Source organism: Arenimonas sp., from assembly GCF_036275555.1.
In the GTDB taxonomy this organism is placed as follows: domain Bacteria; phylum Pseudomonadota; class Gammaproteobacteria; order Xanthomonadales; family Xanthomonadaceae; genus Arenimonas.
Genome location: NZ_DASUDO010000048.1, coordinates 1 through 113,568, shown reverse-complemented (window position 1 = coordinate 113,568; position 113,568 = coordinate 1). Strand labels below are relative to the sequence as shown.

96 protein-coding genes and 2 pseudogenes (1 of these 98 only partly in view) are annotated in these 113,568 nt (G+C 70.8%); 38 read left to right on the top strand and 60 right to left on the bottom strand.

Annotation, left to right across the window (positions count from 1 at the left end; all coding sequences use genetic code 11):
- Positions 1–157, top strand: the 3' portion of a protein-coding gene (locus VFV21_RS13315; RefSeq protein ID WP_329669902.1) for a hypothetical protein. 128 nt of this gene lie to the left of the window's left edge; 157 of the gene's 285 nt are visible here — the last part of the coding sequence; the start codon falls outside the window, past its left edge; its stop codon occupies positions 155–157.
- Between the two features lie 85 nt (positions 158–242).
- Here VFV21_RS13315 and VFV21_RS13310 read toward each other — a convergent pair whose 3' ends face one another.
- The 4 genes from VFV21_RS13310 to VFV21_RS13295 all read right to left on the bottom strand — a co-directional run bounded on the left by VFV21_RS13310 (position 243) and on the right by VFV21_RS13295 (position 7,613).
- Positions 243–1,793, bottom strand: coding sequence for an SDR family oxidoreductase (locus VFV21_RS13310; RefSeq protein WP_329669901.1), 1,551 nt, complete (start codon positions 1,791–1,793; stop codon positions 243–245).
- A gap of 89 nt (positions 1,794–1,882) precedes the next feature.
- Positions 1,883–3,061, bottom strand: a complete 1,179-nt coding sequence (locus VFV21_RS13305) for a metallophosphoesterase (RefSeq protein WP_329669900.1) — start codon at positions 3,059–3,061, stop codon at positions 1,883–1,885.
- Between the two features lie 100 nt (positions 3,062–3,161).
- Positions 3,162–4,196, bottom strand: coding sequence for a hypothetical protein (locus VFV21_RS13300; RefSeq protein ID WP_329669899.1), 1,035 nt, complete (start codon positions 4,194–4,196; stop codon positions 3,162–3,164).
- A 69-nt stretch (positions 4,197–4,265) separates the two neighbouring features.
- The gene (locus tag VFV21_RS13295) at positions 4,266–7,613 is read right to left on the bottom strand and encodes a mechanosensitive ion channel domain-containing protein (protein WP_329669898.1); all 3,348 of its coding nucleotides are present in this window, start codon (positions 7,611–7,613) and stop codon (positions 4,266–4,268) included.
- A 75-nt stretch (positions 7,614–7,688) separates the two neighbouring features.
- On the opposite strand from VFV21_RS13295, the gene mutM reads away from it, so the two are divergent.
- The 4 genes from mutM to VFV21_RS13275 all read left to right on the top strand — a co-directional run bounded on the left by mutM (position 7,689) and on the right by VFV21_RS13275 (position 12,840).
- Positions 7,689–8,501 (top strand): bifunctional DNA-formamidopyrimidine glycosylase/DNA-(apurinic or apyrimidinic site) lyase, encoded by an 813-nt coding sequence (gene mutM, locus VFV21_RS13290; RefSeq protein ID WP_329669897.1) that lies wholly within the window; start codon positions 7,689–7,691, stop codon positions 8,499–8,501.
- Positions 8,502–8,622: 121 nt separating this feature from the next.
- Positions 8,623–9,186 carry an ECF-type sigma factor gene (locus VFV21_RS13285; protein WP_034212732.1) on the top strand — a complete coding sequence of 188 codons (564 nt, stop codon included), beginning with the start codon at positions 8,623–8,625 and terminating at the stop codon, positions 9,184–9,186.
- A gap of 13 nt (positions 9,187–9,199) precedes the next feature.
- On the top strand, positions 9,200–12,010 hold the full coding sequence (locus tag VFV21_RS13280; protein WP_329669896.1) for a protein kinase domain-containing protein: 2,811 nt from the start codon (positions 9,200–9,202) through the stop codon (positions 12,008–12,010).
- 68 nt (positions 12,011–12,078) lie between these two features.
- The gene (locus VFV21_RS13275) at positions 12,079–12,840 is read left to right on the top strand and encodes a transposase (protein WP_329669895.1); all 762 of its coding nucleotides are present in this window, start codon (positions 12,079–12,081) and stop codon (positions 12,838–12,840) included.
- Between the two features lie 64 nt (positions 12,841–12,904).
- Here the strand turns inward: VFV21_RS13275 and VFV21_RS13270 are convergent, their stop codons facing one another.
- Positions 12,905–13,531: a thymidine kinase gene (locus VFV21_RS13270; RefSeq protein ID WP_329669894.1), complete on the bottom strand. Its 627-nt coding sequence runs from the start codon at positions 13,529–13,531 to the stop codon at positions 12,905–12,907.
- 70 nt (positions 13,532–13,601) lie between these two features.
- Positions 13,602–14,336 carry a pseudouridine synthase gene (locus VFV21_RS13265; RefSeq protein ID WP_329669893.1) on the bottom strand — a complete coding sequence of 245 codons (735 nt, stop codon included), beginning with the start codon at positions 14,334–14,336 and terminating at the stop codon, positions 13,602–13,604.
- Positions 14,337–14,421: 85 nt separating this feature from the next.
- Between VFV21_RS13265 and VFV21_RS13260 the strand changes: the two genes are divergently transcribed.
- Positions 14,422–15,963, top strand: coding sequence for a peptidoglycan DD-metalloendopeptidase family protein (locus VFV21_RS13260; RefSeq protein WP_329669892.1), 1,542 nt, complete (start codon positions 14,422–14,424; stop codon positions 15,961–15,963).
- A gap of 67 nt (positions 15,964–16,030) precedes the next feature.
- On the opposite strand, the gene ubiB is transcribed toward VFV21_RS13260, so the two are convergent.
- The 6 genes from ubiB to VFV21_RS13230 form a co-directional block, all read right to left on the bottom strand.
- Positions 16,031–17,677 (bottom strand): ubiquinone biosynthesis regulatory protein kinase UbiB, encoded by a 1,647-nt coding sequence (ubiB, locus tag VFV21_RS13255; RefSeq protein ID WP_329669929.1) that lies wholly within the window; start codon positions 17,675–17,677, stop codon positions 16,031–16,033.
- Positions 17,678–17,712: 35 nt separating this feature from the next.
- Positions 17,713–18,348 carry a ubiquinone biosynthesis accessory factor UbiJ gene (locus VFV21_RS13250; RefSeq protein ID WP_329669891.1) on the bottom strand — a complete coding sequence of 212 codons (636 nt, stop codon included), beginning with the start codon at positions 18,346–18,348 and terminating at the stop codon, positions 17,713–17,715.
- A 43-nt stretch (positions 18,349–18,391) separates the two neighbouring features.
- The gene (locus tag VFV21_RS13245; RefSeq protein ID WP_329669890.1) at positions 18,392–18,547 is read right to left on the bottom strand and encodes a DUF1328 domain-containing protein; all 156 of its coding nucleotides are present in this window, start codon (positions 18,545–18,547) and stop codon (positions 18,392–18,394) included.
- Between the two features lie 124 nt (positions 18,548–18,671).
- Positions 18,672–19,673: a 2-alkyl-3-oxoalkanoate reductase gene (oleD, locus tag VFV21_RS13240; RefSeq protein ID WP_329669889.1), complete on the bottom strand. Its 1,002-nt coding sequence runs from the start codon at positions 19,671–19,673 to the stop codon at positions 18,672–18,674.
- A complete protein-coding gene (gene oleC / locus VFV21_RS13235; protein WP_329669888.1) occupies positions 19,670–21,340 on the bottom strand; it encodes an olefin beta-lactone synthetase in 1,671 nt (556 codons plus the stop codon). The genes oleD and oleC overlap by 4 nt, the downstream gene beginning before the upstream one ends.
- Before the next feature lies 1 nt (position 21,341).
- Positions 21,342–22,271: an alpha/beta fold hydrolase gene (locus VFV21_RS13230; RefSeq protein ID WP_329669887.1), complete on the bottom strand. Its 930-nt coding sequence runs from the start codon at positions 22,269–22,271 to the stop codon at positions 21,342–21,344.
- A gap of 161 nt (positions 22,272–22,432) precedes the next feature.
- Here VFV21_RS13230 and VFV21_RS13225 point away from each other — a divergent pair, with 161 nt between their 5' ends.
- Genes VFV21_RS13225 through VFV21_RS13215 form a run of 3 tightly spaced genes read left to right on the top strand, consistent with a single transcriptional unit; the run spans position 22,433 to position 25,549 of the window.
- Positions 22,433–23,650: an efflux RND transporter periplasmic adaptor subunit gene (locus tag VFV21_RS13225; RefSeq protein ID WP_329669886.1), complete on the top strand. Its 1,218-nt coding sequence runs from the start codon at positions 22,433–22,435 to the stop codon at positions 23,648–23,650.
- A 5-nt stretch (positions 23,651–23,655) separates the two neighbouring features.
- The gene (locus VFV21_RS13220; protein ID WP_329669885.1) at positions 23,656–24,858 is read left to right on the top strand and encodes an ABC transporter permease; all 1,203 of its coding nucleotides are present in this window, start codon (positions 23,656–23,658) and stop codon (positions 24,856–24,858) included.
- Positions 24,851–25,549, top strand: coding sequence for an ABC transporter ATP-binding protein (locus VFV21_RS13215; RefSeq protein ID WP_329669884.1), 699 nt, complete (start codon positions 24,851–24,853; stop codon positions 25,547–25,549). The genes VFV21_RS13220 and VFV21_RS13215 overlap by 8 nt, the downstream gene beginning before the upstream one ends.
- Before the next feature lie 52 nt (positions 25,550–25,601).
- Here VFV21_RS13215 and VFV21_RS13210 read toward each other — a convergent pair whose 3' ends face one another.
- The 3 genes from VFV21_RS13210 to VFV21_RS13200 are packed head-to-tail and all read right to left on the bottom strand — an operon-like array spanning position 25,602 to position 28,005.
- Positions 25,602–26,726, bottom strand: a complete 1,125-nt coding sequence (locus VFV21_RS13210) for an NADH:flavin oxidoreductase/NADH oxidase (protein WP_329669883.1) — start codon at positions 26,724–26,726, stop codon at positions 25,602–25,604.
- Positions 26,723–27,574, bottom strand: a complete 852-nt coding sequence (locus VFV21_RS13205) for a hypothetical protein (RefSeq protein ID WP_329669882.1) — start codon at positions 27,572–27,574, stop codon at positions 26,723–26,725. Before VFV21_RS13205 ends, VFV21_RS13210 begins: the two co-directional genes overlap by 4 nt.
- Before the next feature lie 11 nt (positions 27,575–27,585).
- On the bottom strand, positions 27,586–28,005 hold the full coding sequence (locus VFV21_RS13200) for an Lrp/AsnC family transcriptional regulator (RefSeq protein WP_329669881.1): 420 nt from the start codon (positions 28,003–28,005) through the stop codon (positions 27,586–27,588).
- A gap of 129 nt (positions 28,006–28,134) precedes the next feature.
- On the opposite strand from VFV21_RS13200, the gene VFV21_RS13195 reads away from it, so the two are divergent.
- The 3 genes from VFV21_RS13195 (at position 28,135) to VFV21_RS13185 (ending at position 30,679) form a co-directional block, all read left to right on the top strand.
- A complete protein-coding gene (locus tag VFV21_RS13195) occupies positions 28,135–29,187 on the top strand; it encodes an ornithine cyclodeaminase (protein WP_329669880.1) in 1,053 nt (350 codons plus the stop codon).
- A 145-nt stretch (positions 29,188–29,332) separates the two neighbouring features.
- On the top strand, positions 29,333–29,821 hold the full coding sequence (locus VFV21_RS13190) for a VOC family protein (RefSeq protein ID WP_329669879.1): 489 nt from the start codon (positions 29,333–29,335) through the stop codon (positions 29,819–29,821).
- Positions 29,822–29,851: 30 nt separating this feature from the next.
- Positions 29,852–30,679, top strand: coding sequence for an alpha/beta hydrolase family esterase (locus VFV21_RS13185; protein WP_329669878.1), 828 nt, complete (start codon positions 29,852–29,854; stop codon positions 30,677–30,679).
- Positions 30,680–30,692: 13 nt separating this feature from the next.
- On the opposite strand, the gene VFV21_RS13180 is transcribed toward VFV21_RS13185, so the two are convergent.
- From VFV21_RS13180 to VFV21_RS13160, 5 genes are all read right to left on the bottom strand, one after another.
- The gene (locus VFV21_RS13180) at positions 30,693–31,718 is read right to left on the bottom strand and encodes a hypothetical protein (protein WP_329669877.1); all 1,026 of its coding nucleotides are present in this window, start codon (positions 31,716–31,718) and stop codon (positions 30,693–30,695) included.
- Positions 31,715–33,133, bottom strand: a complete 1,419-nt coding sequence (locus tag VFV21_RS13175) for a serine hydrolase domain-containing protein (protein WP_329669876.1) — start codon at positions 33,131–33,133, stop codon at positions 31,715–31,717. The genes VFV21_RS13180 and VFV21_RS13175 overlap by 4 nt, the downstream gene beginning before the upstream one ends.
- Positions 33,134–33,331: 198 nt before the next feature.
- Positions 33,332–34,348 carry a 3-oxoacyl-ACP synthase III gene (locus tag VFV21_RS13170; RefSeq protein WP_034212769.1) on the bottom strand — a complete coding sequence of 339 codons (1,017 nt, stop codon included), beginning with the start codon at positions 34,346–34,348 and terminating at the stop codon, positions 33,332–33,334.
- Positions 34,349–34,448: 100 nt separating this feature from the next.
- Positions 34,449–34,841 carry a DUF4156 domain-containing protein gene (locus tag VFV21_RS13500; protein WP_414638587.1) on the bottom strand — a complete coding sequence of 131 codons (393 nt, stop codon included), beginning with the start codon at positions 34,839–34,841 and terminating at the stop codon, positions 34,449–34,451.
- A gap of 71 nt (positions 34,842–34,912) precedes the next feature.
- Positions 34,913–37,783 (bottom strand): pitrilysin family protein, encoded by a 2,871-nt coding sequence (locus VFV21_RS13160; protein WP_329669875.1) that lies wholly within the window; start codon positions 37,781–37,783, stop codon positions 34,913–34,915.
- A 101-nt stretch (positions 37,784–37,884) separates the two neighbouring features.
- On the opposite strand from VFV21_RS13160, the gene VFV21_RS13155 reads away from it, so the two are divergent.
- The 5 genes from VFV21_RS13155 to VFV21_RS13135 all read left to right on the top strand — a co-directional run bounded on the left by VFV21_RS13155 (position 37,885) and on the right by VFV21_RS13135 (position 40,921).
- Positions 37,885–38,598, top strand: a complete 714-nt coding sequence (locus VFV21_RS13155; protein ID WP_329669874.1) for an SDR family NAD(P)-dependent oxidoreductase — start codon at positions 37,885–37,887, stop codon at positions 38,596–38,598.
- Positions 38,592–39,368 carry a hypothetical protein gene (locus VFV21_RS13150; RefSeq protein ID WP_329669873.1) on the top strand — a complete coding sequence of 259 codons (777 nt, stop codon included), beginning with the start codon at positions 38,592–38,594 and terminating at the stop codon, positions 39,366–39,368. Before VFV21_RS13155 ends, VFV21_RS13150 begins: the two co-directional genes overlap by 7 nt.
- A gap of 113 nt (positions 39,369–39,481) precedes the next feature.
- Positions 39,482–39,703, top strand: coding sequence for a hypothetical protein (locus VFV21_RS13145; RefSeq protein WP_329669872.1), 222 nt, complete (start codon positions 39,482–39,484; stop codon positions 39,701–39,703).
- 21 nt (positions 39,704–39,724) lie between these two features.
- The gene (locus tag VFV21_RS13140) at positions 39,725–40,195 is read left to right on the top strand and encodes a tRNA (cytidine(34)-2'-O)-methyltransferase (protein WP_329669871.1); all 471 of its coding nucleotides are present in this window, start codon (positions 39,725–39,727) and stop codon (positions 40,193–40,195) included.
- Positions 40,196–40,321: 126 nt separating this feature from the next.
- The gene (locus VFV21_RS13135) at positions 40,322–40,921 is read left to right on the top strand and encodes an outer membrane beta-barrel protein (RefSeq protein WP_329669870.1); all 600 of its coding nucleotides are present in this window, start codon (positions 40,322–40,324) and stop codon (positions 40,919–40,921) included.
- A 71-nt stretch (positions 40,922–40,992) separates the two neighbouring features.
- Here the strand turns inward: VFV21_RS13135 and VFV21_RS13130 are convergent, their stop codons facing one another.
- The 6 genes from VFV21_RS13130 to VFV21_RS13105 all read right to left on the bottom strand — a co-directional run bounded on the left by VFV21_RS13130 (position 40,993) and on the right by VFV21_RS13105 (position 44,290).
- Positions 40,993–41,265, bottom strand: a complete 273-nt coding sequence (locus tag VFV21_RS13130) for a hypothetical protein (RefSeq protein WP_329669869.1) — start codon at positions 41,263–41,265, stop codon at positions 40,993–40,995.
- A gap of 6 nt (positions 41,266–41,271) precedes the next feature.
- Positions 41,272–42,297 carry an NAD(P)H-dependent glycerol-3-phosphate dehydrogenase gene (locus VFV21_RS13125; protein WP_329669868.1) on the bottom strand — a complete coding sequence of 342 codons (1,026 nt, stop codon included), beginning with the start codon at positions 42,295–42,297 and terminating at the stop codon, positions 41,272–41,274.
- Positions 42,298–42,313: 16 nt separating this feature from the next.
- Positions 42,314–42,814: a protein-export chaperone SecB gene (secB, locus tag VFV21_RS13120; protein WP_329669867.1), complete on the bottom strand. Its 501-nt coding sequence runs from the start codon at positions 42,812–42,814 to the stop codon at positions 42,314–42,316.
- A gap of 61 nt (positions 42,815–42,875) precedes the next feature.
- Positions 42,876–43,307 (bottom strand): rhodanese-like domain-containing protein, encoded by a 432-nt coding sequence (locus VFV21_RS13115; RefSeq protein ID WP_329669866.1) that lies wholly within the window; start codon positions 43,305–43,307, stop codon positions 42,876–42,878.
- Between the two features lie 68 nt (positions 43,308–43,375).
- Entirely contained in the window at positions 43,376–43,798 is a 423-nt protein-coding gene (locus tag VFV21_RS13110; RefSeq protein WP_329669865.1) for a hypothetical protein, read from the bottom strand.
- A gap of 42 nt (positions 43,799–43,840) precedes the next feature.
- The gene (locus VFV21_RS13105; protein ID WP_329669864.1) at positions 43,841–44,290 is read right to left on the bottom strand and encodes a YiiD C-terminal domain-containing protein; all 450 of its coding nucleotides are present in this window, start codon (positions 44,288–44,290) and stop codon (positions 43,841–43,843) included.
- A gap of 38 nt (positions 44,291–44,328) precedes the next feature.
- On the opposite strand from VFV21_RS13105, the gene VFV21_RS13100 reads away from it, so the two are divergent.
- The 3 genes from VFV21_RS13100 to VFV21_RS13090 are packed head-to-tail and all read left to right on the top strand — an operon-like array spanning position 44,329 to position 47,389.
- On the top strand, positions 44,329–45,108 hold the full coding sequence (locus tag VFV21_RS13100) for a uroporphyrinogen-III synthase (protein ID WP_329669863.1): 780 nt from the start codon (positions 44,329–44,331) through the stop codon (positions 45,106–45,108).
- A gap of 41 nt (positions 45,109–45,149) precedes the next feature.
- Positions 45,150–46,148, top strand: coding sequence for a uroporphyrinogen-III C-methyltransferase (locus VFV21_RS13095; protein ID WP_329669862.1), 999 nt, complete (start codon positions 45,150–45,152; stop codon positions 46,146–46,148).
- Positions 46,145–47,389 (top strand): heme biosynthesis HemY N-terminal domain-containing protein, encoded by a 1,245-nt coding sequence (locus VFV21_RS13090; protein WP_329669861.1) that lies wholly within the window; start codon positions 46,145–46,147, stop codon positions 47,387–47,389. Before VFV21_RS13095 ends, VFV21_RS13090 begins: the two co-directional genes overlap by 4 nt.
- Positions 47,390–47,457: 68 nt before the next feature.
- On the opposite strand, the gene VFV21_RS13085 is transcribed toward VFV21_RS13090, so the two are convergent.
- Positions 47,458–48,735: an acetyl-CoA C-acetyltransferase gene (locus VFV21_RS13085; RefSeq protein WP_329669860.1), complete on the bottom strand. Its 1,278-nt coding sequence runs from the start codon at positions 48,733–48,735 to the stop codon at positions 47,458–47,460.
- A 63-nt stretch (positions 48,736–48,798) separates the two neighbouring features.
- Here VFV21_RS13085 and VFV21_RS13080 point away from each other — a divergent pair, with 63 nt between their 5' ends.
- Entirely contained in the window at positions 48,799–49,680 is an 882-nt protein-coding gene (locus tag VFV21_RS13080; protein ID WP_329669859.1) for a hypothetical protein, read from the top strand.
- An 81-nt stretch (positions 49,681–49,761) separates the two neighbouring features.
- Positions 49,762–52,062 carry a patatin-like phospholipase family protein gene (locus VFV21_RS13075; protein ID WP_329669858.1) on the top strand — a complete coding sequence of 767 codons (2,301 nt, stop codon included), beginning with the start codon at positions 49,762–49,764 and terminating at the stop codon, positions 52,060–52,062.
- 4 nt (positions 52,063–52,066) lie between these two features.
- Here the strand turns inward: VFV21_RS13075 and VFV21_RS13070 are convergent, their stop codons facing one another.
- Positions 52,067–53,128, bottom strand: coding sequence for a CDP-glycerol glycerophosphotransferase family protein (locus VFV21_RS13070; protein ID WP_329669928.1), 1,062 nt, complete (start codon positions 53,126–53,128; stop codon positions 52,067–52,069).
- Between VFV21_RS13070 and VFV21_RS13065 the strand changes: the two genes are divergently transcribed.
- Positions 53,124–53,993 carry a glycosyltransferase family 2 protein gene (locus VFV21_RS13065; RefSeq protein ID WP_329669927.1) on the top strand — a complete coding sequence of 290 codons (870 nt, stop codon included), beginning with the start codon at positions 53,124–53,126 and terminating at the stop codon, positions 53,991–53,993. The two genes, VFV21_RS13070 and VFV21_RS13065, sit on opposite strands and share 5 nt — an antisense overlap.
- Position 53,994: 1 nt before the next feature.
- Entirely contained in the window at positions 53,995–55,887 is a 1,893-nt protein-coding gene (asnB, locus tag VFV21_RS13060; protein ID WP_329669857.1) for an asparagine synthase (glutamine-hydrolyzing), read from the top strand.
- 109 nt (positions 55,888–55,996) lie between these two features.
- On the opposite strand, the gene VFV21_RS13055 is transcribed toward asnB, so the two are convergent.
- The 5 genes from VFV21_RS13055 to ntrC form a co-directional block, all read right to left on the bottom strand.
- Positions 55,997–56,236, bottom strand: coding sequence for a hypothetical protein (locus tag VFV21_RS13055; RefSeq protein ID WP_329669856.1), 240 nt, complete (start codon positions 56,234–56,236; stop codon positions 55,997–55,999).
- A 15-nt stretch (positions 56,237–56,251) separates the two neighbouring features.
- The gene (locus tag VFV21_RS13050; protein WP_329669855.1) at positions 56,252–56,734 is read right to left on the bottom strand and encodes a GNAT family N-acetyltransferase; all 483 of its coding nucleotides are present in this window, start codon (positions 56,732–56,734) and stop codon (positions 56,252–56,254) included.
- Between the two features lie 63 nt (positions 56,735–56,797).
- Complete coding sequence (locus VFV21_RS13045) at positions 56,798–57,439, bottom strand: superoxide dismutase family protein (protein WP_329669854.1); 642 nt, start codon at positions 57,437–57,439, stop codon at positions 56,798–56,800.
- A gap of 88 nt (positions 57,440–57,527) precedes the next feature.
- On the bottom strand, positions 57,528–57,920 hold the full coding sequence (locus VFV21_RS13040) for a VOC family protein (protein ID WP_329669853.1): 393 nt from the start codon (positions 57,918–57,920) through the stop codon (positions 57,528–57,530).
- A gap of 57 nt (positions 57,921–57,977) precedes the next feature.
- Complete coding sequence (ntrC, locus tag VFV21_RS13035) at positions 57,978–59,405, bottom strand: nitrogen regulation protein NR(I) (RefSeq protein WP_329669852.1); 1,428 nt, start codon at positions 59,403–59,405, stop codon at positions 57,978–57,980.
- Between the two features lie 142 nt (positions 59,406–59,547).
- On the opposite strand from ntrC, the gene VFV21_RS13030 reads away from it, so the two are divergent.
- Genes VFV21_RS13030 through VFV21_RS13020 form a run of 3 tightly spaced genes read left to right on the top strand, consistent with a single transcriptional unit; the run spans position 59,548 to position 61,239 of the window.
- Entirely contained in the window at positions 59,548–60,138 is a 591-nt protein-coding gene (locus VFV21_RS13030) for a hypothetical protein (RefSeq protein ID WP_329669851.1), read from the top strand.
- 56 nt (positions 60,139–60,194) lie between these two features.
- A complete protein-coding gene (locus VFV21_RS13025) occupies positions 60,195–60,572 on the top strand; it encodes an MbcA/ParS/Xre antitoxin family protein (protein ID WP_329669850.1) in 378 nt (125 codons plus the stop codon).
- A complete protein-coding gene (locus tag VFV21_RS13020; protein ID WP_329669849.1) occupies positions 60,532–61,239 on the top strand; it encodes an RES family NAD+ phosphorylase in 708 nt (235 codons plus the stop codon). Before VFV21_RS13025 ends, VFV21_RS13020 begins: the two co-directional genes overlap by 41 nt.
- A gap of 8 nt (positions 61,240–61,247) precedes the next feature.
- On the opposite strand, the gene VFV21_RS13015 is transcribed toward VFV21_RS13020, so the two are convergent.
- The gene (locus tag VFV21_RS13015) at positions 61,248–62,291 is read right to left on the bottom strand and encodes a two-component system sensor histidine kinase NtrB (protein ID WP_329669848.1); all 1,044 of its coding nucleotides are present in this window, start codon (positions 62,289–62,291) and stop codon (positions 61,248–61,250) included.
- A gap of 106 nt (positions 62,292–62,397) precedes the next feature.
- Positions 62,398–64,050 (bottom strand): endonuclease, encoded by a 1,653-nt coding sequence (locus VFV21_RS13010; protein WP_414638589.1) that lies wholly within the window; start codon positions 64,048–64,050, stop codon positions 62,398–62,400.
- A gap of 310 nt (positions 64,051–64,360) precedes the next feature.
- On the opposite strand from VFV21_RS13010, the gene VFV21_RS13005 reads away from it, so the two are divergent.
- Positions 64,361–65,437, top strand: coding sequence for a hypothetical protein (locus VFV21_RS13005; RefSeq protein ID WP_329669846.1), 1,077 nt, complete (start codon positions 64,361–64,363; stop codon positions 65,435–65,437).
- Between the two features lie 72 nt (positions 65,438–65,509).
- On the opposite strand, the gene glnA is transcribed toward VFV21_RS13005, so the two are convergent.
- Positions 65,510–66,919: a type I glutamate--ammonia ligase gene (gene glnA, locus VFV21_RS13000; protein WP_329669845.1), complete on the bottom strand. Its 1,410-nt coding sequence runs from the start codon at positions 66,917–66,919 to the stop codon at positions 65,510–65,512.
- 344 nt (positions 66,920–67,263) lie between these two features.
- Here glnA and VFV21_RS12995 point away from each other — a divergent pair, with 344 nt between their 5' ends.
- Entirely contained in the window at positions 67,264–68,058 is a 795-nt protein-coding gene (locus VFV21_RS12995) for an undecaprenyl-diphosphate phosphatase (RefSeq protein ID WP_329669844.1), read from the top strand.
- Here VFV21_RS12995 and VFV21_RS12990 read toward each other — a convergent pair.
- From VFV21_RS12990 to VFV21_RS12950, 9 genes are all read right to left on the bottom strand, one after another.
- Complete coding sequence (locus VFV21_RS12990) at positions 68,055–70,073, bottom strand: tetratricopeptide repeat protein (protein ID WP_329669843.1); 2,019 nt, start codon at positions 70,071–70,073, stop codon at positions 68,055–68,057. The genes VFV21_RS12995 and VFV21_RS12990 overlap by 4 nt on opposite strands.
- A 13-nt stretch (positions 70,074–70,086) precedes the next feature.
- Positions 70,087–71,106, bottom strand: coding sequence for a YheT family hydrolase (locus VFV21_RS12985; protein ID WP_329669842.1), 1,020 nt, complete (start codon positions 71,104–71,106; stop codon positions 70,087–70,089).
- Between the two features lies 1 nt (position 71,107).
- A complete protein-coding gene (locus tag VFV21_RS12980) occupies positions 71,108–71,899 on the bottom strand; it encodes a lysophospholipid acyltransferase family protein (protein WP_329669841.1) in 792 nt (263 codons plus the stop codon).
- 65 nt (positions 71,900–71,964) lie between these two features.
- Positions 71,965–72,393, bottom strand: a complete 429-nt coding sequence (locus tag VFV21_RS12975) for a hotdog fold thioesterase (protein WP_329669840.1) — start codon at positions 72,391–72,393, stop codon at positions 71,965–71,967.
- An 11-nt stretch (positions 72,394–72,404) separates the two neighbouring features.
- A complete protein-coding gene (locus VFV21_RS12970) occupies positions 72,405–73,016 on the bottom strand; it encodes a YkvA family protein (RefSeq protein ID WP_329669839.1) in 612 nt (203 codons plus the stop codon).
- Between the two features lie 98 nt (positions 73,017–73,114).
- Positions 73,115–74,956 (bottom strand): phospholipase D family protein, encoded by a 1,842-nt coding sequence (locus VFV21_RS12965; RefSeq protein WP_329669838.1) that lies wholly within the window; start codon positions 74,954–74,956, stop codon positions 73,115–73,117.
- Entirely contained in the window at positions 74,953–75,525 is a 573-nt protein-coding gene (locus VFV21_RS12960; protein WP_329669837.1) for a YceI family protein, read from the bottom strand. The genes VFV21_RS12965 and VFV21_RS12960 overlap by 4 nt, the downstream gene beginning before the upstream one ends.
- Positions 75,526–75,529: 4 nt before the next feature.
- The gene (locus tag VFV21_RS12955; RefSeq protein WP_034214042.1) at positions 75,530–76,006 is read right to left on the bottom strand and encodes a SixA phosphatase family protein; all 477 of its coding nucleotides are present in this window, start codon (positions 76,004–76,006) and stop codon (positions 75,530–75,532) included.
- Between the two features lie 38 nt (positions 76,007–76,044).
- A complete protein-coding gene (locus VFV21_RS12950; RefSeq protein WP_329669836.1) occupies positions 76,045–76,677 on the bottom strand; it encodes a ParA family protein in 633 nt (210 codons plus the stop codon).
- Positions 76,678–76,783: 106 nt separating this feature from the next.
- Between VFV21_RS12950 and gltB the strand changes: the two genes are divergently transcribed.
- The 3 genes from gltB to VFV21_RS12935 are packed head-to-tail and all read left to right on the top strand — an operon-like array spanning position 76,784 to position 84,194.
- Positions 76,784–81,250: a glutamate synthase large subunit gene (gene gltB / locus VFV21_RS12945; protein WP_329669835.1), complete on the top strand. Its 4,467-nt coding sequence runs from the start codon at positions 76,784–76,786 to the stop codon at positions 81,248–81,250.
- A complete protein-coding gene (locus VFV21_RS12940; RefSeq protein WP_329669834.1) occupies positions 81,247–82,650 on the top strand; it encodes an FAD-dependent oxidoreductase in 1,404 nt (467 codons plus the stop codon). The genes gltB and VFV21_RS12940 overlap by 4 nt, the downstream gene beginning before the upstream one ends.
- Before the next feature lie 53 nt (positions 82,651–82,703).
- Positions 82,704–84,194: an AAA family ATPase gene (locus tag VFV21_RS12935; RefSeq protein WP_329669833.1), complete on the top strand. Its 1,491-nt coding sequence runs from the start codon at positions 82,704–82,706 to the stop codon at positions 84,192–84,194.
- Positions 84,195–84,276: 82 nt separating this feature from the next.
- Here the strand turns inward: VFV21_RS12935 and VFV21_RS12930 are convergent, their stop codons facing one another.
- The 3 genes from VFV21_RS12930 to VFV21_RS12920 all read right to left on the bottom strand — a co-directional run bounded on the left by VFV21_RS12930 (position 84,277) and on the right by VFV21_RS12920 (position 87,581).
- Positions 84,277–84,756 carry an isoprenylcysteine carboxylmethyltransferase family protein gene (locus VFV21_RS12930; RefSeq protein WP_329669832.1) on the bottom strand — a complete coding sequence of 160 codons (480 nt, stop codon included), beginning with the start codon at positions 84,754–84,756 and terminating at the stop codon, positions 84,277–84,279.
- An 83-nt stretch (positions 84,757–84,839) separates the two neighbouring features.
- Positions 84,840–85,754, bottom strand: coding sequence for an AEC family transporter (locus VFV21_RS12925; RefSeq protein ID WP_329669831.1), 915 nt, complete (start codon positions 85,752–85,754; stop codon positions 84,840–84,842).
- A 3-nt stretch (positions 85,755–85,757) separates the two neighbouring features.
- On the bottom strand, positions 85,758–87,581 hold the full coding sequence (locus VFV21_RS12920) for a DUF885 domain-containing protein (RefSeq protein WP_329669830.1): 1,824 nt from the start codon (positions 87,579–87,581) through the stop codon (positions 85,758–85,760).
- Between the two features lie 69 nt (positions 87,582–87,650).
- Here VFV21_RS12920 and ggt point away from each other — a divergent pair, with 69 nt between their 5' ends.
- The gene (ggt, locus tag VFV21_RS12915) at positions 87,651–89,402 is read left to right on the top strand and encodes a gamma-glutamyltransferase (protein WP_329669829.1); all 1,752 of its coding nucleotides are present in this window, start codon (positions 87,651–87,653) and stop codon (positions 89,400–89,402) included.
- Here ggt and VFV21_RS12910 read toward each other — a convergent pair.
- Both VFV21_RS12910 and VFV21_RS12905 read right to left on the bottom strand, forming a co-directional pair.
- Positions 89,396–92,257, bottom strand: coding sequence for an ATP-binding protein (locus VFV21_RS12910; protein WP_329669828.1), 2,862 nt, complete (start codon positions 92,255–92,257; stop codon positions 89,396–89,398). The two genes, ggt and VFV21_RS12910, sit on opposite strands and share 7 nt — an antisense overlap.
- 7 nt (positions 92,258–92,264) lie before the next feature.
- Positions 92,265–93,446, bottom strand: coding sequence for an EAL domain-containing response regulator (locus tag VFV21_RS12905; protein ID WP_329669827.1), 1,182 nt, complete (start codon positions 93,444–93,446; stop codon positions 92,265–92,267).
- Between the two features lie 310 nt (positions 93,447–93,756).
- Between VFV21_RS12905 and VFV21_RS12900 the strand changes: the two genes are divergently transcribed.
- Genes VFV21_RS12900 through lnt form a run of 3 tightly spaced genes read left to right on the top strand, consistent with a single transcriptional unit; the run spans position 93,757 to position 98,041 of the window.
- Positions 93,757–94,845, top strand: a complete 1,089-nt coding sequence (locus tag VFV21_RS12900) for an SGNH/GDSL hydrolase family protein (protein WP_329669826.1) — start codon at positions 93,757–93,759, stop codon at positions 94,843–94,845.
- Positions 94,842–95,501 carry a hypothetical protein gene (locus VFV21_RS12895; RefSeq protein ID WP_329669825.1) on the top strand — a complete coding sequence of 220 codons (660 nt, stop codon included), beginning with the start codon at positions 94,842–94,844 and terminating at the stop codon, positions 95,499–95,501. The genes VFV21_RS12900 and VFV21_RS12895 overlap by 4 nt, the downstream gene beginning before the upstream one ends.
- Positions 95,502–95,524: 23 nt before the next feature.
- A complete protein-coding gene (gene lnt / locus VFV21_RS12890; RefSeq protein WP_329669824.1) occupies positions 95,525–98,041 on the top strand; it encodes an apolipoprotein N-acyltransferase in 2,517 nt (838 codons plus the stop codon).
- Here the strand turns inward: lnt and VFV21_RS12885 are convergent.
- The 8 genes from VFV21_RS12885 to VFV21_RS12850 all read right to left on the bottom strand — a co-directional run bounded on the left by VFV21_RS12885 (position 98,038) and on the right by VFV21_RS12850 (position 109,369).
- A complete protein-coding gene (locus VFV21_RS12885) occupies positions 98,038–99,471 on the bottom strand; it encodes a sensor domain-containing diguanylate cyclase (RefSeq protein WP_329669823.1) in 1,434 nt (477 codons plus the stop codon). The two genes, lnt and VFV21_RS12885, sit on opposite strands and share 4 nt — an antisense overlap.
- Before the next feature lie 97 nt (positions 99,472–99,568).
- Positions 99,569–101,719, bottom strand: coding sequence for a copper-transporting P-type ATPase (locus tag VFV21_RS12880; protein ID WP_414638586.1), 2,151 nt, complete (start codon positions 101,717–101,719; stop codon positions 99,569–99,571).
- A gap of 11 nt (positions 101,720–101,730) precedes the next feature.
- Entirely contained in the window at positions 101,731–102,246 is a 516-nt protein-coding gene (locus VFV21_RS12875) for a nuclear transport factor 2 family protein (protein ID WP_329669822.1), read from the bottom strand.
- A gap of 13 nt (positions 102,247–102,259) precedes the next feature.
- Positions 102,260–102,928: a cytochrome c gene (locus tag VFV21_RS12870; RefSeq protein WP_329669821.1), complete on the bottom strand. Its 669-nt coding sequence runs from the start codon at positions 102,926–102,928 to the stop codon at positions 102,260–102,262.
- Between the two features lie 56 nt (positions 102,929–102,984).
- On the bottom strand, positions 102,985–106,119 hold the full coding sequence (locus VFV21_RS12865) for an efflux RND transporter permease subunit (protein ID WP_329669820.1): 3,135 nt from the start codon (positions 106,117–106,119) through the stop codon (positions 102,985–102,987).
- Position 106,120: 1 nt separating this feature from the next.
- Positions 106,121–107,506, bottom strand: a complete 1,386-nt coding sequence (locus VFV21_RS12860; protein WP_329669819.1) for an efflux RND transporter periplasmic adaptor subunit — start codon at positions 107,504–107,506, stop codon at positions 106,121–106,123.
- Positions 107,503–108,807 (bottom strand): TolC family protein, encoded by a 1,305-nt coding sequence (locus VFV21_RS12855; RefSeq protein WP_329669818.1) that lies wholly within the window; start codon positions 108,805–108,807, stop codon positions 107,503–107,505. Before VFV21_RS12855 ends, VFV21_RS12860 begins: the two co-directional genes overlap by 4 nt.
- A 130-nt stretch (positions 108,808–108,937) precedes the next feature.
- Positions 108,938–109,369, bottom strand: coding sequence for a hypothetical protein (locus VFV21_RS12850; protein ID WP_329669817.1), 432 nt, complete (start codon positions 109,367–109,369; stop codon positions 108,938–108,940).
- A gap of 393 nt (positions 109,370–109,762) precedes the next feature.
- Between VFV21_RS12850 and VFV21_RS12845 the strand changes: the two genes are divergently transcribed.
- A complete protein-coding gene (locus tag VFV21_RS12845) occupies positions 109,763–110,980 on the top strand; it encodes an FAD-binding domain-containing protein (protein WP_329669816.1) in 1,218 nt (405 codons plus the stop codon).
- Positions 110,981–110,987: 7 nt separating this feature from the next.
- Here the strand turns inward: VFV21_RS12845 and VFV21_RS12840 are convergent, their stop codons facing one another.
- Positions 110,988–111,878, bottom strand: a complete 891-nt coding sequence (locus VFV21_RS12840; protein WP_329669815.1) for a dienelactone hydrolase family protein — start codon at positions 111,876–111,878, stop codon at positions 110,988–110,990.
- A gap of 350 nt (positions 111,879–112,228) precedes the next feature.
- Between VFV21_RS12840 and VFV21_RS12835 the strand changes: the two are divergent.
- Positions 112,229–113,233 (top strand): annotated as a pseudogene (locus VFV21_RS12835) (indolepyruvate ferredoxin oxidoreductase family protein); the annotation flags it as partial.
- A gap of 108 nt (positions 113,234–113,341) precedes the next feature.
- Here VFV21_RS12835 and VFV21_RS12830 read toward each other — a convergent pair.
- Positions 113,342–113,568 (bottom strand): annotated as a pseudogene (locus VFV21_RS12830) (hypothetical protein); the annotation flags it as partial.

Here is a 113,568-nt window from a genome sequence, read left to right as displayed (position 1 = left end):
CTGGGCGCTGTGGCCGGTGCTGGCGCCGCTGCGCGCCACGCTGGGGCGCGTGGTGCCGGAATCGCACCTGGGCTGGTACGCCTTCGCCCTGCTGCTGGCGCTGCGCTTCGGGCTGTACTTCCTCTTCTACGGCCAGGGCTGGCTGGTGTTGCCCTAACCCTGTCTCCCTGTGGGAGGGACTTCAGTCCCGATGCTTTCCTGCGAAAGGCATCGGGACTGAAGTCCCTCCCACAAGGGGGTTCTCACCAATCGGTGGGGCGATAGTCTTTCAGGAACTGGCCCCAGACGTGGGTGCCGGTGTTGAAGCCGTCGATGATCGGATCGACGATGCGCGCGGCGCCGTCCACGATGTCCAGCGGCGGGTGGAAGCGCTCCTCGCGGGTCTTGCGCTCGGCGATTTCCAGCGGATCCTCGTCGGTCACCCAGCCGGTGTCGACCGCGTTCATGTGGATGCCGTCGCCGTGGTAGTCGGCGGCCGAGGTGCGCGTCATCATGTTCAGCGCGGCCTTGGCCATGTTGGTGTGCGGGTGCCGCGTGGTCTTGAAGTTGCGGTAGAACTGCCCCTCCATCGCCGAGACGTTGACGATGTGCTTGTCGCGCTCGGGCGTGCGCAGCATCAGCGGCTTCAGGCGCGCGTTGATCAGGAAGGGTGCGATGGCGTTGACCAGCTGCACTTCCAGCAGCTCCACCGACGGCACCTCGTGCATCTGCAGGCGCCAGGAATTGCGGCCGCGCAGGTCCACCTGCTGCAGGTCGGCGTCCAGGCGGCCCTCGGGGAACAGGTGCTGCTGGCCCAGCAGTTCTTCCGCGAGCAGCGGTACCTGCGACAGCTCGGCCGCGCGCACCAGGCCCGGCGCCGCGGTGGCGTCGTGCACCAGCGCGTTGCCGTCGGGCACGATGTCGTAGCCGCGCAGGCCCTCGTAGCTGCCCAGCAGCTTGCGTACGTGTTCGGGCATGTCGCCGTGGGCGGCGGTTTCGCCGGCGATCATGTGGGCGTAGAACGCCGGCGGGCGGCGCACGGTCTGGCAGGCGTTGTTGATGATGAAGTCGAGCCGGTCGCGCGTGGCGAGCAGGGTCTGGCAGAAGGCCTCGACGCTGGGCGTGTGGCGCAGGTCCAGGCCGAACACCTCGAGCCGGTGGCCCCACTCGGCGAAGTCCGGCTCCTGCGCATAGCGCGCCGCCGAGTCGCGCGGGAAGCGCGTGGTGACGATCAGCGAGGCGCCCGCGCGCAGCAGCTTCAGGCCGGCCTGGTAGCCGATCTTGACGCGGCCGCCGGTGAGCAGCGCCACGCGGCCGGTGAGGTCGGCGGTCTCGGTGCGCTTGAGGAAGTTGAAGTCGGCGCAGGCCGGGCACATCTGGTCGTAGAAGTGGTGGATGCGCGTGTACTTTTCCTTGCACACGTAGCAGTGCTGCGGCTCGATCGTCTCGCGCGCGGGCTCGTCGGTGATGTGGTCGACGGGCTTCTGCGCCGGCGGGAAGTAGTTCGGCGTGGTGAACACCGGCTTGCTGCGCAGCTCGCGGATGCCGGTGGCGTTGAGCACGGCGTCGTCGTGGGCGTTCTTCTCGCGCACCTGGGCGCGCTTCTTCTCACGGCGCGCCTTGCGGTGGTCGATGGGGTCCGGGTTGTGGAACCGGTGCACGGCCGCCTTCAGGCGCTTCTGCTCGGGCATCGGCAGCGCCTCGAGCACCTCGCGGTTCGCCGCCACGGCCTCGAGCAGGTCGGCCGCGGCGCGCAGGCGCTCGATCAGGTCATCGCCGGCCAGGGCGGGCGGCAGGGGCGTGGGCTGGTTCATGTCCGGGAAGCGCGGCAAGGGGCGCGCATTGTCCCGGAAAACGCGGTCGGGTTCACTTCAAAACTGAACCGGACCCTTTTCTTGCCCGGTCAGTGCCCGGTTTCCAGCGGGGCCAGGGGCAAGCGCTCGCCGGTGGGGGTGCCGCGGGTGAAGGTGCCCTGCTCGCGGAACAGCAGCTCGCCGTACTTGCCCTTCTTGATGCTGCTGTCGATGGCGATCACCCGGCCCTCGAACAACGGGTGCACCACCGGCTGCGAGGTGTGGCCGACCAGCACGTGCGCCACGCCCAGCTGGCGGAGCCAGGCTTCCACCTCCTGCTGGCGCAGGCCCTCGTCGAGGAAATAGCCGCGGTACCAGATCGGGCCGTCGCTGCCGTGCAGCGCCTGCAGCACCGGATCCTTGGCGAGCTGGATCTTGTCCAGGCCCAGCGAGGCGCGGAAGCGTTCGTTCGCCTGCGCCGGCGTGAGTCCAAGCGCCAGGTAGGACGAATGCACGCCGGCGTGAAGGAACAGCAGGTCGTCCACCTGCAGCAGCGTGTTCTTGCTTCGCAGCCAGGCGCCGATCACGGTGTCCGGGCCATGCAGCGCCGGATACGTCACGCCCAGCAGGGCCGCGGTTCGGAGGTACTTGCCGTTGAGGTAGCGCAGGTCGTCGCGCAGCACCAGCGCCTCGTGGTTGCCCAGCAGGAAATGCACGGCGCCACCGGCCGCGCGCGCCTCCTGCTCCAGCGTGTACAGGTGCCAGAAGGCCTCGGTGACGCGCGGCCCGCGGTCGAACACGTCGCCGGCCATCACCAGGTGGCCGTCACCGAAAGCCCAGCGGCCCTGGGCGTCAATCACGCCGTTCGCGCGCAGCAGCTGAACCATCAGGTCGTACTGGCCATGCACGTCGGACAGCGCCACCAGCTTGTCCGCACCCTCGATGCGCGCATTGGCCTGCACCGGCGGCGGCCGGTCGATCCGCAGCGTGCCGGGGTAGCCGCAGCGCGGCGGCAGCGTCACCGGCCAGGTCGTGGCTTCCACGGTTTGCGTCTGCACTTCGCCGGCGCAAACCCAGCGCGCCTCGATGCCGCTGGCCACGTAGCGAACGTAGGGGCCGTCGTCGACTTCGTCGGTGACGGTGAACTCCGTGTCGTAGACCTGCACCGCCTCGAGGCCGTGCGGGCCGTGGCGCACCTGCACGTCGCCCCGCAGCGCGTAGGCGGACAGTCCGATCGTCGCGAACAAGGCGGCGAACCAGAATCGTTTGGAGCGGACCAACGTGCGCATGGCGATTCGGGCGAGGCGTTCCAGGAGGCGTTCACAAGGCTAGGCAAGTACGGCCCACGGCCACAATAGGAAAGTCGTACTGCCGACCCCGCCGCCCAGGTCAGAACTGGCCGCGCTCCGGGGGTTGCTCCCACGTGGCGGGATCCGGGCCCCAGTGGCCGTCGCCCTGCCCCAGGAAGTGACGCACGAACTCGCCGAGATCGAGGCCCAGCTGGTCGTGCGCCGCGGCGGCACCGGCGTCCGCGAGGTTCGCCTGCAGCGCGAAGCGCTTGAAGCCGGCCCAGTCGCTGCTCAGGCCGTTCACGATCAGGCGGCCGAGGTCGTAGGCCAGCTCGCTGCCCTCGTCCGGCCGCACGTAGGCGGCGCCGGACCAGAACCACTGGATGGTCTGCGGCGTCCAGAACTTTCGATGGCGGGCCTCCAGGTGCTGCACGGACCAGGCATCGGCGCCCAGCCGCGTCAGCCGCTGCTCCGCGTTGACGGCCATGCCTTCGTTCAGCCACGCGGGGATCGGCAGGTGCGCCAGCTGGCTGTGCGTCATCTCGTGGGCGATGGTGGGCTCGAACAGCGCGAGGTCCTCGCCATGCACGACGAAGTGGCCACACCCGGCGTTGATGAACATGCCCGAGCTCATCGCGAACTCGCCATCCTCCGGATAGAAGTAGGAGATGTAGCGGTAGTAGTCGTCGATGCTTTCGAACAGGACCAGGATCTCCTTGCCCAGGTCCGCCGGGGCCGCCAGCTCCTCCAACATCGCCTGCACGCGCCGCTCGGTGCGGCCGAGGAACTGCAGCGTGGCCTCCGCCGTCACCGACTCGTTCGCGGCGAGCAGGAAGGCACGGTCGGATTCGAGCAGGCGGTACGGTCCACCCAAGGCGTCACGCAGCTGCAGGAGCCAGGCGCGCTCGCACTGAAGCCAGGCGCCGGCGCGATCGGCGTCGGGCAATTCCTGAAGCCAGGCCACCGCGCGGGACCAGTCGGGATACGGCAGGCCCTCGTGCCAGTCGGCGCCCTCCAGCAGGTCCAGCGACTGGCCGCCCGCGCGGACTACCGGGTCAGCAACGGCCTGCCCCGCCGCCGCGGCCGGGGTTGGGGCAGGTGCGCTTCCGAAGACGCGTCTCAGTAAATCCAGCAAGGCAGGCACTCCATTCCGGGCGCACGAGCATGGCAAGAAAGCGCGCCGGAGGAAACAAATGAACCTGGTTCATTTGCTGGGGAGGTCGCGGACGTGGATGTCCATCTGGGGGTAGGCGAATTCGATGCCGTGCTCGTCGAAGAGCTCGATCAGGCGCATGTTGATTTCGTTGCGCACGGCCAGGCGGTCGGTCATGGCGGCCACGAAGACGCGCAGCTCGAAGTCGAGGGTGCTGGCGCCGAACTCCAGCAGCCAGCTGCGCGGCGGCCAGTCCTGCAGCACGCGGGCGTTCTCGTTGGCGGCCTGCAGCAGCAACTTGTGCACCAGCGCCGGGTCGGTGCCGTAATCCACGCCGACCTTGATGGTGATGCGGGTGGTCTCGTCGCTCAGCGTCCAGTTCACCAGCTGCCCGGTGATGAAGGCCTTGTTCGGGACCACGATTTCCTTGTTGTCGAAGTCCAGGATGGTGGTGGCGCGGGTGCGGATGCGGGTCACGGTGCCGTCGAGGTTGTTCACCGTGATCACGTCGCCCACGCGGAACGGCCGCTCGAACAGGAGGATCAGCCCCGACACGAAGTTGGCGAAGATCTCCTGCAGGCCGAAGCCCAGGCCCACCGTCAGCGCCGCCGCCATCCACTGCAGCTGGCCCCAGTGCAGGCCCAGCAGGCCCAGGCCCAGCACCACGCCGACCAGCACGATCGCGTAGCGCGCCACGCTGGTGATGGCGTAGCGCGAGGCCGCGTCGATGTTGGCGCGCGAGCGCAGGCCGATTTCCAGCAGGCCCGGCAGGTTGCGCGCCGCCACGAAGGTGAGCGCCAGCGCCAGCAGCCCCAGCAGCGCCGCCATCAGCGTCACCGCCACCTGCACCGAACTGCCGTCCTCGGCGGTGTCGCTGACGTGCCAGAGCGCGATCTCGTCGAAGCGCGCGAAGGCCGGCAGCACGTCGGCCCAGACCCAGGCCAGGCCCACCACCAGCAGCGTCAGCTTGAACGCGCGCAGCAGGCGCCGGCTCTGCGCATTCACCATTTCCAGCGTGATCTCCTGCTCGAGCTCCATCGGGATGGCTTCGCCACCATCCTCGGCCTCGGCCGCGCCTTCGGCCGCCGCCTGCGCGGCCGCCTCGCGCTTCTGGTCCTGGCGATGCAGCGCCAGGCGCCGCTCGCCGAGCAGGAACCAGCGCGCCAGCAGTCCGTGCAGCACCGCCGCCGCCGTCACCATGCCCACGCTGGCGAACTGCGCGTCGAGCAGGATCGCCGAGGAATACACGTAGCCATCGAGCGCCAGCAGCGCCATGGCCACCAGGCCCGCCGGCAGCAGGACGCGCAGCACGCGGCGCGTGCCGGACGGCTCCGGATCATGGCCGCGCGTGTGCCACAGCCGCGCCGGCTGCAGCAGGTCCCACAGCACCCAGGCCGAGAACAGGCTGGCCAAGACGATCGCGATCCGTCCCGGCACCGAGATCGCCAGCTCCTGGTTGCGGATGAAGGACAAGGCCACCACGAAGTACAGCGGCAACAGCACCAACATCAGTTTCGGCAGCCAGCGCGCCAGCGCCTCGCGGCGGGTCTTGGTCCAGCGGAAGTGCGCGTGCGCCAGCCCGCGCTCGCGCACCATCCAGGCCAGGAAGGCCAGCGTGAACGCCGGCAGCGCCAGCGCCTGCAGCGCCAGCCCCAGCGAATCACTGTACTTGCCACTGTCGCCCACGCCCTGCAGCAGCTTGCCGGCCGCGAACAGCGCGACCGCACCCGGCAGCGCGGCCGCCAGCGTCCAACCCAGCGCCTCGAAGGTGCGGCGATAGCGATCCGCGCGCACCTGCCGCACCGCCTGCGCCATCGCCTCGAGGCGTTCCGGCGCACGCAGGCGCAGCACGAACAGACCCACGATCAGCAGCAACGCCCCGAGGTACGCCAAGGGGCGCTCGGCGAAATCGCGCTGCACCAGCATCGCCGAGGTGGCGAAGCGCGACGGCTTCACCAGGTCCTGCGCGCCGGCCGGCACCGTGGCCAGCCAGTCGCCGCCGACCGGCGGATGGCTGCGGATCCACAGCAGGTGGCGGTCGAGCGTGGTGCGCAGCTGGGTGTTCGCGTCCAGGCGCGCCTGCAGGCTGCGCTCGGACTGCTCGAGCGCGGCGACGTGGCGCCAGATCAGCGGCTCGAGGCGGCTGGCCAGGTCGCGGCGCTGTTCGAGCAGCGCGGGCAGCGGATCCTGCGCGGCCGCGGCCACGTCGGGAGCGTCTTCCTCGCTGCCGGGCGCCTGGCGGCGCAGCGTGCGCACCGCGTCGGGCAGGTCGGCCAGCTCGCGCTGCAGTTCGCCCAGCGTGATCAACCGAAGGCGGAGCTGGCCCAACGATTCGCGGACGGCGTCGAGGCGGTCGTTGAGCCGCGCCTCGGGTTCGAGCCGGCGCAGTTCGGCCCACAGCCAGGTGCCGACCTGCTCGCTCTGGCCGCCGAGCTCCAGGCGCGTGCGGGCGTCCTGCAGGCCAGCGAGATCGCGGGCCAGCGCTTCTTCTTCGCCCACCAGCTGGCTGCGCTGCCGGGCCAGGGCTTCGTTGGTTTCCACGAGCTCCTCGCCGAGCGCGCGGTTGACGCGGGCGGCTTCGGCGACCGCCGGGTCCTGCGTGGCCAGCGTGTCGGCCTGCGCGGTCAGCTGCTCCGCCAGGCCGGCGAGCTCTTCGCGGCCGAGGTCGGCGATGCGCCGCTGCAGCACGGCCATGCGCGGCTCGCGCACGGCCAGACGATGGCGCAGCGCGCGCAGCTCCAGCTCCTGCAGGCGCTGGCGGGTGGCGGCCAGGTCCTGCTGCGCCTGCCGCAGCGCGAGGTCGGCGGTGAGCTTGCGGCGTTCGGCCTCGTTGCGCAGTGCGCGGGCGCGCACCAGCGGATCGGGCTCGCCTTCGGCCGGGGCGGCCGGCTGCGCCAGTTCGTCCAGGCGCGCCTGGATCGCGGCCATGTCCTGCGCGCTGCGCGCGGGCTGGGCGAAGCTGGCGGCCATCTCGGTGGCCAGGGTTTCGATCTGGCTGCGCAGCTGTTCGGCCGCGAGGCGCTCCTGTTCCAGCGCGATCTCCAGCGTCTCGACGTCGGCGCGCGCGGGCAGGCGCGCCTGCCATTCGCGCAGCGACTGCTGCCGGTCCACCTCGAGCTGCGCCGTCAGTTCGCGGCTGCGGGCGGGGGCGTTGGCGGCTTCGGTGCGCAGCGCGGCCAGGCGCTCGGCCAGGTCGGCCGCCTCGCGATCGGCTTCGGCGGCGGCATCGAGGGCGTCGTTGGTGGCCTTGGCCTGCGGGTCGGCCAGGGTCTCGGCCGCGGTGCGCAGCAGGTCGGCCGGGCCCGGGGGCGCGGCGGCCGCGGCGCAGGGCAGCGCCAGGGCCAACAGCAGGAGGGACGCCAGCAGGCGGGACGACGCGGGGCGGAGGTGGGGGCGCATCGGCCTAGGCTAGCCCTGCCCTCCTGAACCAGCAATTCGCGCGGGCCTCGCCCGGCCGCGCACTACAATGCCGCCATGCCCGAATTGCCCGAAGTCGAGACCACCCGCCGCGGCCTGGCCCCGCACGTGGAAGGCCGCCGCATCACCGGCGTGGTGCTGCGCCGGCCCGACCTGCGCTGGCCGATCCCGCCCGAAGTGGCGCGCGAGCTGCCGGGGCAATCGGTGCTTTCGGTGCGCCGCCGTGCGAAATACCTGCTGCTCGACACTGCTCCGGGCAGCGCCGTGCTTCACCTGGGCATGTCGGGGATGCTGCGCGTGCTGCCGGCCCGCACCCCGGTCGAAACCCATGACCACGTCGACCTGGCCCTGGATTCGGGCCGGGTGCTGCGCTTCACCGACCCGCGCCGCTTTGGCTGCCTGCTCTGGCAGCCGGCCGGCGAGACCCACGAGCTGCTGGCCCACCTCGGCCCCGAGCCGCTGTCGGATGACTTCGACGGGGACTACCTGTTCGAGCGCAGCCGCGGCCGCAAGGCGCCGGTGAAGGCCTTCCTGATGGACCAGGCGATCGTGGTCGGCGTGGGCAACATCTACGCCGCCGAGAGCCTGTTCCAGGCCGGCATCGCCCCCGGCCGCGCGGCCGGCAGCGTGAGCCGGGAGCGCTACGGAAAGCTGGCCACTGCCGTGAAGGCCATCCTCGCCTACGCCATCACCCGGGGCGGCACGACCCTGCGGGATTTCCTGAGCCCGGACGGGGCACCCGGCTATTTCGAGCAGGAGCTGTTCGTGTACGGCCGCGAGGGCGAGCCCTGCAAGGCCTGCGGGCGGCCGATCAAGGATGGGCGGATGGGGAATCGGGCGACGGCCTGGTGTTCCCGGTGCCAGCGGTGAAGGGCTTCGGGCCTGAAGGCCCTCCTACAGGGCGTTTGTAGGAGGGCCTTCAGGCCCGAACGCCCGGCACCCGGCTTGGGCTATAGTCTGCCCAGCCCGCGCAGACGGGACCCGGGGAACCATGAACGAAACGGCTGACATCACCCAGTGGCTCAGTGCCGCGCGCGGCGGCGACAAGTCGGCGCTCGACCGGGTGCTGGCCACGCTGTACCGCGAGCTGCACGGCATGGCCCGGCGCCAGCTGGGCGGCCAGCAGCACGGCCACACGCTCGACACCACGGCCCTGGTGCACGAGGCCTACCTCAAGCTGGCCGGCCGCGCCGAGGCCGAGTTCGAGGACCGCGCCCACTTCTTCGCTTATGCCGCCAGCGCCATGCGCTCGGTGGTGGTGGACTACGCCCGCCAGCGCATGGCCGTGAAGCGCGGCGGCGACCTGCACCGCGTCACCGACCTGCCCGAGGACGCCGGCGGCGGCATGCGCCTGGACGAGGACATGCTCGGCCTCGATGTCGCGCTGAACAAACTGCACGACCTCGACCCGCGCCTGGCCCAGGTCGTCGAGATGCGCTACTTCGCCGGCCTGTCCGAGACCGAGATCGCCGGCCTGCTGAAGCGTTCGGAAAGAAGCGTGCGCCGCGACTGGCAGAAGGCCCGCATGTTCCTGCTGGCCGCCTTGCAGGGCTGAGCCCGGGCGACCCGTGGACACCGAGCGCTGGACCACGCTGTCGGCGCTGCTCGACGAGCTGCTGGAGCTCGAGCCCGCCGTCCGCGACCGCCGCCTCGCCGAGATCACCCGCGCCGACCCTTGCCTCGGCGAAGAACTGCAGCGCCTGATGGCGCTGGAGGACGAGCGGCCCGATTTCCTTTCGCAGTCGGTGGTGGATGCGGCGGTGTTCTCGCCGCAGCCGGGACAGAAGATCGGCCCGTACAAGCTCGAGCGCCCGCTGGGCGAAGGCGGCATGGGCCAGGTGTGGCTGGCGCTACGCGCCGATGGCCTCTACGACCGCCGCGTGGCGCTGAAGCTGCTGCGCCCGGGCCTCGGCGACGCCGGCCTGCGCACGCGCTTCACCCGCGAACGGCAGATCCTGGCGCGCCTGGGCCACGCCCACATCGCCCGCCTGCTCGACGCCGGCGTGAGCAGCGACGGCCAGCCTTACCTCGCGCTGGACTACGTGCAGGGCGAGCCGATCACCGACTACGCGCGCAAACTGTCGCTGTCGAAAGAAGCGCGGCTGAAGCTGTTCCTGCAGGTGTGCGCGGCGGTGAGCCATGCGCACGCCAACCTGGTGGTGCATCGCGACCTCAAGCCCTCCAACATCATGGTGACGCCGGCCGGCGAGGTCTGCCTGCTCGATTTCGGCATCGCCAAGCTGCTCGATGAATCGGCCAACGGCGACACCGAGATCACCGGCACCGGCACCCGCGCCTTCACCCTGCACTACGCCGCGCCCGAGCAGCTGCGCAACGGCGTGATCACCACCATGACCGACGTGTATTCGCTGGGCGTGGTGCTTTACGAAATGCTGGTGGGCCGCAAGCCCTACGACCCGGCGCGCGCCACCGATGCGGCGTTCGAGGAGGCCATCCTCACCGGCGATGCGGTGCGCCCTTCCACCGCGGCGCTGAAGCTGGCGCGCGAGGCGGGTGCGGCGGCGCCGCGACGCATCGCGGGTGAACTGTCGGGCGACCTCGACAATATCCTGCTGAAGGCGCTGGCGAAGGCGCCCGAGGACCGCTACGTCTCCGTGGAGGCGCTGGCGCAGGACTTGCGCCGCCACCTCGACGGCGAGCCGGTGCTGGCGCGGCCGCAGAGCCTGGGCTATCGCACCGCGAAGTTCATCGGGCGCAATTCGGTGGCGCTGGTGGCGGGTTTCTTCGTTAGCGGGCTGCTGCTGGCGGCGCTGGGCTTCGTGTCGTGGCAGGCGCGGCGCGCGATCGTGGAGGCCGAGCGCGCGCAGGCGATGCAGGACTTCGTGGTGGCGCTGTTCGAGAACACCGACCAGGCCGGCGACGGCGACGGCCTGGATGTGCGCACGCTGCTCGACGCCGGCGTGCGCCGCGCCGACACCGAGCTGCTGGGCCAACCGCAGGCGCGCGCCGAGCTGTTGGGCCTGGTGGTGCGGCTGCGGCAAGGCCTGGGCGACGACCGCCAGGCACTGGAGCTGCTCGATCGCCAGTCGCAGGTGCTGGGCACGCTGGCGGGCGAAGCGCCCGCGCGCCTGGGCATCGAGGCCGCCGCGATGCGCGGCCGCAGCCTGCGGGCGCTGGGCCAGCCGGAAGTGTGCGTGCGCGCGCTGCTGCCGTGGCTGCCGGTGAGCCAGCAGCAGTCGGCGCGGCAGCCGCGCGAGGTGTCGGAATTCCTGTCGCAGCTCGGCCGCTGCCACCGCCGGCTCGGCGGCCACGACGTGGCGCGCGATCTGTTCGGACAGGCCCTGGCCCTGCGCGCCGGCCCCGAACTCAAGGCGCTGCAGGCCGAAAGCCAGGCCGACCTGGCCGGCCTGCTGGCCGACGAAGGGCGCCACGCCGAAGCCATCCTCGCGATGCGCGCCGCGCTGTCGCTGCTGCGCGAGAGCGGCGGCGACCGCAATGCGCTGGGCGTGGAAATCTGGCGCGAGCTCGGCAGCCTGCACCTGGTGATCGGCGATCGCGTGGAGAGCGAATCGTCCTACCGCCAGGCGATGGAGATCGCGCTCACCCGCTTCGGCCCCGGCCACCCCGCCAGCACTGGCGTGCAGCGCCCGCTGGGCGCGCTGCTGGTTCAGAACGGAAAACTTGAAGAAGCCGAGCGCCTGCTGCGCACCGCGCACGAGCGCCTGCTGGCGCGCTTCGGCCCCGAGCATCCGGAAGTGGCGGCGTCGTGGCAGCAGCTCGGCCGGCTGTCGTGGGAACAAGGAAGGCTTGCGCAGGCGCAGGACGCCTTCCAGCGCAGCCTGCAGCTGGTACGCCGCGGCAACGACCTCGGCCCGCGCTCGTCGGTGCTGTGCGATCTCGCCCAGGTCCGGCTGGCCCTGGGCCAGGCCGACGGCGCCGAGCTGCTGGCGCTGGAATGCCAGCAGCTGGCCCTCGCCGACAGCCCGCTTCAAGCAGCGCGCGCGGACCTGCTGCTGGCGCGGGTGGCGATGACACGCATGAATTCAGAAGCGGCGCTGTCGCTGCTCGCGTCCGCCGAACAGCGGCTGCTGGCCGCGGGCATCACCGCCGGCAGCGACGAGCACCTGCCCGTCGCCCTCGCGCGAACCCAAGTGCTGATCGACGTCGGCAACGTGCCGGGCGCCGATGCGGCACTGAACGCGCTGCGCAACCTGCCCCGCGCCCGCCCCACCCCGACCGACGCGTGGGACTGGCGCATCGGCGCCCTGCAGGCGCGGCTGCTCTGCCGGCAAGGCCGCAGCGGCGATGGCCGCGCGCTCCAGCAACAGATGCTGGCCGAGGCAAGCGTCGGCCAGCCGGAGCGGCAACGCCTGGCCGATGAGATCGCGGAACTGGCCGCCGGCTGCGGCCGCGGCTAGCCACAGAAAGAAAGGGGTCAGAGTAATTATTTGTTTGAATCGACGGGCTCCGACAGAGGCAGCCGCCAATGGCCTACCGCGCCATCACGCGTCGACAGGACATGCTGGCCTCGACGCCCCTGCGAGCCCGGACGATGCCCCGCCAACCCCGCCTCGAGTTACCTGGCTTTCCGCTCCACGTAACCCAGCGGGGCGTCAACCGCGCCGCCACGTTTGTAGATGCCGGCGACTACACGCGCTATCTGCATTGGCTCTCGGAGGCCCTTACTGAGCACGAGGTTGCGCTGCATGCCTACGTCTTGATGGGGAACCACGTCCATCTTCTCGCCACCCCGTCGGCGAACGGCGGGATCTCAAGAGCCATGGCACAAGTGGGGAGCCGTTATGTCCGTTCATTCAATCGCAGACACGGGCGAACGGGGACACTTTGGGAGGGTCGCTTCAAGTCCAGCCTGGTCGATTCGGACCGATACGCGCTGGCCGTTTGCCGATACATTGAACTCAATCCGGTCAGGGCTGGGCTTGTGGACAGGCCTGAGCGGTATCCGTGGTCAAGCGTCCACCATCATCTCGGGATGAAGCCGGACCCGATGATCACCTCGCATCCGTGCCTGCGTTCCCTCGCCAGCGAGGAAGCCAACCAGGCAGCGGCCTATCGCGAGCTGCTTTGCGAATCACTGCCCGAGGAGGACCTCACCGCCATCCGCCAACACATCGGCAAAGAGCGCTCGCTGGGTGGCCCCCGCTTCCAGGCTATGGTCGAAGCGGCGATCGGCCGGCCAGTCGGCATTAGACCTCGCGGAAGGCCGTGCAAAGTCGCTGGTGAATAGGCTTTCGAAGCGAGTTTTGGCCCGTCGACGCGAATTCAAACAAATAATTACTCTGACCCCTTTTTTACTCGCCCAAGGGCAGCTGGGGCTGCTGCAGGTCGATCACGCCCTCGCCTGCCATCACTTTCTTGAACTCGCCGCGGCTGACGGAAACATAGCGCTCGTTGCCGCCGATCTCCACCTGCGGGCCGTCGGAGATGGCGCGGCCGTTCTCGTCCACGCGCAGCACCATCGTGGCCTTGCGGCCGGTGTGGCAGATGGTCTTGATCTCGACCAGGTTGTCGGCCCAGGCCAGCAGGTACTGGCTGCCTTCGAACAGTTCGCCGCGGAAGTCGGTGCGCAGGCCGTAGGCCAGCACCGGCACGTTCAGGCGGTCGACGATCTCGGTGACCTGCCAGACCTGGGTCTTCGAGAGGAACTGCGCTTCGTCCACCAGCACGCAGTGCAGCGGTCCGCGCGCGGCGATGTCGTCGCGCACCATCGCGAGCAGGTCGTCGTCGCGGCCGAAGATGGTGCCGCGCGCCTTGAGGCCGATGCGCGACGCCACCACGCCCTCGCCATAGCGGTCGTCCAGCCGCGGCGTGAGGATGAGCGTGCGCATGCCGCGCTCGTGGTAGTTGTGCGCGCTCTGCAGCAGCGTGGTGGTCTTTCCGGCGTTCATCGCCGAATAGTAGAAATAGAGCTTGGCCAAGGCGGTGGTCCGGGGCGTGCGAGGGGGCATTATCGCCGCTGGCGCGGGTGCTTGGCCAAGGCGGGATTGTTCAGGTAACCGACGGTGGCTGCAGCGCGGTCGCCATCACGTCCGACCAGCCCAGCCGCGCCATCGCGCGGTTCCACTCGTCATCACCGGGCGCGATGGCGGTGATGCGGCGGCCATCCAGCGGATGCGGGAACGACAGCCGGTACGCGTGCAGCAGCATCCGGTGCACGCCCATCATGCGGAAGGCCTGGTTGTGGCGGCCGTCGCCGTGGCTGCTGTCGCCAACCATGTGGTGGTGGATGTGCTTGAGGTGGCGGCGGATCTGGCGGAAGCGGCCCGTCTGCGGCGTGCAGCGCAGCAGCGCGTAGCGCGAGGTCGGGTGCTGGGCGCTGGGGATCTCGAGTTCGGCGGTGGCCAGGCGCGCGTACGCGGTGACGGCGGGCTTTTTCTGCGGCTTGCCGGGGCCGCCGTCGAGCGGATGGTCGATCACGCCCTCGGCCGGCTCGGGCCAGCCGCGGCACACCGCCAGGTAGTCCTTCTCGAAGTCCTGCGACATCAGCGCCTTGCCGAGCGCCGAGGCGCTGTCGCGGTCGAAGGCCAGCAGCAGGCAGCCGCTGGTGGCGCGGTCCAGCCGATGCACCAGGAACACGGGGCGGCCGAACTGCTCGCGCAGGCGGTCGGCGGCGAAGTCGGTCTCGCCGCGGGCGAGGGCGCTGTCGTGCACCATCAGGCCGGCGGGTTTGTTGACCACAGCGATCTGTTCGTCGGCGAGGAGTACGGGCAGCGCGAGCGTCAAGGCGGCGGGTCCGGGCGGCGGGGGCGCGATTCTCGCATGCGCGCGACGCTGGCGTAGGATGGCGCCGGGAACCCAGGGGAACGCCATGAATACGACCACACCTCGCCTGCTCGCCGGCCTGGCCTGCCTGTTGCTGGCCGGCACCAGCACGGCCCGCCCGCCCGACGGCGGCGGCCACCTCACCGCCGCCGACATGGCCGACCACGTCTCGCCCGAACTCGACCGCCGCCTCGTGGACGAGGTGAACCAGAACCTCGCCACCCTGCAGCGCAGCGGCAAATCCGTCGTTCCGCGGACGCAGGCAGTGAGCGGCATGCTGTGGCCGCTCGGCCCGGTAAACGGCGCCGGCAAGCAGTGGCACGGCATCTCGAACTTCGTGGACCTCAACGCCGGCTTCCCGAGCCAGCTGCAGGACTACACCTGCGGCACCCGCACCTACGACACCGCCGGCGGCTACAACCACCGCGGCATCGACTACTTCATCTGGCCCTTCCCGTGGACGCTGATGGATGCCGGCGCCGTGGACGTGCTGGCCGCGGCGCCCGGCACGCTGGTGGCCAGGGGCGACGGCAACAACGACCGCTCCTGCTCGATGAACGCACCGGACACGCCGAACTACGTGGTGATCCAGCACGCCGACGGCTCGGTGGCGCGCTACCTGCACATGAAGAACGGCTCGGTCACCACGCTGCCGATCGGCGCGCCGGTGCCGGCGGGCACGCCGCTGGGCAAGGTCGGCAGTTCGGGCATTTCCACCGGGCCGCACCTGCACCTGGAGTTCCGCGCCAGCAACGCCGTCGGCGCCGCGGTGATCGAACCGCACGCCGGCGCCTGCAACGCCAGCCCCACCATGACCTACGCCGAGACGCGCCCCTACCGGGACTCTCGCATCAACCGCCTTTCCACCCACGGCGCACCGCCCCAGATGGCCAGCTGCCCGAACACGGTGGACACGCCCAACTTCAAGAACACCTTCGTGCCGGGCGAAAGCTTCAGCGTGATGGCCGGCTACCGCGACCAGGTGGCCGGCACCAGCACCCAGTACCGCGTGCTGCGGCCCGACGGCAGCGTGTTCTCGAGCTGGAGCCAGACCGCCGGCACCACGTATTCCGGCGCCTGGTGGTACTGGAACCTGGCGCTGCCGTCGAACGCGCCGCATGGGCTGTGGGCCTTCGAAGCGACTTATCAGGGCGTGAACACGCGCCACAGCTTCCAGGTGGCCGACGGCACGCCCGCAGCGGCGTCGGCCTTCCCGGTCGACCTGTCGGGCAGCTGGTACAACACCGGCACCTCGGGCCAGGGCTTCAACCTGGACATGGTCGGCGAGAACCGCTTCCTGCTGTACTTCTACGGCTACCACAACGACGGCGAGCAGCTGTGGCTCTACGGTGATTTCAACCCGGGCACCGCGGCCTTCGCCTGGGACGTGCCGGTGACGATCGACATGTACGTGCTCGACGGCGGCGGCTTCCAGACCTTCCCCGCGCCGTCCAGCCGCGTGTGGGGCACGGCGAAGCTGATCTTCGAGAGCTGCAAGCGCGCGACCATCGAGCTGACCGGCGAAAGCGGCGCGCAGATCCTGCAGCTCGACAAGCTCAACACCACGCGCGGACTGGGCTGCCCCTGAAAGCAGACGGCCCCGGTCATGCCGGGGCCGTCAGTCTCTGCAGGTCACGCCGAGGCGCGCAGCCGGCTCAACGACGCGGCCAAGCCGCCAGGAACGCCGCGAACGCGCCCAGCCCGGCGATGCCCGCCGCGGCCGGGATGCCGAGCAGGCGCGGGCCGCCCGCTTCCAATCCCACCAAGACCGCGGCCACCACCATCAGGCCGGTGCCCAGGATGGCGTAGATGGTCTGCCGCTGCCCGGCCTTGGAGATGCGCGCCAGCTCCGCGAGGTCCTCGCTGCGCATGTTGATGCTGTGCTGCCCGCGCACCTGCTGGGCCAGGAAGTCGTGCAGCAGGCGCGGCATGTCGGGCGCATGCGTGATCAGCTCGGGCAGGCGCTTGCGGAACTCGGCGCCCAGCGTGGCGGGGCTGTAGCGCTCGCGCAGGATCTTCTCCAGCACCGGCCGCGCCTCGGCCCAGATGTCGAGCTTGGGGTCGAGCAGGCGGCCCACGCCCTCGATGTTGAGCAGGGTCTTCTGCAGCAGGATCAGCTGCGGCTGGAGCGTCAGCTCGTAGCGCTGCGCGGTCTTGAACAGCTTCACCAGCACCTCGCCCAGCGAGATCTCGCTCAGCGGGCGGGTGAAGTAAGGCTCGCACACCGCGCGCGTGGCCGCCTCGAGTTCGTCGATGCGGATATGCGAAGGCATCCAGCCCGCCTCGATGTGCAGCTCGGCGATGCGGCGGTAGTCGCGCTGGAAGATCGCCATGAAGTTCTCGGCCAGGTAGTACTGGTCGCGGCGGTCGAGCTGGCCAACGATGCCGAAGTCGATGGCGATGTAGCGCGGATTGGCCTGGCGCGTTGCGTCCACCCAGATGTTGCCGGCGTGGGCATCGGCGTGGAAGAAGTTGTCGCGGAACACCTGCGCGTAGAACACGCGCACGCCCTTGGCCGCCAGCGCCTTGCGGTCGATGCCGGCGGCGTCCAGCGCCACGATGTCGTCGGACGGGATGCCGCGCACGCGCTCCATCGTCAGCACGGTCTCGGTGCTGTAGTCCCAGAACACTTCGGGAACGTAAAGGTCGTCGCTGCCCAGCCAGGTGCGGCGCATCTGGCTGGCGTTGGCGCCCTCGCGCTGCAGGTCGAGCTCGGCGTACAGCGTGGCGGCGATCTCGGACACCACCTCGTGCGCGCGGATCTTGTCGGCGTTCGGGTGGTGGCGGTCGGCCAGCGAGGCCAGGGTGCGCAGCAGTTCGATGTCGGCGTCGATGCGGGCGCGGATGTCGGGGCGCAGCACCTTCACCACCACCTCGCGACCGTCGTGGAAACGCGCGGCGTGCACCTGCGCGATCGAGGCCGAGGCCAGCGGCGTGAGGTCGAACTCGGCGTAGATCTCGCCGACCGGCCTGCCCAGCGCGGCCTCGACCAGCGCGCGCGCCTCCTCGCCCGGGAACGGCGCGACGCGGTCCTGCAGCAGCGTCAGCTCTTCGGCGATATCGGGCGGCAGCAGGTCGCGGCGGGTGGACAGCACCTGCCCGAACTTCACGAAGATGGGGCCCAGCTCCTGCAGCGCGTGCCGCAGGCGCTGGCCGCGGGGCAGGTCGGCGGCCTCGCGCGCGGGCGTGATCGGCTTGAGCAGCCACAGCCAGCGGCCGAAGGCGGTGTCGCGCAGGAAATCATCGAGCCGGTGCCGCAGCAGCACGCGGGCGATGCCCACGGCGCGCAGCGTGGCGGTGATCCCGCGCGAGCCGCCGCGCACCAGGCCGACCGCGCTCAAGCGCCCTGCCCCGCGTTCAGACGGGCGAAACGCGCAAGCAGGCGCTCGGCGCGATCGCGCAGGTCATCCACGTCGTCGTGGAAGGCGGCGAGCTCGGCCTTGCCGACCAGGTCGCGCGATTCCTCGGTGAGGTAGTCGACGGTGTCGCGGCTGAAGCCGCGCACGAATTCGCCGCCGGCCTTGAGCGCCTCGCCCAGCACGCGCGCCACCTGCGGCCCGATCACCGGTCCAAGCAGGTCGGCGAAGGGCTTCTCGAAATCAGGATCGAAGCGCTGCGCGAGATGCTGCAGCGTGCGCGCCAGCTCGGCGTCGCCGTTGATGCGGACCTTGCCGACCGGCGGCGCACCGCTGGCGCGGAAAAAGGGAAGCTGGGACAGCACGCCCGAGAGCGTGGCGCGGATGCCCAGGTCGGGCTCGTCGGTGGGCGGGCCCACCTGCAGCCGGCCCTCGTGCACCGTGATGTCGAGGGCCACCGGTGGGGCCTCCAGCGCCAGGCCGATACGACGACCGCCGAGGCGCGCGAGCGCCCCGGCGGTGTCGGGATCGAGGGCAACCAGTCGGTTGAGCGCCAGTTCCAGCGCGCGGCCGGCCAGGGGCTTGAGGGCGTCGAAGGGGGAGGCGGCTTGCGTCATGCCGCCATTCTAGCCATCCGGCGTGATGCCCGGGGGTGGGCCGTCAGGTGGCCTTCTTGAGGAAGGACACGACCGCCAGGATCAGGAAGATCACGAACAGCACTTTGGCGATCGTGGCTGCCATGCCGGCCAGGCCACCGAAACCGAGGACGGCCGCAATGATGGCGACCACGAGGAAGATCAGCGCGTAATGGAGCATGGTTGCTCTCCTGTTATTGGGGGATGCCTCTGATGGGCAACCCGACCCTAGCCCCCGCTTCCTGACCGCGGGGTTAAGCGCAGGATCGTCCTCAGGCGCGGTTTATGCTCGCCTTCACGCGGAACTAGCGAGCGCCCGCGCGCCACCAGGCGGCCAGGCGCGCCAGGCCTTCCGCGGTGGACAACCGCGGCACGTAATCGAAATCGCGGCGGGCGGCGGAGATGTCGTACCAATGCGGCGTCGACAGCTGTTCGGCGAGGAAGCGCGTCATCGGTGGCTCGCCTTGAAGGCGCAGCAGCGTCCACGCGGCCTCGAGCACGGCGCCCGCCGCGTACGCCACCGGGTACGGCACGCTGCCGGTGACCGGCGGCACGCCCGCGGCGGCCAGCATGTCGTTGACGATCTGGCGCACCGGCCGCGGCTCGCCATTCGAGATGAAATACGCCTTGCCCGCACAGGGCGCGCCTGGCACCAGCGCCTTGAAGGCATCGACGTGTGCCTGCGCGGCGTTGTCGATGTAGGTGGTGTCCATGCGGTTGTGGCCGCCGCCGACGAAGCGCAGGCGGCCCGCGTTCGCGCGCTCGACCAGGCGCGGCAGCAGCTGGGTGTCGCCCGGGCCCCAGATCAGGCGCGGGCGCAGCGCCACGGTGGCGAGCGTGGCGTCGTTCGCGGCCAGCACCTCTTTTTCCGCGATCAGCTTGGTGGCCGGATACGGCGCCCGGAAGTGCTCGCCGTAAGGCGTGTTGTCCTCGTTGCCGCCTTCCACGGGTGTGCGGCCGCTGTGGGTGACGCTGGGCGTGGACGTGTACACCAGCCGCGCGATGCCGTGCGCGCGCATCGCCGCCAGCACGTTGCGCGTGCCGGTGACGTTGGCGCTGAAGTAGCTTTCCACGCTTCCCCACGCGCCGGCCTTGGCGGCGTTGTGGAAGATGGCGTCCTGGCCCGCGAAGGCGGCGAGCACCGCCGCGGCGTCGGCGAGGTCGCCGCGCACCTGGCGCACGCCCATCGCCTCGAGCGCCGGCGAGTGGCTGCGCTGGAAGCTGGTGACGTCGTGGCCTTCGGCCTGCAGCGCCTTGCACAGGGCCTGGCCGAGGAAGCCGGCGCCGCCGGTCACGAGCACTTTCATGCGTTCCTCCGCGGCACGCGCGGCTGCTTCGCGGCCCAGGCCGCCAGCTGCTCGCGGCCGATCTTGGCGTTGTGGCGGATGTCGACCGGGAAGCCCGGGTGGATCAGGAAATCGTGGATGCGCGCGGTGTGCACATAGCCCATGCCGAGGCGATAAAGCTCGTCGAGCACGCGCTCGTGCTCCGACATCGGCAGGTTCGGCGCCATCTCGACGCAAAGCACGGGCCGTTGGTCGTTGCCCTCGCCCACGCCGACCAGCGCGGTGCGCGCGACGTCGGGATGGGTGTTGAACACCGGCTCGACCTGCTCGGTGTAGAGGTTGCCCAGCGCCGTGCGCACGCGGTGCGACTTGCGGCCGCAGAACCACAGCCGGCCCTCGGCGTCGAAGCGGCCGAGGTCGCCCATGCGGTGCACCACGCGCGTGCTGCCGTCGGGCAGGGTCTCGCGGATCTTCGCCAGCGCGGTCGCCTGCGGGCGGTTGAAGTATTCGTCGGTGGCGGTGGGGCCGGCGACGGTGATCTCGCCGATGGCTTCCGCGCCCAGCACCTGCGCCTGCGACCAGTCGGTGATCGCGGCGTCGGTGATGGCGATGATGCGCACCTCGTTCGGCGGCACCGGGCGGCCGACGCAGGTGCCGGCGCCGTGTTCGGTGGCATCGCGGGTGGACTGCAGTTCGCGGCCTTCGATCACCGCGACGGGCAGGCACTCGGTGGCGCCGTAGGGCGTCCAGAACTGCGCGTCGTCCGGCAGCAGGGCGCTGATGCGCGCCACCACGTCGGCGGGCACGGGCGCGCCGGCGGAGGTGACGCGGCGCAGGCCGTCGAGCTTCTGGCCGTGGTCGGCCAGCACCTTCATCAGCGCCGGCGAGCCAAACAGCTGGTCGACGCCGAAGGCCTTCATCGCGTGCAGCAGCTTGCGCGGGTCGGCCTTGGCGGGCCGGGTGGGATCCATGTCGGGGATGATCGAACTCAGGCCCAGGGCCGGGTCGAACAGCGCGAACGGCGGGAAGGTCGGCATGTCCACGCCACCGGGCCGGATGCCGAAGGCGTCGCGCAGCAGGTCGATCTGCGCGACGAAGTGGCGGTGGCGGTAGACCACGCCCTTGGGCACGCCGGTGGAGCCGGAGGTGAACAGGATCGCGGCGACGTCGTCGCCCGCGGTGTCGGCCAGCTGCGGGCCCGCGCCGTGGCCCGCGACTTCGACCTCAGCCAGCGTCGCGCCGCCCCAGAACCAACGGCGACCCACCGTGATGCGCGTGCGCACCGACGGCGCCCAGCGCAGCAGTATCCGCGCGAACTGCGCCAGCGGGATGCCGATGAAGGCCTCGGGCTTAGCTTCGCCGAGGCACTGCTTCAGCGCGCGCTTGTCGATGCCCGGATCCACCAGCACCGGCACGGCGCCCGCCTTGAACAAGGCGAACATCAGCAGGAAGAACTCGGGCGAGGGCCGCACCATCACCACCGCGCGGGTGCCGCGGCCGATGCCGTGCTTCGCGAGTCCCGCCGCGATCGCGTCGGAGCGCTGGTCGAGTTCGCGGTAGCTGAGCGTGAGGTCGTGGCGGGCGAAGCCGCCGGGCCCGCGCGAGCCCGGGCAGCGCATGGCGACGCGATCGGGCGCCTCGGCGGCCAGCCGCGGCAGCGCGGCGGCGATGTTGCAGGCCGCCGTCATCTCACAGCAGGTTGCGGTCGAGGAAGTCGCGCAGGCGCGGCACCAGCACCTCGTGCTTGTCCTCGAGCACGTAGTGGCCGGCGTCCTCGTAGACCTGCTTCTCGGCGCGCGGCAGCGCCTCCTCGAAGCCCTTCAGGAAATGGTGGTCGAACACGAAGTCCTGCAGGCCCCAGCCCAGGTAGGCGGGGCGGTCGGCGTAGGACGCCAGGCGCTTGCCGGCCTCTTCCACCAGGTCCCAGGCGCGGTCGCCCGGCGCCAACGGGATGTCCTGCACGAAGCGCAGGGTGGAGATGCGGTTCTTCCAGCTGTCGTACGGGGCCTCGTAGGCCTTGAGCACGTCGGCGGGCATCTTGCGCACCACGCCCTGGCGGGTGGCGCCGGCCGCGAAGGCGTTGAAGCCGCGGATGGCGAGCGCGCCGAGGTTGTAGTCGCGGCCCAGCTTGAGCTGCCAGGGCAAGGGCTTGCTGGCCGGCAGCGGGAAGGACGCGGTGTTGAGGATGATCAGGCGCTTGATGCGGGCGCCGTGCTTGAGCGCCCAGCCGAAGCCGATCATGCCGCCCCAGTCGTGCACCGCCAGGGTGAGGTCGTCGCCCACGCCCAGGTGGGTCAGCAGGCGGTCCAGGTCCTGGATGCGGCTGCGCAGGGTGTAGCTGTAGGCCTTGTCGTCGGGCTTGTCGGACAGGCCCATGCCGATGTGGTCGGGCACGATGCAGCGGTAGTCGTCGCGCAGGCCCAGCACCAGGTGGCGCCAGTAGTACGACCAGGACGGGTTGCCGTGCAGCATCAGCACCGGGTCGCCCTCGCCCTCGTCCAGGTAGGACTGGGTGAGGCCATTCGGGTGCACGAAGGACTTCGGGACGAAGGGATAGTCCGGGAACGGACCCTTGGCGAGGACGCGCGCCTGTTCGGCGCTGAGGGTGGTCTGATTCATGGCCCCGGATTCTACGAGGAAAAATGTACCAGGTTCATTTATTCGGGCCGGATGCTGGCAAAGGCGTGCGATCTCGGCCGAACAAATGAACCTGGTACATTTTTCCCCGGCATCACCGGGCGACTCGCTATCCTCGGCGGAGCACACCCCGGAGCCCGTCCATGAAGCGCCCCCTCGTCCTTGCCGCGCTGGCCCTGGTCGCGCTCGTCCTGGGCTGGACCGGCCTGCAGTCCCTGCGCGGCCCGGTGCTCGACGGCTACCCGGTCACCGCCCGGCCGCTGGTGCAGACCGTGGTCGCCACCGGCCGGGTGGCGGCGGTGTCGCGGGCGCAGGTGGGCAGCCCGGTTACCGCGGTGGTGGTCGAGCGGCGGGTGGAGGAAGGCGACGTGGTGCAGCCGGGCGACGTGCTGGCGGTGCTGCGCGCGGATGACCTCGAAGCCGCCGTGCGCGAGGCCGAATCCGCCCTCGCCCAGCTGCAGCAGGCGACCCGCCCGCAGGCCCAGGCCGCGCTGCGCGAGGCCGAGGCCCGGCTGGCCCAGGCCAGCCGCGAGGCCGCGCGGCGCCGCGACCTGTTCGCCCGCCAGCTGATCGCCCGCGAAGCCCTGGAGCAGGCCACCCAGGCCGAGACCACCGCCCGCTCCGCCGCCGAACAGGCCCGCCTGGCCGCCACCGCCCTCGCCGCCGGCCAACCCGCCGAGGCCGCCGCCCGGGCCCGGCTCGAAACCGCGCGGGCCCAGCTGGCCAAGACCACGATCCGCGCCGAAGTGGCCGGCACCGTGCTCACCCGCAACGCCGAGCCCGGCGACCTGGTGCAGCCCGGCCGCGTGCTGTTCGAGATCGCGCGCGCCGGCGACACCGAGATCCTGCTGCCGCTGGACGAGAAGAACCTCGAGGTGCTGGCGCTGGACCAGCCGGCGATGTGCGTGGCCGATGCCTTCCCCTCGCGCCCCTTCCCGGCCCGCGTCAGCTTCATCGCGCCCAGCGTGGACCCGCAGCGCGGCTCGGTGGACATCCGGCTCACCGTGTCGCCCGCGCCTGATTTCCTGCGCCAGGACATGACCGTGTCGGTGAACGTGGAGACCGGCCGCCGCGAACGCGCCATCGTCGTGCCCAACGACGCCCTGGCCACCACCGACGACGGCCGCGCCGAACTGTGGGCGGTGGTGGACGGCCGCGCCGTGCGCCGCACCGTGACGCTGGGCCTGCGCGGCCTGGCGATGACCGAGGTCACCGAGGGCCTGGCCGAAGGCGACCGGGTACTGGCCGACGCCAAGGCACCGGTGGCCGAGGGCGACCGCGTGCGCGCGCGCGACAGCGCGCTGCCCGCCGCTGCCGGCGACGCCGCCACCCGCAACGAACTGCCGGCCAAGCTCGACTGACGCCGATGTGGATCGAATGGACCATCGCCACCCGCTTCCTGCGCGAGGGCAAGGCGCAGAGCACGCTGATCCTGGTCGGCATCGCCACGGGCGTGGCGGTGATCGTGTTCCTGACCGCGCTGATCACCGGCCTGCAGGGCAACATCATCAACCGCACGCTGGGCACGCAGGCGCATATCCGCGTGCAGCCCACCGAGGAAACCAACCGCATCCTGGCGCCCGCCGACGGCAGCGTGCAGCTGGTGCTGGAGAACAAGCGCGCGCAGCGGCTGCGTTCGATCAACAACTGGCAGCAGGTGCGCGACGTGCTGGACACGCTGCCGCAGGTGACCGCGGTGTCGCCGGTGATCTCAGGCCCGGCGTTCGCGCGGCGCGGCGAGGCGCTGGAGTCGGTGGCGCTGGTGGGCATCGACGCCGGGCGCTACCAGCGCATCATCCCGATCCAGGACGACGTGGTGGCCGGCGTGTTCCGCATCGGTGCCGGCGACACGGTGATCGGCAAGCAGCTGGCCGCCGACCTCGGCATCCGGGTGGGCGACAAGCTGCGGCTGGATGGCGGCCAGGGGCGCGAGAGCGTGGTGAACGTGGCGGGCATCTTCGAGCTGGGCGTGCGTGAACTGGATTCGCGCTACGTGTACCTGGACATGAAGCAGGCGCAGTCGCTGCTGGACCTGCCGGGCGCGGCGACCGTGATCGACGTGACCGTGGACGACATCTTCGCGGCGAAGTCGATCGCGGCGCGCATCGGCCGGCTGACCGGGCTCAAGTCCGAGAGCTGGATGGAGACCAATGCCCAGCTGATGAACGCGCTGCGCTCGCAAAGCCTGAGCACGCAGATGATCAGCCTGTTCGTGGCGCTGAGCGTGGCGCTGGGCATCGCCAGCGTGCTGTCGGTGAGCGTGGTGCAGCGCACGCGCGAGATTGGCATCCTGCGCGCGATGGGCACCACGCGGCCGCAGATGCTGCGGGTGTTCCTGATGCAGGGCGCGATCTTCGGGCTGGCGGGGTCGCTGGTCGGCGGGGTGGCGGGCTATGCGCTGGTGGGCGCGTTCAACACGTTCGGGCCGAAGCTGTTCTTCATTCCCGTGAGCCCGTGGCTGCTGGTCGGCGCGGCGGCGCTGGCCACCGTGACCGGCATCGTGGCGGCGGCGGTGCCGGCGCGGCGCGCCTCGGGCCTGGACCCGGTGGAGGCGATCCGCCATGTCTGAGACGCATGACGCCGGGCAGGAAGTGCTGCGGCTCGCGGGCCTGCGCAAGAGCTACAACGTCGGCAAGCCGACCGAGGTGGAGGTGCTGCACGGGCTGGACCTGCGGCTGCAGCGCAGCGACTTCGCGGCGCTGGTGGGCGCCTCGGGCTCGGGCAAGAGCACGCTGCTCAACGTGATCGGCCTGCTCGACCGCCCGACGCAGGGCGAACTCTACCTGCTCGGCCAGGCGACCCGCGGCATGGACGATGCCGGCCGCACGGCGCTGCGCGGCAGTGCGATCGGCTTCGTGTTCCAGTTCCACCATTTGATCCAGGCCTTCACCGCGCTGGAGAACGTACTGATGCCTGTGATGGTGGCGAGCGGCAAGCCCACGCGCGAGCAGCTCGACCGCGGGCGGGCGCTGTTGGCCGACGTCGGACTGTCGGGCCTTGAGCACCGCAAGCCCGACCAGCTCTCCGGCGGCCAGCAGCAGCGCGTCGCCGTCGCCCGCGCGCTGGTCACCCGCCCTGCCCTGCTGCTGGCCGACGAACCCACCGGCAACCTCGACAGCCAGTCCGCCGGCGAGGTGTTCGAACTCTTCCGCAAGTTCAACCGCGAGTTCGGCTGCGCCGTCCTGCTGGTCACCCACGACCCGCGCCTGTCGGCCCGATGCGACCGCACCATCACCCTCGTCGACGGCCAAATCCGCTGACCGCAAATGAACCAGGTTCATTTGCCCGGACGAACGGTTCGAGCCAGGCACCTTAAGCAAATGAACCTGGTTCATTTGCGGTCAGGAGGTTCGGGAACTGGCGGGGCTGGGAGCGCAGGTATTGCGGGGGCGCGGTGACGCTGGCGCCCAGGTGCGCGGCGGCGTGCCAGGGCCAGCGGGGGTCGTAGAGGATGCCGCGGGCGATGGCGATGAGGTCGGCGTCGCCCGTGGCGACGATGGCCTCGGCGTGGTCGTAGTCGGTGATCATTCCGACCGCGACCACGGGGATCGCCACGGCCTGCTTCACCGTGCGCGCGTGCGGCACTTGGTAGCCGGGGCCGACGGGGATCTGCTGCGCGGGATGCAGTCCGCCGGTGGAGACGTGGATGGCGCTGCAGCCGCGCGCCTCGAGCGCCTTCGCGAAAGCCACCGTGTCCTCGGTGGACCAGCCGCCGGCGACCCAGTCGGTGGCGGACACGCGCACGCTGACCGGCCTGTCCGCCGGGAAGGCCGCGCGCACCGCGTCGAAGACGTCCAGCGGGAAGCGCATGCGGTTCTCCAGCGAGCCGCCGTACTCGTCGTCGCGCCGGTTCGACAGCGGCGACAGGAACTGGTGCAGCAGGTAGCCGTGCGCGGCGTGGATCTGGACGGCGTCGAGCCCCAGGCGCGCAGCGCGGCGCGCGGCGGCTGCGAAGGCGTCGCGCACCTCGTCCATCTGCTCGGGCGTCATCGCCACGGGGGCGTTGTCGGTGTCGTGGAATGGCAACGCGGACGGCGCGACGGTCTGCCAGCCGTGGGCGTGATCGGGCGCGATCTGCCTGCCGCCTTGCCACGGCAGGTCGGTGGACGCCTTGCGGCCGGCGTGGGCCAGCTGGATCGCGATCGGCATCGAAGACCATCGGCGAACGGACTGCAGCACCGTCGCCATCGCCGCCTCGGTGGCGTCATCCCAGAGCCCGACGTCACCGTAGGAGATCCGCCCTTCGGGAAGCACGGCCGTGGCCTCGATCGTGAGCAGGCCGGCGCCCGACAGCGCCAGCTGGCCGAGGTGGATCACGTGCCAGTCGGTCATCCTTCCGTCCACCGCCGAGTACTGGCACATGGGCGCGATGACGATGCGGTTGGCGAGCGACAGCGCGCCAACGGAAAGCGGTTCGAAGAGTTTGGGGGTAGTCATGCCGGCCTGCTGTGTGCGCAGAAGTCGAATCGGCCGACGCCACCGGCGAATACCCAGGCGACGTACTGGTCGTAGAGGTGCACCGGGTCCTGGACCAGGCGGATCGATGCGAAGTCTCCGTCATGCACGTGGAAAACCCGCTGCGTCGCGCTGCGCTCCTGGACGAACAGCAGGTCGCCCTCCGTACCCTGGGCCTCTTTCTCCCGACTGTCCAGGACGCAGGCGAAGGACTTCCAGACCAGGCCATCGGGGCGCGGCACCGCGTCCGGATCGGCCACCGCGGACAGCCCCGCCTTCATGGTCTTTGGCGGCACGGCGCTGCCAACCTGGTCCGCGCGAAGCCACACATGGATCATCGCCGGCAGCACGCGACTCTGCAGCGGATCCCCCGGCAACCGATCCATGACTTCCAGGCCGGCGATCGTCGAGTAGTACGCCTCGGCAATCGGTGGCGGAAGCGCCGCATAGCGAAACCAGTACACGCTGCGCGCGCCTGCCTCGGCGATCGAGTCCCCCCGGAAGTACGCGCCGACACGCACGTACCGCTCGCCGGCGCCGACAAAGGCATCACAGAGCCAAAGTGGTCGGTCAACCGCGTTCCTCGTCGTGCGCTCGCAGACCAGGAGCTCGGGCCCCAGCGCCTGCAATGCCGAATAGGCCGTGCGTTGGTGCGCCGCGAGGGGCGCGAACACCGTTTCCACTCCCCCGGCCAACAGGCTGGCGACGTCTTCGATGTCGGATTCTTCGAACGGGTCCCGGGCCCGCCGCAGGTGCGGCGCGAGGTCCTCAGCCCGGGCGGTCACCCGGTCGTAGTATCGAGCGATGTCTTGCCGGCTCGTGAACTTCATCGATGGATTCCTTATCCGCGCAGGGTCCGCAGGTGCACGCTGGTTTCGCTGGCGCTCACGCCCTCGATGCCGCGGATGCGCTCGAGCGTGGCGGAGAGTTCGGTCAGGCTGCCCACCCGCAGTTCGGCCAGCAGGTCCCAGCGGCCGTTGGTGTCGTGCAGGGCAGCGACACCGGGTTCGCCGAGCAGCGCGCGGATGACGCGGTGCTGGTTGCCTTCGACGGCTAGCGAGGTCCAGGCGCAGATCTCGTCCGGGGCGGCATCGGGGCGCAGGCGGACGGTGTAGCCGGCGATGACGCCCTCCTGCTGCAGCTTCGCCATGCGGTTGGTGACGGTGCCGCGGGAGACGCCCAGGGCCTTGGCCAGGTCGGCGACCGCGGCGCGGCCGTCGTGGCGGAGCTTGGCGATCAGGCGCTGGTCGAGGTCGTCCATCTGGACACTCCGGCATTTCTTACTGCCGTTTTAGCAGGTTTCTGGCTAAAACGTAGCATTCTTGCCATTTCGCCCTGGCACCCGGGTCCGGACAATGGCCTCACCGAATCGCCCACCCGGAGCACCCCGATGGCCATGACCCAGCTCACCACCCAGGACCTCACCCGCATCGTCGCCGCCAACGGCCTGCCGGCCCTGCTCGGCCGCCTGGTCGACTACCTGGAGGCGGACTTCCGCCGCTGGCCGGAGTTCGACAAGAGCCCGCGCTCGGCCGCGCACTCGGCGCTGGGCGTGATCGAACTGATGCCGGTCGCGGACGCGAAGGAATACAGCTTCAAGTACGTCAACGGCCATCCGGGCAACACCAAGCTGGGCCTCTCGACCGTGGTCGCGTTCGGCGTGCTGGCCGACATGGACACCGGCATGCCGACCCTCATCAGCGAGCTGACCCTGACCACCGCGCTGCGCACCGCCGCCACCTCGGTGATGGCCGCGAAGCTGCTGGCGCGCAAGGACGCGAAGACGATGGCGCTGATCGGCAACGGCGCCCAGAGCGAGTTCCAGGCCCTCGCCTTCCACCACCTGATGGGCATCGAGGAAGTGCGCGTGTTCGACACCGACCCGGCCGCCACCGACAAGCTGGTGCGCAACCTGGCCGTCGCCGCGCCCGCCCTGCGCGTCGTGCGCAGCGCCGGCGTGGCCCAGGCCGTGCGCGGCGCCGACATCGTGACCACGGTCACCGCGGACAAGGCCAATGCCGACATCCTGACGCCCGAGATGATCGAGCCCGGCATGCACATCAACGGCGTGGGCGGCGATTGCCCCGGCAAGACCGAGCTCGCGCCGGAGGTGGTGGCGAATGCGTCGGTGTTCGTCGAGTTCGAGCCGCAGTCGCGCATCGAGGGCGAGCTGCAGCAGATGCCGGCCGACTTCCCCGCCACCGAGCTGTGGGAAGTGCTGACGCTGCGCGCCGCCGGCCGCCGCAACGGCGCCGAAGTGACGCTGTTCGATTCGGTCGGGTTCGCGCTCGAGGATTATTCGGCCCTGCGCCTGGTGCGCGATTGCGCCAAGGAGCTGGGCCTGGGCCACGAGGCCGGCCTGATCCCGGTGCTGCGCGATCCGAAGGACCTGTTCGGCGAGCTGGCGGCGGCGCCGGCGATCGCGCGGCTCAAGGTGGCCTGACGCGTCGCGCGCGCCCGCGCAGCAGCGGGCGCGCGTCGATCTTGTCGACGGCAGGTGGTCGACCCGGCCGGGCCGTGGTGGCAACGGGGGACACCGGGTGCTAGCGTCCCGGGTGCAGGGAATACCGCGCCGCGAGGAAGCCGCCATGACCGCACCCATCGCCCGCAACACCGTTTGCCTTTGGTACGACGGCGGCGCACTGGACGCCGCCCGCTTCTACGCGGAGACCTTCCCCGACAGCCAGGTCGACGGCATCTTCAAGGCCCCGTCCGATTTTCCTTCGGGCAAGAAGGGCGACGTGCTGACGGTCACCTTCACCGTGCTCGGCCTCCCCTGCCTCGGACTCAACGGCGGCCCGGCCTTCCCGCAGACCGAGGCATTTTCGTTCCAGGTCGCCACCGGGGACCAGGCGGAGACCGACCGCTACTGGAACGCCATCCTCGCCAACGGCGGCCAACCCAGTGCCTGCGGCTGGTGCAAGGACCGCTGGGGCGTGAACTGGCAGATCACCCCGCGCGTACTCACGCGCGCTCTCGCCGATCCGGATCCCGAGGTGGGCCGGCGCGCGTTCGAAGCGATGATGACGATGACCTGCATCGACGTGGCGGCCATCGAGGCGGCGGTGCGGGGCTAGTCGGTGGAGCCGGCGCTCGAGTCGTCGGCCTTGCTCTGGCGTGCCGTCTTCTTGGTCGCGCTGGCGAGTGCGTCGCCCGCCGTCGCGGATGCGGCTGCGACGCCGCGTGAACTCGATGCTGCCGGCGAGCGCCGCCAGTTCAACCTGTTCTTACCGCCCGATGCAAAACGTGCGCCACTGGTGATCACGCTGCACGGCCACGGCCAGACGGCGGGGCAGATCGAGGCGATGTCGGGCTGGAACGCGGTTGCCGCCGCGCACGGCGCCGCGGTGGCCTACCCGCTGTCGCGGGGCGAGCGCTGGCGGATCTTCGGGCCGCATAGCCCCGACGTGTATTTCCTGCGCGCACTCATCGACGCACTGGCGGCCGAAGGCCTGGTCGATCCCGCGCGCGTGTTCATGAATGGCTATTCGGGCGGCGCGCAGATGAGCTGGCGCTTTGCCTGCCAGGAGCCGACCCGCGTGGTGGCCGCGGGTTTCGTGGCCGGGGCCGCGCCCGATGACAGCGGCCTCGGCGACAAGCCGCCGGTGGTCCTTTTCCACGGCGAACGGGATTCATCGCTGCCGTACCGGGGCGGACAACGCACGCTCGACATCCCGGCGCTGGGCCAGGCCTGGGCGGCGCGCGAGGGCTGCAGGCCAACCGCTACGGTTGAAGCGCTGGACGGCCCGAAGCAGCGCGCGGAAGGCGTGCGCCGGCATCGCTGGGTGTGCGACGAGAAGGCCCCGGTGGTGCTCTACAGCTTTCGCCGCGGCGAGCACGACTGGCCCGGGCATGCGCGCAGCCACGGCAGCCGATCGGTCGACGCGACGGCGGTGATGTGGGCGTTCTTCGAGGCGCACGCGCCGACCCGCTGAGGGCAACGTCTGCTCAGGCGCCGGACTGCCTGGCCCGGATCTCCGCCAACAGTCCCTCGGGATCATCCACGCCGAGATGGATCCGCTCGACCGGGCGCGACCCGAACAGGCCGGGCAGCGACGTCCCTGCCTTCAGTTCGATCCGCACGTTCGCCTCGCCCATCCCCACCATCCGCAGCTCGCCACGGGCGCGCCGCACCGCGCCGCAGGTGGGCGATACGGAGGCGATGGCGTCCCAATCCAGCCGCAAATCGGTGGCGACGCCGTGGCGAAGCTGCAGGCCGTCCTCGGTGACGCTGACGGGCCGCAGCTGCGTGGCGCGGTACTCGGCCAGCAGGAACAGGAAGCCGTAGGCCGACAGCGCGGTCACGACCAGGGCCACGAACGGATCGAACATCATGAGCAGGAGGTGCGCGACCGGCAGCTCGGCGCCCACCAGCACCAGGAAGGCGAACTGGTTCGAAGCGTTCATGCCCTGCCTGCCGACGCTGAAATGCCGATGCCCCGGGAACGCGTGGCGCACCGGACGCCGCGCGAGCGCGTACAGCCAGAGGCGCCCCTCGAGCTGGAGCACCCGCGCGAACGCGGTATCGCCAAAGCGCTGCCTGATCGCCTCCGCCAGGGCGAGCTCCAGGTTCTGCCCGTGGCGCGCGTTGAACACCGCGCGCAGCAGCATCACCAGCACGCCGGCCTGCACCAGCAGCACGCCCACGATCAGCAGGAGGCGCAGCTCTTCGACGGTGCGCCAAAGGAGCTTGCTGTCGGCCGGGAGGATCAGGCTGCCGGCCAATGCGCCCAGCCCCGCGACCGCCGCGGCTTTCAGCGCCGCGGTTCGCCAACCCTGGCGCCAGTGCAGCGCGAGGCAGACCAGCGGCAGGAACAGCAGCAGGTCGAACATCACCGGCCATTCGGGCGCGGGCGCGCCGGCCAGCGAAGGGTGTTGGTGCACCAGCACGGCGTTGGCCGCGATCACCGCCGCCGCGAAGGCGGGGAATGCCCAGCGGAAGCGAGGTGTGGCTTGCGGGCGCGTCGCGGTCATTCGGGAACCGGCATGCGTTCGTGCAGGTAGGCGTAAACGAGGCCAGCCGCCGGTGGATCCAGGTTGCTCAGCACCACGATGGTGAGGTCGAGCTGCGGATAAACCCGCAGGTGCGCGTTCATGCCCGGCGCCATGCCGCCGTGGCCGTAGCTCGCCAGCGCGCCCTCGCCCACGACTTCGAAACCCAGGCCCTGCCAGCCGCTCTGCAGGCGCGTGGCTTCGGCCACCATCGCCGGCGACAGCAGGCGGCCGGCCTGCAGCGCCTGCACGAAGCGGTGAAGATCGCGCACGGTGGCGTAGCCGCCGCCGGCCGGCGAACCGCGGAACGGCAGCGTGTCGCCGTTCGGCACCCAGGCCTTGCCCTGGCGCAGGTACCCCACGGCGCGGCCCTCCACCGGCGTGGTCTCCGGCAGCGAGCCCGTGCGCGCCATGCCCGCGACATCGAGGATGTGTTGCTGCACGTAGGCGTAGTAGTCCTGACCGCTGGCGCGTTCGACCAGCGCGCCCAGCACCATGAAGCCCAGCGAGGAGTACTCGGTCTGGCTGCCGGGCTCGAAGGCCAGCGCCTGGCCCGCGTACTGCGCGAGGTAATCGGAGGGCGTGCGCATCGCGTCGCGCCGCGCGATGAATTCGGCGGGCGACTTGAACTCCGGCGATTCACCGAACCCGATTTCGCCGACGCCGGCGCGGTGCGTGAGCAGGTGGCGGATCGTGACCTTCGCCGCCGCGTCCGGATTCGGACAATCCGGGAGGTACTCGCCGATCGGGGTGTCGAGCGCGAGCTTGCCCGCCTCGACCAGCTGCAGCACCGCCACCGCCGTCACGATCTTGTTCATCGAGCCGAGGCGGAAGCGGGTGTCGATGGTGTTCGGCGTGCCCTGCGCGCGGTCGGCCAGGCCCCAGGCCTGCTCCAGCAGGATCTTGTCGCCGCGGGCCACCAGCACCGCGCCGCTGAAGCGATCCTGCCTGGCCAGCGCATCGGCTCGCGCCACCACGGCGGCGATCGCGGCCGCTTCGTCCAGACGCGGCGTGGGCAGGTACTCCACGTCCAGCGCGGTGATGCGGTGCGGCGTGCCGGGTTCGACGGTGAGATCGAAACGGAGGCGGCTGTCGGGCAGCTCCACTTCCTGCAGCGTGGCGGACAGCTGGTTCGGCGACGCGGACTCAAGCGCGACCAGGGTGAAGCCGCCGGTCTCCGCGCGCTGCTGCAACACATCCTCGACCGGGGTTTCGCGTTCGTAGGTGCGCTGGAACTCGCCGATGCGCGTGGCGTCGGCCGCGTTGAACGAGGTGAGCCACTGGCCGAAGACCTGGCCCGCTGGCGTATCGGGAACCGGGGGTTGGCCCGCGGCGAAGGCCGGTGCCAGTGCCAGGGCGGCGATGAGGATCAGGGCGAGGCAAGGCGGGCGGATCATCGGTGTGGCCGCAGGGACGATGGCGCCGAGTCTGACACAGGCGGGTGGGCGGTCCGGCAGTGCCGAGGGAAGGCCGGAGCGTCTGCGCGCGGGCTGGCGCTGGAATGCAAAAGCCCGCCGGGGGGGGCGGGCTTTCGTGGCGAGGGGGCTTCCCTCTCCCCGGCCCTCTCCCCGAGGGGAGAGGGAGAAGTGCTGGGGTTACCAGACCACTTCGGCCATCGAGCAGTTCAGGCCGGAGCCGATGCCCAGCAGGGCGACGCGGTCGCCCTTCTTCAGGCGGCCCATCTCGCGCAGCTTGCTCAGCACGATCGGCACCGAGGCGGGGCCGATGTTGCCGTGCTCGTTGAAGATGGTGAGCACCTTCTTCGGGTCGATGCCGAAGGCCTTGATGAAGGCCTGGGTGTGCACCTGGCTGACCTGGTGGATGACGAACTCGTCGAGTTCATCCACCACCCAGCCCAGCGCCTGGCGCGCCGCGCCGAAGGTGGCGGTGGCGAGCTTCAGGCCTTCGATCAGCAGCATGCGGGTGTCGGTGACCATGCGGTCGAGGTTGCCGCGGCACAGGGTGTTCCACTGCGTGGCGGCCTTGGTGACGCCGCCGCGGTACTTCGGCGCGTCGGGGGTGAGCTCGGCGCGCGAGAGCACCATGGCGGCGGCGCCGCAGCCCAGCGTCAGCGTGGCCAGTTCGTTGCGGAACTGCTCTTCGGTGACGTCGGGCGCGCTCAGGCGCTCGATGGTCTTCTTGTACGCGAGGTTGGCGGTCTCGCCATCCACGACCAGGGCGTACTCGATCTCGCCACGCTCGATCATGCGGCTGGCGATGTCCATGCCGTTGAGGAAGGCGAGGCAGGCGTTGGCAACGTCGAAGTTCTGGCAGTTCTCGCCCAAGCCCAGGTTGCCCGAGACGATGGACGCGGTGGACGGCTCGAGGAAGTCGCGGCTGACGGAGGTGTTGACCAGCAGGCCGATCTTCTCGCGCGGCACGCCGGCGTCGGCCAGGGCCTTCTCGGCGGCCAGGGTGGCGGCATCGGAGGCCTGGGTTTCGTCGTCCCACAGGCGACGGGCGAAGATGCCGGCGATGTCCTGCAGCACGTCGGTCTTGATGCCCAGCCGGTCCATCGTGGGCTGGAGCTTGGCATTGAGGTCGGCGGAGCTCAGCCGATGCGGGGCATCGATGTGGGCGAGGCCGGCGATGGAGACGTGCTGGAACAGCATGGGCAGGATTCGCCTTGAGGGAAACCCGTCAAAGTTACCTGTTTACAACCGTCCTCTCAACTTCCGCGGCCCCGGGATGTGAAGAACCGTGCCCGGCGCCTCAGTCGGCGATCGGGTAGGTTTCGGCCTCGCCCTCGGCCGCCGGGCGGGGCGCCGGGGCACGGGTGCCGAGGCTGGCGCTGCCGCAGCTGAAGGCCAGGAAGCGCTGCTCGCCATCCATCGGCTGGCCCTTGGGCTGCACGGTGTCGGCGCCCAGGCTGGGGGCCTCGTTGCGGGCCAGGGTCTCGAGCTCGTCGCGGACCTTGAGGTCGTTGCGGTCGTAGGGGCCAAGGCGGTCCTTCACCGAGACCGACACTTCGCCCCGCTTGGTGCAGGCCGAGAGGTCCTGGTCGGCACGGGCCACGCGCACTTCCTTGGCACCGGGCGCCATCTTCACCCAGGTGCAGGCGGAGGCGAGGGGGATCAGCAGCAGGACCAGGGCAAGCTTGCGCACGTTGTCTCTCCAAAAGAACACGGGCGGGATTGTCGCCCCGCCCGTGCTGAACCGGCAATGAGTCCGGCGGCTTACTTCGCGGCGGCCACCGGCTTGCCGTCGGCATCCACCACCTGCACCTCGCCGAGGTTCAACGCACGCACGCCCGCCTCGATCTTGGACAGGTCGCCCACGATCACCCAGGTCAGGGCCTCGGGCCGGATGGCCTTGGCGGCCTCCTGCACCACGGCCGGGGTCAGGGCCTCGATCTCGGCGCGGCGGCGGACCACGTAGTCGTCCGGGCGCTGGTAGCGGACGATGCCGCCGATGGCGCCGAGCACGGCGTTGGCGGTTTCGTACGAACCCGGCAGGCTGCGGATCTCGGTGGCCTGGATCTTCGCCACCTCGGCCGCGGCCGCCGGCACCTGGCCGGTGGTGTACTCGGTGATCTCGCGCTTGAGCTCGGCGATCGACTCGCTGGTCTTGTCGATCTGCACCGCGGCGAAGGCGATCCACGGGCGCTGGCCCAGCGCGGCCTGCACGAAGCTATAGGAACCGTAGGCCCAGCCCTTGTCTTCGCGCAGGTTCATGTTCAGGCGCGAGCTGAACTCGCCGCCCAGCACGGCATTGGCGATCTCGAGCTCGGTGGCCTGGTCATCGCGGGTGGAGGGCACCAGCTGGCCGACGTAGACGTTGGCCTGGATGGCGCCCGGCTGGTCGACCAGGAACACGCGCGGCTTGGCCGGCAGGGCCACCGCCGGGATCGCCGCCTGCGCCGCGGCCTGGCCTTCGCCCTTCCAGCTGCCCAGGTGCTTCTCGAGCACCGGGGTGATCTCGGCCAGCGTGGTGTCGCCGACGATGACCAGGGTGGCGCCTTCCGGACGCACCCAGCGCTGGTGGAAGGCCACGAGGTCGTCGCGGGTCAGCGAGGCGATCGAGGCTTCGGTGCCGGAGCCGCTGAACGGGATCGCGTACGGATGGTTCTCACCGTACATCAGCGGTGGCAGCAGGCGCAGCGCCGCCGCGTTCGGGCGGGCCTTCTCCTGCTTGATGCCGGCGATCCAACTCTGGCGGACGCGCTCGATTTCCTTCTGGTCGAAGCGCGGCTCGCGCAGCATGGTGGCGAACAGGGCGACGGACTCGTCCAGGTTTTCCTTCAGGGCCGACAGATAGGCGCTGCCGCCGTCGAGGTTGGCGGAGGAACCCAGGTTGGCGCCGAGGGCCTCGGCGCGATCGCCGAAGGTGAGGGCGTCGTAGTCACCGGCGCCTTCGTCGAGCATGCCCATCGTGAAGCTGGAGGTGCCGAGCTTGCCGCCCAGGTCGGCCGCGTAGCCGCCGTCGAGCTGCAGGTTCATCTGCACGACCGGCAGGCCCGGGCGCTCGGCCAGGATCACCTTCATGCCGTTGCTGAGCTCGGTGCGCTGCAGGGCAGGGAAGGCCAGCGACGGGAAGGTTTCGGTGACCGGCACGCCCTTGCTGCGGTCCACGCCGGTCTCGACCACGGTGTACTTCTTGTCGGCGGCGGGCACGGCGGTGGCGGCCGGCGGGGTCACGCTGGGCGCCTCGACGGTGGGCACGCGCTCGCCGGGGGTGACGACGATGGTGTGGTCGCCCTTCGACAGCCAGCGGCGGCCGGTGGCGAGCAGGTCCTTCGCAGTCGCGGTCTCGAGCGTGCGCAGGCTGTCGCGGAAGCAGCCCGGGTCGCCCGCGAACACGGCGCACTCGGCCAGCGCGTCGGCCTTGCCGCCGAAGCCGCCGATGCGCTCGATGCCGCGCACGAAGCCGGCCTTGTACACGGTGCGGGCCTGCTCGAGCTCGGCGGCGGTCGGGCCGTCGGCCAGGATCTTCGCCAGCTCTTCGTCCAGCGCCTTCTCGACCGTGGCGACGTCCACGCCCTGCTTCACGTCCACCTGGATGAAGAACAGGCCGCCCAGCAGGTTCGGCCAGGCCGCGGCCGACACGTTGTCGGCGAGCTTGTCTTCGAACACCAGGCGCTTGTCGAGGCGCGAGCTGCGCGAACCGCCCAGCACCTGGGCCAGCAGCTGCAGGTGCTCGACGTCGGGCTTGCCGTACTCGGCGGTGTTCCAGGCGCGGTAGACGCGGGCCTGCGGCACTTTGTCGGTGAAGGTGTCGCGGGTGGAAGTGGTGCGCGGGGCCGGGTCGACTTTCGGCTGGGCCATGGTCGGGCCGGCCGGGATGTCGCCGAAGTACTTCATCGCCTTCTCGCGCGCGGTGGCGACATCGATGTCGCCAGCCAGCACCAGCACGGCGTTGTTCGGGCCGTACCAGGTCTTGAAGAAGCGCTGCACGTCATCGAGCGAGGCGGCGCTGAGGTCGGCCATCGAACCGATGGTGGTCCAGCTGTACGGGTGGCCTTCCGGGTAGCTGGCCTTGAGCAGGCGCTCGAAGACCTGGCCGTAGGGCTGGTTCTCGCCCTGGCGCTTCTCGTTCTGGACGACGCCGCGCTGCTCGTCGAGCAGCTCCTGCGTCACCGCGCCGAGGAAGTGGCCCATGCGGTCCGATTCCATCCACAGCGCCATGTCGAGCGCGGTGGTGGGCACGTTCTGGAAATAGTTGGTGCGGTCGGAGTTGGTGGTGCCGTTCTGGTCGGTGGCGCCCACCAGTTCGAACGGTTCGAAGAACTCGCCCTTGTAGTTCTCGCTGCCCTGGAACATCAGGTGCTCGAACAGGTGCGCGAAGCCGGTGCGGCCCGGCAGCTCGTTCTTGGCGCCGACGTGGTACCAGATATTGACGGCGACGATCGGCGCCTTGCGGTCGGTGTGCACGATCACGCGCAGGCCGTTGGGCAGGGTGAACTGCTCGAAGGCGATGTCGGCGACCAGCGCGGGCTGCGCCTGTTCCTTGGCCACGGCGTCCGGGACATGCAGCGGCGAGAGACTGGCGACGGCAAGGCCGACGGCAAGGGCAAGCGCGCTGGCGCGCGGACGGCGGATCGAGGTCATGGGCTACCTTGTAGGCTGACTTCCGGCACATGCCGGGGGATTCGGATGCTAGCCTGCCTTGACGGTCCTTACACTAGGCCGAAGGCCATAGTGGCGCCGCGATGAGCACATCCCCTTCACAACGCGCGGTCGTCACCGGCGCCAGCCGCGGCCTGGGCCTCGAGTTCGTGCGCCAGCTGCTGGCGCGCGGCGCGCGCGTGGTCGCGACCTGCCGGCGCCCCGCATCGGCCGACGAACTGGCCGCGTTGGCGAAGGCGCACCCCGGGCAGCTGCAGGTACTGGCGCTGTCGGTGGACGACGAGGCGAGCCGCCAGGCCTTCGTGCAGGCGCTGGCGGGAATGCACGACGGGCTCGAGCTGCTGGTGAACAACGCCGGCGTGCTCGAGCGCGGCGAGCGCTTCGGCGAGCTGCGCGCGGACGTGATGGCGCGCACCTTCGCCACCAACGTCACCGGTCCGATGCTGCTGGCGCAGGCGCTGGCGCCGCTGCTGGCGCGCGGCACGCGGCCGCGCGTGCTCAACCTCGGCTCGAAGCTGGGTTCGATCGCGTCCACCGCCGCGTTCGGCACGCCCAGCTACAACATCAGCAAGGCGGCGCTGAACATGGCCGGCGTGCTGATGGCGCACGCGATGAACCCGATGGGCATCGGCGTGGTCACCGCCAGCCCGGGCTGGGTGCGCACGGCGATGGGCGGCGAGGGCGCCGAGCTGTCCGCCGACGAATCGGTGCGCAGCCTGCTGACGCTGGTCAATGACGTTCCGGGCCTGCCGGCCGGTGTTTTCCTGGATCGGAATGGAGAAACGCTGCCATGGTGAAGCGACTGCTGGTGCTGGCCTGCCTGTGCGCGCCGACGACGGCGCTGGCCTCGCTCACCTTCGAGGAAGGCGTGGCGCGCGAGCCCGACAGCGACCGCCTGCTGTATCGCGAGCAGCACCTCGTGCGGCGCCAGGACGGCGAGCCGACCGAGCGGCTGGTGCTGTATCGCTGCGGCGACGGCACGCCGTTCGCGCGCAAGCGGGTCGACTACCGCGGCTCGGCGGTGGCGCCGGAATTCGTGTTCGAGGACGCACGCATCGGCTACCGCGAGGGCCTGCGGCGCCGCACCGGCGTCGAGTCGCTGTGGGTGCGCGAAGGGCGGGGCGAGGCGGAGCGCAGCGCGCCGCTGCAGGACGACACGCGCCTGGTCGCCGACGCCGGCTTCGATGAATTCATCCGCGACAACTGGACGCCGCTGGTGGCGGGCGAATCGGTGCCGCTGCGCTTCGCGGTGCCGTCGCGGCTGGAGTCGCTGGGCTTCAAGGTGAACCGCCAAGGCAGCGCGCAGTTCGGCGGCGAACCGGCCGAGACCTTCCGCCTGCGGCTGGGCGGCCTGCTGGGCTGGATCGCGCCGCACATCGACGTGGCCTACGGCCGCGACAGCCGCCGGCTGCTTCGCTTCGAGGGCCTGAGCAACCTGCGCGACGACGACGGCGAGTCGCAGCTGGTCGCGCGCATCGAGTTCCCGACCCCGGCGCGTGCCGCGACCGAGGCGCAGTGGCAGGCCTTCGCCGGGCAGCCGCTGTCCGCCTGCCGCGTCCGGGCCTGAGCGCGGACACCGGCGGACACCCGCCGGACACGCGCAAGTGCTTGCTTTGAAAGGCCCGCGCGGCTGGCACGAAACCTGCTGAGGCAGGGGTATCCCGCCACGGACCTCCGACCATGCGCTTCGCCACGCCGCTCCGCCGCAGCTTCTCCGCCCTCCCCCTGCTGGCCGTGGCGGTCGCCGCCTTCGCGCCGGCGACGCCGGTGCCGGTCGTGGTGGCGGCACCCGCCGCGATGGAAGCCGGCTGCGGCCAGGCGGAGCCGGTCGGCGCCCTGGGCCTGGCGCGCATGCCGGGCGACCTCGGCGGACTGGGCCGGCGGCTGCGCTGCGCGGGCTGAGGCGCGGGCGATAATGCCGGGATGATCAACGTCATCCTGTTCGAACCCGAGATCCCGCCCAACACCGGCAACGTGATTCGCCTCTGCGCGAACACCGGCGCGGCGCTGCACCTGGTCGAGCCGCTGGGCTTCGACTTCGAGGATGCGAAGCTGCGGCGCGCGGGGCTCGACTACCACGAGTTCGCGAGCGTGCGGCGGCACGCATCCCTGGCCGATTGCCTGGCGGCGCTGGGACGGCCGCGGGTGTTTTCGTTCAGCGCGCGTTCCAGCGTGCGCTTCGATTCCGTGCAGTACCAAACGGGGGACGCTCTGTTGTTTGGTCCGGAGACACGCGGGCTTCCCACGCACGTCATCGATGCGATCCCCGAAGCGCAGCGCCTGCGTTTGCCGATGCGCGCGGGCCAGCGCAGCCTGAACCTGTCGAATGCCGTGGCGGTCGCGGTGTTCGAAGCGTGGCGCCAGCATGGATACGCGGGATCGCTTGGGGCATGACTGATGGCAGGGCAAGGGCGAAAACAGCGCGTCGTTAATGTTCCGTTACTTTGCGATTCGCATACTGCGCCCCAGTCCGACGCATTCCGGTGCGTCGGGCGCCCCCACAAAAAAAGGATCCATCCCATGAAGCGTTCCCTCTTTGCCCTGGCCCTCGCTGCCGCGATTCCGTTCTCGGCGCAGGCCGACGACAAGCTCAGCTACACCTACATCGAAGGCAACTACAACCACGTGAACCAGGAGCTTCCGTCCCCGCTCGGCACCATCGACGGCGACGGCGACGGCTTTGGCGTGCGCGGTTCGTTCGAGTTCGGCGAGTCGGGCTTCTACGGCTTCGGCGGCTACCAGCAGGCGGACGTGGAGTTCACGCTGCCCGGCTCGCGTCCGGAGCTCGACATCAGCCAGACCGAACTGGGCCTGGGCTATGCCCACGACCTGTCGGACAACCTGGACCTGATCTCCGAGCTGGCCTGGAATGACTTCGACATCGACGATTTCGGCAGCGAAGACGGCTACCGCGCCTCGGTTGGCCTGCGTGGTTCGTTCACCGAGAACTTCGAGGGCCTGATCAAGGCCAACTACAACGACGGCGACAACGCCGACGGCGATTTCTCGGGCACCCTCGGCGCCCAGTACAAGTTCACGCAGACCTGGGGCGTGGTCGGCGAAGCCACCATCGGCGACGACTACGAGATCTACACGGTCGGCCTGCGCGCCAGCTTCTGATCCAACCGCTCCAAGCAACACCAAAAAGCCCGGCTCACGCCGGGCTTTTTTTTTAATCAAATGGACCTGGTTCATTTGATTTGCGTGGCGGCGGCGGCGAAGGCGACGAAGACCCCCAGCAGCAGCCACGCGCACAACACGGCGCCGCCGGCCGCGGTTCGCGCAGGGGCGTCCAGCGACGCGTCGCGGGCGGCGGCGTGGGCGGTGCGGAGCAGGGCGGGGGCGTGGCGCCACAGCGGGGTCGCGACCAGGCCGCGGGCGAGGGCGAATTCGGCCAGCAGGTGCAGCAGGGTGGCGGTGAGCAGGACGACCGCCAGCAGCAGCACGCTGACGAGGACGATCATCGCGGCTTACTCGAACAGGCCTTCGGGATACTCGGGCTTCTGTTCGCGCGAGAGCAGCATGCGCAGGCCCTCGATCGGGGTGATTTCGTCGTGCAGCACGCGCTGCACCAGGTCGGAGATCGGCAGCTCGATGCCGTGGCGATGCGCCAGGCGCATCACTTCGTCGGCGGTCTGCACCGACTCGACCACCTGGCCGATCGCGGCCACGGCCTCGGCGATCGACTGGCCGCGGCCCAGCGCCAGGCCCAGGCGCCGGTTGCGGGAGAGATCGCCGGTGCTGGTGAGCACCAGGTCGCCGAGGCCGGCCAGGCCCATCAGCGTTTCCGCGCGGCCACCCAGCGCCACGTTCAAGCGCAGCATCTCGTTCAGGCCGCGGGTGATCAGGCCGGCGCGCGCGTTCAGGCCCAGCTGCATGCCGTCGGCGATGCCGGTGGCCACGGCCAGCACGTTCTTCATCGCGCCGCCCAGCTCGGCGCCGAGCATGTCGGTGCCGGTGTAGGCGCGGAAGGTGGGGCCGTGCAGCGCTTCGGCCACCTGGCGGGTGAACTCTTCGTCGTCCGAATGCACGGTGACGGCCGTCGGCAGCCCCTGCGCCACTTCCTTGGCGAAGGACGGGCCGGTGACCACGGCCAGCGGCACGCCATCGCCCAGCACGTCGCCGGCGACCTCGTGCAGGAAGCGGCCCGAGCCGGGCTCGAAGCCCTTGGTGGCCCAGGCCACGCCCGCGTGCGCGCGGCGATGTGGCGCCAGTGCGTGCAGGGTTTCGGTGAAGGCGTGGCTGGGCGTGACCACCAGCACCAGGTCGGCGCCCGCGACGGCCTCGCCCAGGTCGCCGGTGGCGACCAGGGTGTCGGGCAGCGGGATGCCGGGCAGGTAGCGGGTGTTCTCGTGCTGGCCGTTGATCGACGCGACCTGGGCCGCGTCGCGGCCCCAGATCACGGTCGGGTGGCCGTTGCGCGCAATCAGCGACGCCAGCGCCGTGCCCCAGGACCCGGTCCCGAGGACGGCGATGGCCGGCTTGGCGGTGCTCATGGGCGCCGCGCCGGGATCAGGCGTTGCCGCCCTCGGGGAGCTGCGCGGCCTGGGCCTGCGCCTGCTCGGCGCGACGGCGCAGGCCTTCGGCGTACAGGCCCTCGAAGTTGATCGGCTGCAGGTAGAACGGCGGGAAGCCGCCCTGCACGACCAGGTCGCTGATGGTCTGGCGCACGTACGGGAACAGCACGTTCGGGCAGTAGGTGCCCAGCATCATGTCCAGGGTGCGCTCGTCGAAGCCCACCAGGCCGAACAGGCCGGCCTGCTCGACTTCCGCCAGGTAGATGGTCTTGTCTTCGATCTTGCAGGTCAGGGTGATGCCCAGGGCGACTTCGAACAGGCCTTCGGCGATGCGGGCGACCTTCTGGTTGAGGTTCAGCTCGAGGTTCGGCTGGCCCTGCTCGTTGAAGACGTGCGGCGAGTTCGGCACCTCGAAGGACACGTCCTTGACGTAGATCTTCTGGATGGTGAACTGCGCCTGGTCGGCGCCGGCGGCGCCATTGTTCTGCTCGGCCATTACGGCAACTCCGGTCTGAAAGTCGTGGAAAGGTCGGCGATTATCGCACGCCGGGCGGGGCTCAGGCCTTGCCCTTGGCCAGCGGCAGGCCCGCGGCGGTCCAGGCGCCGATGCCGCCGTCGAGCACGCTGACCTGCTTGAAGCCGGCCTTGACCAACTGCTGCGCGGTGCCCGCGGCGGTCACGCCGGCCGCGCACACCAGCACCACCGGCGACTCCTTGGCCTTGGCCAGCAGTTTGCCGGCCGGGTCCACCTGGCTCGGCAGCAGGTGCCTGGCGCCGGTGATGTGGCCCTTCTCGAACTCGGCCTGGGCGCGCAGGTCCACCACCAGGGCGTTGTCGCGGTTGATCAGGTCGGTGAGCTGGGCCGGGGTAACGCCCTTGAAGCCGCGGAACAGCCGCATGACCTCGGTGACCACGAGGGCCAGGGTCAGGCCGACGAAGGCGATCGACAGCAGGGGGTTTTGTTGGACGAACTCGAGCAGGCGATCCATGGCGGGCGGGCGGTTCCTACGGCAGGGGCGGCATTATGGGCGCCGCCGCCGCCGCGGGCAAAGCCGGGTCAGCGGGTGGCGTCCAGGTCGGGCAGTCCGGACATCAGCCACCAGCGCTTGGCCTCGGCGTCCCAGCGCCAGGTCTGGCGGTCGGTGATGACCTTCTCGACCTGGGTATTGCGGTTGACCACGCGGATCTCAACCACCTGTTCGTAGGTGTCGGGGGCCGGCTCGGAGCCGGACTTGACCTCGTAGCCCGAGACCTGGAACTGCTTGTAGCGCTCTTTCTCGAGGTCGGTCAGCGGTTTGGCCTCGAGCAGGGCCGGGTCGATGAAGCCCATCGCGAGGTCGAAGTCGCTCCAGCGCACGGCGCTGACGTAGTGGTAGAGCGTCTGGTCGCGGGGACTGCGCTGCACGGCCTGGCTGGCGCAAGCGGCGAGGACGACCAGCCCGAGGGCCAGCGCGAGGCGGAAGAGGCGAGGGGCGTTCATGCGGCCATTATGCACAAAGGCCGCGGGACCGCCCGGGACCGCTCAGGGCGCCCGCAGGGCCGCGAACCGGCCGCTGAATTCGGCCACGGTCGCGCCCTCGGGATCGGTGACCCGGGCCAGCAGCTGGGCCCGGGCCCGGCCGCGTTCGCGGTAGCTGCGCAGGAAGGCGTCCCAGTCGGTGCCCTCGTCCAGCCAGGCCTCGGCACCGAGGTCGGCCACCAGCGGCTTGAGGTACCTGAGCTGGCTGTCGGCGACATAGACCTCGGCCTTGATGCCTTCCGCGCCCAGCCGCAGCGTCAGCAGGCCCCAGGCCGCCAGCGTCGCGATCGACGCCATGCTGCCGCCGAACACCGTGCCCTTGTCATTGATGTTGGCGGCCAGCGGCGCGCGCAGGCGCAGGCGCTGGCCGTCCCAGCCGGCGCTTTCGATGCCCATCGCCGCGACGGGCGGCATGGCGCGGTAGCAGGCGTCGAGTTCTTCGAGGGTCTTCATGCGGTGACGTCGTCCAAGGGGCTGTGCGAAGCTGGGGCATGGCCAATCCGAACCCAGCGCCGGTGTTGGCGGGATGGTATGTCATCTCGCTGCGACCCTCGGGCGCACACGGCCCGGTGCGGCGCGCGGCGGCCGCGTTGGGCGCGCGGGTGCTGCCCATCTCTACGCTGCGGCTGCTGTCGATGGATGCAGGCGTGGCGCTCGATGCGGCCCTGGCCTGCCCGATCGTGGTGTTCACCAGCCCGGCGGCGGTGCGGTTCGCACGGGCGCAGCGGCCGCTGGCCGGCGCCCCCGTGCAAACCTGGCTGGCGGTGGGCAGCGGCACGGCCACGGCCCTGCGGCAGGCAGGCATCGCCTCGGTGCGGATGCCGGCGGACCGCGCCGATTCCGAGGGCCTGCTGGCGCTGCCGGAGCTGCAGTCGCTGCGCGGGCAAGCCGTGGGCCTGGTCACCGCGCCCGGCGGCCGCGGCCTGATCGGCGAAACCCTCGCCCACCGCGGCGCGCTCGTGCACCTGGCCGAGGTCTACCGGCGCGAACCGCTGGTGCCGCGTCCCTCGCGCACCGGCCTGATCGCGGCCCTGCCCGACACCTCGGCGCTGCTGGTTAGCAGCGTCGAAGCCTTCGATGCGCTTTGGTCGCGGCTGGGCGAGCCGATGCGGCAGACGCTGCGGCGACGCCCGGTGGTGGCCAGCAGCCCGCGGCTGGCGGCGCGGCTGGCCGAAGACGCGTTCGCGGCGATCGTCGTCGCCGACGGCGCGGCCCCGCACGCGCTGCTTGCCGCGCTGGCCGCCGATGTCGCGGGCGGGCGCTTCCGGTAGGATTACGGCTGTTTTCGCGTTATCCCCCGGCAGTGGACACCGTGCTCGAACCCCGCCCCGAATCCCCCGCCGCCCGACGCCCCTTCGGCGCCCTGGGCTGGCTGCTGCTTTTGCTGGTCGTGGCCGCGCTCGCCGCGGGCGGCTGGTACGCCTGGCGCACGCTGCGCACCCCGGCCCCCGAAGGCCCAGACCTGAGCCCCGAAGCGCTCGATGCCCGCCTGCTCGAGGCCGAACAGGCCGTGGTCACGCTGCGCCGCACGCAGCAGGGCCTGGACCAGCGCCTCACCGACACCACCGCCCGCACCGGCCTGCTGCGCGACGAAGTGCTGGGCGTGGGCCAGCGCGCCGCGATCCTGGAGGACAGCCTGCGCGAACTCTCGGCCCGGGCCAGCGAAGGCCGCGAGGCCCTGCGCCTGGACGAAGCCGAGCTGCTGCTGAGCCTGGCGCAGGCGCGCCTGGACGTGGCCGGCGACCTGCCCGGCGCGATCCGCGCCACCGCGATGGCGCGCGACGCGCTCGAGCCGCTGACCGACCCGCAGTTCATCAACCTGCGCCAGACGCTGGGCCAGGAACTGGCGGCGCTGCGCGCGCTGCCCGCCGATCCGCGCGGCGTCGCCGCCGGCGAGCTCGACGCCCTGCAGGCCAGCCTGCCGCGCCTGGCCAGCCGCGCGCCCGGCGCGCCGCCGGCGTCCGGCACGGGGTCGGGCTGGCAGCGCCTGCTCGACGCGATCGTGCAGGTGCGCCCGAGCAGCACGCAGGACCTGATCTCGCCCGCCGACCGCGCCACCGGCGAAGCCGCGCTTGGCCTCGAGCTGGCGCTGGCGCGGATCGCGCTGGACCGCCGCGACGAGGCCGGCTTCCGCGCCGCCATCGTGCGCATCGACCAGTGGCTGCAGCGTCTCTACGCCGAGGACGCCACGCTGCGCGAACGCCGCGAGCGGCTGGCCGCGCTGGGCACGCTCGACCTCAGCCCCGACCTGCCGATGTCCGGCAGTGGCCTGCAGCAACTGCGCGACCTGCGGCGGGGCATGGCGCCGTGAACCTCTACCGCAGCCTGCTCTGGTGGCTGGCCCTGGCCGCCCTGGGCGCGCTGGGCTGGACCTGGTTCTCGCAGGACCTCGGCGATGTCGTGGTCCGCTTCCGCGGCCTGACGTACACCACCACGCTGGCGTATTTCGTCATCGGCTGGGGGCTGCTTTGGTTCGCGCTGTGGGCCCTGGTGTGGCTGCTGAAGCTGCCGGTGCAGGCCTGGCGCCGGCATGCGCGCCAGCTCGCGCGCAGCCGCCTGGCCACCGGGCTCGAGGCGCTGCACCAGGGTCGCTGGCAGCGCGCCGAATCGCTGCTGCTCAAGGCGGCGGAAGAGCCGCTGCTGCGCACGCCCGCGCTGATCGGCGCGCGCCGCGCGGCCGATGGGCGCGGCGATGTCGAGGCCGCCGCCCGCCACCAGGCGGCGCTGCTGCATCAGGATCCGCAGGCCGCGGCGCTGGAGCAGGCCACGCGCCTGGCCGCGGCGCAGCGCCACGACGAAGTACTGGCCGCGCTGGCGCCGTTCGCCAATGCACCGCCGGCGGCGCAGCTGCTGCAGGCCCGCGCGCTGGTCGGCGCCGGCCGCGCGCACGAAGCGCAGGCCCAGCTCAACGCCTTGCGCCGCGAGCAAGCGTTGTCGGCGCCGGCGCTGTCGGCATTGGAAATCGAACTGACCGCCGCTGCCCTGGCGCAGTCGCCGCAGGCCGACGGCCTGCTGCAGCGCTGGAACGCGCTGCCGCCGCGCCTGCAGCAAGCGGCGCCGGTCGTGGCCGCGTTCGCGCTCCGCTCGGCCCAGCTGGGCCTCGAGGACACTGGCGCGCAGGCGCTGGCCGATGCGCTGGACGCGCAGTGGAATGAATCGCTGGTGGCCACCTACGGCCGGCTGCCGGCCGGCCGCGACCCGCAGCGCCTCGCGCGCGCCGAAGCCTGGCTGGCGGCGCATGCGGCCAGCCCGGCGCTGCTCGTTGCGCTGGGCCAGCTGTGCCTCGCGCAGCGGCTGTGGGGCAAGGCCGAAGACTTCCTGCACCGCGCGCTGGCGCAGGGCGCCGGCGCCGACGCCTGGGAACTGCTGGGCCACGCGTGGACCGCGCAGAACGACAGCCCGCGCGCCACCATCGCCTACGCCAACGCCCTGCGAGCTGCCCGCGGCGACGCCCTGCTCTCGCTCTCCGGCCGCACCCTGCGCGAACAAATCGCCGACCAGGCCGTCGCCGAACTCCGCAACGAACACGGCATCCCCCTACTGCCGCCCTGAGAAAAAAAGGGGTCAGAGTAAATATTTGTTTGAAACAAATATTTACTCTGACCCCTTTTACCGGGCTTTCAGCGTTCGATGATGGCGGCGACGCCCATGCCGCCGGCGGTGCAAACCGAGACCAGCACGCGGCCGCTGCCTTTTTCCTTGAGCAGCTTGGCGGCGGTGGCGACGATGCGGGCGCCGGTGGCGGCGAAGGGATGGCCCACGGCCAGCGAGCTGCCGACGACGTTGAGCTTCGCGCGGTCGATGCGGCCCAGCGCGCCGTCCCAGCCGAGTTTCTCGCGGCAGAAGGTTTCATCCTCCCAGGCCTTGAGCGTGCACAGCACCTGCGCGGCGAAAGCCTCGTGGATCTCGTAGAAATCGAAGTCCTGCAGCGTCAGGTTGTTTCGCTTCAGCAGCTGGGCGACGGCCCAGCACGGCGCCATCAGCAGGCCTTCGCCGTGCACGAAATCGACGGCGGCCACCTGGGCGTCGCGCAGGTAGGCCTGCACTTCCAGGCCGCGCGCACGCGCCCAGTCCTCGGACGCGAGCAGCGCGGCGGAGGCGCCGTCGGTGAGCGGCGTGGAGTTGCCCGCGGTCAGCGTGCCCTGGCCGGACGTGCGGTCGAAGGCGGGCTTGAGCGTGGCCAGCTTCTCGCGGGTGGTGTCGGGGCGCAGGATGTTGTCGCGCTCGACGCCGCGGAAGGGCGTGACCAGGTCGGCGAAGAAGCCGCGCTCGTAGGCCGCGGCGGCCTTGGTGTGCGACTCGAAGGCCAGCTGGTCCTGGTCCTCGCGGGTGATCTGCCACTCCTTGGCCATCATCTCGCAGTGCTCGCCCATCGACTTGCCGGTGCGCGGCTCGCCGACGCCCGGGAACTCGGGCTTGAGCTCCTTGAACTTGAAACCCTTGAACGCCTTGAGCCGCGCGCCGAAGCTGCGCGCCATGTTGGCGTCGAGCAGGCGGCGGCGCAGGCGCTTGTTCACCGCGATCGGCACGTCGGAGGTGGTGTCCGAACCGCCGCCGATGCCGGCCTCGATCTGGCCCACGGCGATCTTGTTGGCGATGTGGATCACGGTGTCGAGCGAGGTGCCGCAGGCGCGCTGCATCGTGATGCCCGGCGTCGCCGGCGACAGGCCCGAGCTCAGCCCCGCCTCGCGGCCGATGTTCCAGTCGCTGCTGTGCTTGAGCACCGCGCCCATGGCCACTTCGCCCAGCGCCTCGCCGTGCAGCTTGAACTTCTCGACCACGGCGCCCAGCGCCTTGATCGACATGCCCAGGTTGCCGACGTCGTGGTAGGCCGTGTTGTTGCGGACGAAGGGGATGCGGACGCCGCCGAGGATGGCGACACGACGGATGGGCGACATCGGATTCACTCCTTGCGATAACGGTGCAGCGGTATGATCGCGATCATAACCCGACGCCACCGTATGCCCATGCCGAATCCCGACCTCAGCTGCCTTGGCGCCCTCGCCGTCGAACTCTCGCCCGGCGCGGTGGCCGGCCGGACGGCGCTGTCGACGGACGAGGCCGGGGCCCTGGCCGCCCTCGTCGCCCGGGACCTCGACAAGCTGGTTCCGGGCGCCGCCGCGCTCGACCTGGGCCTGGTGGCGGCGCTGTTCGACCCGGTGGAGCTGCTGCGCCCGGGCTATCCGCTGCACGCCGAACTCGAGCGCCTCGTGGCCCGCGCCCCTGGCGCCGCCGGCGGCCGCGTGATCGGCTTCGGCGCCGGCGCCGAGGGCCTGCCGCCGCCGCTGCGGCCCGCGCCCGAACACGCGGAGGGCCCGCTGCGCCTGTTGCCGCTGCTGGTGCGGGGCGGGCCGGCCGCCGTGGCCGAGGTCGGCGAGCGCATGGAGCAGGTGCTGCTCGACACCGGCATGGCCGGCGCCGACACCGCGCTGCTGGCGCAGGACGGCTTCGGCGCCGCGGTCGAGCACGCGCGCCTGCTGACCCTCAACGACCTGGCCGCGATGATGGCCATGCAGTACGACCACGCCGGCCTGGGCCCGCTGTGGCCGCTGGTCGAAGCCGCGCTGCTGGCGCCGGAAAGCGAGCAATGGCTGGATGCGCCGCCCGAACCGCTGGCGCGCTACGCCGGCGGCGAGGTGCGGATGGCCATGCTCGACGCTGACGCCTGGTCCGAGGGCGGCTTCGCGCCCGCCGGCGCCGACGCGGCCGCGCTGGGCCGCGCCTTCGAGCGCTTCCAGATGCGCCAGCGCCAGTTCGCCGCGGTGCTCGGGGCGCACGGCATTCCCGTCACCTTCGACCACTGCCCGGCCGGGCAGGACCCGCGCGCGGTGCTGTCGGCCTGAAGCGCGGCTGAGGCTTCACGCCGAAGCGATGGTTGCGGGCGGAGGGATGCGGAACAATGCGGGGTCCCTCGGAGTCCCGCCATGCCCCTGTCCCACCTCGTCCTGCTGATCGGCCTCGTCGCCCTCGCCCCGTTTGCCCGGGCCCAGGGCGTGGACCCGGGCGCGGGGCCCGAACCAGGCCAGGCTCCGGACCTGACCGCGTCCGCCGACGTCGCGAATGGCGCCGTGGCGACGTCCTGCGGGCTGCGCGCGGAGGGCGACACGCGGCCGCGGATCGGCCTGGTGCTCGGCGGCGGCGGTGCGCGCGGCTTCGCGCACGTCGCGGTGCTCAAGGAGCTCGAGCGGCAGCGCATCCCGGTGGACTGCATCGCCGGCACCAGCATGGGCGCGATCGTCGGCGGGCTGTACGCCTCGGGCATGAGCGCGGTCGAGCTCGAGAAGCAGATGCGCGCGATGGACTGGGGCAGCATGTTCGTGGACCGCCTGGAGCGGCCGCAGCGCTCCTTCCGCCGCAAGCGCGACGACGACCTGGCGCTGGTGGCCGGCAAGCCCGGCATCGGCAACGAGGGCCTGAAGATCGCGCCCGGCGTGCTCTCCGGCGAGCGCGCGCTGCTGCTGCTCGAGGAGCTGACCCAGCCCGTGGCCACGCGCGATGACTTCGACGCGCTGCCGATCCCCTTCCGCGCCGTCGCCACCGACCTCAACTCCGGCCAGGCCGTGGTGCTTGGCTCGGGCAACCTGGCGTTGGCGATGCGCGCCAGCATGTCCATCCCGGGCATCTTCAAGCCGGTGGTGGTGGACGGGAAAGTGCTGGTGGACGGCGGCCTGGCCAACCAGGTGCCGGTGGACGTGGTGCGGGCGATGGGCGCCGACGTGGTGATCGCGGTGGACGTGAGCACGCCGCTGTCCAAGCTCGACGAAGGCGCCAGCCTGTTCTCCATCGTCGACCAGATCAGCGGCTTCATGACCGTGGGCAGCGCGCGCGCCCAGACCACCACGCTCGGCCCGCGCGACCTGCTGGTGCGGCCGCCGCTGGGCGCCGAGGTGTCGACCTCGGACTTCGCAAAGATCGAACTGGCGATGGAGCTCGGCGAGCGGGGCATCGAGGAGCTGCGCCCGCGGCTCGCGGCGCTGGCGCTGCCGGCGGAAACCTACGAGGCCGCGATGGCCACGCGCGACCAGCCCTCGCGCGACGCACCGGTGGTCGACTTCGTGCGCCTGGACAACCGCAGCCGCTACGCCGACGCCTTCCTGCTGGCGCGGCTGGACGTCGCGCCCGGCCAACCGCTGGACACCACGCGCCTGCAGGAGAATCTGCAGCGCATCTACGGCCTGGACACCATGGACCTGGTGACCTACGACCTGATCGAGGAAGACGGCCGCACCGGCGTGGTGGTGCGCGTGGTGCCGCACAGCTACGGCCCGAACTACCTCGAGACCGGCCTGAGCCTGTACTCCGATTTCAGCGGCGACTTCTTCGTGAACCTGCGCGCCGGCGTGCTGCGCGCGCCCGTGAACGAAAGCGGCGGCGAAGTGCGCGGGCTGCTGCAGCTGGGCGACGAGCCCGGCCTGCTGATGGACTGGTACCAGCCGCTGGGCGCCAACAGCGACTACTTCACGCTGCTGCAGCTCAGCGGCGAGAGCCCCAAGTTCACCCTCTTCAACGAAGACGGCGAGCGGCTGGCGAACTTCCGCGCGCCCAACTGGGGCGGCGAGATCGGCCTGGGCCGCGAGTTCGGCAACTTCGGCGCGGCCACGCTGTCGGTGCGCCGCCGCTACGGCTCCGCCAAGCCCGAGCTGTTCGACCCGCTGTTCGAGGAGCTCGACTACGACCTGGGCGAAGCCGAGTTCACGCTCACCTACGACCGCATCGACAGCACCTACCTGCCGCGCGCCGGCACCTACGCGGTGTTCAGCCAGGTGGCCTCGCGCGAAAGCCTGGGCGCGGACGGCGATTTCGACCAGTCGAACTTCGACGTGATCCACGCCCGCGCGATCGGCAAGCACTCGGGCTTCGCCGGCCTGCGCTACCACGTGTCGAGCAGCGACCTGATCCCGATCCAGAGCCAGTTCCGCCTCGGCGGCCTGACGCGCTTCGCCGGCTACCGGCCGAACGAGCGGCTGGCCGACAACTACGCGCTGGTCTATGGCGGCTACACCTACGAACTGGGCCGCGTGCTGAGCCGGCCGGCGGTGCTGGGCGGCACGCTCGAATACGGCCGCACCTGGGCCACCGGCGCCGACCTCGACGGCGCGGAGGGCGAGCTGCACGGCAGCGTCTACTTCGGCTTCGATTCCTGGCTCGGCCCGCTGCAGCTCGGCTACGGCCTGCGCCAGGGCGGCGAGGGCATCTTCCTGCTCGAACTGGGCCGCCCGCGCTGAGCCGTCAGCGCGCCGCGCGGCCCCAGTAGCCCAGTTCGCGGCGAACCTGCAGGCCGCGGTACAGCGCCGACAGCGGCTTGCGCCGCAGTGCGCCCAGCTCGCCGGCCAGCAGCGCTTCGGTGGCGGCGATCACGCGCTCGCTGGCGCGGCCGTCGCGGGCCGGGTGGATGGCGTCGGCGTAATCGGCGATGGCTTTCGCGAGCCCTGGCGTCGGGGCGAACGCACGCGCCAGCTGCGCAGGCAGGTCTTCCGGCCGGTCGAAATCGAGCATGTGCGGCTTCGGCGCGCGGTTGCGGAAAGTGACCACCGGCTTGCGCTGCACCGCGAACTCCGAGACCACCGAGGTGGTGTCGGCCACCAGCACGTCGGCGGCACGCTGCGCCGCCATCAGCTGCTCGGTCTCGACGAAGACGGCGTTTTCGCCCGCCATCGCGCGGTAGCGCTCGAACAGGCCAGGCGCGCACTTCGGATGCAGGGTGAGGATCCAGAAGCGCTCGCCGCGCGCGATCTCGGCGGCGATGGCGTCGGCCAGGTGCGGCGCCGCACTCAGCCGCTCGGTGAAGGTGGAGGCGAACAGCACCACCGGCCGGCCGCGGGCGCGCAGGCGCAGCGCGCGCGCGTCGGCGTCCTCTTCGCGGAACAGCGGATCGAGCTTGGGCCAGCCGGTCTCGACCACGGCGAAGTGGCCCTGCTCGCGCGCCATCGCCGCGAACGGCGCCGTGGTCAGCGGGCCCTGCGTGCAGTAGAGGTCGAACAGCCCGCGCACGCGGAAGTGCCCGCGTTGGTCGCTGCGCTTCTCGACGTTGAAGCCGTGGAAGAGCTGGACCTTGGCGCCCGACACGAAGGTGGGCACCGTGTTGGCGGCGCTGAACACCGCGCGCGGCCGCAGCGCCACCGCGCCGCGCACGTCCACCGGGCGCACCGGCGGCGGCAGCGTGGCGCCCGCGGCGCCGGCCACGAACAGGCTGCTGACGCCGTGGCCGGCGGCTTGCAGCGCGCTCGCCAGCGGCCCCAGAATGGGCAGCGCATAGCGCTCCGTCGCGAACAGCAGGTATTCCGCCATCAACGCCTCCCCGGCCCCGTCGCCGCGCCTCTCGGCCTGCATTATCACGTTCAACGAGGCCGGCCGCCTAGCCGACTGCCTCGATTCGCTGGCGTTCTGCGACGAGATCATCGTGGTGGACTCGCATTCCACCGACGCCACCGTGGCGATCGCCGAGGCGAAGGGCGCCCGTGTGTTCCTACGGAAGTTCGAGGGTTTCCGCAGCCAGAAGCAGTTCGCGGTCGAGCAGGCCACGCACGACTGGGTACTTTGCCTGGACGCCGACGAGCGCGTTTCACCGGCGCTGCGCGACGCCATCCTGGTCGCGCGCGACACCGGCTTCAACGGCGCGGCGGGCTACCGGTTCGCGCGGCTGTCCGATTACTTCGGGCGCTTCCTGCGCCACGGCAACGCTTACCCCGACCGCGTGCTGCGGCTGTTCGACCGCCGGCGCGGCGGCTGGCGCGGCACCCGCGAGATCCACGAGGCCGCCAGCGTCGACGGCCCGGTTCGCACGCTGGCGGGCGATCTCATCCACTACCCGTACCGCTCGCTCGAGCAGCAGCTGGCGAAGACCCAGAAGTACGCGCGCATGATGGCCGAGCACGAGTTCGCCCGCGGCAAGCGCGCCTCGCTCGCGAAGCTGGTGCTCGCGCCCGCGTGGCGCTTCTGGCGCGGCTACCTGCTGCGCGGCGGCTTCCGGGACGGCTGGCATGGCCTGGTCTACGCCTACGTCCGCGCCAACTACGTCCGCCAGAAGACCGTGATGCTGTGGCTCCTCCAGAACGGCCAACCCGTGGCGGACCCTGTAGGAGGGCCTTCAGGCCCGAATGCCGCGCCGCCGGTGGGAGGTGTTTCAACCCCGATCCCGCCGCCCAAGGACCCCTGACATGTGCGGCATCGCCGGCGCCTGGCTCCCCGACGCGCGCAATCCGGAAGACACGCTGCTGGCCCTGGGCCGCCGCCTCGGCGCCGCCATCGCCCACCGCGGCCCCGACGACGCCGGCGCCTGGGCCGAGCCCGCCACCGGCCTCGTGCTCGCGCACCAGCGCCTGGCCATCGTCGACCTCAGCCCGGAAGGCCACCAGCCGATGGCCTCGGCCGACGGGCGCTGGGTGATCGCCTTCAACGGCGAGATCTACGACCACGCCGCGATCCGCGCCGAGCTGGTTGCGCTGGGCCACGGCTTCCGCGGCCGCTCCGACACCGAAGTGCTGCTGGCGGCGATTTCGCAGTGGGGCGTCGAAGGCGCGCTGGCGCGCGGCAACGGCATGCTCGCCTTCGCGGCCTGGGACCGGCACGAACGCGTGCTGTGGCTCGCGCGCGACCGGCTCGGGAAGAAGCCTCTGTATTACGGGCTGAGCGACGGCCGGCTGGTCTTCGGCAGTGAGCTGGCGGCGCTGCGCGCGCTGCCCGGGTTCCGCGCCGAGGTCGATCCCGATGCGCTGGCGCTGCTGCTGCGCTTCGACTACATCCCGGCGCCGCATTCGATCCTGCGCGGCGTGCGCAAGCTGCCGGCGGGCCACCTGCTGCGGCTGGACGCGGCGTCGCTGGCCTCGCGCGAGCTGCCCGCGCCGCGCGTGTGGTGGAGCGCGCTCGACGCGCAGCGCGCCGCCATCGCGCGCGGGTTCGACGGCGACGAGGCCGCCGCGCTCGACCGGCTCGACGCGCTGCTGCGCGACGCCACCGCGCTGCGCATGGAGGCCGACGTGCCGCTGGGCAGCTTCCTGTCCGGCGGCACCGACTCCTCGCTGGTCACCGCGCTGATGCAGGCGCAGTCGTCGCAGCCCGTGCGCACGTTCTCGATCGGCTTCGACAACGCCGTGCACGACGAGAGCGAGCAGGCCGCCGCGGTCGCCGCCCATCTCGGCACGGCGCACACGCCGCTGCACGTGGACGGCCGCGCCGCGCTGGACTTGGTGCCGGAGCTGCCCCGGCTGTTCGATGAACCCTTCGCCGACTCCTCGCAGATCCCGACCACGTTGCTGTGCCGCCTCACGCGCCGGCACGTCACCGTGGCGCTTTCGGGCGACGGCGGTGATGAACTTTTCTTCGGCTACCGCCGCTACGCCCGCACGCTGAAGAACGACGCGCTGCTGCACCGCCTGCCGCGCAAGGCCCTGGCGAAGCTCGCGGGTAATCCCGGCGAACGCGCGCGCCTCGGCGGCCTGGCCGCACTGCGCGCCGAGCTGGCCACCGGCGACCTGCAGGGCCTGGCGCGCCATCGCGTCAGTCATTGGAAAGACCCGGAAGCCGTGGTGATCGGCGCTCGCCGCCTGGCCACCGCCTACGACGATCCGCGGGCGATGCCTGGCCTCGGCACGCCGGGCGATGCGCTGATGGCGCTCGACACCGCCTGCTACCTGCCCGAGGACATCCTCACGAAAGTGGACCGCGCCAGCATGTCGGTGGCGCTGGAGGCACGCGCGCCGCTGCTCGACTACCGCGTCGCCGACTTCGCCTGGTCGCTGCCGATGGCGATGAAGTATCGGGATGGCGAGCTCAAGGTGCTGCCCAAGCGCCTGCTCGAGCGCTACCTGCCGCGCGAAATGGTCTACCGCAGCAAGGCCGGCTTCGGCGCACCCGTCGGCGACTGGCTGCGCGGGCCGCTGCGCGATTGGGCCGAGGCGCAGCTGTCCGAGCCGCGGCTGCGCGAGGAAGGCCACTTCGACCCGGCGCCGATCCGCGCGCTGTGGCGCGAGTTCCTGGCCGGCGAGCGCAAGTGGCACACGCACCTGTGGGGCGTGCTGATGTTCCAGGCGTGGCGCGCGACGCTGCGCTGAGGTTCTTCGCGACGGCATTGCGCGGCCGCTTCGATGGCGGGGCTGGAATTGAACGCGGATAAGGGCGGATGGGCGCGGATAAAGGCGGATGTCCAACAGTGCCCGGTTCCTACTCTCCCCCCCGGCCCGCCTTGGTCCTTCGAGACCGCCAGGCATGCACCAACTCGCGCAAGTCCGGCGGGGCTACGCTGAACGCCCAGAAAAACGCGACGGCGTACGGCATCAGGAATCCGCCGAGGGGAAGCAGCAGTGCTTTCCACAAGGGAACCAAGCCAGCGTCGAACTGCGCGACCGCGACCGCCGCGAGGACGATGAAGGCGATGACGGCCAGCCCGTGCAACATTCGCATGGGAAGGCTCGGATCCTATTCGACGACGGACGGGCGTGTCTTGGGCAGCGCGGCTTCGTACATTTTGTAGCCGGCGTCGGCCATGCCCAGCGACTCGTAGGTGCGCTGGGCGTTGGTGTTGTGGTGCTCGACGTAGAGGCGGAGGCCGCAGACGTCCTCGCGGGCTTCGGCGGCCTGCTTCACGTGCGCGTAAAGCGCGGCATAGACGCCCTGGCGGCGGTGTCCAGGGGCGACGTAGACGCTCTGGATCCACCACCAGTCACCGTTGCGCCAGTCGCTCCACTCGTAGGTGAGCATGAGGGTGCCGGCGGCTTCGCCGTGGCGCTCGGCGATGAAGTAGCGGCCGCGGCCGGGCTGGTCGAACACCGCGCGGATGCCTTTGCGCACGGTGTCCGGGTCGAGCCGCTTTTGCTCGGTTTCCCAGGCCATGGCGACGGCCCAATCTGCCATGCGCTCGATGTCATCGACGGTGGCGTTGCGGATGGCGATGTCGGACATGGCATTCCCGGAGGCTGGCGGCGCCCAGTTTAGCGGGGCGCGCGCCAGGCAGCTCGCTCCGGCTTACTCCGCGGGGCCGGCGTCGGCCGGCGGGGCGTTGACCAGCTCGATCACGCCGCAGGCAATGCGGCCGCCGGCGTTGCCGGTGGGCTGGGTGGTGTAGTCGTCGGCCTGCGCGTGGACGATGACACCCTTGCCGACGATGTCGTTGGCGCCGCCGCTGGCGATCTCGAGGCCGGCCAGCGTCTGGTCCACGGCCGCCTCGCCGTTCTCGCCGGCGGTCTGGTTCGGGATGTCGCCGGCGTGGTGCGGGCCGCCGGTGGCGCGGTCGCCGTGCGGCTGCTGGCCCGGGTTGAAGTGGCCGCCCGCGCTGGTCGCATCCGGCGCGCTGCAATCGCCGAATTCGTGCACGTGCAGCGCGTGCGTGGCGCCGGGCTGCAGGCCGGCGAGCGTGCCGGTGACGCGCACGCCGCCGTCGGCGATGTCGAACACGAGTTCGCCGCTGACGCCGCTCTCGCCCACCGCGGCCAGCGTGGCGCGGGCGGACGCCGCGAGCTGGGTCGCCACGGGTGCGGGTTCAGCGGGTGCCGGCTCGGCCGTCGGCGCAGGCGCGGGCGACGCGTCGGCCACCGGGGCTTCCTCCCGGCCACAGGCGGCGAGGGCGAGGGTGATTCCCAGCAGCATCGCGGTGCGGGTCAGGGTCATGTCGGATCCTTCTGAATTCGGAGGTGGGCCGGCAGCTTGGCGGCCCGGGCATTAACAGGGAGTCAAAAGCCGGTGGCCCGTCGCGGCATCAGGCCGGGCGATGCAGTGCGCAAAGCTTGTTGCCATCCGGGTCGCGCACGTAGCTCAGGTAAAGCGTGCCGATCGCGTTGGTGCGCGGTCCCGGCGGGCCCTCGCAGCTGGTGCCGCCGTTCGCCACCGCGATGTCGTGGAACTGCTGAACCTGCTCGGGCGAGCTGCACTTGAAGCCGAGGGTGGCGCCGTTGGCGATCGTGGCGGGCTCGCCGTTGATCGGCTCGGTGACGCAGAAAGTACTGCCGTCGTGGCGATAGAACAGGCGCTTGTGGCCCGTGCCCGAGGTGTTTTCGAACGGCGCGCCGGCGCCGAGGAAGCCCAACACGGCGTCGTAAAAACGCTTGGATCGTTCGATATCGTTGGTACCGACCATGACGTGGCTGAACACGCGGCTTCTCCTCGGGGAATGGGTCCGGCGATCGTCGCAAACCGGCGGGTGCCGGCGCTAGGGTGATTTACGCCGGCGAGTGGCGCCCAGCTTGCGCGTGACGGTGTTTCGGCCCAGGCCCAGTTTTTCGGCCGCCAGCTGGCGATGGCCCTCGGTGTGTTCGAGCGCGGTTTCCAGCAGTACCTGGTCGAAGCGCTCGCGCAGGGCCGCGTGCAGGCCGGCATCGCCGCGGGCCAGCGCCTCGCGCGCGGCCTGGGCGAGGGCGCGGGTCCAGTCGTCGGTGCCCGCGGTGTTGCCTTCGCTGCGCAGCGCGCTGCCCAGCTCGCGCAGGGTGATGGTTTCGCCGGTCGCCAGCGCCACCAGCCGCCAGCACAGGTTCTCCAGCTCGCGCACGTTGCCGGGCCAGTCGTGGCGCTCGAGCCGCTTCAGCGCCTCGGGGTGGAAGCGCTTGGCCGGCGCACCGAATTTCTTCGCGGCCTGGGCCAGGAAGCGCGCGGCCAGCGCCGGCACGTCACCCTTGCGCTCGCGCAGCGGCGGCAGCCGGAGCCGCACCACGTCGAGGCGATGCAGCAGGTCGGCGCGGAAGCTGCCGTCGCGCACCTTGGCCTCGAGGTCCTGGTGGGTGGCGGCGATCACGCGCACGTCCACCTTGATCAGCTCGCGGCCGCCGACGCGGAAGAACTCGCCTTCGGCCAGCACGCGCAGCAGCCGCGTCTGCAGCGAGGCCGGCATGTCGCCGATCTCGTCGAGGAACAGCGTGCCGCCGTCGGCCTGCTCGAAACGCCCGACGTGGCGCTTCTGCGCGCCGGTGAAGGCGCCGGCCTCGTGGCCGAACAGTTCGCTTTCCAGCAGCTCGGCGGGAATGGCCGCGGTGTTGAGCGCGACGAACGGCTTGCGCGCGCGCGGCGACTCGCGGTGCAGCGCGCGCGCCACCAGCTCCTTGCCGGTGCCGGTTTCGCCGGTGATCAGCACGTTGAGCGGCGCCTGCGCCAGGCGGCCGATGGCGCGGAAGAGTTCGCGCATCGCCGGTGTTTCGCCGACCAGGGCATCGCCCATCTCCGGGGCCGGCGGCACCGGCGCGGCCTCGGCGGCGGGCAGCGCCCGCGCCGCCAGCGCCACGGCCTCGTCGAGGTCGAAGGGCTTGGAGAGGAATTCATGGGCGCCGCCGCGGAAGGCGCCGGCCGTGCTGGCGATGTCGGTGTAGGCGGACATCACCACCACCGGCAGGTCGGGGCGCTTCGCCTTCAGGGCGTCGAGGAAGGCCAGGCCGTCCATGCCCGGCATGCGCACGTCGGTGAACACCAGGTCGGGCAGCTCGCCGTCGGCCAGCGCGGCCAGGGCCTGGCGCGGATCCTCGAAGGCGCCCACCGCATAGCCCGCATCGCGCAGCGCCTCGGCCAGCACGAAGCGGACCGTGCGGTCGTCATCGACGACCCAGAGGCGGGCCGGGGAATCGGCGGCGATGCGGGCAGGGGAAGGCGACATCGCCGCAGTTTGCACCAAGAAGGTGCAGGCCGCGAGGGACAGCGCGACCCACCCTGGTCCACGCCCGCCTGGGGCCTAACCCATGCCGCCTGGCGCGGGGATTCAATAGACTTCTGCGCCAGGATCCAATCGAGAGCACACCATGAGCATCGACAGCGCCTTGATCGTTCGCAGGGCCGCGCTGCCCACGGCGGCACAGTTGGCCGCTGACATCGCGGAAACCGGCGTAATCATGGCTTTCCCCGCGGACTTCGCCCTGGACCAGAACATCGAGGGCTGGGTGCCAGTGAGCGTCGACGGGCAGCCGAGCGGATTCCGCTATGCGGTCCAGTCGCTGGCCGAACTCGACCTGGCGGAGCTGCCGGACGGTGCCGCCGGGGCCGGAGACACGCTGCTGGCGTTCGGCGCGCAAGGCGCCTTGTCCGCCCAAACGGTCACGCTGGTCCACGAGGTCATGGGGCGCCGCTACCGGGCCTGGCTGTTGATCGAAGATGAACTTCTCCCACCGGACGAGAGCTGGGGACCCGGCGCCCCGCTGGACGACCTCCACGTTGATCGGCGTGGCTCGCCGGCGAAACTGGCCGGGGACGTGGAGGCCTATGTTGCCCAGCACTACCCGCCCGCTGCGCCGGCCCGCCGCGGGGCGGCCAGGGAAATGCTGAAGCAGTTGATCGTTCCCATCCTCGTCTTCGTCGCCCTCGGCGGCTTTTACCTCTGGTCCCAGCTCAAGTAGGGCCTGATTGCACCAGAAATTTTCATGGCTTATCCTTCCATTGGAAAGGAGGCGCCATGTCCCGGATCCCCGTCCGACTGCCCGAGCCCGACCGCGACGCCGTGCTGGCCAAGGCCGTCACCCGCGCCGCCGACCAGCTCGGCCTGAGCAAGGCCACCCTCGGCCGCGTGCTTGGCCTGAGCCAGGCCACGGTCACCCGCCTCTACCAGGGCCAGTACCGGCTCGACCCCGGCAGCAAGCCGGGCGAGCTGGCCCTGCTGCTGCTGCGGCTGTTCCGTTCGCTCGATTCCATCGTCGGCAGCACCGAGGCCGCGCGCGCCTGGCTGGCCAGCGACAACGCCGGGCTCAACGGCGTCCCGCGCGAACTCATCCTCGAGACCCGCGGCCTGGTCCATGTCACCGATTACCTGGACGCCCACCGCGCTCGCGTCTGAGGCCCGCCCCTGGCACGGCCGCGCCTGGCGCGTGGTCGAGGACCAGCGCGTGGCCTCGACGATGAAGCTGGTGGACACCGCCGCCGAACAGGTAGTGCTCGAGGCCCTGCTCGACGCCGCCAAGCCGCCCCTGCCGGCGGCCGCGAAGCCGCTTCACTACCTGCTGTCCACGCCCTTCCGCTACCCGCCGCTGCCGGGTGGCTCGCGCTTCCGCGCCGGCGGCGAGCCGGGCGTGTTCTACGGCGCCGACGCGCTGCCCACGGCCTGCGCCGAACTCGGCTACTGGCGCTGGCGCTTCCTGCGCGACGCCAGCGCGATGTCGCGGCTGCCGCCGGTGGTGCACACCGCCTTCCAGGCCTCGCTGCGCGCGACCACCATCGACACGCGCGAACCGCCGCTGGCGCGCGACGCCGCGAAATGGATGAACCCCGGCGATTACCGCGACTGCCAGGCGCTGGCACGCGCGGCGCGCGCCGCGGACATCGGCGCCATCCGCTACGCCTCGGTGCGCCACCCGGACCACGGCGGCTGCGTGGCCCTGCTCTCGCCCGCCGGCTTCGTCGGCAGGAAACCCGTCGGCGAACCCAAGCGCCTGTGGCTGTCCGTGCAGCCCGCGCGGGTGACCTGGCAGGTGGACCAGTCTCTGCTGGAATTCAGCTACGGCTGAGCGACCCGTCAGTCTTCGCCGGCGTCAGGGACCGGCAGCAGCAGGGTGAATACGGTGTGGCCCGGGCGCGAGCGGTAGCCGAGCGAGCCGCGGTGTTCGCGCGCCACCTGCTGGGCCAGCGGCAGGCCGAGGCCGCTGCCTTCGGCGCGGCCGCTGACCAGCGGCAGGAAGATGCGCTCGGCCAGGTCGTCGGGCACGCCGCGGCCGTCGTCGGCGATCTCCACGCGCACCGCGAGGCGGTGCGCGGTGTCGCCGATCAGCACGTGGTGCTCGGCGCGCGTGCGCAGCCACACCTGCGAGGCGCCGGATTCGAGCGCGTTGCGCACCAGGTTCCACAGCGCCTGCGACAGGCGGTCGGCGTCGCCGGGGAATTCGGGCAGCGAAGGATCGAAGTCGCGCACCAGCTTCACCGACCAGCCGGCCTCCGTCTCGGCCAGCGCGCGCACGCGCTCGAGCACGGCGTGGATGTTGGTGGGCTCGAAATCGCGCGGCGGCGCCGGATTGAGCAGGCGATCGACCAGCGCGGCGAGGCGATCGACTTCGCTGCCGATCAGGTCGACCAGCTCGCGCGCGTCGTCGCTCTCGACGCGACGGCCGAGCAATTGCGCGGCGCCCTTCATGCCGGCGAGCGGGTTGCGGATCTCGTGCGCCAGGCCTTTCAGCGCGGCGGAGAGAGCGGCGGGCAGCGCGGTGGCGGGGTCCTCGCCCGGGAATTCATCGGCGGGATGCGCCTCGAGGCGGAGGCCGCCGTCCTCGGTACGCGCCAGCCAGACATCGGCGAAGCGCTCGGCGTTGCCGGGAAAAGCCAGGCGTGCGCGGCGCACCCGGAGCGGCTCGCCAGTGGGCAGCAGCCGCGGCAGCAGGCCGGCCACGCGGTCGCCCTCGGCGTCGAACTCGGGGAATGCCATGCCCACCAGACGCCGCGCGCTGACACCCAGCCAGCTCGCGAAGGCGGGATTGCAGCCCAGCACCCGACCCTCGGCGTCGAGCCAGGCCACGGGCGTGGCCAGGCTGTCGAGGGTGGGCGGCGCGGGCGGCGGGGCGTCGGGCATCGCCGCAGGATAGTGCAGACGTCGCGCCGGCCGCGAGAACGGGTCTCGACGGCGGCGCCCGGCGGTTGCGCGGCAGGCGGCCCGTGGCCACCCGCCGCGCGCGGGTTCAGGGGCAGACGCCCTGGAACACGCAGGCCACCCACTCCGGGTGGTCGATGAACGGGTTGCGGTTGCCCTGGTAGGTGTAGACCGCTTCGTTGCGCAGGATTTCCTTCTCGTCCACCGGATCCTCGGCGTGCCAGCGCAGCAGGTCGGCCAGGCGGCCCATGTAGGCGACGCTGAGGTTGCTGCTGGAGGCCTGGATCAGGCCGGGGTCGTCGGTGAGGATCAGGTTCGGCTCGGCCACGCCGGTGACGCCGTGGGTGCCGCCCTCGTAGCGCACGTCCATGTACAGCAGCGCGCGCGCGACGTCGCCCTTGCGGTCGCCCCAGGTCTGCCAGTACGTGGTGTCGTACCAGTTCGAGTTGCCCGGGAACACGCCGCTGCCGCCGCCCGCGCCGGCGTTGGCCACCGTCACCTTCTCGACGCAGTTGCTGAGGCAATCGGCATAGGGCTTGTTGCCGCGCGAGCTGTTGTAGCCCGAATCCGACAGGAACAGCATGTGCGTGTCGGTGTACGGGTAGTTGCCGCTGCCGTCGTTGGTGAAGCCGTAGCTCTTGGGCCAGGTGTGCTCGCGGTTGTACTCGGTGTTGCCGCCGGCCGACTTCGCGTAGCTGGCGTTGCGGTACACGTCGAGGATGCGGCCCGGGTTGGTCGGGTCTTCGTCGGCGTACTCCAGGACGTCCCAGGTGTCGGTGGCCGTGGAGGTGTACGGGAAGCGCTGGTGGTCGTCGATCAGCGCGTGCAGGCTGCTGCGCATGGCGGAGGCGCTAGTCGTGCTCACGCCCGAGTAATAGTCCAGGCCCGGCACCGCGGCCGTGGTGAAGACGAAGCTGTAGTTCGCGGCCATCGGCGTCGGCGTGCCGTCGCGGTCGGTGACGCGGCTGGCGACGACGTCGGCGATGCAGTCCGAGAGGCCCGGCAGGCTGGTCTGCGGGTCCACCGTGAACTGGGTCGGGCCGCCGCTGGTGGCGACCGCGACGCTGCCGCCGCTGTCGCAGGCCAGCAGCACCGCGCCGCTGGCCAGCGTCACCGGCTCGGAGAACGTGATCGACAGGTTGGCGTCCAGCGCGACCGAGCCGCTGCCGTCGGCCGGCGAGGTCGCGGTGACGGTCGGCGCCAGGTCCGGCACCGGGAAGGTCTGCGCGACGTTGCAGGTGCCGAAGCTGGAGGCCGCGGCCGCGCGCCAGGTGAAGTTCGCGTACTGGGTGCCGCTGCCGCCCAGCTGAAGCGAGTGGCCGACCGGCGTGGCCTCGGTTTCGGACACGCCGATGTTCGTGGACGTAATGTTGCGCGCCGGGCCGTTGGCCCCCTTGAAGCTGCCTTCGTAGCTCAGGAACTGCACCAGCGCGCCGGACGCGTTGGTGAGCGCGACGCCGTCGGGCGCACCGTTCTGCAGGCCGGCGCCGTCCACGCTGGCGAACCCGAACGCGCCGCAGGTAGCACCCAGCGTGCCCGACAGGCTGCGCGTGGCGTACACCGTTCGGTCGGCGCCGTTGTAGAAGTGAAGGGTCCAGCCGGCGAGCGAGGTGCCCGCGTCGCCGGCGACCTCGATGCGTTCACCGGTGTCGGTGCCGGCGTTGTCGTAGTGGATCTCGTTGATCCAGGCACCGGCCTGGGCGAGCGTCGGGCACAGCAAGAGCAGCGGCAGAAGCCGCAGGGTCCGGATAGTCACGTACGCTTTCTCCCCAGAAGTTGGTACGAAGTTTCCTACCCGGATATTACAGATTCCCTCTCGGCCGGCGTGGTGCAGCGCCGCATGCCGGCCGCGGGGTCGTCGTGACCGCGCGCGTGTGACAAGCGCGGCGCCGGCACTTAGGCTTGGCCGGCCGCCGTGTCCGCCGCTCGCCGGCCCCGGCAAGCCCCCCTTCGCCACGGAAGCCACCTGCATGTCCTCTTCGTCCACGCCCGCCGGGCGCAAGCCCGCCGCAACCGTAGGCGCCACGTCGCCACGCAATGCGCACACGCCCGTGTTCTTGCGCCGCGCCGCGCTGGTCGCCGCATGGCTTGCCGCCTCCGCCTTCCCGGCACTCGCTCTGGCGGAAGCCCCGGCGCGCACGGCCGGCACGAGCCTGGTGGCCGGCACCGGCGCCGCCACGCCCGCCGAGCGCGCCGAACTGGCCCGGCGCTTCGTGGCGACATGGGGCGGCTATGCCAGCGAGGTCCACGGCGTCGACTTGGACGGGTGGCAAGCCCACATGGCGGCGACGTTCGCGCAGGGCGATGCCGACAACCTGCGCGAAGCGATGCGCCGCGACACCTTCGAGGGCGCGCTGGCGGCGCTGGGTGGCGTAGGCCATCGCGTGGACGACGGACAAATCATCGATGCCCTCGCCGCCGCAGGCCCGGCCCCGGACATCGGCCAGGCCCTGGGCGCGCTGGGCGAGGACCTGGTTTACAACCCGATCCAGCCCTGCCGCATCGTCGATACCCGGGTGGCGGGGGGCGTGATCGGCGCCGCCCAGGTACGGAGCTTCGAGGTCGCGGGCGCCGCCAGTTACGCCAGCCAGGGCGGCGATGCCGGCAACTGCGGCCTGCAGGGCGAGGTGCCCAGCGCCGTCGTGCTCAACGTCACCGCCGCGAGGCCGGCCCAGGCGGGTTTCGCCACGGTGTTCCCGCACGGCACGGTGCAGCCACTTGCCGCGAGCGTGAACTACGCCGGCGGCGACATCGTCAACAACAGCATCATCAGCAAGGTGCCCAACCCGGCATCGTCCCTGGATGTGTCGATCTACACCTTCGCCGAATCCCACTACGTGGTCGACGTCGTCGGTTACTTCGCACCGCCGCGCACGACCTCGCTGTCGTGCGTGTCTGGCGGCGCGGGCACGATTTCGGTCGGCGCGGGCCAGACCGCCACGGTCTTCTCGCCGTCCTGCCCGGTGGGCTACACGGAGGTCAACCTGGACTGCGAAACCAGTGGCCCTTCCATGACGCTGGAATACTCCAGCTTGCGGCTCGGCGGCTCCTGCCGCGTACGCAACGGCGGCACCTCCGATTCGACGATCAGCGCCGTGCGCCGCTGCTGCCGGGTGCCGGGCCGCTGACGCCAGGCCGGCACCAAAAGAAACGGCCCGGGTTTCCCCGGGCCGTGGCCTTGCGACGCGAACTGCCGCGACTCAGATGCCGTAGTACATCTGGTACTCAAGCGGATGCGTGGCCGCGCGGAACTTGGTCACTTCCTGCATCTTCAGCGCGATGTAGCCGTCGATGAAGTCGTCGCTCATCACGCCGCCGGCCTTCAGGAAGTCGCGGTCCTTGTCCAGCGCGTCCAGCGCCTGGTCGAGGCTGTGGCAGACGGTCGGGATGTTCTTCTCTTCTTCCGGCGGCAGGTCGTAGAGGTCCTTGTTGCTCGGCGCGCCCGGGTCGATCTTGTTCTTGATGCCGTCCAGGCCGGCCATCATCAGCGCGGCGAAGATCAGGTAGCCGGAGTTCATCGGATCCGGGAAGCGGATCTCGATGCGGCGCGCCTTCGGGTTGGCCACGTACGGGATGCGGCAGGACGCCGAGCGGTTCGAGGCCGAGTAGGCCAGCATCACCGGCGCCTCGAAGCCCGGCACCAGGCGCTTGTAGCTGTTGGTGGTCGAGTTGGAGAAGGCGTTGATGGCGCGCGCGTGCTTGAACACGCCGCCGATGTACCACAGCGCGATCTGGCTCAGGCCGCCGTAGCCGTCGCCGGTGAACAGGTTCACGCCGCCCTTGGCCAGGCTCTGGTGCACGTGCATGCCGCTGCCGTTGTCACCCACCAGCGGCTTGGGCATGAAGGTGGCGGTCTTGCCGTTGCGGTGCGCGACGTTCTTGACGATGTACTTGAGCATCTGCAGCTCGTCGGACTTCTTCACCAGCGAGTTGAACTTGGTGCCGATCTCGCACTGGCCGGCGTTGGCCACTTCGTGGTGGTGCACTTCCACTTCCTGGCCGGCGGCCATCAGCAGCTTGCACATCTCGGCGCGGATGTCGTGCAGCTGGTCGGTCGGCGCGACCGGGAAGTAGCCGCCCTTGACGCCCGGGCGGTAGCCGCTGTTGCCGCCCTCGTACTTCTTCTTGCTGTTCCACGCGGCCTCTTCGGAATCCACCTCGAAGAAGGTGTGGCCCATGTCGTTGCCGAAGCGCACCGAGTCGAAGATGAAGAACTCGGGCTCCGGGCCGAAGAAGGCCTGCTCGGCGATACCGGAGGCCTTGAGGAAGGCCTCGGCGCGCTTGGCGATGCCGCGCGGGCAGCGCGAGTAGCCCTGCATCGTGGCCGGGTCGAGCACGTCGCAGGTCAGGATCAGGGTCGGGTCGGCGGTGAACGGGTCGATGACCGCGGTGTCCGGATCCGGCAGCAGCACCATGTCCGACTCGTTGATGCCGCGCCAGCCCGAGATCGACGAGCCGTCGAACATCTTGCCGTCCTCGAACAGGCCGGGCTCGACGATGGTGGCCGGGAAGGTGACGTGGTGCTGGACGCCGCGGGGGTCGGTGAAACGCAGGTCCACGAACTCGATCTCGTGGTCCTTGATCATCTTTTCGATATGGGCGAGCGACATGCGGGTGGCTCCGGGTGGGGTGGGATGGCTGGTGGGTTGCAAAGGGCGTGCCAAGCCGGGCATTACCCCAACTTATTGATTAATAAAACTTAGTCTGTTCTCCCCGGATGCGTTATCACCGTTTTGGTGCATTTTTGCCTGCCCTTCGTGACATTTTGGGGATTGCTTCAGGAGGTAGTGATTAGGAGTTAGGAGGTAGTAAGAGCCGCGCGTCCGGCGCCCCCACTACCTCCTAACTCCTACCCACTACCTCCTCGCCTTTCGCCCCATCTTCCTCCCCGCCACCCCCGCCACCCCCGCCACCCGCCGTATCATCCAACGCCCCACCCACCGGCCAATCGCCCTTGAACGACCTGCTGTCCGCCCTCCTGCTGGGCATCATCGAAGGCCTCACCGAGTTCCTGCCGATCTCCAGCACCGGCCACCTGCTGATCGCCCAGCACTGGCTGGGCGCGCGCTCGGACCTGTTCAACATCAGCATCCAGGCCGGTGCGATCCTGGCCATCACCCTGGTCTACCGGCAGCGCATCTGGCAGCTGGCGACCGGGTTGGGCGACGCCGCGACCCGCCTGTACGCGCTGAAAATCGCGGTCGCCTTCGCGGTCACCGCGGTCGTCGGCCTGCCGGTGCGCCTGCTCGGCTGGGAGCTCCCGGACACCGTGACGCCGATCGCGTGGGCCCTGGTGGTTGGCGGCGTGTGGATGCTGATCGCCGAGCGCATTTCGGAGGGCAAACCGCCGTCCGATGCGCTGACCTGGAAAGTGGTGGTGGCCGTGGGCCTGGCGCAGGTGTTGGCCGGCGTGTTCCCGGGCACCTCGCGCTCGGCGGCGGCGATCTTCATGGCGCTGCTGCTGGGCATGAACCGCAAGCCGGCGGCGGCCGAGTTCGTGTTCCTGGTCGGCATCCCCACCATGTTCGCGGCCAGCGGCTGGGCGCTGATGGAAACCGTGCTCGACGGCGGCACCGGCGACGAGGACTGGGCCAGCCTGGGCATCGCCTTCGCGGCCGCGACCCTCACCGGGTTCGCGGCCGTGCGCTGGCTGCTGGGCTACATCGCCACCCACAGCTTCCGGCCCTTCGCCTGGTACCGCATCGGCCTGGGCGTGGCCCTGCTGATGGGCCTGCCGGCCGGCAGTTAAGCGGCCGGGTAACCCAGGCGCGCCGCCACCGGCGCCAGCCGCTCGAACGCCTCCGCGAAGCCCTCGCGGTAATGGCGCCAATGGCCGGACGGTAGCCGCGCGCCGCGACCGTGCAGGCCGGGCAGCGGCTGCGGCAGGCCCAGGGCCTGTTCGATGGCCGCGGCCGCCTCGGCGGCATCGCCGTCCAGGCGGGCGAAGACCACGCGCTCCGGATGCGCATCGCGGTGGTCGGCCACCGCGTCGAGCGTGCGCGCCAGCCAGTCGGCGGCGGCCACCGGGTCGGGCGAGGGCAGGTAGTTCTGCAGGCTGCCGAACACGAACCAGTTGAGCAACGCATCGCGCGGATCGGTGAGCAGGCAGAGCACGCGGGCGCCGCGCAGCGCCGCCAGCGTGTAGGGATCGAGATGCGGCATCCAGTCGACCAACGTGGCCGGGTCCAGGCCCGCGGCGGTGACGGCCTGGGTCCAGGTTTCGGCGCTGCCGGCGCGCGGGTCGCCCGGCGGGAAGCGCACGAGGCCGAAGCCGTCGCCGGGCCCGACGACGCTGGCGCGCCCCAGGTCGAGGCGGTTGCCGAGCTGCTGCTTCGCCGCCATCAGCACGGCCTCGGCGCGCACGCCCACGGGCGCCCACGCGAGGGTGGCGGCGATGCCGCCCTCGGGCACGCTGTCGGCCGGCGCCACCGACGGCGGCGGCACCTGCGGCGACTGGCGCGAGACCCGCTGCAGCATGTTCTTCCAGCACAGGGCCGCTTCGGCATAGCGGCCCGCCTGGTCCAACGCCGCGCCGGCCCAGGCCAGGACCTGCCGCTGGCGCAGTACGTCGGCCTGCTGCACCAGCAGGCGGTCGGCGCGCACCAGGGCGAGGTCGAGGTCACGGGCCTGCTCGACCTCGAGCATGATCATGTTGCTGTGGAAGAGGTTGCCGTCGACGGCCAGCGCGCGCTCGGCCCAGGCCGCGGCCTGGGCGATGTCGCCGCGGCTGCGGTGGAAATCGGCCATCAGCTCCATGCACTCGGCACTGCCCGGGTCGGCGGCGTGCCACTGCTGCAGCACGTCCACCGGCGTCTCGCCCAGCGGGCCGCAAAGGTTCATGCGCAGCTGCCAGGTGTCGCGGTCGGCGGGCGCACCGGCCAGGGCTTTTTCGATGAGCGCCCGGGCGTCCGGGACGCGGCCATCGCCGGCCAGCAGCAGCGCCATGCGGCGCAGGGCGGCGATGTAGCGCGGCTGGCGCGCGAGCACGTGATCGAGGTCGGCGATCGCGCCGTCACGGTCACCCGACTGCAGGCGCAGGTCGGCGCGCAGCACGATGGCGTCGAGCTCGGCGGGGAAGCGTTCGACCAGTTCGTCCAGCGACTTCAGGGCGCCCTCGCGGTCGTCCTGGCGGCGCTGCGCCTCGACCAGGCCGCGCAGGGCGATGCGCGGGCGCGACGGATCGAGCCGCAGCGCGTTCGACAGCGCCTGTTCGGCGAAGGCCCAGGTCTGGCGCTGCAGGTAGGCCAGGCCGAGCGCGAGCTGGGCCGAGGCCATGTTCGGGCGCGCGGTGGCGGCGGCGGTGAAGCAGCGCAGGGCCAGGTCGCGATCGCCGCTGGCGTCGGCCACGTAGCCCTCGGCCATCGAGACCTGCGGATGTCCGGCGTCCACGCGCTGGGCCAGGCGCAGGCGGCGCCGGGCTTCCGGCAGGTCGCCGCGGGCCAGCGCCGCATGCACCTGCAGGATGTAGGCGCTGAGCGTGTTGGGGTTGAGCGACAGCGCCTCGCGCAGGCCATCGGTCGGCTTGCCCTCGGTCATGTCGAGCGCGGCGCGGGTGGCGTGGAAGGCGGCCTGTTCGGGATCTAGCCCGATCGCGCGATCGAGCGCCTCGCGGGCGGCGGCGGACTGGCCGGTGGCCATCGCGGCGATGCCGAGCAGGTGCCAGGCATCGGCGTTGGCGGGTTCGGCGGCGACGAGTTCGCGGGCCGTGGCGAGGGCCGCGGCGAAGTCGCCTTCGCGCATGGCGGCATTGATGCGATCGAGCATGGGGACGGGGTTTCTAGGCGGAAACCCCGATTGTAGCCCGCGCGGGCGCGGCGGCGGCCGCCAGCCGGTCCGCGACCCAGCGCTCGGCGTAGCCCCGCAGGTGGGCGCCCTCGAGGAAGCCGCAGTGGCCGCCGAAATCGGCGATTTCCAGCGACGAGTGCGACGGCAGCGCCAGGCGCGGGAACCCGTCCACCGGGATCACCGGGTCATCGGCCGCGGCCAGCACGCTGACCGGCACCTGCAGCCCGGCCAGGCGTTCGCCCGCCACCGCGTAGCCGTCGAAGTACTCCTCGACCCCGGCCATCGTCGTGTGCCGCTCCACCAGCCAGTGCGTCAGGCTGCGCATGTCCTTGGCCAGGATGCTGTCGTCGAAGTCGTGCTGCTGCGGGAACAGCGCGCGCTTGATCGTCAGCGAGCGCCGCCACTTCTTCATGAAGTACCAGTGGTAGAAGGGCTGGCCCGACTCCAGCGTGCGCATCACCGCCGACGGGTCGATGGCCGGGCACACCGCCGCGGCGTGCACCAGCGGGATGCCCGCGCCGGGCGCCGCCAGCGCCAGCCGCAGCGCGAAGTTGCCGCCCAGCGAGTAGCCCGCCGCCAGCATCGGCCGCGCCGGGAAGCGCCGCGACACTTCGGCCGCGGCCTGCACCACTTCGCCCAGGCGGCAGGAGTGGAACAGGCCTTCGTTGAGGTGGTGGGTGTCGCCGTGGTCGCGGAAGTTGAGCCGGAACACCTCGAAGCCGCGCGCCAGCAGCTGCGCCGCGGTGTGGCGCATGTAGCTCGACTCGCTGCTGCCTTCCCAGCCGTGCAGCAGCAGCACCAGGCCCTGCGCCGGCGCCTCGCGCGCCGGCAGCCGGGTGTGGAAGCCCTGCAGCCGCACGCCGTCCTCGACGGTGATGATGTGCTCGGTGGTCTCGGCGCCGAGCCGCCGCAGCTCGCGCAGGCCCGCCGCACGCCGCAGCGGCATCGAACTCAGCACCGACTGCACGTGCGGGTTGCGAAGCCAGCGCGGCGGCCGGTAGGCGCTGCCCATCTCAGCCCGCCATGGCCGAGATGATGCGCTCGCGGCAGGTCTCGGCCATGCGCCGGCGGCCGTCCTCGCTGGCCGCGACGGGCTCGAGGAAATGCACTTCAGCCACGCGGCCCGGCTCGCCGAGCAGGCGCAGGAAGTTCTGCAGGAAGTTCTCGCGCGGCCCGAACGCGACGATGGTCTGGGCGTCGCCGCGCGCGCCGTACTTCAGCGCCACCGGCTGCGCCGGCACGTTGGCCAGCACCGCCGGCTGGAAGATGCGGGCGTGGAAGGTGCCGATGGCGTCGCCGCCGGTGGTGCGCCCTTCCGGGAACACGCCGACCGCCAGCCCCTGCTCCAGGCGCTGCACCATCTGGTGCATCACGCCGTGCAGCGAGTCATTGCTGCCGCGGTGGTGGTAGATGGTGCCGCCGCGGCTGGCGACCCAGCCCACCAGCGGCCAGCGCGCGATCTCGGCCTTGGCCACGAAGCCCATCATGCGCTGGCTGTGCATCAGCTCGATGTCGATCCAGCTGACGTGGTTGGCGACGAACAGCGCCGCGCCCGGCAGCGGCGTGCCGTAGCGGCGCAGCCGGAAACCGAAGATGCGCATCAGCGTGCCCGACCACCAGCGGATGATGCGGTGGTCGAGGCGCTCGCCGCGCAGCTCGATCCGCGCCGAGACCGGGTTGATCATCAGCAGGGTCAGCGGCAGCCCGACCAGCAGGTGCAGGCTGAGCAGCGGCGCGCGCCAGAGGTAGCGCAGCGGGCGGCGCCAGTCCTGGGCGGGCTTGGCCGTTTCGGTGTGGGTGGACATGCGCGGCATTGTGCCGCACGCGGGCCGAGTAAACACCCGACGCCGCGGTACGCAGGCGGCGCGGCTCAGGCGCCGATCACCGCCGCGGTCATGCGCGAGATGCAGGTCAGGCGCCCCTGCGCGTCCTCGATGCGGATCTCCCAGACCTGGGTGGCGCGGCCGAGGTGGACCGGTCGCGCGGTGCCGGTGACCACGCCTTCGGTGACGGCGCGCAGGTGGTTGGCGTTGATCTCGATGCCGGCCGACTGCTGCTTCAGCGCCGGGTCCAGGCACAGGTAGCCGGCCAGGCTGGCCAGAGTTTCGGCCAGCAGCACCGAGGAGCCGCCGTGCAGCAGCCCGAACGGCTGCCGGGTGCGTTCATCCACCGGCATCGTGGCGCGCAGGAAATCCTCGCCCAGCTCGGTGATCTCGATGCCCAGGTGCCCGGGGGCGGTGCCCACGAGCATCCGGTTCAGTTCGGCCACGGCCGGCCGGTGGCGGAACGGGCCGGCCATGGCGGCGGGGCTCAGCGGACGCGCAGCAGGCCCGGGCGGAAGGCGCTGGTGTAGCCCTTGCGCGCGTAGCCGGAACTGTCGCCGTAGCCGCTGCCGCCAGCCTGGCGGTTGCGGCGACGGTGCATGCGGTCCACCAGCTCGTCGCGACGGGCCTCGAGCCAGTCGGCGCGGCCGACGGTGGCCGGATCCAGGCCGCGGCGCTCGGCCTCGCCCTGGCGGTATTCGCAGAACTCGTCGTAGGCCTCGATCTCGTGCTTGAGCTCCTTGACGCACATCTCGATGGCGATGGCGTCGTCGAAGTAACCCAGCACCGGCACGCTGTCCGGGATCACGTCGGACGGGTCGGCGAAGTAGACCAGGGCCGACAGCACGCGCTGGCGGTCTTCCTCGGGCAGGTGCCAGCCCTCGTCGCGCGACATCGCGATCAGCGCGTCGAGCCGGTCCAGGCGCTCGGCGATGAAGTCCGGGACCTCGACCTTGTTGGCTTCGACCAGCAGCTTGGACGCGGCGGCGATGATCTCGTCGGCGGTCTTGCTGCCGGCGGAGGCGCGGGCCTTGGCCAGGGCCTGGTTGAAGTGCTCGAGGTCGCGGTCGGAGAGTTCGAAGCTGATGGCGAGGGGCATGCGGGCGTGTCCGGCGGGGTTTTCAAGAGGAAGCAGCCTAGGCCGGGGCGAAGGCGCCGTCAATCGAACGCAGGCCGGCGCAACACCGGCCACGCGGCTCAGAGGATGGGCACCAGGCCGGCGCCGAAGGCCGTGAGGATGCGGGTGTAGACGGTCTTGAGCGGCAGGTCGACCTCGGGGAAGGCGCCGACGTCCTCGTAGCAGTCATAAAAGCCCGGCTGGCCCGGCGGGATCGGGTTGCAGCCCGGCACCAGCTCGAAGCTGGTGGCGTAGGGGAAGGGCCAGATGTCGAAGATCGGCAGTTTCTCGGAGATCTTGCCCAGGCTGTAGTTCAGGCCCGACAGCACCGGTGGCTTCTCCTGGGGCGCGATCAGCCAGGCGTTCTCCGGGGTCATGTCGCGCCGGATGCTGGCCAGCAGCGCACCCGCGAACTCCCTGTCATGGACCACCACCATCGACTCGGTGTTGAGGTTGTCCGAGCGCGGGTCGAAGTTGTGGCTGCCCACCACGCCGATCCGGCCGTCGACGACCAGCGACTTCGCGTGCAGGCCGACCCGGATGCCGGCGCGCTTGAGCGGCACCGGCCCACTGGCCGAGCCCGAGGAGCCCGAACCGAACATCGGCAGGTGCGCGGCCCGCTCCTCGCCCAGCACGCCGGTGGCGGCGACGTTGATCGGCGCGTCGGTCGGGTAGGGCTTGTACTCGAAGATTCGGAAGCCCAGCTCGCGCAGGTACAGGCGCTTGTACTTGTGGCTCATCGCGTACACGGGGAAGGCGTCGGTGGCGGCCAGCGAGTTGGTGGACACCCACACCGCCGGCTTCTCCGCGCGCTTCTGCAGGCCGCGGAAGACCTTGCGGGCCTCGCGCGAGAGCACGAGGTAGGGCGTCTGGATGACCAGTTCCTCCTGCGTGCTTTCCACCAGGTCGTGCATGGCCAGCGAAGCGTCCTCCTCGGCGCGCAGCTCGCCCTCGTGCTTCTCGGGCAGGTCGGCGAAGAAGTCCACCCGGCCGACCGCGAGCCGCAGCGGCTCCATCCGCGCCATCACCGCGGCGCCGTCGCCGGCCTCGTCGCGCATGGCGGTGACGCGCGGCGGCGGCGGCGGGCGCGCCGGGTCGAACAGCCAGCTCGGCGGCGGGCCGCCGTTGCGGTGCAGGCGCTCGGCCACGTCCTTGAGCTCCTCGGCCGGGCGCGAGCGCTCGTAGCCCCAGAACGCGTCGAAGTTCGCCGCCATCGCCTTCGCCACCGGCCCCATCACGAGGATGTCGCGGTCGCGGTAGTTGTAGCCCTCGGCCCAGTCGAAATAGCGGTCCTGGATGTTGCGGCCGCCGGTGATGCCGGCCACGCCGTCCACCAGCACCAGCTTGGTGTGCATGCGCTGGTTGAACTTCATGAAGCAGCACAGGATGCCGGCGGCGTACTGCAGCTTCTGGGTCTTGGCTTCGTCGAAGGTGGGGTTGTAGAGGCGCAGCTCGAAGTTGGCGTGGTGGCCGGCCAGGCTGGCCTGCAGGTTGGGGTCGGGCAGGCCGTAGAGCTGGTCGAGCAGCACGCGCACCTTCACGCCGCGGCGGGCGGCGGCCAGCAGCTCCTCGAGCACCAGAACGCCGCTGTCGTCCTTGTCGAAGATGAACATCTGCAGCTCGATGCTCTCGCGCGCGGCGCGGATCAGGTGCAGGCGGGCGAGCAGCGAGTCCTGGCCGCGGTCGAGCAGCACCACCTCGTGCCGCGGCGCCTCCGGCGTGGACGCGGCGACGGCGGCGTGGCCGAGCGCCAGCAGCGGCGAGTCGACGGCGCAGTCCACGCCCTCGCGGCAGCCGACCTCGGTGCTGCGGGCGGCCAGGGCCAGGTCGGCGGCGTCGCGGCGTTCGCGCACGGACAGGGTGGAGCAGCCTGCCAGGAACAGGACCAGCAGGGCGGTGAGAAGGCGATGTGCGGAGCTCATGGGGCGACAGGGTCGCGCAATCTCACCCGGAAGTCGAAGCCCACTTCGTCCTTCACCCACACGCGCTGGCTGGTCATGCCGAAGGCGCGGCGGCTGACCTCGCCCTTGACCACGATGTCGCAGTCCCGGCCGGGGCGGCTGCAGGCGGCCGGCAGCAGCGTGAAGGTCACGCCCCGGGAGGCGCCGCGCAGGTCGAGCCGGCCGCGCAGGGGCCCGCCGGTGGCCAGCAGCCCGCGCGCGAAGGGCGCCGAGCGGAAACGGATCTCGGGGTGGTTTTCCACGTCCAGGAAGTTGCGCGAGCGGGTACTGCGCAGCATCCAGCCCGGGCCGTCCAGCTCCAGGCCCTCGGTGTCCACCCGCACCTGCACGCGCCAGCGGCCGCGGTCGTCCTCGGTCAGTTCGCCCTCGATGCGGCGGAAGCGGCCGGTGGCCGGCCCCGTCACCCGCACGCTGACTTCGAAGGTGGCGCGGGAGGCCGTCGGGTCGAATTGCTCCCGGGCGGCACCGCTGGCGGCGGCCTTACCCACCGCGCAGGCCAGGCAAAGCGCGCCCAGCCAGGCCCACGTCATCCGCTCACGGCCACCAGAACGCGGCCAGGCGGGCGATGCCGGGCTCGAGGTCGGCGTCGGCCGGCATGGACAGCACGGCCACGCCGCCGGCGGGCATCCCGCGGAAATCGCCGGACTGGCCCGAGCTCAGCAGCGCCGCCAGCTGTTCGAAGCCGGGGTTGTGGCCGACCAGCAGCACCCGGGCGATATCGCGGTGTTCATCCGCGACCTGCATCAGCATGCCCGGGGTGGCGTCGTAGATGCGCTTTTCCTGGCGCAGCTCGACATAGCCCAGCGCGGCCATGGCCTGCTCGGTGGTCTCGCGGGCGCGGCGCGCGGGCGAGGTGACGACGCGGTCGGGCAGGTAGCCGTGGTCGCGCAGCCAGCGCCCGGCGGCCTCGGCCTCGGCCTGGCCCTGCAGGGACAGCGGGCGGTCGAAGTCGTCCTGGCCGGGGGCGGCCGGTTCGGCGTGGGCGTGTCGGAGCAGGATCAGTTCGCGCATGGCCATCCTTGATTGATGCGGGGTCCGGAAGAACGGGGTCAGAGTGACTTCTTGAGCCACTTCAGCAGCGGCGCCCAGTCGTCCTGGTGGCTGCGGATCTGTTCGGAGTGGTAGTCGAACACCGACTTGCCCAGCGCCGCCATCAGCACGTAGGCCTGGGTGTCGCGCAGCTCGGCCACCAGCGGGTAGGGCCAGGCCTTGAGCTGGTCCAGGGCCTGCTGGGAGTTGCTGGTCCAGGGCTTGAGCCGGTTGCCGACGATGCCGACCGGCAGCTTGCCCTTCTTGATGCGCGGGTGCTGCACGAGCGAGTTCAGGAAAGGCACGGTGGCTTCGAGGTCGATCATCGAGGGCAGCACCGGCACGATCACCGCGTCGGCGATGTCGAGGAAGGCGGTGAGGTCTTCGCCCATTGCGCCGGCCGGGGCGTCCACCACGAGGCGCTGGACGCCATCGGGGATGTGCTTGTCCCAGCCGCGCTTGCTGCCGTCGATCGGCAGCACGGCGGTGTCGAGGGCGGCGCGCTTCTCGCACCAGTGGGTCGAGGACTTCTGCCGGTCGGCGTCGAGGAGGGCGGTGGCCTTGCCGTCGACGGCGAAATGGGCGGCGAGGTTGGTCGACACCGTCGTCTTGCCGGCGCCTCCCTTCGAGCTGGCGACCAGGATCGTACGCATGCCGGACCTCCACATCGGGAAGAGGCCTCACTCTAACCCGCAACCGAGCAGAAACTCTATTGGGCTGTGTGACGGTGCGGAAAGCCCACTTCACTTCGGAGGGCGCATGCCGGCACCCCCGGTCCCGGGCCTGCATTCCCCGGATTTCGAGCGCGACAGCTGCGGGTTCGGGCTGATCGCCCAGCTGGACGACCGGCCTTCGCGGGCCCTGGTCGACGCAGGGCTGCAGGCGCTGGCGCGGCTGACGCATCGGGGCGCGGTCGGGGCCGACGGGCTCAGCGGCGACGGCTGCGGGCTGCTGCTGCGGCGGCCGCGGGTGTTCCTGGCGGCGATCGCGCACGAGGCCGGCATTCCTTATGCCGATGGTGACGCCTGCGGCATGGTGTTCCTGCCGCACGAGGCCGAGGCGGCCGCGGCCTGCCGCGCGGGGCTCACGGCGGCGCTGGCGGCGCGCGGCCTGGCGGTCGGCGGCTGGCGCGAGGTGCCGGTGGTGCGCGAGGGCTGCGGCGGGATCGCGCTGCGCGGGCTGCCGCGGATCGAGCAGGTGTTCGTGCGGACGCCGGGCGGGCTGGATGTCGCGGGCTTCGAGCGGGCGCTGTTCCTGGCGCGGCGCGCGGCCGAGCAGGCGCTCGCGGCGCACGGCGATTTCTACGTGGCCACGCTGTCGGCCGCTACGCTGGGCTACAAGGCGATGGTGCTGCCGGACCAGCTGGCGTCGCTGTATCCCGACCTGGCGCGGCCGGAGCTGGCTTCGTCGGTGGTGGTGTTCCACCAGCGCTTCTCGACCAACACGGCGCCCGCGTGGAAGCTCGCGCAGCCGTTCCGGCTGCTGGCGCACAACGGCGAGATCAACACGATCGAGGGCAACCGCGCCTGGGCCCGCGCCCGCGCGGCGCACTGGGCTTCGCCGCACCTGGACCTCGCGACGCTGCAGCCGCTGGTCAGCGAGCAGGGTTCGGATTCGCAGAGCCTCGATAACCTGCTGGAGCTGCTGCTGGCCGGCGGCATGGACCTGCTGCAGGCGATCCGCATCCTGGTGCCGCCGGCCACGGCGTCGCTGGAGTACAAGGACCCCGACCTCGCGGCGTTCTACGAGTACTACGGCCTCTCGCTTGATCCCTGGGACGGCCCGGCCGGCATCGTGATGTGCGACGCGCGCTACGCGGCCTGCACGCTCGACCGCAACGGCCTGCGCCCGGCGCGCTGGCTGCTCACCGCCGACCGCACGCTGGTGGTGGCCTCGGAAACCGGCGTCTACGACGTCGCCGACGCCGACGTGGTGGCCAAGGGCAAGCTGGGTCCCGGCGAAATGCTGGCGGTGGACCTGCAGCGCGGCAAGCTGCTGGACACCCACGCCATCGACGACATCAACAAGTCGCGCGCGCCTTACAAGGCCTGGCTGAAACAGGGCGTCACCTACCTCAGCACCAGCCTGGTGGATCCCTCGCTGGCGGCCGAGCCTTTCGACGCGCCGACGCTGCGGCGATTCCAGAAGCTGTTCCAGCTGACGCGCGAGGAGCGCGAGGCCGAGCTGCGCGTGCTGGCCGAGACCGAGCAGGAGGCCACCGGCTCGATGGGCGACGACACGCCGGTGGCGGTGATGTCGCGGCAGATCCGGCCGGTGTACGACTACTTCCGCCAGGCCTTCGCGCAGGTGACCAACCCGCCGATCGACCCGCTGCGCGAGCAGCTGGTGATGTCGCTGGCGACGCAGCTGGGGCCCGAAGGCAATGTGTTCGAGGACAGCCCGGCCAACGCCGTGCAGGTGATGCTGAACTCGCCGATCCTGTCGCAGCGCAAGCTGCGGCAGCTGCTGGCGCTGGAGCAGTTCGCACAGGCGAACGCCCTGCTCCACCTCTATTTCGATCCCGATGAAACGCTGGCGGCCGCGCTCGACCGGATCTGCGCCGCGGCCGAGGCCGCGGTGCGCGCCGGCGCGGTGCTGGTGCTGCTCAGCGACCGCTATCCGCGCGAGGGCGCGGCGGCCGTGCCGGCGCTGCTGGCGACCGGCGCGGTGCATCACCATTTGTCGGCCGCGGGACTGCGCTGCCGCGCCAACCTCGTCATCGAGACCGGCAGCGCCCGCGACGCGCACCAGATGGCCTGCCTGATCGGCGTCGGCGCGACCGCGGTCTATCCCTACCTCGCCTACCAGACGCTGTCGGCGCTGGGCCGCGCCGGCGTGGTGGACGGCAAGCTCGGCAACGAGCCGGCCGAGCTGGGCCGCAGCTACCGGCGCGGCATCAAGAAAGGCCTGCTGAAGATCCTCTCGAAGATGGGCATCAGCACCGTGGCCAGCTACCGCGGCGCGCAGCTGTTCGAAATCATCGGGCTGGCGGACGAGGTGGTGGCGCGCTGCTTCCCGGGCATGGTCAGCCGGCTGCAGGGCGCGGGCTTCGCCGAGCTCGAGGCCGAGGCGCGCGCGATGGCGGCGGAAGCGTGGACCGACACGACCGACATTTCCCCCGGCGGCCGCCACAAGCTGGTGGTCGGCGGCGAGTACCACATGTACAACCCGGACGTGATCGCCGGGCTGCAGCGCGCGGTGCGCAGCGGCGATCCCGCGGATTACTTCGCGTATGCCGCGCACGTCGACGGCCGCCCGCCCTCGGCGCTACGCGACCTGCTGGTGCCGCGCGCCGATATCGCGCCGATCCCACTGGAGGCCGTCGAGCCCGCCGAAGCCATCCTGGCCCGCTTCGATTCCGCCGGCATGTCGCTGGGCGCGCTTTCGCCCGAGGCCCACGAGGCGCTGGCGATCGCGATGAACCGCCTGGGCGGCCGCAGCAATTCCGGCGAAGGCGGCGAAGACCCGGCCCGCCACGGCACCGAAAAGCGCAGCAAGATCAAGCAGGTCGCGTCGGGCCGCTTCGGCGTCACGCCGGAGTACCTGGTCAACGCCGAAGTGCTGCAGATCAAGATCGCGCAGGGCGCCAAGCCCGGCGAAGGCGGCCAGCTGCCCGGCCACAAGGTCAACGCGATGATCGCGCGCCTGCGCCACGCGCGCCCCGGCATCGGCCTGATCTCGCCGCCGCCGCACCACGACATCTATTCGATCGAGGACCTGGCCCAGCTCATCTACGATCTCAAGGAAGTGAACCCGTCGGCGCTGGTGTCGGTGAAGCTGGTCTCGCACGCGGGCGTCGGCACGATTGCCGCCGGCGTGGTGAAGGCCTATGCCGACCTGGTGACGATCTCCGGCCACGACGGCGGCACCGGCGCCTCGCCGATCTCGTCCATCCACCACGCCGGCACGCCGTGGGAACTGGGCGTGGCCGAAGTGCAGCAGACGCTGCGCATGAACGATCTGCGCCACCGCGTGCGGCTGCAGGCCGACGGCGGCCTGAAGACCGGCCTGGACGTGGTGAAGGCGGCGATCCTCGGCGCCGAGAGCTTCGGCTTCGGCACCGCGCCGATGGTGGCGCTGGGCTGCAAGTACCTGCGCATCTGCCACCTCAACAACTGCGCCACCGGCGTGGCCACGCAGGACCCGCGGCTGCGCGCGCACCACTTCACCGGCCTGCCCGAGATGGCGATGAACTTCTTCCGCTTCGTTGCCGAGGACGTGCGCGGCTGGCTGGCGAAGCTGGGCGTGGCGCGGATGGAGGACCTGATCGGCCGCACCGACCTGCTGGTGCAGGCCGAGGGCATCACCGAGCGCCAGCGCAAGCTCGACCTGTCGCCGATCCTGGCCGCCGCGGACGGGCGGGGCGACGCGGCGCGCTTCTGCACCGAAGCCCGCAACCCGCCGCGCGACACGGGCCGGCTGGCCCGCCGCATGCTGGAGGAGATGCGGGCCGCGATCCACGCCGGCGCCGGCGGCGAATTCCACTTCGACGTCGGCAACGCCGACCGGAGCATCGGCGCGCGCATTTCCGGCGAGATCGCGCGCGTGCACGGCGATGCCGGCATGGCGGACGCGCCGCTCACCGTGCTCCTGCGCGGCCACGCGGGCCAGAGCCTCGGCGCCTGGAATGCGGGCGGGCTGCACCTGCACCTCACCGGCGATGCCAACGACTACGTCGGCAAGGGCATGGCCGGCGGGCGGATCGTGCTGCGGCCTCCCGCGGCGGCGCGGTACGCCGCGGCGCAGGCGCCGATCATGGGCAACACCTGCCTGTACGGCGCCACCGGCGGCGAGCTGTATGCGGCCGGCACCGCGGGCGAGCGCTTCGCGGTGCGCAATTCCGGCGCGCTGGCGGTGGTCGAAGGCATCGGCGACCACGGCTGCGAGTACATGACCGGCGGCGTGGTGGTGGTGCTGGGCCGCACCGGCCTGAATTTCGGCGCCGGGCTCACCGGCGGCCTGGCCTACGTGCTCGACAGGGAGCGCGATTTCGTCGACCGCTACAACCATGAATTGATCGACGTGCTGCGGATCACGCCCGAGGGCATGGAGCACCACCGCCATCATCTCCGCGGCCTGCTGCGGGCCCACGTCGAACACACCGGCAGCGCGCTGGCCGAAGGCCTGCTGGAAGACTTCCGCGACGTGGCCGGGCGCTTCTGGCTGGTGAAGCCCAAGGCCGCTTCGCTGGAGCAGCTGGCCGGGATGCTGAGGAACGCGGCATGAAGGCCAAGCCGTTCCAGTTCCTCGAGCTGCCGCGGAAGATGCCGCGCGAACTGCCGGCGAACACCCGCGTGCTGGGCTGGCAGGAAATCTACGGCCAGTTCGCCGCGCCCGAGGCCGCCGACCAAAGCGCGCGCTGCCTGGACTGCGGCAATCCCTACTGCGAGTGGAAGTGCCCGGTGCACAACCCGATCCCGGACTGGCTGGCGCTGGTTCGCGAGGGGCGCCTGTTCGAGGCCGCCGAGCTCGCGCATTCGACCAATCCGCTGCCGGAGATCTGCGGCCGCGTCTGCCCGCAGGATCGTTTGTGCGAGGGCGACTGCACGCTCAACACCGGCTTCGAGGCGGTGACGATCGGGTCGATCGAAAAGTACATCGTGGACGAAGCCTTCCGCCTGGGCTGGCGGCCGGATCTTTCCGCAGTGAAACCCAGCGGTCGGCGCGTGGCCATCATCGGCGCCGGGCCCGCCGGCCTGGCCTGCGCCGACCGCCTGGCGCGCGCGGGCATCGAGGCGCACGTGTTCGACCGCTATCCCGAGATCGGCGGGCTGCTGAGCTTCGGCATCCCGGCGTTCAAGCTTGAGAAGCACGTGGTCGCCACGCGCCGCGACGTGCTCGAGGCGATGGGCGTGCGTTTCCACCTGGGCGTGCACGTCGATGCCGACAAGGGGGCCGAGCTGGTGCGTGATTTCGACGCGGTATTCCTGGGCACCGGCGCCTACACGGCCGTGGACGGCCGCCTGCCCGGCCAGGACCTGCCCGGCGTGCTGCCGGCCCTGCCCTTCCTGGTGGGCAACGCCCGCAAGCAGCTCGGGATGCCGTCGCCGGAAGACCCGGCGGTGGAGCTGGGCGGCAAGCGCGTGCTGGTGCTCGGCGGCGGCGACACTGCGATGGACTGCGTGCGCTCGGCGATCCGGCTCGGCGCGGCCGAGGTCAGCTGTGCTTACCGCCGCGGCGAAGCCGACATGCCCGGCTCCCGCCGCGAAGTGAAGAACGCGCGCGAGGAAGGCGTGCGCTTCCTGTTCAACCGCCAGCCGCTGGCGATCGAGTCGGGCCTGCGCATCGACGGCGGCCAGCAGGTGATGGGTGTGCGCGTGGTCGAGACCCGCGCCAGCGGTGGCCGCGGCCAGGCGGCCGAGCCGGTGCCGGGCAGCGAAGCGGTGCTTCCGGCCGACGTCGTGATCCTCGCGTTCGGCTTCCGCGCCAGTCCGGCGGCCTGGTGGGCCGGCTTCGGCGTCGACCTCACGCCCGACGGCCGCATCCGCACCGGCCCGGGCGGCGCGACCTCGCATCCGAAGCTGTTCGCCGGCGGCGACAACGTCCGCGGCGCCGACCTCGTGGTCACTGCCGTGCACGATGGCCGGGAGGCCGGCGTGGCGATCGCGCGCCGGCTGCTGGGCTGAGCCCGCGCCGGTCTGCTCCGGTATCATCACGCCCTTCGAATGAAGGACCCCCGATGAGCGAGCTGCAGGACCTCACTTCCCTCGTGCGCGCCAACACGGCGCTGATCGTGGTCGAGACCCCCGACGAGGGCCGCGTGGTGGACCTGTTCCGGCACCTGCTGATGAACGTCTGGCGGCCGCTGTTCCGCTGGTCGATCACCGAAGGCCTGCGCCGCATCGACCTGGACGGCGAGGACGCGCCGATCGCGCCGCCGGACGCCACCACGACCCTGCGCACCATCCGCGAGATGGACCAACGCGGCATCCACCTGCTGCTCGACTTCCACCCTTACCTCGGCTACGCCACCACGCAGCGCATGCTGCGCGAGATGATCGACCGCCGCGACTGCAAGGACCACACCATCGTGCTGGTGGGCGCGAAGATCGAGCTGCCGCCGGACCTCGAGCACCTGGCCGTGCGCTTCTCGCTGCGGCTGCCCGACGAGAAGGCGCTGCTGAAGCTGGTGCAGGACGAGGCCGCGCTGTACATGCGCGAGCACGGCGGCAAGCGCGTCGAAGTAGACAAGGACGCGCTGGCGATGATCGTGCGCAACCTGCGCGGGCTGTCGCTGGTGGATGCGCGCCGGCTGGCGCGGCACCTGATCTTCCGCGACGGCGTGATCTGCGCCGACGACCTGCCGGAGCTGGCCAAGCTCAAGTTCGAGCTGCTCAACAAATCCGGCAACCTGCACTTTGAGTACGACACCGCGCGCTTCAGCGACGTGGCCGGCCTGGCGCGGCTGAAGTCCTGGGTGGGCCAGCGCCGCGCCGCGTTCACCGGCGACGTCGCGCTGCCGGTCGGCCTGGACCCGCCGAAGGGCATCCTGCTGCTGGGCGTGCAGGGCTGCGGCAAGTCGCTGGCGGCCAAGGCGGTGGCGGGCGGCTTCAACGTGCCGCTGGTGCGGCTGGATTTCGGCACGCTGTACAACAAGTACCACGGCGAAACCGAGAAGAACCTGCGCGACGCGCTGGCCTCGGCCGAGCAGATCGCGCCCTGCGTGCTGTGGATCGACGAGCTGGAGAAGGGCCTGGCCAGCGCCGGCGGCAGCGACGACGGCGGCGTGTCGCGGCGCGTGCTGGGCTACTTCCTGACCTGGATGGCCGAGCGCAAGTCGAAGGTGTTCCTGGTCGCCACCGCCAACGCCGTGCAGGACCTGCCGCCCGAACTGCTGCGCAAGGGCCGCTTCGACGAGATCTTCTTCGTCGACCTGCCCGACCACGGCGCCCGCGCCGAGATCTTCCGCATCCACCTGGCCAAGCGCGAAGTGGACTGGGAAGGCTTCTCGCTGGACTCGCTGGCCGAGGCGGCGAATGGTTTTTCCGGCGCCGAGATCGAACAGGCCGTGGTCAGCGCACTCTACGCCGCCCACGCCGCGCAGGCGCCGGTGGACGAAGCCCGCGTGCTCGAGGAAGTGCGCAACACCCGCCCGCTGAGCGTGTTGATGGCCGAGCAGGTCAACGCCCTGCGCGACTGGGCCCGCAGCCGCACCGTCCCGGCCGACTGACACCCCGCCCTGTAGGAGGGACTTCAGTCCCGATGCCTTTCGGCAGAAAGCATCGGGACTGAAGTCCCTCCTGCAATGAGGGTCAGAACCAGCGGCGGACTTGGCGGCAATAGTCGCGGTAAGCCTCGCCGAAGAGCGCGGCGAGGTAGCGCTCCTCGCGTGCGATCACGTAGTAGCGGACCAGCAGCAGCACTGGCACCAGCGTCAGCAGCGGCCACAGGCTGTTGCACGCCAGCGTGACCGCGGCATAGGCCAGCGCCATGCCCAGGTACATCGGGTTGCGCGTATGGCGGTAGATGCCCTCGACCACCAAAGCGCTGTCCTTGCGCCAGGGCCGCGGGTCGGTGCCCTTGCGCTTGAATCCGCCCAGCGCGCTGCCCAGCAGCCAGATCGCCACCGCGCCGAAAGCCGCGGCATGCAGGTCGAGCCACCACGCCCGCGTCGGATCGAGCAGCGGCAGCGACGCCAGGAAATACTCCAGCGTGAGTCCCGCGCCCAGGCCCAGCGCGAAGATCAGCGGCGGCGGGAAGCGGACGCCAGGGTTGGAATCTGGCCGGCTCATCTCAGGCTCCTTGAAGCGCTGTCTGTGGGAGGGACTTCAGTCCCGATACTCTTCGCCAGGAAGCATCGGGACTGAAGTCCCTCCTACAGGTGGCGTTGGAGGAGCCAGGCCCAGGCGGGGAGCGTGGCGAGTGAGAGCAGGATGCCATAGCCGACCATGGCGGCCGCGAGGCCGGGGGCCAATCGGTGCGAGATCGCCAACGCCGCGGCGGTGATCATCGGCGGCATCGCCGATTCCAGCACCGCGGCGTCGTGCATCACGCCGGTCATGCCGAACACACGGGCGATGCCAAGCGCCAGCAGCGGCATCACCGCGAGCTTGAGCATCAGGCCTGCGGCGAGCGGCTTGAGCTCATCGCGCGGCAGCGCCAGCTTCAGGCTCAGGCCGATCGCCAGCACCACCAGCGGCAGCAAAGCATCGGCCAGGCGCTGCAGGCCACCGGCGATCCAGGCGGGCGGCGCTTCCGGCATCACGGTCAGGCCAAGCACCAGCGCGAGGAAAGGCGGGAAGGTGGCGATGCGGCGGCCGATCATCGCAGCGGTGGGCTTGGCGTCGCCGCCGTAGCGCGCCAGGACGTACAGCCCGAACGTGGACAGGATCAGGAAGGCGCCGAACTGGTCGTAGATCACCGCGTAAGGCAGCGCGTCCTCGCCCAGCAGCGCCCGCACCAGCGGATAGCCGAGGAAGCTGGTATTGCCGAGCGCGACGCAGAGCAGCAGCACGGCATGTTCGTCGGGGCGCAGTTTGAGCGCGCGGGTTACGCCGGTGACCAGCACGACCGTGGCCACCAGCAGCAGCCATGGCACCGCGGCCACCGCCAGCACCTGCGGGCCCAGCTCCAGCCGCGGCGCGTAGATCAGCACCGACGCCGGCAGGCAGACGTACAGCACCACCTTGTTCAGGACTTCGGCGGCGCTGTCCGGGAACAGCCGCAGGCGCTGGAACAGCAGTCCCAGCGCCAGCATCGACAGGATCAGCGCGAAGGCGTCGAACGCCACCGATCAGCCCTGCTTCGCCTTCTCGGCCGCGATCCACTCGCGGATCTTGGTCTGCAGAACGCCCATCGGCAGGGCACCGTCCACCAGCACCTGGCGGTGGAAGGCGCGCACGTCGAATTTCTCGCCCAGCTCGGCCTCGGCCTCTTCGCGCAGCTCGCGGATCACGCGCTGGCCGACCTTGTAGGCCAGGGCCTGGCCCGGGATCACGATGTAGCGCTCGACCTCGGCGATGACATCCGACTCGGCCATCGAGGAATTGGCCAGCATGTAGTCGATCGCCTGCTGCCGGTCCCAGCCGTAGTAGTGCAGGCCGGTGTCCACCACCAGGCGCATCGCGCGCAGCTGCTCGTCGCTCAGGCGGCCGTACCACTGGTAGGGATCGGTGAACAGGCCCATTTCCTTGCCCAGCGACTCCGCGTAAAGCGCCCAACCTTCGGAGTAAGCGGTGTAGCCGCCGAAGCGCCGGAACGCCGGCAGCGACTCCACTTCCTGCTGGATCGAGATCTGGAAGTGGTGGCCCGGCGAAGCCTCGTGGATCGACAGCGTCTCGACCAGGAAGTTCGGCTGCGCGCGCAGGTTGTGGGTGTTGAGATAGAACACGCCCGGACGCGAGCCGTCCGGCGACGGCGACTGGTAGGACGCGCCGGCCTCGGAGGCGGCGCGGAATGCTTCCACCGGGCGCACTTCGTAATCCGCCTTCGGGAAGATGTCGAACAGCTGCTCCAGGCGCGGGTTGATCTTCTTCTGGACGTCGCGGTAGGCCTGCAGCGCCTCTTCCTCGGTCTTGAAGTAGAACTGGTCGTCGGTGCCCAGGTGCTCGAAGAAGGCCGGCAGGTCGCCCTCGAAGCCCACCTGCTCGCGCACGGCGTTCATCTCGGCCAGGATGCGCGCCACTTCCTCGAGGCCGAACTGGTGGATTTCCTCCGGCGTCAGGTCGGTGGTGGTGTTCACCCGCACGTTGTGCGCATACCAGGCCTTGCCGTCGGGCAGGTGCATCTGGCCGACGCCGGTGCGGGCCTTGGGCAGGTACTCGTCGCGGAGGAAGTCCCGCATCTTGGCGTAGGCCGGCACCAGCGTGCTGGCGATGGCGTCGCGGTAGGCGGCGGTCAGCCGCTCGCGCTCGGCTTCGGGGAATTCAGCCGGCATGTTCTTGATCGGGCCCCAGAACACGCTCTGCTCGACCTCGTCCACCGCATGCGCGGCGAACTGCGGGATGGCCTTCTCGACCACCGGCACCGGCTGCACCACGCCCGCGGCGATGCCTTCGCGCATGTTGGCGATGGCGCTGTCGTTGAGCACCGGGAAGCGGGCGATGCGCGCCAGGAAATCGTCGTAGTGCTTGACCTCCTTGAACGGCTGCAGGCCCTGGCCCGAACCGAGCTGGGCCATGAAGCTGCCGTAGTTGCCGAACTGGTTCACCGGCAGCATCCAGCCGGGGAAGCGGTTGCCCGCCAGCGAGGACTCGCGGTCGGCGATGAAGATGTCGTAGCTCAGGCGGTGCTGGCCGCTGAGCGCATCGCGGTCCAGGGCCTGCACGCGGGCGAGGAAATCGCGCTCGCGGGCTTCCTGTTCGGCGCGGTAGCTGGCCGAGAACATGTCCGGCAGCTGGTCGTTGTAGCGCAGGTCGCCGAGCGCGGTGGCGAAGATCGGGTTCGCCTTGAGCTCGGACTCGTGCCACTCGGCCAGCAGGGCGTCGAGCTCGGCGGCGACGGCGGCCGGGTCGGCCTGCGTGGCTTCGGCCGCGACCGGGGCGGTGGGTTCGGCCGCGTCGCGGCTGCAGCCGCCCAGGGCCAGCAGGCAGGTAAACATCAGGAAGGTGGCGCGCATCACGGATCCTTCGCTTTCGCCGGGGGTGGCTTGCGCTATCTTCCCCCAGTCGCCGCCCGGAGCCTACTGATGAAAGTACTGCCTGCCAGCCTGCTGCTCACCGCCGCCCTCGGCGCGGTCCTGGCCTCCCCCGCCAGCCACGGCGCCGACCGGATCACCGGCCACGCTTTCGCCACCCGCTCGGAGGTGATCGCGCCCGAAGCCATGGCTGCCACCTCGCACCCGCTGGCCACGCAGATCGCGCTCGACGTGATGCGCCGCGGCGGCAGCGCGGTGGATGCGGCCATCGCCGCCAACGCCGCGCTGGGCTTGATGGAGCCGACCGGCAACGGCATCGGCGGCGATTTCTTCGCCATCGTCTGGGACCCGAAGACCGCGAAGCTGCACGGCTACAACGGCTCCGGCCGCTCGCCGAAGTCGCTGAGCCTGAAGTGGTTCCAGGACAACGGCTACACCGACATCCCGCCGCACGGCCCGCTGCCGGTCACCGTGCCGGGCGCGGTGGACGGCTGGTTCGCGCTGCACGGCCGCTTCGGCAAGCTGCCGATGGCCGAGGTGCTCAAGCCGACGGTGGATTACGCGCGCAAGGGCCACCCGGTCCACGAAACCATTGCCTACTACTGGAACCGCAGCGTGCCGGTGCTGTCGAAGTGGCCGGGCTTCACCGAGCAGTTCACCATCGACGGGCGCGCCCCGCGCAAGAACGAGATGTGGCGCAACCCGAACCTGGCCAACACGCTCGAGACGATCGGCCGCGAGGGCCGCGACGCGTTCTACAAGGGCCAGATCGCCCGCACCATCGGCGACTACTTCAAGGCCAACGGCGGCTTCCTCAGCTACGAGGACATGGCCGCGCACACCGGCGAGTGGGTCGAGCCGGTGAGCACCAACTACCGCGGCGTGGACGTGTGGGAAATCCCGCCGAACGGGCAGGGCATCGCCGCGCTGCAGATCCTCAACCTCCTCGAGGGCTACGACTTCTCGAAGATCCCGTTCGGCAGCGCCGAGCACATCCACCTGTTCACCGAGGCCAAGAAGCTGGCCTTCGCCGACCGCGCGCGCTGGTACGCCGACCCCGCCTTCTTCCCGGCGCCGGCCCGCGGCCAGACCCAGGCGCAGGCCGCCGCCGCGCTGACCGCGCGCCTGATCTCCGAGGACTACGCCGCCGAGCGCCGCAAGCTGATCAACCCCGACCGCGCCGCGCGCGCCGTGGACGCCGGCGCGCTGCAGCAGGGCGACACCATCTACCTCACCACCGCCGACAAGGACGGCATGATGGTTTCGCTGATCCAGTCCAACTACCGCGGCATGGGCAGCGGCATGGCGGCGCCGGGGCTGGGCTTCATCTTCCAGGACCGCGGCGAGCAGTTCGTGCTCAAGGCCGGCCATCCCAATTCGTTCGAGCCGGGCAAGCGGCCCTTCCACACCATCATCCCGGCCTTCGCCACCAAGGACGGCAAGCCCTGGATCAGCTTCGGCCTGATGGGCGGCGCGATGCAGCCGCAGGGCCACGCGCAGATCATCATGAACCTGGTTGATTTCGGGATGAACCTGCAGGAAGCCGGCGACGCGCCGCGCATCCAGCACGACGGCAGCACCGACCCGGCCGGCCAGGCGGTGGAGATGACCGACGGCGGCGTGCTCAACCTCGAAACGGGCTTCGACTACGAGGTGATCCGCGCGCTGATGCGCAAGGGCCACACCATCGAATTCGCGGACGGCCCCTACGGTGGCTACCAGGCGATCATGCGCGACCACGCCAACGGCGTGTACGTGGGCGCCAGCGAAAGCCGCAAGGACGGCCAGGCCGCCGGCTACTGAGGCGCCCGGCCCCAGCGTTCCGCCACGTGGCGCTTGAGGCGCTCGACGGCGGTCTCGACGTCGGCGCAGTGCGGCAGCACCTGCGCCCAGTCGGCGGACTTGGCCGCGGCTTCGGCCGCGGCGGCCGCCTCGGCCAGCGGGTGCGCGCCGACCAGCCGCGCGGCGCCCTTGATCTTGTGCGCCTGCCGCGCCACGCGCTCGAGATCGCCGGCCGCGCGCGCCGCTGACATCCCCTGCAGGTCGCCGGCGGTCGCGCCGAGGAAATCGTCCATCACCGCGCGCGCCTCGTTCGGGTTGCCGCCGGTGATCAGGTCCAGCACCGTGGCGTCGAGCGGCGTCGGGTCGTCGTGCGCCTGCGGCAGCGAGGACGGCATCACTTCGCCCGCCCGCGGCACGGTGTGCGGCAGCCAGCGGCGCAGGCAGCCCACCAGCTCAGGGATGCTGACGGGCTTGGCCAGGAATTCATCCATGCCCGCGGCCAGGCAGCGCTCGGCCTCGCCCTTCAGCGCCGCGGCGGTGAGCGCGATCACCGGCGTGCGCGGCTTGCCGTTGCGGGCTTCTTCCTCGCGCAGGGCGCGCGCCATCTCGTAGCCGTCCATTTCCGGCATGTGCACGTCGGACAGCACCAGCGCGTAGCGGCCGGTGCGCCAGGCGGCCAGGCCCTTGACGCCGTCCTCGGCCGATTCGCTGGCGTAGCCGGCCAACGCCAGCTGGCGCGCCACCACCAGGCGGTTGGTGGGATGGTCGTCCACGATCAGCACCAGGCTGCGTTCGGCCAGGGCCTGCGCCACCGAGGGCAGTGGCCGCGCCAGGAAGCCCTTGCCGGTGTCGGGCACGGCCTCGGGCTCGAGGTCCTCGACCCGTCCGCGCGGCAGCGTGATCTCCAGCCGCAGCGTGGTGCCGGCGCCGGGCGTGCTTTCCATGCGGACGTCGCCCTCCATCAGCTCGGCCAACCGGCGCGAAATGACCAGGCCCAGGCCGGTGCCGCCGAAGCGCCGCGTGGTGCTGCCTTCGGCCTGCGAGAAGGGCTGGAACAGCCGGGCCTGCTGCTCGGGCGTGACGCCGATGCCGGTGTCGGTGACGCGGAAGCAGACCCGGTCGCCGTCGCCGGCGCGGCCCTTCCACTCCAGCGCCGCCTCGACCATGCCCGTTTCGGTGAACTTGATCGCGTTCGACAGGAAGTTGCCCAGCACCTGGCGCAGGCGCAGGCCATCGGCCACGTGCGCCGGCCCGATGCGGTCGTCCACTTCGCAGTTCAGCACCAGGCCCTTGCTGGAGGCGGAGCCGCTGTAGTTCGCCACCGTGGAGCGCAGCAGCGCCGGCAGCGACACCGTGGTCGGCGACAGCTCGAGCCGCCCGGCCTCGACCTTCGAGAAATCCAGGATGTCGCCGATGATCTGCAGCAGCGAGCGCGCCGACTGCTGGATGACCTGGATGGTGCGGCGCTGGTCGTCGTCGAGCGGGCTGTGCGAGAGCACCTCCAGCATGCCGGTGACGCCGATCATCGGCGTGCGGATCTCGTGGCTCATCGCCGCCACGAAGCTGGACTTGGCCTCGCTGGCCTCGCGCGAACGCGCCTCGCTGGCGCGCAGCTGCTGCTCGAGCTGCTTGATCTGGGTGAGGTCGGTGCCGACGGCGATGTAGCCGACGGTCTTGCCGCTGCCGTCGCGCATGGCCGAGGTGGCCAGCAGCACCGGCACGTGGCTGCCGTCCTTGCGCACGAAGGTCCATTCCCGCGGCGGCGAGCCCGACTCGATCAGCAGCGGGATCAGGCTGGCGTCGGCCTGCACCGGCCGGTCCAGCGCCTGCGTGAGTTCGGCCGCCACCTTCGCGACTTCGGCCGGCAGCAGCAGGCGGTTGGTGCTCAGCTGGCCGAGGATTTCCTCGGCGCGGTAGCCGGTCAACCGCTCGGCGTAGGGGTTGAAGGTGGAGAAGCGGGCGTCGAGGTCGAGCGAGATGATCGCCACCCGCGCCGCCGCGAACAGCGAGCGCTGGAACACCTCGCGCTCCTGCAGCGCCTCGCGCACCTGCTCGTTTCGCAGCAGCTGCTGGTTGAGTTCGTTCTCGAACTTGCGCACGTCGTCGCGCATCACCAGGAACACGTCCAGCACCTCGCCCAGCTCACCCTCCGGGTGGAAGCGCGGCATGGCCTGGTAATCGTGCCGCCGCATCTGCTGCGCCAGCGCGGTCAGGCTTTCCACGCCCTTGTAGACGTTGCGCACCAGCTTGCTGCCCACCACCGCCACCACCGCCAGCGTGAACAGGCTGAGCAGCGTGCGGATCCAGGCGGCGCGCACGGCGCGGGCCTCCTGCGCGCGCACCTTCTGCTCGGCCTCGATCATCTCGAGGTCGCCCAGGTGCTTCATGCGCGTGGTCACCGGGTCGATGGCGGGGTAGAGCTCGGTGTCCGCGAAGCGCGCCAGCGCCACGATGTCCTTCTGCACCAGGATGCCGCGCAGGGTCTGCGCCGCGGTGTCGGCGCGGGTGCGGGCGCGGGTGATCTGCTCGTACAGTTTCTTCTGGTCGGGCGTGAGCGGCATCCGCTCGAGCGCGGCCCAGTGCTCGCGGATGCGCAGGCGGGCGTGGTCGATGACCTGCACGCCCTCTTCCCAGGTGATCAGGTCGTTGCGGACGCGGAAGGTGGTGTCGACGATGTCCAGGCCGTAGGCGTCGGACACCGCCTTGATGCGGCGCAGGCCGGCCAGCGATTCGTCCTTGAGCGATTCCAGCGCGCGCTGGCTTTGCTGGCGCTCGTATTCGTCCAGGGCCAGCACGCCGGCGCCGGTGAGCAGGAGCAGGCCGAACAGGCCCAGCAGCTGGATGCGGATGCCGAACTTCTGGCCCGGGCGCGGCATCGCCGGGTCAGTGATGGGTCTGGCGCCAGCGCTGGATGGCGTCCGGGAGCTGTTCGCCCGGCACCGGCGCCGAGATCAGGTAGCCCTGGGCGAAATCACAGCCCAGCTGGGCCAGCAGCTGCCATTCCTCGATGGTCTCGACGCCTTCGGCCACCACGCTCAGGTCGAGCTTGCGGGCCAGGTCGAGGCTGGTTTCGATCATGGCGCGCTTGCGCGGCTGGGTCGGCGCGCCGCTGACGAAACCACGGTCGATCTTGAGTTCGGTGAACGGGATCTGCGAGAGCTGCGACAGCGAGGAATAGCCGGTGCCGAAATCATCCACGCTCAGGCCGAACCCCTTCAGCCGCAGGCGCGCCAGCATGCCGAGGCCGCGGGCGGTGTCGCTCATCACCGAGCTTTCGGTGATCTCCAGCACCACCTGGTCGGGGCTGAGGCCGTGCTCGCGCAGCACCGCTTCATAGCGGTCGGCCACTTCCGGGCCGGTGAGGTTCTGGGCCGAGACGTTGACCGAAATCTTGAGGTCCAGCCCGCGCGCCTGCCAGCGCTTCCACCAGGCGCAGGACTGCACCAGCATCAGGCTGGTCAGCTCGTCGATCAGGCCACCCGCCTCCATCACCGGCACGAACACCGCCGGCGGCACCATGCGGCCATCGGCCAGGCGCCAGCGCGCCAGCGCTTCCACGCCGATGATCTTGCCGTTGCCGAACTCGGCCTGCGGCTGGAACCAGGGCACGATCTCGCCGCGCGCCAGGGCCTCGCGGGCCTGGTCCAGCGTCACTTCGATGTCGAGCGCGACCTGGCCGCCGATCACCTCGGCCTCGTAAAGCGAGAGCACGGTGGTGAGCTTGCCCGGCGTCAGCGGCTTCTCGATGCAGCCCAGCACGCGCAGGCCCGAGGCCTTGGCCATCACCTGCACGGTGTGCAGCAGGGCCGGCTCCATCGCGCTGACCACGGCGATCGAATGGGCCAGGCGCTCCTGGGCGACGATGCCGATGAACTCGACGCCGTCCATGCCGGGCATGTCCAGGTCCACCAGCACCACGTCGGGCGGGTCGGGCAGGGCGCGCAGCAGGTCCAGGGCCTGGAAGCCGTCGGCGGCCTCGTGCAGGCGGGTCAGCCCCAGGTCGGCGAGCAGGCGCAGGCCCAGGCGGCGTTGGAAGCCGTGGTCCTCCACCAGCAGGATGGTCAAACCCGCCAAACCCATGCCTTTCCCCCGAAAGCCTGAACGACGCCGCGATTCCCCGACTCTACCTGTCGCCAATGCAACCCGGTAGTACGTGTTTTCTCGCCCCGGCGGCCCCTTCGGGCGCGGTCCCGGCCCGAAAACGTGCTGCACCGCACATTGCGCCCCCCCTGACCGTACGCTAGCGTCCGGCGGGCGGTGGAAGGGGGAAGGGCGAGCCCGTGTCCAGAGGTCGTCCCCATCGCGTCAGGTTTCGTCGAACAAGTCGGGCGCCGTCCGGCGTCCGTGGCGTACACCACTCGAAGGGGAGACATTGATGAACATGCAAACCCGCGGCACCGCGATGCGGTGCCTGTCGGCGGCCGTGCTTTTGGCCATCGGCGGCCCGGCCCTCGCCAACACGCTGAACCAGAACGTGTCCTGGACCATCGACCGGTCCGGCACCACCGCCAAGTACCGCATCGTCGCCTACGGCGACTCGATCTACGCCGGCTACAACGGCTCGGTCAGCAACGCCGCCAAGTACGCCGCCCCGACCGTGGACGCCGAGTACCTGGCCGCCCGCTGGAACGCGGACATCGAGAGCGTGCGCCGCACCAAGTCGGGCGCCATCGCCAGCGACGTGTACAACAACAAGATCGTCGCCGAGCGCTCGTACATGCAGTCCACCAACACCCGCGTGGTGACTTTCGAGATGTGCGGCAACGACGGCCTGCAGGCGCGCACCAGCTTCAAGGGCCAGACCGGCACCTGCAACTACGCCGTGCTCGACACAGCGGTGGCCAACTGCCGCCTGTACGTGGGCCGGGCGATGGACTTCATCAACGCCAACGCCAGCCCGAACACCCGCCTCAAGGTGATCTCCAACCTGTACTACCCCGGCTACGCGGCCGACAACGTGCAGAGCAGCTGCCGCGACGCCACCACGGGCGCGACGGTGAGCATGCAGGACCGCTTCCTGCCGGCGATCGCGAAGATGAACTGGTCGATGTGCGACCAGGCGCGCCAGAAGGGCTTCCAGTGCGCCGACAGCTTCGCGCAGTACATGGGCGCGGACTACGACAGCAACGGCGACGGCCAGGTCGACTCCGACGCGCTGCGCTACGTGCCGGGCGAGAGCGAGGCCAGCTACGTCAACCGCATCGCGGTGACGCTGCGCGGCACGGTGCGCGATGCCAACACGCACTTCGTGGCGTCCTCGAGCAGCTTCGACTACATCCAGTCCGACAACGTGCACCCGACCTACACCGGCGGCACGGTCAGCGCCGGCCTGTGGGGCGGCACCACCGGCACCGGTGCGGCGCGCTACACCAGCTTCACCAATGGCCGCAGCCCGATCTGGAACCAGCTGGGCCATGAGCGCATGGGCTGGGCCATCTCGGTCTACAACCCGGCCGCGCCGTGACGCAACCGCGCCAGCCGCCCGCCCCGCCGTCCGGACCGGAGGGCGACGGCGTGCGGGTGAGCCCGAAGGCAGGGGCCGCGCTGCGGTTCCTGCTGCCGGGTCTGGCGGTGGCGGTGCTGGTGCTGGCGGTGTTCGTGGGCGGGTGGCTGCTGCTGGCCCCCGCGGCGCCGTCCGCGCCGGTTACCGTGGTTTCTGCTGAGGTTCCTTCCCCGGCCGGCCGGGCGCCAGTCGCGGCATCGCGCCCTGCGGCGGCCGCACCGATTGAAGCGGCCGGGCTGCCTTCCGATGATCCCAATGACCTTGCCGCTTATTTCAGGCCCGGCGACCCCGAGCCCACCGGCGCCGAAGTGATCGGCGCCCTGCACGACCTTGGCATCCGCACGGGCATCGGCGCCTTCGATCCGCCGGGCACCAGCCCGCCGCTGGAGGGCCTGGCCGTGCCCGCGGATTACGAGTTGCCCGAAGGTTATGCGCGCCACCATCAGTTCACCGATGAAGGCGTGGCGATCGAGCCGATCCTGATGTTCGCGCCCGATTTCGTCCTGTACGACGCCGAGGGCCAGCCGATCGCGATGCCCGCCGACCGCGTGGTCCCGCCCGAGCTGGCGCCGCCCGACCTGCCGATCCGGCGGGTGCGCATTCCGCCGGCTGGCTGAGGCCGTGAGGGGAGCGCGCTGATTTGAATTTCCTGTCGTGGGTTTCGCCGCGCTGGCGCGGTTTGGCCGGGGTGCTGCTCAGCGCCCTGCTGCTTGGCGTTTATGCGCGCGGCGGCCTGGCCTGGTTGCTCGGGTTCGTAGCGTTGGTGCCTTGGCTGCTGGCGATGGACGGCGTGGGCCGCACGCGCGACGCGCGGGATGGCGAGCGCATGGGAGCGGATGACGTCCGCGGCGCGCAGGGCGGCGTCGGTACGATGGGCGGTGCGCTGGCAAGCGGGCTGCTGATGAGCGTCGCCTTCGTCGCCGCCGTGTTCCTTTGGTTCGGCGCGGCGATCGGTGCTTACACCGGCATCGGCGCGGGCCTGGGCGCCGCGGTGTTGCTGGTGCTGGCGCCCGTGATGCAGCCGCAGATCGTTGCCTTCGCGCTGGTTCGGCATCTCGCCGGGCGTCGCCACGGGCCCGTGCTGCGCGCGCTGGCCGGTGCGGCCGCGTGGGTGGGCGTGGAGTGGGCGCTGCCCAAACTGCTGGGCGACACGCTGGGCCACGGGCTGCATCCCTCGGCCGTGATGCGGCAGGCGGCGGACCTGGGCGGCGCCGCACTGCTGACGGTGTTGCTGCTGCTGGTGAACGAGGCGATCGCGCTGGCGATCACGCGTCGGCGCGAGGGCCTGCGCGCGTTCGGCAAGCCGATCGCGGCGGGCCTGGCCGTGCTGGTGGCCATGGCCGGCTACGGCCAGTGGCGCCTAGGCACGCTGGCGGCGCCGGGCCCCGGGGTGCCGCGCGTGAAAGTGGCGATGGTGCAGGCAAGCATCACGAACTACGAGCAGCTGCGCCAGGAGATCGGCGCCTACGGCGTGGTGCGAAAGGTGCTCGACACCCACTACGAATTGTCCTGGTCCGCGCTGCGCGACCACGGCGCCGACGTATTGCTGTGGTCGGAGACGGTTTACCCGACGACCTTCGCGCACCCGCGCAGCGAGGACGGCGCGGCGCTGGACCGCGAGATCCAGGGTTTCGTGGACACTGCCGGCGTGCCGCTGGTGTTCGGCACCTACGACCTCGACGAGGCGGGCGAGTACAACGCCGCCGCCTTCCTCGAGCCCGGCCGCGGGCTGCTGGGCTTCTACCGCAAGGCCACGCCCTTCCCGCTCACCGAACACGTGCCGGCCTGGCTCGACCACGCCTGGCTGCGCCGCCTGCTGCCCTGGACCGGCGGTTGGCGGCCGGGCGACGGCGTGCGCGTGATGCCGCTGCGCACCGCCGACGGCCGCGAAGTGAACGTGCTGCCGCTGATCTGCCTCGACGACACCCGCGGCCAGCTGGCCATCGACGGCGCGCGGCTGGGCGCGCAGGCCATCGTCGGCATGTCGAATGACTCGTGGTTCACCGGCTACCCGGCGGGCGCGCGGCTGCATCTTTCCGTGGCCGCGTTCCGCAGCATCGAGACCCGGCTGCCGCAGGTGCGCGTGACGACCAATGGCCTCAGCGCCGTGATCGACGACACGGGCGAGGTGCTGGTGAACACGGCGATGGGTGACCAGGCGGTGCTGACGGCCGAACTGGCGGCGCGCGACCCGGTGCCCACGCTGTTGGTGCGCTGGGGCGATTGGGTGGGCGGCGCGGCGCTGGCGCTGCTTGGCGTGCTGGGGCTGCTGGCCGCGATGGCGCGCCTGGCGGCGCGCGCCGGCGGGGCGGTACCGGCGCTGCCGGCGCGCGTGGTGCTGCTGTCGCAGGTCATGCGGTGGGTGGTGGCTGCGCTTCGCATTGCGGCCGTGCTGGGCCTGGCCTGGCTGGTACTCGACATGTGGCTTCGCATGGGATTCCAGGTGCAGTCGATCAAGCAGCTGCAGCTGTTTGGTGTCGCCGTGGCGCTGCCGCTGCTGGCGGCGTGGGCGCTGCGGCGCGGGTTCACCGCCGAGGCGCGCATCGAGGGCAGCGATCTGGTGCTGGACCAGCGCCACCAGCGCACCGCCGTGCCGCTGGCTTCGATCACCGCGCTGCGCACCTGGCGACTGCCCTGGCCCGGCAGCGGCGCCGACCTGGTGCTGGCGTCGGGCCGACGGTTCTCGAAAGGACTGGCGGTGCGCGACCCCGCGGCGCTGGCGCGTGCGCTGGTGGCGGCCGGCGCGCCAATGGCGCCGGCCGAAGACTTCGCCACCCGCCTGGCCACGGTGCGCGCGGCGACGGGCGGCGGCTGGCTGGACCACGCCGCGGTCAAGTTCATCGCCTTCCCGCTGCTGCTGGCGCTGGTCGCGTTCCGGCTGCACCAGGTCATCACCTTCGGCGGGTTCTTCGGCGAGGCCTACACGTACGGCCTCGGCGCGTGGCTGCTGGGGCTGTTGGTGTGGTGGGCGTCGTGGGCGTTGGGCTTGATGCTGTTCGCGGCGGTGCTGCGGGTTGCCATCGAGCTCGGCACGGGGATCGGGCTGGCCGCGGGTGTGCCACGGGCTGCCGCGGTCAGGCGCGTGCTCGCATGGGCCGCGAACCTGGTTTATTTCATCGGCGTGCCGGCGTGGTTGGCGGTGCGTCTGTTGCCCTAGCGGCGGGCGCGCTTGTCGGCATACATCGCCGCGTCGGCGGCCTGCAGCAGCTGCGACAGTGAGACGCCGTCCCCCGGCGCGTGGGCGATGCCGAAGCTCGCGGCCACGCGGAAGCCAAGTGGCTGCACCGGTTCAGCGGCCAGCCGCTGCCGGATGGCCGAGACCAACGCGCGCGCCCGTGCGTCGTCCGCCTCGGGCAGGAAGATCGCGAATTCGTCGCCGCTCAGGCGCGCCATGAAGTCGTTTCCGCCCAGGCAGGCCTTGCTGCGTACCACCAGCTCGCGCAGCGCAAGGTCGCCGGCGGCGTGGCCGTGGGTGTCGTTGAGCGCCTTGAGGCCGTCGAGGTCGAGCATGAGGATCGCGGCCGGCTGGTTGCGTCGCAGCGCGCGGGCCAGCTCCATCGCCACGCGGTCTTCGAAATGCGCGCGGCTGAGCGCCCCGGTGAGGCCGTCGTGGCGTACCTGGTTGCGCAGGCGTTCATTGGCCGCATAAAGCGCCGGCGCCGCCAGGCTCAGGTAAGTGTTGGCGGCCAGGCTGATGGCTGCGAACTGCAGCACCAGCGCATCGTCGCCGACGTCGAAGCCGGCCGCCGCGCCCACGGTCAGCAGGCTGAAACCCAGCAGGCCCAACTGGGCGTTGGCCAGCGATTCGGTGTGCACGATCCACAGCTGCAGCACCACCGGCAGCACCAGCACGACCAGCAGGGCGCGACTGTTGGACAGCTCGAGGTAGGCAAGCAGGATGGCGAGCGTCACCGCGAACAGCAGCACCAGCTTGGAGGCGGACTCCCGGCCAACGCGCCACGCCCCCCACTCAAACGGCGGGAAGCGACGTAAGCCCGCGTCACCGCCCACCTTCCGCAGCAGCAGCGCGAGGAAGGGCGCCAGCGTCACCAGCGCGGCGTAATCGCCGATCCACCAGGCCGAGGCGATTTCGAACAGGTCCGGCCCGTCCAGCAGGTCGGTGCGGCTGAGGCCGACCGTGCCCAGCCCCGCGGCCAGCAGCGCCCCCAGCGCGCCCAGCAGCAGGAACTGCGACACCGGGCGCATCGTCAGCTCGGCCGGCGCCGAGGGCGCGAGCCGGCGCAGCACCATGGCCGGCAGCGCGTAGGCGCCGATGTGGATCACCGCGAACACCAGGCTCGACACGGCGAACACGCCCAAGCGCACTTCGCCTTCGGTGTTGCCGGACTCGGCGAGCCAGGTGCCCAGCACGCAGGCCACGAACACCGCCGGCACCGCCCGCCAGCCCACGCTGAACAGCCCGGCGAAGGTGACCGCCGCCGGCGGGAACCAGAGGCTGGCATGCGGCGCGTGCTCGAGCGCGGCGGCGAGCAGGAAGCTGCCGAGCCAGAGCGCGAGCAGGAGCGGGTGCAGCAGCCAGCGGCGCCAGGCGGCCGGGCCCGCTGGAACCTTCGATACGTCGGTCATCGTTTCCCTCTGGGCGCATCCTATCGCAGCCTGCAAGGATCCGCGGGGGCAGCCCGGAGGGAGCGGGCCCGCCAAAGCCAGGATCAGGGCCGAGTCACTAGGGTCCGCCCACCGAACGAAGCCGCAGCGCATTGGCCACCACCGAGGCCGAGCTCAGGCTCATGGCGAGCGCCGCGATCATCGGGCTGAGCAGGAGGCCGAACGCCGGGTAAAGCAGGCCGGCCGCGACGGGCACGCCGAGGGCGTTGTAGAGCAGGGCGAAACCGAGGTTCTGCTTCATGTTCGCGACCGTCGCCTGGGAGATGCGGCGGGCGCGGGCGATGCCGCGCAGGTCACCCTTCACCAGCGTGACCTGGCCGGTGGACATGGCCACGTCGGTGCCGGTGCCCATGGCAATTCCGACGTCGGCGCGGGCCAGCGCCGGGGCATCGTTGATGCCGTCGCCGGCCATGGCGACCCGCCGGCCCTGCGCCTGCAGCGCCGCGACCAGGTCCGCCTTGTCCTGTGGCCGCACCTCGCCGTGCACTTCGTCGATGCCGAGTGCTTTCGCCACCGAGCGGGCGGTAGTCTCGCCATCGCCGGTAGCCATGATCAGGCGAAGGCCAGCGTCGCGCAGTTCCGACAGGGCGGCCGGGGTGGAGACCTTCACCGGGTCGGCGACTGCGACCAGTCCGGCCGCACGACCGTCCACCGCCAGGAACATCACGCTGGCGCCTTCGGCGCGCAGCGCTTCGGCCTGGTGCCGCAGGCCGCCGACGTCCACGCCGTCCTCCGTCATCAACGCGTGGTTGCCCAGCGCCAGTGCCTTGTCCCCGACCCGGCCGCGCACACCGATGCCGCTGGCCGACTCGAACGACTCCGCTTTCGACAGGGCCAGGCCGCGCCCGAGCGCCTCCTTGACGATAGCCGCCGCCAGAGGGTGTTCGCTGCCCTGGTCCAGAGAGGCTGCCAGTCGAAGCACTTCCGTTGCGTCGCCGCCGCCCGGCGCCACGGCGGTGCGGTACGCCGGCCGACCCTCGGTCAGAGTGCCGGTCTTGTCGACGATGAGCGTGTCCACCTTGCGCAGGTTCTCGATCGCCTCGGCGTCGCGGAACAGGACGCCCGCACCGGCTGCGCGGCCGGTGGCGACCATGATGGACATCGGCGTGGCCAGGCCCAGCGCGCACGGGCAAGCGATGATGAGCACCGCCACGCTATTGAGCACGGCATAGACCCAAGCCGGCTCCGGCCCGAACAGGCCCCAGGCGAAGAAGGTCAGCACGGCGATCGCCAGCACCGCCAGCACGAACCAGTACGACACTACATCTGCCATGCGCTGCATCGGTGCGCGCGAGCGCTGCGCCTTGGCCACCAGCTGCACGATCTGGCTGAGCAGGGTGTCCGCGCCGACCTTGCCGGCCACCATCACCAGGCTGCCCGAGGTGTTGAGCGTCGCGCCTATCACCGGATCGCCCGGACCCTTGGCCACCGGCAGGGATTCGCCCGTGATCATCGATTCGTCCACGCTCGAGTGGCCCTCCTCGACCGTACCGTCGGTCGGGACGTTTTCGCCCGGACGCACGCGCAGGCGATCGCCGACGTGCACGTGCGAGACCTCGATGTCTTCCTCGCCGCCGTCGGCCCGGATGCGACGGGCGGTCTTCGGCGCCAGTCGCAGCAGTGCCTTGATGGCAGCCGACGTCTGCGAGCGGGCCCGCAGTTCCAGCATCTGCCCCAGCAGCGTCAGGGACACGATCACCGCCGCGGCCTCGAAGTACACGCCGACCCGGCCATGCTCGCGGAATGAATCCGGGAAGATCCCGGGCGCGAGGGTGGCGACCACGCTGTAGGCATACGCCGCGCCCACGCCCGTGCCGATCAGGGTCCACATGTTCAGCTGGCCGGTGCGCAGCGACACCGCCCATCGCGCGAAGAAGGGCGCCGCCGCCCAGACCACCACGGGCGTCGACAACAGCAGCTCGATCCAGGTGCGGGTGGCGGCATCGAGTGCGCCCCAGCGGTGCCCGACCATGGCCAGCGCCAGCACCACCAGGGTTGCCGGCAGGCTGATCCAGAATCGGCGGGTGAAATCGGCGAGTTCGGGCGAACCCTCGTCCTCGACGGCCGGCAGCATGGGCTCGAGCGCCATGCCGCACTTGGGGCAGCTGCCGGGGGCATCCCGGATGATCTCGGGATGCATGGGACAGGTGTAGCGCGCGCCTGCGGTGGCGACGGGCGTAACGGGCGGGCGATGGCTGGCGTGGTCCATGGTCCTGTCTCCTAGTGGTGGCCGTCCGGCGCTTTCGTACGCGACGACCAATGGATGTGCATGATTTTCCACCCCTCTTCACTTCGCCGGACCAGCATGGTCTCGGCGCTGAGTACCGTGACCGGCTTGCCGTCACGGCTCACGTGCAGTTCGCTCTCGCTGGCGACCCACGCAAGATCGCCATGGACGGCCGCCGTGCGCCGCAAGAGCTGGACATGCGCCTGCTTGAGGAAGGCGGCATCGCCTTTCGCATGGCCGCCAAGATACTCCTCGGCGGACCGCTCGGCCCCGCCGGCCTCTAGGATGAGCACCTTCGGGTCGAGCTCGGCGCCGGCGGCGACGAGGTTCCCCGAGGCGAGCGCAGCGGAGAAGCGGTTGACGGCCTCCACGGCGGCGCGGGCATCGGCCGGAACCTGGATGGCTGGCGTGGCACGCTCCGCGTCATGCGCGTTGCCCCCCGGGCCACCGGCTCGCACGGGTGTCGCGAAGGCGAGGAAACAGAGGGCGGAGATGACGAGCTTGTTCATGAGTCTGGCTCTCTCAGTGGTCGTGGGTCGAGTGGTCGTGCTCGTTCGCCGGGTCGGCGGGAGGCGGATCGCTGGCGCCCTCCGTTTGCGTGGCCTCACCAGTGCCATCCGCATGGTGATCCGGCGCATCGCTTTCCTGGTCATGGGAATGCTCGCCCGTCTCCTCGTGTCCGTGCGGCATCGCTTCGCCACCGCCATGGGAGTGGCCGCCGCTGGCGGCAACCAATGCGCGATAACGGTCGGCGTCCATGTTCGGCATGGCCTGCAGGAACGCCACCATGTTCCAGATGTACTCATCGGGCATGCTGCCTCCCCAGGCAGGCATGCCGGAGGCCTTCACGCCGTGCTTGATCACCCAGAACGAGCGCGCGGGGTCCGGCGCGCCCAGTTCGGCCAGGGCTGGTGCCGCCGGGTACAGGCCCCGGCTCAGCTCGGTGGGAGCCATGCCCGGGGCTAGGTGGCAGCCGGTGCACATGGCCGCGTAGTTGCCGGCGCCATTGAGCACCTGCGCCTCCGAGCCAAGAACCGGAACGTCCAGACCCTCGGCGCGTACCGCGATGGCGCGGTCCCGTGAGACTTCAATCAGCCCATGGACCCAGTCGGCGTGGGGCTTGTCGGCCCCCGGCTCCACCAGCCCGAAGTAAATCGTTCCGCTGATCGCAGCGGCCACCAGCGCCAGCATGATCAGTGTGCTTCTGAAAAATCCCATCCCCATCCCCATTCTCCTTGTCATTGCCTTCAGTTCCCCATGCTTGCGTGGCGCAAGCCAATCTGGCGCTGCTTCACCAGTGCATAGATTGCCGGGATCACGGCGAGCGTCAGCGCCGTCGACGACACCATGCCGCCGACCATCGGGGCCGCGATCCGGCGCATCACCTCCGAGCCGGTGCCGGTGCTCCACATGATCGGAAGCAGGCCGGCCATGATCGCGACCACCGTCATCATCTTCGGCCGAACACGTTCGACGGCGCCCTCGACGATGGCGTCTGCTAGGTCGCCCGCACCCAGTGATCCGCCCTGAGCGTGTTGCGCGGCGGCCCGGGACTCGAGCGCGTGATCGAGGTAGATCAACATCACCACGCCCGTTTCGGCCGCGACGCCGGCCAGCGCGATGAAGCCCACGGCCACGGCCACGCTCAGGTTGTAGTCCAGCGCCCACAGCAGCCAGATGCCACCAACCAGGGCGAAGGGTACCGACAGCATCACGATCAGCGACTCGGTGACGCGGCGGAAGTTGAGGTAGAGCAGCAGGAAGATGATCGCAAGCGTGACCGGCACGACGACCTTCATCTTCGCGATCGCGCGCTGCATGTATTCGTACTGGCCGCTCCAGGTCGCGTAGTAGCCCGGCGGGAAGCTGACGTCGCGGGCGACGACCTCCTGGGCTGCTTCGACGTAGGCGCCAAGGTCTGCGTTCCGAGTATCGACATAGATGTAGGCGGAGAGCAGCGCGTTCTCGGTGCGGATCGACGGCGTGCCTTGGCGGATGCGGATGTCTGCCAGCTCACCCAGCGGAACCTGCGCCCCGTCCGGAGTCGCCACCAGGACCTGTTGCGCGATGGCTTCGGGGCTGTCGCGCAGCCCCCGCGGGTAGCGGACGATGACCCCGAAGCGCTCGCGGCCCTCGACGGTGCGCGTGACCAGGTCGCCGCCCAATGCCGAGGCCACGACGTCCTGGAGGTCCCCCACGGGCAGGCCGTAGCGGGCCAGCTGCCCCCGGTCGGGCTCGATGTCCAAGTAGAACCCGCCGGTCAGGCGTTCGGCATACGCGCTGGTGGTGCCGGGCACCGTGCGCACGGCGGACTCGATCTGGCGCGCGAGGCGCTCCATCTCGACCAGATCCGTGCCGAACACCTTGATGCCGATCGGCGTGCGGATGCCCGTGGCCAGCATGTCGGTGCGGGCCTTGATGGGCATGGTCCAGGCATTGGCCACGCCCGGGAACTGCAGCGCCTGGTCCATTTCGGCGATCAGCTTGTCCGTGGTCATGCCCTCGCGCCACTGGTTCTCGGGCTTGAGGTTGATGATGGTCTCGAACATCTCCAGCGGGGCGGGGTCCGTTGCGGTCAGTGCACGACCCGCCTTGCCGAAGACCGACTCGACCTCCGGGAAGCTCCGGATGATCCGGTCCTGTTGCTGCAGGAGTTCGGCCGCCCTGGTCACGGACATTCCCGGAAGCGAGCTCGGCATGTACAGCAGCGTGCCCTCGTTGAGCGTGGGCATGAACTCGCTGCCGAGGCGGGAGGCGGGCCAGGCTGACACCGCGAGCACGACCATGGCCGCGCCGACCGTGGCCGCCTTGTGCCGCAGCACGAAGCCGATCACGGGCCGGTAGGCGGCAATCATGAAGCGGTTCACCGGGTTCCGGTCCTCGGGCAGGATCCGGCCGCGCACGAACAGCAGCATGAGCACCGGCACCAGCGTCACCGACAGCAGCGCGCCGGCCGCCATGGCGAAGGTCTTGGTGAAGGCCAGGGGATGGAAAAGGCGCCCTTCCTGGGCCTCGAGGGCGAACACAGGCAGGAAGGATACGGTGATGATCATCAGGCTGAAGAAGAGCGCCGGGCCGACCTCCCTGCATGCATTGATGATCAGCTGCAGGCGCGGCGTGCGACCGCCATCGCGCTCGATGTGCTTATGGGCGTTCTCAATCATCACGATGGCGGCATCCACCATCGCGCCGATGGCAATGGCGATGCCGCCCAAGCTCATGATGTTGGAGTTCATGCCCAGCAGGCGCATGGCCAGGAAGGCGATCAGCACGCCGACGGGGAGCATGATGATCGCCACCATCGCGCTACGGACGTGGAAGAGGAAGACCACGCAGACCAAGGCGACGATCAGGGCTTCCTCGACCAGGGTCCAGCGCAGCGTGGCGATGGCGCGGTGGATGAGGTCGGAGCGGTCGTAGACGGCGCGCAGGGAGACGCCCTCGGGAAGCCCGGGGGTGATGTCGGCGATGCGCTGCTTCAGGCCGTCGATCACGGCCAATGCGTTCTCGCCGTACCTCGCCACGGCGATGCCCGCGACCACCTCACCTTCGCCGTCGAGCTCGGCGAGGCCACGGCGTTCGTCCGGAACCAGTTCGACCCGGGCGAGGTCGCCCACGCGCACCGGCGTGCCGCCGTCCACCTTGACCACCAGACCCTCGATGTCCTCGATGCCGCGCAGGTAGCCGCGCCCGCGGATCATGTACTCGGTTTCCGCCATCTCCAGCACGCGCCCACCGACATCGCGATTGCTGGCAGCGATCACCTCGGAGATGCGCGAGAGGGGTACGCCGTACTGCCGCAGCCGACCCGGATCCACCGTGACCGAATACTGGCGGACGAAGCCGCCGACGCTGGCGACTTCGGCCACGCCGGGCGCCTTGGTCAGCTGGTACCGGACATACCAGTCCTGGATGGCGCGCAGTTCGTCCAGCGATTGCTGGCTGCCCTCGAGCACGTACTGGTAGACCCATCCTACGCCCGTGGCATCCGGGCCCAGCGTGGGAGACACACCTTCCGGGAGCTGCTTGGACGCGGTGCTCAGGTACTCGAGCACCCGCGAGCGCGCCCAGTAGATGTCGGTGCCGTCCTCGAAGATCACGTAGACGAAGGAGGCGCCGAAGAACGAGAAGCCACGGACGACCCTGGACTTCGGGACGGCCAGCATGGCCGTGGTCAGCGGGTAGGTGACCTGGTCTTCGACGACCTGCGGTGCCTGGCCGGGCACTTCGGTGAACACGATGACCTGCACGTCGGAGAGGTCGGGAAGCGCGTCGAGCGGCGTCCTGGCCAGCGCGTACAGTCCGGCCGCCGTGATCGCGAGGGTGGCCACCAGCACAAGGAAGACATTGCGAAGCGACCATTCGATCAGCCGGGCGAGCATGTCAGTGCCCTCCCGTGTGGCCGGCATGGGGATCGTCCGCCGGCGCCTCGTGCCCGGCAGGCGGTTCGTCCGACGGCTCACCGTGGCCCGCGTGCGAATCGTCTGCCGGCGCGTCCGGCGGGGCGGCCGTCTCTCGCGCGCTGCCAGCCTCCAGACTGCCCAGCGCAGCGCGCAGGTTGCTTTCGGCATCGAGCAGGAAGTTCGCCGAGACCACGACGGTCTCGCCGGCCTCGACGCCGGAGAGCACGGCGACCCGGTCACCGGAACGCGCACCCAATTGCACCTCCCGCGGCGTGAACTGGCCGGGCGCGGTCTGCACCAGCACGACCTGGCGGGTCCCCGAATCAATCACCGCGGAGCGGTCGACGGTCACGACCGGCGCCGATGCCTGACCGGTCAGTTCGACGTCTCCGAACAGCCCGGGGCGCAGGACGCCATCGGGGTTCTCCACTTCGATCCGCACGCCCAGGGTCCGGCTGGCGCGGTCGAGCGTGGGCTGGATGAAGGCGACGTCGCCTTTAAACCGCCGGCCGGGAAGACTGAGGGTTTCGAAGCTCGCGTGGTCGCCGAGGGTGAGGTTGGCCAGTCCGGACGCAGGAACCTGCGCGACGACCCACACGCGCGACAGGTCGGCCAGGCGCAGGATGGTCTGGCCCGGTTCGAAGCGTTCCCCTTGCACGACCAGCTTTTCGACCACGACCGCATCGGTGGGCGATGAGAGGACGAGCCCGGATTCGCTGCCCGCCCGGGCCACGCCGGCACCGGAGACTTCCCAGTTGCGCAGGCGCGTGCGCGCCGCATCGCGAAGCTGGCGCATGGTCGCCGCGCTTTCCGGATCACTTGCGGCCAATCGCTTTGCTGCGTCGTCAGCCACCCGGAATTCCTGCCGGGCCGCGACGAGCTCCGGGCTGTAGACCGTTGCCAGCGCGTCGCCACGGCGGATCGCCATGCCCGTCTGGTTGGCGTGCAGGGTCTCGATCCAGCCCTCGAATCGCGGCGCAACCGCGAACTGCCGGGTCTCGTCCACCTCCACCGTGGCGCTCGCCCGCACCCGGGGCGCCAGCGCTTCGCGCACCGCCACTTCCGTGCGCACGCCCAACTGCTGGACCTTGCCGGGTGCGAGCACCACGGTGCCCGGCTCGGGCGGCGGGGCCTCGTCCGCAAAAACCGGCAGGTAGTCCATGCCCATCGAATCCTTCTTCGGCACCGGCGAGGTGTCGGGCAGGCCCATGGGATTGCGGTAGTACAGGATCTTGCGCTCGACGAGCTCCGACGCCTCAGTTTCCGTTGGCGACGCCGCCGGGGCCGATGCCCGTCCGCTCCACCACCCCACGGCCAGGGCCGCACCCAGCGCGAGCGCCAACGCGCTCCACTTCAGACCATTCATCGCACACCTCCGGTGATGGCGCCCACGGCAGCGGCGGCGACCAGTTCGTCGCGACGCGCACCCACCTGCGCCAGGGCCGCGCCCTGCCAGGCATCCAGCGCTTCGAGCAGGGTTCCAAAGTCCACTTCGCCTACGCGGTAGCTGGCCAGGGCCGATTCGAAATTGGCCTGCGCCTGCGGCACAAGGGTCTGTTCGATCAGACGACGCTGGTCGCGGGCAGCGCGTGCCTGCGACCAGACTTGACCGAGCTGGCCAGCGAGACCGGCAGCCAGGGCGTCCGAGCGGGCGCGGGCCGCGTCACCCTTCAGGCGGGCCTCGCGTTCCCGCTCGCGGCGGGCGCGCTGCTGAAGGGGAATCTCGACGGCCAGCATCACTTCGTAGCCTTCCACGCGGTCGTCCCGCTGAATGACGCCGAAGCCGAGGCTGAGGTCGGGGTAGCGGGCGCGGCGCTGCAGCTCGAAGGCCGCCTCGGCCGCCTCGGTCCGGGCGGCGCTGGCCTGCAGGGCGGGGTGTCCGGCATCGGCCAGCATCGCCAACACCTGGTCGAGACGTTCGGCTGGGAGCGGCAATTCGGGCTCTGAGGCGGGTTCGGCCAGCGGGGCATCCACGGGGCGGGCCAGCACCGCATTGAGCATTGCCGCAGCCTCGGCGCGCGCAGCCAGTCGGGCGATACGCTCGCGCTGCAGCCCGGTGCGGGCCACCTGCGCCCGGATCGAATCCTGCTGCGCGGCGATGCCCAGCGAATAGCGGGTCCGTGCCACTTCCTCCAGCTGGCCCAGCAGCCCGATCTGTCGGTCGAGCACCGCGACGGCTTCACGTGCGTGCCAGAACCGCACGTACGCTTCCTCGGCGCGAGCCAGCAAGTCGAGGGCCACCGCCTCGCGGTCCAGGCCCGCGGCGCTCGCCTCGTGTCGGGCGACCTCGCGGGCCAGGCCGCGCTTGCCCCACATCGGGAAGGACTGCCGGACCCGCCAGGTCGTGGCGTCCACGTTGCCGGGCATGAGGCTGGGGCGGTCGGGGTCGATGCCCATCAGTTCGACCTCGGCCATCGGATCAGGCAGCGCGCCGGCGGGCAGCACCCGGGCCTGCGCGGCCTCGGCTTCCGCCTGCAGGGCGCGCAGCTCGGGATTGCGCTCGATAAGCCAGGCCCGCACCGAGTCGAGGTCGGCGCCGGGAATCAGCGTGGGTGACGCCGCCGCGGGCGCGACAAGCCACAGCGAGGCCAGCAGCAGCACCAGCCATGGCGCGGCGCCGTTCGCGGCGATGTCGCGCCGCGCAGGAAAAACGTTCGGGTATCCCATGGTGTTCGCCTTGCACGTTCCGCGCGTCCGGGGAGCGCGGGTGTGGATCGGGCGACGCAGGCCAACGCGGGCCGCGCCGAATGGACCGGACGCGGCGCACCTGGCGCCGCGACGGGTCATCGGCAGGAGATCAAATCAGCAGGAGGCTGGCGGGATGGGCCGTGGGCCGATGCCAGGAGCACAAGGGACCTGGCGAAGCCGCTCCCGCCGGCGACAGCGGCACATGCGCCAAAACCCGCACGAGCGGCGATGTTGGCAGGGGGCCGAGCGCCGGAACGGAGAGCGCACGCGAAGCGTCGGACGCCAGGTCGCTCCGGCTGCAATGGGACTCGCAGCCGGCCGAAAGGTCGACGGTGGCGGTCGGTGCCGGGGAAGGATGGCAGGGCTCCGGCTCGGGGGGCGGGCCGTCAGCCAGCGCCATACCGGCATGGGTGCCGGCCATGACCATGCTCGCCAGAGTGCAGGCCGGGTGACTGGCCATGGCGAACTGCGTCCACAGCAGCGCCACCATCGCGAGGAGCGACAGCCGGGCACGCAAGCGGTGGTGGCGCAGGCGCTTCATCGTGGGAGCACCTTACTCCATCCGGGAGTACCGGTTGGTGACCTCGGTCAAGTTCGGTCGAGGCAACTTGCAGACCCCGGATCCGGCGGGACAGTTTCGCGCCCCCGTCCTTCAGACGGGGTCAAGTGCAACCCTCGATATGGCAGTGCGGGCAAGTCGCTCGTAGCCTTCTTGGCCCTCGGGCTGGGCAGCGGGGAACGTCCGCTCCTGGCCGAAACCGGACACACAGAGCGATACGAGCAGAACCTAATGGGGAAGTATTCGGTCATGCTCATCAGCGGATCGAATAGGGCCAGGTCGGTAAAGATGCCGGCTGGGCAGGCTCGTCATGCAGTTCACAAGCCCATCTCGCCATCCCGTCATAATTTTTCCAGACCCCAAGGTTCTGGACCCATGACCGACTTCCCCGCCAGCCGCGCCGCCGGCCTCGATGCGATGGCTGCCTTCGTGCCTGCCATGGGTCGGCGTTATGCCAATGGCCGCAACATCGACCATGGCCCCGGTGCGCACAAGGCGGTGTCGCAGCTATCGCCCTATATCCGCCGGCGCCTGCTGACCGAGCAGGAAGTGGTGGCGGCCGCGCTCGCGGCCCATGGTCTGGAAGCGGCGGAAAGGTTCGTCGAGGAAGTGTTCTGGCGGACTTACTTCAAGGGCTGGCTGGAGCGACGGCCGCAGGTCTGGGCCAGCTACACGCAGGGCCTGCAGGCCGATCTTGCCGCCGTCGAGGAGGACCGCAAGCGGCGTCGCCGCATGGACCAGGCGATGGCGGGGCAGACGGGGCTGGCGTACTTCGATGCCTGGGCCAACGAACTCGTCGAGACCGGGTACCTGCACAACCACGCGCGGATGTGGTTTGCCTCGATCTGGATCTTCACGCTTCGGCTGCCCTGGCGTTTGGGCGCGGACTTCTTCTACCGGCACCTGCTGGATGGCGATGCGGCGTCCAACACGCTGGGATGGCGCTGGGTGGCGGGTCTGCACACACTGGGCAAGCCGTACCCGGCGCGCGCCGACAACATCAAGACCTGCACCAACGGCCGCTTCGCGCCGCGCTCGGGCGAATTGGCGGAGGTGACGCAGGGCCTGGAGGCAACCGAGCCCGGAGGTCTGCCGCCGGTGCTGGCGCTGCGTGACGTCAACCCGCCGAAACCCGGTGTCCCCACCGCGCTGCTGATCACCGACGAGGATTGCCGGCTGGAGGACTTCGCGCTGTCGACGCTGGATATTCGCGCCGCGGCCACGCTTGCCGCCAGCCATTTGCGGTCACCACTGGAGGTTTCGGACGCCGTGGTCCAGTTCGAAGCCGGGGCCCTGGCCGACGTCGCGGCGCGGACAGGCCTGCCCGCCGTGGCGTTGCGGGCAGGCCATCCCTCCGAGCTGGCGCGATGGGCTCAGTCAGTGGGTGCCACGCAGATCGTGACGCCTTACGCCACGCGCGGCCCTACGCACGACTGGCTGTGCGAAGCGACGCCCGCGCTGGCCGCCAGCGGCATCACCCTGGCGGAGTGGCGGCGCGAGTGGGATGCGGAAGTGTGGCCGTTGGCGACGGCCGGGTTCTTCAAGGTCAGGCAGCAGATTCCCCGCCTGTTGGCCGACCTTGGCCTGGCCTGAGCCACGCTCAGGACGCGCGACCAACGAGCCAAACGACAATGGCGTCCAGCGCGGCCTGGTCCAGGGCGTGGCCTCGCTCATAGCGCAATGCGGTGATGAAGTCCCCCGCGACGTTTGCCACCACCTCGTCCGCATCCCGCGAGTATTTGTCCTGCGTCCCCGACACCACCAGCGTCGGCCGCGGCCCGATGGCGGCGAGCAAATCGTGGGTATCGAGCAGGCGCGCCAGCCCCGGCACCGCCTCGAACAGCGTGAATCCGGTGCCAGCGCGCCGCCGCGTTTCGATGCTGCACACGGCGCCGCTGATGCAGGCGAACTGGCAGCGCGTGTCCAAGGCCGCGTGGTACAGCGCGGTGTAGCCGCCGTACGAATGACCGGCGACGCCCACGCGCCGCGGATCCATCCCCGGTAGCTGCAGCAGCACGCTCACCGCCCGCTGCGCGTCGTCGAGGCATTTGCGCATCAGCGTGTCGCCGTCGATCAGGCGGTAGTTCAAGGCGTTGTAATGCTGCAGCCAGTCGTAGGTGTCGGGCTCGACGCCCGTGACGCCGGCGCGGCGGTCTTCGAAGGAAATGGCGTCCGGGGCCAGCACCGCCAGGCCGCGGCGCGCGAGCGCGGGCCCGAAGGCCTGGAACGGGCTGCCCACGAGGCCGGCCACTTCGCTCTTGCCGAAGTGGAACTCGCCGTTGTGCTGGTGGAAGACCGCGACCCCGCCCTGCGGTTCGCGGCCGGTCGGCATGAAGAGGAAGGCGGGGATCACGTCGCCTTCGTGGCCGCTGTATTCGATGCGCTCGCGGGTATAGCCGTCGGCCGCCACCACCTCGCCGCGCTGGACGGGCACCGGCACGGGCCAGGCCAGGCCGAGGCGGGCGCGCAGCGTCGTGGCGAGGTCGGTCATGGGCGGGCATGGTAGCCGGTCTTCGCGCGGGGCAGCGGGGCGTGCGGGTGCGGGCCACGACCCGCGCGATGTCCGCCGTAATGTCCCTTGATTGTTCATTTCAAACAGGGGTTTAGGACGGTTCTCCGGGAGGAGGATGTCCCGGCCAATGTCCTGCGGGAGGACGGGTATCCCGGCAAGCCGCGCAGCCTCCCCAGGCCGGGTCCACGTCTGTTTCGCGGATTCGTGGGAAAGCCTGCGCGGCGCCCGGGCGGGGCGTGAACGCCAGGGGCTTCACGCCCGGCCCACCCGGCCCGGCCGTCCGACCCGGGTATAATTCCGAGTCTTTGCTCCAGCCCCGGAAACCGCCCATGTCCGTCCCCACCCTCCCGACCGAACGTCCGCTCGACCGCGAGTACACGCTCGAGCACAAATACACCCGCGAAGAGGGCCGGATCTATCTGTCCGGCGTGCAGGCGCTGGTGCGCCTGCCGCTGATGCAGCAGATGCGCGACCGCGCCGCCGGCATCAACACCGCGGGCTTCATTTCCGGCTACCGCGGTTCGCCGCTGGGCGGCTTCGACCTGGAGCTGTGGAAGGCGCGCAAGCACCTCAAGGCCAGCGGCATCGAGTTCACGCCCGGCCTGAACGAAGACCTCGGCGCGACGATGGTCTGGGGCTCGCAGCAGACCAACCTGTTCCAGGGCGCGAAGTACGACGGCGTGTTCTCGATGTGGTACGGCAAGGGCCCGGGCGTGGACCGCTGCGGCGACGTGTTCAAGCACAGCAACGCAGCCGGCACCTCGAAGCTGGGCGGCGTGCTGGCGCTGGCCGCCGACGACCACGCCTGCCGCTCGTCTACGCTGCCCCACGGATCGGAAGGCGAGTTCGAGAGCGCGATGATGCCGGTGCTCAACCCGGCCGGCGTGCAGGACATCCTGGACATGGGCCTGCTGGGCTGGGCGATGAGCCGCTACACCGGCCGCTGGATCGGCTTCAAGACGATCGCGGAAACGGTGGAGTCGTCGGCGTCGGTGAACGTGAACCCGCACCAGCTCGACATCATCCTGCCGGGCGACTTCGAGCTGCCGCCGGGCGGGCTCAACATCCGCTGGCCGGACCCGCCGCTGGACCAGGAAATGCGCCTGCACCAGTACGCGGTGAAGGCCGCGCAGGCCTTCGCCCGCGCCAACCACATCGACAAGGTGGTGGTGGACTCGCCGAAGGCGCGCCTGGGCATCGTCACCACCGGCAAGAGCTACCTGGACGTGCTGCAGGCGCTGGAATACCTCGGCCTGTCGCCCAAGGCCTGCGAGGACATCGGCATCCGCGTCTACAAGGTCGGCATGACCTGGCCGCTGGAGCCGATCGGCATCGAGACCTTGTAGACGCGGATGCCGATGTCGGCCGCGACCCGCTCGTCGATGCCCAGGTCGCGCAGCGCCTGCAGCACGTCGAGGTAGCTCTTGCCGGAGGCGACGATGCCGAAGCGCGCGCGCGGCGATCACACGCGCGATCATGGCGGGCGTGAGCTCGCCGGCGGCCGGCAGCAGCCAGCCGCTGCGGTGCACTTCCCACTCGCCCTGCTCGTCGTACTTGCCCACGACGCGCGGGCGCGTGGCGTCCGGCCAGTTGTAGAGCTGCTCCTTCATCTGGTACTCGATGAGCTGGCGCTTCTCCTCGACCACCAGCACTTCCTCGAGCCCCTGCG

Coding starts and splice junctions, on each gene's coding strand:
- VFV21_RS12985 (WP_329669842.1), bottom strand. CDS start 71,106: ATGGGCAGCGCCTACCGGCCGCCGCGCTGGCTTCGCAACCCGCACGTG.
- VFV21_RS13160 (WP_329669875.1), bottom strand. CDS start 37,783: ATGACCTCGATCCGCCGTCCGCGCGCCAGCGCGCTTGCCCTTGCCGTC.
- VFV21_RS13205 (WP_329669882.1), bottom strand. CDS start 27,574: ATGAAGTTCACGAGCCGGCAAGACATCGCTCGATACTACGACCGGGTG.
- secB (WP_329669867.1), bottom strand. CDS start 42,814: ATGGCCGAGCAGAACAATGGCGCCGCCGGCGCCGACCAGGCGCAGTTC.
- VFV21_RS13275 (WP_329669895.1), top strand. CDS start 12,079: ATGGCCTACCGCGCCATCACGCGTCGACAGGACATGCTGGCCTCGACG.
- oleD (WP_329669889.1), bottom strand. CDS start 19,673: ATGAAAGTGCTCGTGACCGGCGGCGCCGGCTTCCTCGGCCAGGCCCTG.
- VFV21_RS13190 (WP_329669879.1), top strand. CDS start 29,333: ATGACCGCACCCATCGCCCGCAACACCGTTTGCCTTTGGTACGACGGC.
- VFV21_RS13100 (WP_329669863.1), top strand. CDS start 44,329: ATGGCCAATCCGAACCCAGCGCCGGTGTTGGCGGGATGGTATGTCATC.
- VFV21_RS13130 (WP_329669869.1), bottom strand. CDS start 41,265: ATGATCGTCCTCGTCAGCGTGCTGCTGCTGGCGGTCGTCCTGCTCACC.
- VFV21_RS12845 (WP_329669816.1), top strand. CDS start 109,763: ATGACCGACTTCCCCGCCAGCCGCGCCGCCGGCCTCGATGCGATGGCT.
- VFV21_RS13220 (WP_329669885.1), top strand. CDS start 23,656: ATGTGGATCGAATGGACCATCGCCACCCGCTTCCTGCGCGAGGGCAAG.
- VFV21_RS12860 (WP_329669819.1), bottom strand. CDS start 107,506: ATGAATGGTCTGAAGTGGAGCGCGTTGGCGCTCGCGCTGGGTGCGGCC.
- VFV21_RS13195 (WP_329669880.1), top strand. CDS start 28,135: ATGGCCATGACCCAGCTCACCACCCAGGACCTCACCCGCATCGTCGCC.
- VFV21_RS13085 (WP_329669860.1), bottom strand. CDS start 48,735: ATGTCGCCCATCCGTCGTGTCGCCATCCTCGGCGGCGTCCGCATCCCC.
- VFV21_RS13215 (WP_329669884.1), top strand. CDS start 24,851: ATGTCTGAGACGCATGACGCCGGGCAGGAAGTGCTGCGGCTCGCGGGC.
- VFV21_RS13110 (WP_329669865.1), bottom strand. CDS start 43,798: ATGAACGCCCCTCGCCTCTTCCGCCTCGCGCTGGCCCTCGGGCTGGTC.
- VFV21_RS13225 (WP_329669886.1), top strand. CDS start 22,433: ATGAAGCGCCCCCTCGTCCTTGCCGCGCTGGCCCTGGTCGCGCTCGTC.
- VFV21_RS13030 (WP_329669851.1), top strand. CDS start 59,548: ATGAGCATCGACAGCGCCTTGATCGTTCGCAGGGCCGCGCTGCCCACG.
- gltB (WP_329669835.1), top strand. CDS start 76,784: ATGCCGGCACCCCCGGTCCCGGGCCTGCATTCCCCGGATTTCGAGCGC.
- VFV21_RS12910 (WP_329669828.1), bottom strand. CDS start 92,257: ATGCCGCGCCCGGGCCAGAAGTTCGGCATCCGCATCCAGCTGCTGGGC.
- VFV21_RS13245 (WP_329669890.1), bottom strand. CDS start 18,547: ATGCTCCATTACGCGCTGATCTTCCTCGTGGTCGCCATCATTGCGGCC.
- VFV21_RS13155 (WP_329669874.1), top strand. CDS start 37,885: ATGAGCACATCCCCTTCACAACGCGCGGTCGTCACCGGCGCCAGCCGC.
- asnB (WP_329669857.1), top strand. CDS start 53,995: ATGTGCGGCATCGCCGGCGCCTGGCTCCCCGACGCGCGCAATCCGGAA.
- VFV21_RS12880 (WP_414638586.1), bottom strand. CDS start 101,719: ATGGACCACGCCAGCCATCGCCCGCCCGTTACGCCCGTCGCCACCGCA.
- VFV21_RS12885 (WP_329669823.1), bottom strand. CDS start 99,471: ATGACCGACGTATCGAAGGTTCCAGCGGGCCCGGCCGCCTGGCGCCGC.
- VFV21_RS13020 (WP_329669849.1), top strand. CDS start 60,532: ATGTCACCGATTACCTGGACGCCCACCGCGCTCGCGTCTGAGGCCCGC.
- VFV21_RS13230 (WP_329669887.1), bottom strand. CDS start 22,271: ATGAATCAGACCACCCTCAGCGCCGAACAGGCGCGCGTCCTCGCCAAG.
- VFV21_RS12975 (WP_329669840.1), bottom strand. CDS start 72,393: ATGGCCGGCCCGTTCCGCCACCGGCCGGCCGTGGCCGAACTGAACCGG.
- VFV21_RS13175 (WP_329669876.1), bottom strand. CDS start 33,133: ATGATCCGCCCGCCTTGCCTCGCCCTGATCCTCATCGCCGCCCTGGCA.
- glnA (WP_329669845.1), bottom strand. CDS start 66,919: ATGTCGCTCGCCCATATCGAAAAGATGATCAAGGACCACGAGATCGAG.
- VFV21_RS13145 (WP_329669872.1), top strand. CDS start 39,482: ATGCGCTTCGCCACGCCGCTCCGCCGCAGCTTCTCCGCCCTCCCCCTG.
- ggt (WP_329669829.1), top strand. CDS start 87,651: ATGAAAGTACTGCCTGCCAGCCTGCTGCTCACCGCCGCCCTCGGCGCG.
- VFV21_RS12950 (WP_329669836.1), bottom strand. CDS start 76,677: ATGCGTACGATCCTGGTCGCCAGCTCGAAGGGAGGCGCCGGCAAGACG.
- VFV21_RS13250 (WP_329669891.1), bottom strand. CDS start 18,348: ATGACGCAAGCCGCCTCCCCCTTCGACGCCCTCAAGCCCCTGGCCGGC.
- VFV21_RS13180 (WP_329669877.1), bottom strand. CDS start 31,718: ATGACCGCGACGCGCCCGCAAGCCACACCTCGCTTCCGCTGGGCATTC.
- VFV21_RS13015 (WP_329669848.1), bottom strand. CDS start 62,291: ATGCCCGACGCCCCGCCGCCCGCGCCGCCCACCCTCGACAGCCTGGCC.
- VFV21_RS12965 (WP_329669838.1), bottom strand. CDS start 74,956: ATGAGCTCCGCACATCGCCTTCTCACCGCCCTGCTGGTCCTGTTCCTG.
- VFV21_RS12870 (WP_329669821.1), bottom strand. CDS start 102,928: ATGCTGGCGCTGGTGGCCGCTGCGATCAGCGGAACGATTTACTTCGGG.
- VFV21_RS13305 (WP_329669900.1), bottom strand. CDS start 3,061: ATGCGCACGTTGGTCCGCTCCAAACGATTCTGGTTCGCCGCCTTGTTC.
- VFV21_RS13050 (WP_329669855.1), bottom strand. CDS start 56,734: ATGTCCGACATCGCCATCCGCAACGCCACCGTCGATGACATCGAGCGC.
- mutM (WP_329669897.1), top strand. CDS start 7,689: ATGCCCGAATTGCCCGAAGTCGAGACCACCCGCCGCGGCCTGGCCCCG.
- ntrC (WP_329669852.1), bottom strand. CDS start 59,405: ATGTCGCCTTCCCCTGCCCGCATCGCCGCCGATTCCCCGGCCCGCCTC.
- VFV21_RS12940 (WP_329669834.1), top strand. CDS start 81,247: ATGAAGGCCAAGCCGTTCCAGTTCCTCGAGCTGCCGCGGAAGATGCCG.
- VFV21_RS13210 (WP_329669883.1), bottom strand. CDS start 26,726: ATGACTACCCCCAAACTCTTCGAACCGCTTTCCGTTGGCGCGCTGTCG.
- VFV21_RS13055 (WP_329669856.1), bottom strand. CDS start 56,236: ATGCGAATGTTGCACGGGCTGGCCGTCATCGCCTTCATCGTCCTCGCG.
- VFV21_RS12930 (WP_329669832.1), bottom strand. CDS start 84,756: ATGAGCCGGCCAGATTCCAACCCTGGCGTCCGCTTCCCGCCGCCGCTG.
- VFV21_RS12920 (WP_329669830.1), bottom strand. CDS start 87,581: ATGCGCGCCACCTTCCTGATGTTTACCTGCCTGCTGGCCCTGGGCGGC.
- VFV21_RS12970 (WP_329669839.1), bottom strand. CDS start 73,016: ATGCCCCTCGCCATCAGCTTCGAACTCTCCGACCGCGACCTCGAGCAC.
- VFV21_RS13285 (WP_034212732.1), top strand. CDS start 8,623: ATGAACGAAACGGCTGACATCACCCAGTGGCTCAGTGCCGCGCGCGGC.
- VFV21_RS13170 (WP_034212769.1), bottom strand. CDS start 34,348: ATGCTGTTCCAGCACGTCTCCATCGCCGGCCTCGCCCACATCGATGCC.
- VFV21_RS12990 (WP_329669843.1), bottom strand. CDS start 70,073: ATGCTCGATCGCATCAATGCCGCCATGCGCGAAGGCGACTTCGCCGCG.
- VFV21_RS13080 (WP_329669859.1), top strand. CDS start 48,799: ATGCCCATGCCGAATCCCGACCTCAGCTGCCTTGGCGCCCTCGCCGTC.
- VFV21_RS12875 (WP_329669822.1), bottom strand. CDS start 102,246: ATGAACAAGCTCGTCATCTCCGCCCTCTGTTTCCTCGCCTTCGCGACA.
- VFV21_RS13200 (WP_329669881.1), bottom strand. CDS start 28,005: ATGGACGACCTCGACCAGCGCCTGATCGCCAAGCTCCGCCACGACGGC.
- VFV21_RS12935 (WP_329669833.1), top strand. CDS start 82,704: ATGAGCGAGCTGCAGGACCTCACTTCCCTCGTGCGCGCCAACACGGCG.
- VFV21_RS13115 (WP_329669866.1), bottom strand. CDS start 43,307: ATGGATCGCCTGCTCGAGTTCGTCCAACAAAACCCCCTGCTGTCGATC.
- VFV21_RS12840 (WP_329669815.1), bottom strand. CDS start 111,878: ATGACCGACCTCGCCACGACGCTGCGCGCCCGCCTCGGCCTGGCCTGG.
- VFV21_RS13075 (WP_329669858.1), top strand. CDS start 49,762: ATGCCCCTGTCCCACCTCGTCCTGCTGATCGGCCTCGTCGCCCTCGCC.
- VFV21_RS13295 (WP_329669898.1), bottom strand. CDS start 7,613: ATGCGCCCCCACCTCCGCCCCGCGTCGTCCCGCCTGCTGGCGTCCCTC.
- VFV21_RS13045 (WP_329669854.1), bottom strand. CDS start 57,439: ATGACCCTGACCCGCACCGCGATGCTGCTGGGAATCACCCTCGCCCTC.
- VFV21_RS12960 (WP_329669837.1), bottom strand. CDS start 75,525: ATGACGTGGGCCTGGCTGGGCGCGCTTTGCCTGGCCTGCGCGGTGGGT.
- VFV21_RS12900 (WP_329669826.1), top strand. CDS start 93,757: ATGAACATGCAAACCCGCGGCACCGCGATGCGGTGCCTGTCGGCGGCC.
- VFV21_RS13105 (WP_329669864.1), bottom strand. CDS start 44,290: ATGAAGACCCTCGAAGAACTCGACGCCTGCTACCGCGCCATGCCGCCC.
- VFV21_RS13025 (WP_329669850.1), top strand. CDS start 60,195: ATGTCCCGGATCCCCGTCCGACTGCCCGAGCCCGACCGCGACGCCGTG.
- VFV21_RS12855 (WP_329669818.1), bottom strand. CDS start 108,807: ATGGGATACCCGAACGTTTTTCCTGCGCGGCGCGACATCGCCGCGAAC.
- VFV21_RS12865 (WP_329669820.1), bottom strand. CDS start 106,119: ATGCTCGCCCGGCTGATCGAATGGTCGCTTCGCAATGTCTTCCTTGTG.
- VFV21_RS13310 (WP_329669901.1), bottom strand. CDS start 1,793: ATGAACCAGCCCACGCCCCTGCCGCCCGCCCTGGCCGGCGATGACCTG.
- oleC (WP_329669888.1), bottom strand. CDS start 21,340: ATGACGGCGGCCTGCAACATCGCCGCCGCGCTGCCGCGGCTGGCCGCC.
- VFV21_RS13135 (WP_329669870.1), top strand. CDS start 40,322: ATGAAGCGTTCCCTCTTTGCCCTGGCCCTCGCTGCCGCGATTCCGTTC.
- VFV21_RS12980 (WP_329669841.1), bottom strand. CDS start 71,899: ATGTCCACCCACACCGAAACGGCCAAGCCCGCCCAGGACTGGCGCCGC.
- VFV21_RS12955 (WP_034214042.1), bottom strand. CDS start 76,006: ATGCGCGAACTGATCCTGCTCCGACACGCCCACGCCGAACCGGCCGCC.
- VFV21_RS13140 (WP_329669871.1), top strand. CDS start 39,725: ATGATCAACGTCATCCTGTTCGAACCCGAGATCCCGCCCAACACCGGC.
- VFV21_RS13125 (WP_329669868.1), bottom strand. CDS start 42,297: ATGAGCACCGCCAAGCCGGCCATCGCCGTCCTCGGGACCGGGTCCTGG.
- VFV21_RS13260 (WP_329669892.1), top strand. CDS start 14,422: ATGAATACGACCACACCTCGCCTGCTCGCCGGCCTGGCCTGCCTGTTG.
- VFV21_RS13150 (WP_329669873.1), top strand. CDS start 38,592: ATGGTGAAGCGACTGCTGGTGCTGGCCTGCCTGTGCGCGCCGACGACG.
- VFV21_RS12850 (WP_329669817.1), bottom strand. CDS start 109,369: ATGAAGCGCCTGCGCCACCACCGCTTGCGTGCCCGGCTGTCGCTCCTC.